The sequence below is a fragment of the Rubritalea sp. genome, assembly GCF_051252225.1.
Taxonomy (GTDB): Bacteria; Verrucomicrobiota; Verrucomicrobiia; order Verrucomicrobiales; family Akkermansiaceae; genus Rubritalea.
The window spans coordinates 403,699-519,041 of sequence record NZ_JBPOGE010000001.1 but is presented as its reverse complement, the minus strand read 5'-3'; the positions used below and the strand labels follow the sequence as shown (position 1 = coordinate 519,041).

Genomic DNA, 115,343 nt, shown 5'->3' with positions numbered 1-115,343 from the left:
CACCATCTGCCACTACCTGAAGGGTGGCAAAAATTGTCGCATCACCTTTCTTAGTATCAATAGCTGCACGGAGTTCCTCAATGTTATCGGAACCCGGCACCATCTTGCGGTATGCTGAAAGAAAAGCGAACTGAAGCGCAGCAAGGACCTTATCACGGTCGATGCCTTTTTCCTTCTCATAATAGTCAATGAGAGCGACGATATCGTTAGTCATGGTTAGTAAAGTGTATCTGTATTTGGGGCCAGTCACAGAAGATATCCTGATACAAAAAAGAGTGGGCTAAAACACCCACCCCTTCCTTCCGGCCAGAGTTGTATGCGCTCTACTTAGCAGAGCCGTTTTTACTTGCAAGACTAATCTCAGCCCTCACAAACACCCATTTCACGCGTGAACCTCTGTGCATTATCCATTTAGAACCGCCCTATTTACAGAGACTCAAAAAAAATGAGGTAAAAGAGAAAAACATTCTTGTCATCCACCTCTCCAGCCACTACGTCTCTGCCCGCACCGCAAGGAGCACCTCAAATAACCAACAAACGCGCAGATAGCTCAGTTGGTAGAGCAGTTGGCTTTTAACCAATTGGTCCTGGGTTCGAGTCCCAGTCTGCGTACTTTTAAAATGTAGAAATCGCCTCAAGCGCTTAACCAGCCTTGAGGCTTTTTTGTGCCTTAAACTAAAGACCTAGAAGAGAACGCAGTTCGACTGCTAGCATTGTGAATTGAATGAACAATGCGTATCCAAATCAGTGAGCTGCACGAGCTGACCGGTGTCGGACAACTACTCCTTTTTTATTTATCTATCTTGTCCTCCAGTTTACGGGCTTTTAGAGGAGACAAGAGGTCTATCTGGTATTCAGCCCTTTTATCTGTCGGACCATTTTCTAGCTGTAGCACACCTCGTGGACAGACTGCGGAGCACATACCACAGCCGACACAGGAAGCTCGGACGATATCCTGACCTCTCTGGGCATACCACCTCACATCGATCCCCATTTCACAGTACGTAGAGCAGTTTCCACAGGAAATGCACTGAGCTCCATTAGTGGTGACACGGAATCTAGATTTCATTTTCTGAATGATTCCAAGCACCGCGGCCATAGGACAGCCGAAGCGACACCAAACACGGGTACCTAGGATCGGGTAAAAGCCTGTGCCAATGACCCCAGCAGCCACACTACCGATTAAGAACCCATAGACTTTATGAATCTTAGGAGAAAACTCAGGAAAATAACCAAATGCTTTGGTCAGCCACACGAAGCCTGTCATCACAACCACAAATACAAATACTGTGTAGATGGACACTTTTTCAAATTTCCAAGCAGTCAGAGACTTATTTGAGAGATGTCTCCATGAATCGCCCGCTGTATTGGCAAGTCCACCACAGCCGCACACCCATGAACAATACCAACGTTTACCGAAATAATAGGTGAGTATCGGTGTCGCGATAAGAGTCATGATAATTGCCCAACTAACGATAAAGTGTCCAACCGCTCCCTTTTCTGCCAACTCAGCTACTTTACCTGGCATCATCACCTTGTATTCAAGTGGCCAGAAGTAGTTCGGCGCGAAATATGGCTGATTCAAACGCTCCATCAAATATGGAGTCAAGAATGCTAGAAAAAATTGAGAAGCGATGATTGAAGACGTCCTAATCATTTGATAGCGAGAATGACGGTATTTCAATATCGCCTTAGTTCCCATAATGATTACACCAATCGTATAGAGCGCGCCGTAGACAAACCATTGGTCGGCTGGACGGTTGCGGATCAACAAGCTGAGAGGATCAAAGAAGCGGGTTAAGCCAATGATATGCTCAGGCCACCAGTAGTAGAGTATATAAAATGAGGTGAACGTCACCCCGATCAGCCAGCCAATGGCTCCACGGGAGGTTGCTGAAGACCTAGTCATTCCATTATTTTGGATACCTGGCTGTCTCTTCAAGTGAGAGCGCACACCATAGGTGAGACCTCCTGCGAAAATAGCAGTGAGTGACACCCAGAAAGTAGCACCGACAGCAATCGCTTCACATACATTAAACAGGGACGCAAACATCAATGAGATCCCTATGCCCAGAATAACCAATCCGATACGCTGAAGGTAATCCAGCTTAGGATCTGGAGGGACAATCGAATGGCTTTCATGAATCATACTTGGCATATTATACTGTAGGTGAGGGTTGGAGACGTCTTAGGAGGCTTGAGAAAAGACCTTTTTTTACTTTATGAGCCACTTGGTGCTGCGGATTCATTTCATTCCAGCGCTCTATAATCTGAGGCTCATACTTCTTAAAAAACTCTGGATCGAAATTAGCTGCAGCTAAGTGGGCCATGACTTCTGGAATAGTAGTCTTGGATGCTATCCAATGTTCCCAAACTTGATGGCGGTGACGCATGCCAAACACATTACAGCCCGTGACAGCTAAAGATTCGGTCTCATAATTAATACGAATCGTTACATTCGCATCCTTAGCCTGCCAAAAAAAAGTTGATTCACCCTCGGGAGGCTTCGGCATAACCATTCCATAGGTCTGGTATTCAATATCAAAAAACTTAGCAGAGTTCCACCAAATGCCTGGTTCATAAGGCTTTTCTTTACCCCGCAAGTTTTCGGCCAAATGAGCACCATGCATTTTCCCCGTGTACCAAACTTGCTCTAGTGGTCTTCGTCCAGGAAGTGGCTCGCGAAACTGTGCACAGTCACCAATCGACCAAATATTCGGGACATTGGTTCTAAAATAATGATCCACTAAAATACCTCTGTCCGTTTCAATCGCCTCGTTTGAAGCCATCCAAGCGATGTTTGGTCGCACGCCAGCAGTGATTCCAACGATCTGACAATCAATTCGCTCTCCCTTCTTGGTCATGACATGTGAGACACGTCCGTCTGCCCCTTCATGAATAGAACCTAGTTCCTCCCCCATTCGTAGATCGCAGTGGTGCTCACGTACATGCTTCCCAATGATGTGAGCCTCTTCCTCAGGAAGTACGCTGCCCCAAAACTTATTCTCCCTCACAAGAAAGCTAACAGGGATACCGCGAGAGAGAAGACACTCAGCCATTTCAATACCGATTAAGCCACCACCTGTGATCACCGCATGTTTAGCGGTCTTGGCAGACTCTTCTAATTGGTCAAGATCCTGCTTTGAGTAGAGTCCTTGAACTCCAGGCAGATCTTGTCCGGGCCAGCCAAACTTGTTAGGTACCGATCCAAGGGCAAGAATGAGCTCCTGATACTCCATTCTCTCGCCCCCTTGAAGCACAATTTGATTTCTATCTGAGTCTATGGTTTCGACCCAAGCTCGGAGAAGATCGATGCGGTTTTTCTCCCAGAAAAAATCTTCGTAAGGTTTCGTATCCTTATAGTTCATATGCCCCATAAAAATATACATCAGGGCAGTGCGTGAAAAGTGATGGTCAGTCTCTCCGGAGATGATCAGCAATGGGACCTCAGAATCCAGCTTACGGATCTCGCGCGCTGCTGTCACTCCAGCAATGCCATTGCCTATTATTATGATTGGTTGCATATGATCGGTAATACTTGTTGATTTCAACGAAACTTGTGGGTGCTGATCTCTGCCCAGTAAGACACCAAACTCTTCGGCTTTATTCCCACAACATCCTATTATTATAATCCGAGACATACCAATTGAGTACGTTTTTTTTAGGGAATAGAATCACTGTCCGTTGCGTCTAAATACCAACTTACATAACATTCATGAATTTCATTAAATTGGTCATCCCCGCAGTAATTCTCAGCACAGCCGTTCTCAATGCTCAGGATTATACTAGTTACAACGAGCTCTTAAAAAAATACGCCAAGCCTTCTGGCGTGAACTATGATGCTTGGTCTGCAAATACCTCCGATAAAGCAGCGCTAGATACAGTTTTAGGCGAATGGGCTAAAATCGACAGCTCTAAGCTAAAAATGAAAGACCAAGCAGCATTTCGCATCAACCTCTATAATGCCTCCATGGTGGATGTAGTCCTCGACCACTACCCCCTGGAATCTGTTACTAAGATTGGCAAGGCCTTCTCGATCTTCGACAAAAATTTCGTAATGACCCCTAAGGGAAAGATCAGTTTAAATAGCTTAGAGAAAAAAACGCTCTTGCGTGATTTCCCTGACGCCAGAGTCCATCTCGCGGTAAACTGTGCCAGTATAAGCTGTCCGCCACTCCGCAACGAGGCCTTTGAAGGAAATAAGCTCGAAGCTCAACTCAATGAGCAAGCTGCCAAATTTGCGGATAGCGATCACGCAGTCATCGTCAAAGGCTCTACAGCCTATTACTCAGAACTCTTTAATTGGTATGCCTCAGATTTTAAAACTCAAAATCCAGCTACCTTTCTGAACAAGTATAGAACAAAAAAACTAAGTACCACTCTGAAAAAAGATTGGATCAAATACGACTGGGGCCTGAACACTGCGAAATAAGCTTGTCACGATTCTACCGACTAATAAAACAAGCTTGTTCCATTCATGTTAGAAAACATACCGCTCATTATCTACGCATTGTGCAGCGCTATACTTATTTTGTATGGCCTGCATAATTATTTCATTATCTTTCTTTTCCTAAGAAAAAGAGACGAAATCACTGATTCAAATAATACCGTAGAAACAGAATTTGCTATCGTCGAAACTGACGCTCCAGCCGTGCTGTCGCAAATCCCTCTATATAATGAATTAGCCGTTGCGGAGCGCGTGATCCGCTCCGTTGCATCGATTGATTACCCAAATCACTTCATCCAAGTGCTAGATGATTCCACGGATGAAACCGTTGAATTAGTCGATTCAGTGGTTGCTAATTTAGTAGCACAAGGAATCCGTATTGAAACTATCCGGCGAGAAGACCGGTCAGGCTACAAAGCTGGGGCTCTTGACTATGGATTAAAGCTCAATGACGCACCTTACATCGCTATTTTTGACAGTGATTTTATCCCTCCCCCAGATTTTCTGCGGCGTACCATTCCTCATTTCAAAGCCAGGGAGAAATGCTGTGTGGTACAAGCTCGCTGGGGACACATCAATGCAGACGAGAACGCATTCACCAGAGCACAAAGTGTGGGCGTGAATGGCCACTTCGTGGTGGAACAGGTAGCTCGCTCTTATAATAATTACTTTTTGAACTTTAATGGAACAGCGGGAGTCTGGTCGCGTGAAGCAATAGCAGATGCTGGAGGCTGGAATGCCGACACACTCACTGAAGACCTCGACCTATCTTACCGAGCACAGTTAAAAGGCTGGAAAATCCACTTCCTGCCTAATCTTGTTGTACCCGCTGAACTTCCACCTTTTTTCAGAGCATTCCGTAGCCAACAATTCCGCTGGGCCAAGGGCTCTATGCAGACAGCTAAAAAAATTCTACCTCTCGTATGGAAAGCTGAAATTCCTGTCTCAAGAAAAGTCGAGGCTACGTTTCACCTCACCCACTACTCCATTCACTTCTGCATGCTGCTCCAAGCAATCTTGGCCCTGCCCATTATCTTATTACACGAAGTCCCTTTCGGGACAGTTGTGGTAGCATGGTTTGCGCTCCCGATGGCTTTAGCTATGATGGGACCGAGCTTACTCTACTTAGCTGCCGAGCGCTGGCTCGATAAGGAAAAAGGGTTCTTTAATTTTATTACCCGCCTACCAATGCTTCTATTGATCGGTTTCGGCATATGCCTCAGCAATGCGCGGGCCTGTGCAGAAGGAATTATTGGCATCAAGTCGCCTTTTGTTAGAACACCTAAACAGGGCGACAATAAAGCAGCCTTCAAAGATCTCGGCAAAGCGACAATCATGCCGATGTTCGAGCTCTTCATGGCTGCATTCACCTTACTCACCGCCTATCTATATTATAATATAGGCCTGACGGGTATCGTTCCCTTTTTCCTCATCTACTCTTTCGGCTTTGCTATGTTTGGCTATAGGAGCCTGAGTGACGGTAGAGTTAAAAAATCAAAGCCTTGAATCTTCGTTGGATAGTTTGGAACGCTCTAAGCCTCACTATTTCAGTGCTGTGTTTGTGGTATGGCCTAGTCACCCCATCCTTTGATAGCTACGGCACGCCGCGTCTAATACTCGGCGTGCTAATAGGTCTAATAGGCATAGCTATGGTCTTCACTTTCCCTCAAATCCGAGGGGCAAAGGCGGTTTTATTGATCCTGTTAGTTTCAGCCCTAACACGTATCGCCATTTTTCCAACGGGAGCCTCTGATGATGTCAACCGTTACCTCTGGGAGGGAAACCTCTATTCGCAAGGCGTGAGTCCATACACTCATACAGCAGATCATGAATCCTACGTACCTTATCGAGACCAATACTGGGAGCTCATGAACCATAAGGATAACCCCACGGCTTACCCCCCGTTATCTCTGCACACGTTCAGATTCATCAATAGCTTTGCTTACTCGCCTATTAGCTATAAAGCCGCATTTCTTTTAGCGGACCTCTTTCTTATAGCCATCCTTCTAGCACTGCTACACCACTATCATAGACCTCTACACTGGGCTCTTTTTTATGCCTTAAGCCCTATCTCTATTCTGTCTTTCGCTGGTGAGGGGCACTTTGATATACTCATGGTTTTGTTCCTCACTTTCTCAGTATTGGCTCACGCTAAAAAGTGGTTCATCCCATGTGGTATAGCCGTTGGGCTTGCTATATCGATCAAAGTCATGGCGATTGTCGCGGCTCCGATCATTTTACTCAAAACTGGAGCAAAAGGAATCATTGCAGGCATTCTTATCTGCCTTATCCCAGTTATTCTCCACTATGAAGACAGCCTTCAAATGGCGCATGGGCTGATCAACTTCGGTGCTCACTTTCGCTTTAACGCCCCGGTGAACCAATTTCTAGTCGACGGCTTAGGGTTTACGAAGTCAGCAGGAAGCCAGATTTGTATCATTCTCTTTCTCATCTCATGGGGGATTGGCTTTTGGCTCTGTATAAAAGATAAGCTCTGGATAAGCCTTAACTTCTGTCTTGGAGGTTTAATCCTCTTTGCTCCTATCGTCCACTTTTGGTATCTTTCATGGATACTACCCTTCGTTGCGTTTAGACCATCCCTCCCTTGGCTTACCCTATCCCTAACCACCCCATTCTATTTCCTCGTGTGGAATGAATTAGAGACTACGGGTAATTGGGCGCTTCCTCTTTGGGCTAGATATTTATTCTGGCTGCCCTTCGTTCTGGCTTGCCTCATTCACCTCCCACGCCACCTGATCTCGCTTTTCAACCTTATCACTAAGCCTGACATCATCGGCAAAAAAAGAGATAAGCAATCTTGGTCTGTAGTGATTCCAACACTAGAAATCGATAAGAACCTTACAGAGCTAATACAAGATATCGAGCGCTTAACACCACGCCCCGATGAAGTCATCGTCGTCTGCTCCTCTGATAGTGACCACGATAAGCCACACTCAGAGTCCTTTCCTCTCAAGACAGTTCACTCGCCTGTGGGGAGAGGTTTACAGATCAAAACAGGAGTGGCAGCAGCTACCTGTGATTGGTGCCTCATTCTCCATGCTGACAATCGGCTCCAGCACGACACCATAAGCAAACTGCAGAATGCGACCGAATCCAACATTGACATTATAGGAGGAAGTCTCGGCCAGCGATTCAACCGTTCTAACCCTGGGCTACTTTTGATTGAATGCATGAACGACTTCAGAGCCAGCCTGCTACAAACGAGCTTTGGTGATCAAAACCAATTTTTCCACAGATTGACAGCGATCCACAACAACATCTTAACCGATCAACCCTTAATGGAAGATGTAGAGATGAGTGATCGACTCCGACTCCATGGAGACACGCTTCACCTTGCTCACGAGAGCACTGTATCGGCAGAAAAATGGAAAAAAACTACCTATTGGAAACGGTTCTTCACTATTGTTAGATTCTACTTCCAATATCGTACCCTCTTCTATTCTACCGAAAAACGAGTAGAACTGAGTAAAGCGTTTTATAAGACCTACTACCCAAAAAGAAGGAGTAATAGGCTGTAAAACTTAGTTATAGTCCCCAAGGTTTAGCCCCTAGAATCTCTGTCGCATGATCTAGGTCTTGCTCGGTATCTATATCACGGAGCGAATCTAACAACTTCACTGACACCCCTTCAGCCTCCAAACGCTCAACGGATAGTGACAGCACCTCTTCTGTGCTCCACCTAATATTTTCAAACATCTCAGCGTGGATACGCTTCATACCAGCCATCACGTAACCTCCATCTAATGCTGGCGTGAATACTACCTCATCGGCATCTAGTGCATCATTGACAGCATTTATGTGACCATTAGAAATAGCTGGTGCATCGGTACCAATAATGATGACTTTTTCAGCTCCTTCACACAAACTTGCTTGGATAGCATGTTGCATTTTCTCTCCGAGATTCTCGCCATGTTGAATCTGCCACACGTGGGGGGACAACCAAGCCGACACCGATTGCTCATCTCCTCCCGCCACATGAAATCGGATCACTAACTCGTTCAATTGAGGTAATGTTTTTTCTAACAAATGCTGCACCATCGCACGGTGCAGTTCGCAGGCTGCATCATTTCCGATAGATGCTGCCAGCCGAGTCTTCACCTTGCCGGGTTCCGGAAATTTCGTCATAACCACTAGATGTGTGGTGACTCTCTGTTGCTGCATTAGACTTTACTTAGCTCATTTGCGTACTCCTCAAACTGATCACAAATCTGATCCCGGATTTTGCGAAACTCCTGTTCCACTTGTTCTTCAGTACCTTCAGCGTCCGCTGGGTCATCAAAGGTCCAGCAGTAGTGATGTTTTTCACCCTTAAAAGGAGGGCAACAAGTTTCAGCATTATCACATACGGTAATCACAGTCGCTACTTCCTCATCGATGAACTCGTCAAGGTGCTTGCTACTATGCCCAGATAAATCCACACCAATCTCTAACATCACCTTCTTAGCTACAGGATGAACGTAACCGGATGGCTTTGCTCCAGCGCTCTGAACATCGTATAAATCTCCGACCTTCTTCTTTAAAAAGCCTTCGGCCATATGACTACGGCACGAGTTACCCGTGCACAATACAAGTATTTTTGGTTTCTTCATAATAGTATTCTTAAACTGCTGCGACCGTACCTCCACAGCTACTTCCTGCACCTGCAGTACAACCGAAACAATGGTTCGCTGTTATAATATCGACATCTTGCATATCCTCTGGGGAAATATCCCAAAGATACAATGACTTATCTTTCTTTAACTGGTAATTCAGCATCTGGTTAAAGTCACAGTCATAAACTTCACCTTCATAGCCTATGTTCAGTGTATTTCTACACATCAACCCTTCGACAGTCGTAGGGTTGAAACTGTTAGCTAACAGCTCCATGTAATCATCATACTCACCTCTCTCTTTTAGGAAGGCTGCGTATCGAGTTACAGGTAAATTAGTTAAGGCAAACAATCTTGAAAAAACGATGCCATATCGCTTTTTGAGTTCCTCTTTATAGTCAGCTTCCAGCTCATCCTGATCAGGAGGTAATTGAGCTCCAATTGGATTATAAACTAAAGTCAAAGGTAGATCTGTTCCATATCCTACAGCATTTAGCTTGCGCAGCGCACTAATACTCTTTTGAAAGACTCCATCGCCCCTCTGTTCATCTACATTATCCTCTAGATAGCACGGAAGAGATGCGACAATCTCGACCTCATGCTTAGCTAGGTATTCTGGTAAATATGCGTGAGACTTGGTTTCAATGATCGTTAGATTATTCCGATCAATGACGTGAGCTCCGACAGATTTTGCAGTCTCTACGAAGTAACGAAAAAATTGACTAATTTCCGGTGCACCACCTGTGATATCAACGATCTTGGGTCGGTATTTTTTAATCCATGCGCCCACTTTATGAGCACACTCTTCATTCATCATTTCAGTTCTCAACGGCGAAGCCTCTACGTGGCAATGAGAACAGGTTTGATTACATTTACGGCCGACATTGATTTGAAGAGTGTCGAAAGTACCGCGCTTAAGTACTTTATCGTACTCTTTGAGCTTTGATTGAAAATTTTGCATTTCTCGATAAATTTTGGCTAGCAACACCCGTCGGTTCCGCAGCAATCTGAAGCTACAGTCGTCGCTGAGTATTCCATCCCTTTGGTCTCTCTTGGATGGCGAGTCACGTCCCTAGAGCAATCAAAGGGCTGAGCATCTTCCATAGCAATCGGCTTGATAGGGTCAATGAACTCAAAGTGCTCTTTATATGGTGCTTTTTTATAGATGTTATAGGTCTTGTCACACACAGCGTAGCTCTGGCCACGTTGCATAGTATGACCATCGTCATCACTGACCTGACTAAACGGCCCCTTATATAGTACAGCTTGATTCCGCTCAAGGCAGTCTCCTTCTTTCCCCTTCCATGCTCGTATAGTCACACTGCGGAATTCAATACCTTCAACAGTCTGCCAAGGCTCAGCATCGCGCTTTAAAATCTCAATACCATAAAAACCAGCATCACTAAAGGCCTTCAAGAATCCTTCTTCAGTGTAAGCTCCGCTGATACACCCGCTCCACAGGTAAGGGTCATCGGCTAGGTGCTGAGGAATTTCTTCATCACTAACAATGTCCGAAATCACTGCACGACCGCCGACTTTTAACACGCGAAAGAGTTCCTCAAACATTTGCGACTTAAGGTCCGCTTCAACCAGATTCAAAACGCAATTAGATACAACTACGTCCACGCTTTCAGACTCCACCAGCGGCTTCTCTTTTTTGAGGTCTGCTGTGATCTTGTCTAACTCCATCCAGCGGTTCACATCACCTACGGGCTTCCCTGCTAGTTGCTGATCTAACAACTCTAAATTTAAAGCGAGATCTTGGATTCTTCCTTTTCGAAACTCAACGTTTGAGAAGCCGATGCGCTCTCCAATGATCGGAGCATTCCGACGTGCTACCTCGAGCATATCATCAGTCATATCGACCCCTATCACCTTTCCATTCTCCCCCACTACCTGAGAGGCAATAAAACAAATTTTCCCAGTTCCAGACCCAAGATCCAGCACAGTATCCCCTGGCTCCACATACTTTGACGGATCCCCGCAGCCGTAATCTTTTTCAATCACTTCGTCAGGAATGACTTTTAGATACTGAGGATCGTAATCTACTGGACAACAAAGGGCTTGCTCAGCTTCAGCTGCGGCATTTGCATACCGTTCTCTTGTGGCGGACTCGGAAGTAGGAATGGAAGACATGGGTAATTTAATAGTTTGGTGCTAGGTACAACCTAGTTTTAAGACCCACCTCAGCGAAGATTATTCCCAAAAAGATCCAATCTCCTGGTTCTTTTAAAAAGAATGATGATTCACTCCTCCGTGGTACTCATATTGAAGAATTAACTATCATGCCCAGCTCCTTTCCTCTCCAATAAAATCACCAGCTACTCACCTGATTCATAAAATAGTACTAGATCCGCATTCTGATAATTGTTCCTATGGTCACTCCTCTTTAAACCTCGTGATTCACTCTTTACAAATCGAAGGTTACCGATCTCTTCTCGATATTTCATTGAAGCTAGCTCCGCTGACAGTAGTGCAGGGGGGCGAATGGTGTTGGTAAATCAAACCTCTACAAAGCACTTAAACTTTTTGCTGCTCTGGCCAATGGTACATTTCCTCAGTCAATGGGTCAGGGAGGTCATCTGATAACTTTGGACTTGAAAAAACCCAATGGCATTTATTGTTGGGTTGTTAAGACTCCTGTCTAGAAAATCGATATTCAAGACGCCGTCGGTGACTTCGATGTCATCGATTAAGTAGTCATAAGCAACGTTCTTTCCAGCTTCAGCAAAGAGGTCAATATCACTTGTGAAATTAACAAGTAGAGTGGCAATGGCCCGAGGGGAATTAGACACGTATAAACTCCCTTCCGAGTCAGTATGTGTTCAACCAGCTGCATTGAGACCAAAATATGGAATCTGATAGGAGGGAGGAGGAGCGATGATTCGTGAGTAGTTCTCACGGTGAGAAAGATGACGGTAGGAATGTTGAGAGAAAGGGGGGTAAGCTGATCATGTTGTAATTTTCACGTCGAAATAGCAGTATGTTTTCCAAGACATACTATTGCTTCTCCATAAGCACGCAGAAAAAAACAAGAATACGTGATGAAATTTCAAATTAATTTAATAGCTCTGACCCTCCTGTTTCTCGTTGCACGAGTGGAGGCGGAGAAGCCCAATTTCATCATTATTTTTACCGATGACCAAGGCTATCAGGATCTCGGGTGTTATGGTTCACCGAATATCCGTACTCCGAACATTGATCGCATGGCTGAGCAGGGAATGCGCTTTACGAGTTTCTATGCCCAGACAGTGTGTGGGCCAGCGAGAGCATCGTTGCTCACGGGTTCCTACCCAATGCGTGTGGAGAGAGTCGCTCATGATAATGGTTTAATTCCTCATCCAGCGATGTCTTTGAACGAAGTGACTATCCCAGAACTACTCAAGCCGCTCGGTTATAAAACAGGGATGTCAGGTAAGTGGGATGTTGCAGGAAGAAAAACGCGCGGGGCTCCCACATTCAGAGTTGAACTGGGCCCTCAGAATCAAGGGTTTGATACTACCTATTGGGCGGAAACGAGTAGCTGCAAAAATATCCGAGTGGGTGATAAAGAGGTACGCAAGAACCCGCCAAGAGCTTCTCTAACCAAGCTTTTTACAGATAAGGCGATAGAGTTTATCGCTGACAATAAGGATGAACCTTTCTTTTACTATCTCGCTCACCCGATGCCCCACACTAAGATCGATGCTTCACCACAATTTAAGGGCAAGTCCGAGGAAGGCCTCTATGGAGATGTGATAGAAGAACTCGATTTCCACACTGGACGTCTGCTGGATAAAGTGAAGGAGCTTGGGATAGACGATACGACCTACATCATTTTTGCCAGCGACAATGGACCGTGGTGGAAAGAGGGGAAGCATGCTGGTCATTGTGAACCTCTGCGAAGTGCCAAAACGAGTACCTATGAAGGCGGCCTGAGGGTGCCATTCATTATTCGAGCACCAGGTAAAGTTCCTGCGGGAACTACCTCGGACCTGGTTACAGCCACGATTGATCTACTCCCTACGATAGCCAATCTAGCTGGAGCCAAAATTCCAAGTGATCGTGTCATCGACGGCATCGATATCTCGAAGGTCTTCCAGGGCTCACAGTCTGAACTCGACCGTCCTTTCTTCTTCTATCAACACCAAGCATTACGCGCGGTACGCCAAGGTTCTTGGAAACTTCACCTGCCTCATGCCAAGTTAGATAAGACAAAAGAAGGTACGATCTGGCAGACTCACGTTCCTAAAGAAGATCGGCCATACATCACTGAGCTCACGCTGTATAATTTGGATAAAGATATTGGAGAAACGACCAACGTCGCTAAGGACCATCCAGAAGTCGTCCAACAGCTTCTAAAGCAACTCGAGTTCGCCAAAGAAGATATCGGCTACCACGGGGTGATCGGTGAGAACTCGCGCAGGACTCGATAGGCTATTTCGCAGATAAGTTGTCAGTGAGCCATACGGCCTGATTGGGAGGTTTGCCGGACTCTACCAGCGCGGCCTTCTCCATGATACATTATAAATGAGAGGCTTTATTCATCAGGCAATGCCACCAGCTCGGCTCGCAGGCGGAAGAAACAATCACCGTCTGTGAAGCCTGCGTCAGTAGCTGCCGTTTTGAGGTTATCAAAGGTCACGGTTTCTTTTCCGTTACCTTGATTGGTCACACTCTGAGATGATGTGACTGCAACCCAGCTTTCTGCATCCAAGGAATCAGAGGCTTCCACGATGTAGAGTACATCTGGGAGGCCGGTTGGTCGCTCATAGGAAAAGCTGAAGTCATCCCCGCTAAGGTTTATGGCTGGAAGAAGATTGCTATCCTTGGCCTCATCATCACCACCTAAAGCATATTCCAATAGAGCGGAGAGGCCGTCGTTATCGATGTCTGACGAGGCTGTGGATAGTGACTCAGGATTATCGCGCAAGTAACTCGCAAATGATGGGTCAGGCAATTCACTTGAGGAGCTTTGGATTTGGAAAATACCGATGGCATTCACAGTCGGGTTGTTTACCCCTCTATCCAGAAAATCGATATCCAAGACACCATCGGAGACCTCAATATCGTCAACCAAATAGTCATAGGCTACGTTTTTGCCAACTTCTGCGAAGATATCTAAATCACTAGCAAAGATGTCGCTTCCACCCTCGATCTGAACATTAAACTCTCGGAGCCCAGCAGCTGAGGCGTAGCTTTCAGCGAAGCGCAAGAGTACCTGGTAGCTTCCATTGGGAACTGGGATTGCATAAGCAAAGTCATTTACTCCGCCAATATAACGCTCACTCTGGTAGAGTACATCATCCTCAGTATTTGCTATGGCATTGTCACGGCTTCCGGTTTTGGTATCGGTAAAAGTAAAGCCTGTCGCATCTTCCCAAACGGTGAGAGCAAAGCCATTTAAACCACCTGTGGAAGACCCGCCGGAGCCCCAGTTCACAGTGATCGAGTCCTGTCCCTCTACTTTATCAAAAGTAAATTGAACATAGGAGTCTGCGGGAGTCTCATAGTCGGTTGTTTGTGTTCCGACCGTTGAACCATTGTAGACGACCTGGAAAGTTACATCTGCATCGTCAGTATCACCCACGCCCCAGAGAGTCAGTTTAATTTCGTTACCAGCAGCAACATCGTTCAACCCATCAATAGTTAATTGGCTGTCATCGCTAGTACCATAATCATGTGCTTCATAGATGTAAGAATCCACAATTGCCTGACCTTCATAATCACCTTTGTCAGCAGTGTGTATTCCACTGGATCCTGAATTAGAGACAGTCACACCTGAGAGTCCGTCGGCTGTGACAGCCTGCGCACTAGGAGCTTTCGTTGTAATAACATTTACAGTGGCACTTGAGGAAACACCTGAATCAGCTGCAGCAAAATGAGATGCTGTTGCGGAAACTGGAGCAGGATCGGTCGTATTTCTGACGAAATTCACCAGAAGGCTGGTAATGGCCTGCGGGGTATCAGAGACGTACAAATTCCCTTCAGCATCCGTGTGAGATTCTCCTGCTGCATTGAGGCCAAAATAGAACTGAGGCTCGGCTGTGACAAAATTCAACACAGTGAATTGCGTATTTGGCTCGATTTCGTCTCCAGCCAAATCTTCAATATTGGATAAAGTGAGGTCATAGTAATGATTCTCTTCAGCTCCATCTAAGGTAAGTACAACAGATTGCTGGTTTGAACTAGGGCTAGCTTCCGAGACAACCACACTATCACTGAATCCATAGTTTGAACTCGCGGCGAGAGTCGCGTAGTCCATTTCCTGATCAAATGTGATCTGAACATGATTGGTCGCGATAAAGTCAATGGACTCAACCGAAGGTCTTCCAGCGATCACAGTCACTCCTATTCCACGGAAGTTTATCCAATTCAGCTTCATGAAGTCGCTACCAGAGGCGCTGACAAAGACAAAGTAAATGTCCTGAGTGACGGGAGTAACACCACTCAGTGTGGCAGTGTAATCTAGATAGGTACTCCCATCACCAGCCGGGACGGAAATCTCTCCAATGAGGTTTCCGGTCGGTGAACCTTCACGAACCTCTACAGTGCCGCCGCTGTCAGATGTAGCACGTAGGCGAATGGCATCAATGGCACTCAAGTTACGGTCAGAGAAATAGAGGTAGTCTTCATGATCAATATCAACGATATCAACTCCACCACCCATGGAATCGCTTGTAAGGGATGTAGTGACACCGGATTGACCACTATAGGTTTGAGCCATGGTGATTTTAGGGTAGCAGCCAGCTCTGGCTGTACCAGATAGTGGCTCAGTACCTGTTGCGCCTGAGTCAGTGTAGTTAGCATCAAAGATAATACTCAAGTCGTCATCAAAACCGTGGCTATCATCCCTAGCTATGACGATTTCCCCTGATAATTGGTTATATTGGCCACTATTGTGCAGGTGATCGACATGCCCGAGAGAAGTTTCAAATAAAACATCTGAATCTGTAATCTGACCTGCAGCACTCGTTCCATCTTCTTCATCCTCTACTATAAATTCGAATTGGACTGTATCACCCCAATCGAAGAAAGAGTATGCCGTTGGCTCTATCATAGTTAGCACAGGACGGTTATTCCCAACGTTAATAGTGACAGTGGAACGGGAGTAGAGGCCATCTAGATCAGTTACCGTCAAGATAGCATTGTAAACTCCTGGCTGAGTATAGGTATGAGTTGGATTCTCGTCAGTGGAATCAATCACTTGATCACCATCAAAGTCCCAGCCAAAAGTAAACTCAGTACTGTCGGGGTCCGAACTTCCTGTGGAGCTGAAATTTACTATTAATGGCAAGCCACCTTCTGTCACGTCAGTACTGGCTACCGCTACTGGCGTGGCTTGCTCCTGAGTGTATTGAACCTTTACTAGTTTCGTGTCAGAAGAAGTTCCTGACCCCCAGGCACTCCCCCATTCGATGACGTACATACAACCATCTGGCCCGAACTTCATATCAATCGGGCGGCTAAAGAAGATATTCGGGGCAAATTTGGTAATTTCGAAGATTGAACCATCTGGATTCGTCTTTACCTCCAAAATAAGGTTCCGCATGAATTCCATGATAAAGAGGCTCCCATCATAGTACTGAGGGAAGTTATACCCTGACTGATGCTGGTAGACCTGGCCAGCCATCGCAGACCGGTGCACTGTCTCCAGTTCTGAAAATTGTTCCGGGGATGTAGTATCAAAGTCTGTGTACCAAATCCAAGCTGGCTCAGGAACGCCCAAGAGACTAGGGTCACCAGCCTCACCAAGACTATTGGTAAAGCCACTTGAATTATCGAAGTAGTCCGCAAGGTCAGCCTGCATCGTGGCTACTGTCCAAGGATCTCCATTCCCATCATAATATGGCAGACCATCCGCAATGTAATAGGGCCAACCATACCAGCCAGCTTCTTTTACTTGGTTGAATTCATCATGACCTAAAGGGCCGCCGTATGCTCCACTGTCCACACTGTTCGCATCAGGACCAACATCTCCAAAATAAAGCCAATCGGTGTAAGGGTCGATACAGAAGCGGAAATTATTTCGGCAGCCCATCACATAGATTTCAGGTCGTGTAAGCGCCGTGCCAACAGTAAATAGATTGCCATCTGGAATGGTATAATTCGGATGATCGCCAGATCCACCACCTACGTTTGGTGTAATGCGCAAAATTTTCCCTCTGAAGTCATTTGTATTCGGCGAGCCTTTTCTCGCATCTAGCCCAACGCTTGCGTCATTACGTGGACTCCAATTGTAGGCATCGGTATTATCTCCGATTCCTATATAAAGATTACCTTCCGCATCAAAACGCAGGCAGCCTCCAAGGTGATTACCTTTGTTCCCTGTGACACTTGGGCGGTCAGTGTAGTATTCTAGGATAATGACTTCACTGCTAAGATCTAGGTCTCCGTTCGCATCTAATGTGAAGCGTGAGATTCGGCTATCCGTTTCACTCCCCGGATTTGGAGTCCAATTAATATAGAGGTTGTCAGTAGTGGCGAAATCCGGAGCAAGAGCGATTCCTAGGGCTCCGTATTCGCCAGTTGTGTATGTATCTAGTGTTCCGATAGTTGTCGTCACGCCAGTGTCTTGATCATGGACTTTGATTGCACCATAGCGTTCTACTAGGAAAACTCGACCATCTTCATCGACATCGATTGCCATCGGCCGTGATACATTATCATCAAGAACTACTTTTTCGTAGTTAGAGTCAATCGTTGCTCCACTATCTCCGCCAAGCTCACCAGCAGCCCACTCAATAGCATTGCTCATGAGTCCAAGTAAAATTTCTTCACTGTATATCTCTTCGGGGTGGCCGCCCGCTAGATAAACTGACCTGCCTCCATCGAACTCCTGACACCACGCAATAGGGTGATCATCTCCGTGTGTACCACCTACATAAGTATCCTCGTCAAGTACAGCTAGTACGTGGACGTCGCCCCGCGGGCTCGCGACAAAGTTATACCACTCATCCTCAATGACCCAATTGGAAACGCGCTCACTCGTTGTGCTATCAATTACGTTGGTGATCGGGTGCACGCGATCCATGATTTTCACGGTAGCCTCATGAGTTCCTGCAGGATGGTCAGAGAATTGCGCACCAAGCATTTCGATATACCAATCCCAATCTGGTTCAGTATCGGCTGCGGCATGAATCCCGACAAAGCCTTTTCCAGCCTGATACCACGTCTCAAAAGTATTTTGCTGAGTGTCAGTAAGAATATCACCAGTTGTATTCATGAAGACGACAACATGGCTAGCAGGAAGAGCATTGATAAAGACGGTCGCGTCATCCGTGACTGTCACACCAAAATCATGTACAAGTCCTAATGCTTCAATAGCTGCCGACCCTTCATCTCGTGAAGGATGATTATAGCCCGAGGCCTTAGTAAAAACCAACACTTCAAAGCCGTGGCCGTAGGCAATAGTCATTGAAAGTATAGCCGCGAATATAGAGGCTATGAGCTGCCGCAAAAAAATTATTTTTAGATGATTCATAGTGTTACAGTTGGCTAAGTGAGTTCTGGGTGAAAAATGTGGAGTTGGGTAGACGTCGAGAGAGGAAAAAGGAGAGAGAGTCTTCAGTAAGATTTAGAAGCCTTTGCGACGACGGATAAACAGACATCCCCCTAAGGCTGGAATCATCAATGCGAGTGAAGAAGGCTCTGGAACTGAATCGATTTGCCCGCGAAGTTCACCATCTCTATAGGCAAAAGTATGCAATTGAACGTAGAGCTCTCCACTTTGAAGTGCTGTGATTGCGTCAGTGAGGGCTACACTATCGCCAGCTCCACGATCACCATCCGAACCAAAGTTTTCATCAGAGTCATCCCAATTCCCACTCAGACTATTTAACGACACTACCAGGTCACCATCATCCTCTCGAGGAACACCATACACATTGAGAGCGTGTATGCTGTTTGTTCCTGCTGCCCCGAAGTGAAAGTGTACGGCTCGCACTTGAGTATCTGGTCCATCCGCACTAGCTCTTGGCAACTCTGTATCAAAGGTAAGCCCATTAAGAGTTATCGTATAGCTGAGCTCAGGGCCATTCGCTCCCCCTGTCGTTAGAGTGAAGTAAGCGGTTCCAATAGCTGTGCTGGCACTCGGATCATCCAACGCATCATCAAAAACTACCGCACCTGGTGTAAGGTCGGCCTGAAACTGCAGGACTGCACCGTGCGTGGAAGTCACCAACATGAGTAGAACAGCAAAAAAGCTCCAGTAGCATTTTGAGCTTCTAGCTATACTTATTTGCCTAGTGGCGCTGAGTGAATTATTGATACGACCGCTCATATTTCTCACGAATGAATCCACTTAAATTAATTTATGAAAATGAGTAATCAAACTATTAATCCTATAGTGAAAAATTGAGGGGGTTATTTAGAGTGACTGAAAATGAGAGGATTATAGATCTAGACCTATGGTTAAACCCCCATCCCACATCACTTTCCTAGTCTACAGAACGACTGACTTGGCAAAGTCTCCCCCACTCTAAAACTGCGCTAATAGTCTCTCGAATTTCGTGATTTACGGGAATATGAGTATAATTCCAAGCTCATGAAAAAAAAAGTCACCCCCACTCAACAGACAACCAGAAAACAAGACCTCAACACACTAACAGTAAGAACCGTACACATAAGTAACGTGCTATTAAAAGTGTACTATTATTTAGGACCCCCAGCCTATCACCATCGGCCAAGAATCTGCGATTAGATCCGCCTCAAACACCTATTTTGTGTCAAGATACTCATACATTTCATACACTTTCGGCTTGCTAGCAGGCATCTGCTACGCGCTACTACACATAGCATGCTTAAAGTATCGAACCTCTCTACTCGGTTTCACACACGCAGCGGCATAGTCCATGCTGTGGAGGACGTTTCCTTTTCAGTCGAAAAAGGGGAAACACTAGGCATCGTGGGGGAATCTGGCTCAGGAAAGTCCGTCTCTTGTTACTCGCTGCTTGGCCTCATCCCCCAGCCTCCTGGAAAAATACATTCAGGTACCGCAATCTTCGATGGCAAGATCGACCTACTCAAAGCTTCTCAAAAAGAACTTCGCGCCATTCGCGGCAAACGTATTTCTATGATCTTCCAAGATCCGATGACGTCGCTGAACCCGTTTCTAAGTATTCGTACCCAGCTCACCGAGCCCCTCGAAATTCACGAAGGTATAAAAGGTAAAGCCGCTCTCACAAAAGCAATCGATGCTCTGGCTGAAGTAGGAATCCCAGAACCAGAGAAACGCATCCACGCCTATCCGCATGAGTTCTCTGGAGGAATGCGCCAGCGCGTGATGATAGCCATGGCTCTGATCACGCGTCCGGAGCTTTTGATATGCGATGAGCCGACTACCGCACTTGATGTCACCGTTCAGAAGCAGGTATTAGATCTCATCAAAGAACGCCAAGAAACCCTTGGTACTGCGGTCATCTTAGTTACCCACGACCTAGGAGTCGTCTCTCAAGTTTGCGATAACGTGAATGTCATGTACTCAGGTAGACTGGTGGAAAGTGCCAGCACACGTGATCTTTTCAATAATCCCATGCATGCCTACACCCGAGCATTGCTTAAGTCTATTCCAGCCACCCAAGCAAAGGGCGAACGCCTCTATACCATCCCGGGTCTCCCCCCACTGCTTACCGAACTGCCAAGTGGCTGCGCCTTTCACCAGCGCAATACCCTTGGAAAACCAGAGCTCTGTGTGATGGACCACGCTCCAGAACTAATCGAACGCGCCACAGGGCACTGGGTTCAAAACTGCCCAGGCTGCCTAGCCTAAAAATTTTCCAAATAACCCGCCGGTAGACAGAACATACATTGTGAGTAGACTCCCCGTGAAGTTCTTGTCATCGAACACCTTTTTCAGCCATGATGCAAAATAGTTCACTCACCCTACGTATAACTCTGTAGACATGCAGCTTACCTACACTCTCCTTCCTGGCTTGCACGGCACATCTAGACTATTTGACCCACTCATAGAGGCTCTTGGTGAGGTAGCTATTGAGCTAGTCAACTACCCTGAAGATATTCCTCAGTCATACGACTCGCTGCTCGCTTGGTTAACCCATAATCTGGATTGGACCATCCCCAGAGCACTGGTAGCCGAGAGCTTTTCTGGTCCACTCGCTCTACGACTTGCGGAACAGTTCCCAAACTCCGTACACGCCCTCACTCTCGCTGCTAGCTTTTGCGCATCTCCCACCAACCCTAGTTTAGCCCTACTTCCCCTACGCCCACTTATGTTGCTACGCCCGACAAAAGGGGCTCTGCGCCATTTCCTCATAGGAGAAGACGCATCCGATATGGAAGTGGAAGCTCTAAGGAAGATAGTCAAATCGATTCCTTCAAAAACACTCAGTCAGCGCATTCGAGCAGTCTTAAGCCTAGAGGTAGAGCAATGCCCAAATATCAAACACGTGCCCATCCAAATCCTTCAGGCCCAAAATGACACAATGATTCCCTGGGAAGCGCAAAATCAGTTGCGCATGATGTATGGAGATGCCACTACCCACTGGCTAGACGCTCCGCACCTCCTCCTCCAATCACTTCCGGAAGAATGCGCAGTACTCATCAAAGATTTCTCGACAAAACAGCACGCTCATTATGCATAAACCACCCGTAGTTCTCTCTATCGCAGGTTCCGACTGTTCCTCAGGCGCTGGTATTCAGGCTGACCTTAAAGCATTTTCCTACTTTGGAACGCACGGCCTTACGGCGATCACCTGTGTAGTAGCTGAGACTCCGAATGAAGTTATCTCGATCCACCCTGTCCCACCAGCAGTGCTTCAGGATCAAATTCGCATATTGCTAGAAACCTATCAGATCAAAGCGATCAAAACGGGTATGCTCTATTCTAAGCAACATATCGTTGCCATCACTGAGTTACTCCAGCAACAGCCTATACCCATCATCGTCGACCCAGTCATGGTCGCAAGCTCTGGTGCACATCTACTCAAGGACGACGCAGTAGAGGCCTATGTCAGCCGCCTGCTCCCCATTGCCCAGCTCGTCACGCCGAATCTCGCTGAGGCCTCAGTTCTGCTCGGCCAAGACATCGTACAGCTGGAACAAATGGATGACGCGGCACAGGAAATCGGATCCATCTATAATATTTCCTGCCTCATCAAAGGTGGTCATTTACCTGCAGGAAATGAACGCATTGATGTACTTTGGCACGAGGGTAAAATCCATCATTTCAGTGCTCCCACTGTGGAAATAAACAGCACGCACGGAACCGGCTGCACGCTATCTGCAGCTATCACGGCCAATCTAAGTCGTGGACTTTCCATCCCTGAAGCCATCCAAACAGCAAAACATTGGGTGCACTCAGCTATCTCAGAATCCTTCCAGTTCAGCTCGCCGGATGGAGAACAAGTACAGGCGCTCAACCAGCTTAGCCCAGATTCTCTAAATCTCTAGAATCTGGGAAAAGAAAAACCCGCAAAACTCGAGGCGAGGTAATGCGGGTTACGGTTGAAACACTTTCCAGCAGGCTTATGCCGCGATAGAATAGTGCTTAGAGATATCGCTAAAAATGTTATCCCTTCTTTTGCGAGCTTCTTCTACATCGCGTGTTTTAAGAGAAAAACGAAGACGCTCAGCTGTGGCGTCAGACTTGTGGACAGTAAGGTGACACCACCAAACTCCACGATTATTCCATAAATGGTGATTGAGATTCCCATCGTTCACACGAAGGGCTAATTTAGTATTTTTCAGTAACATTAATTTGGTTTCTACAGGTTAATTTATGCCTCTAACATGTCTCCCCTGTGGACATCTGCTTTCCTTCTAAAGTACGAAAATAAGATAACAAGCCTTTTTTCAGAACTCAGCCTACCTCTAAACCTCTTTTTTTGAAGCTCTCATTTGGTCTTAAAACTAGTTAATCCACACTACTTTAAGATGAATCCCTCCCAATGACTATTCCTATCAGCGCCACAACTTATATGAGTATTATGAAAGCCTACGCTGCACCTCAGAAAGTGTGTGGCTTTGGAATCATATTACCATAGCGATGCGTGCACTCTGAAATCGATTGCTCTCGGAAATAATGAAGTAATTCTAGCCGACCGTTAAGCAGCACATCCCAATCACACAACTGAAGAGCCGCATCGTTTGCGGCACGGCGTAACTCTTCACCCGGCTCTAAAACCCGTAGACTAGAATAAATCCGATTATCCACTAAAAGGCGTTTTGCCAGCTTAAGCTCAGACTCCACTATCACCTTATAGCCGTCGACCTCTATTTCCCTCTCTGAAGAAACCTCTACTGCCACACGCGCGGTTTTAGCAGCGAGTAACACCACTGAAAATTCGCTTTGCGTCATTCCAGCTCTACGTACCAAAAGTCGCTTGAGTGGCACATAGCGAAAGTGATTCGACTCTCCGTGAAGCTTTGACGGATCATGCTCTACGGCAAATTCCTTAGCCATCCAAAATGCCTGGCTGCTGGCTGCGGCATCAAGTAATTCAGGTTGCTCGCATTCGGTTTGTAAAATGCCCAATAAGCACCAGACCTCAGACCTCGGTGTGGCAGCGTACCGAGGTAACTCCTGTTGTTCCCAACGTGCAAAAATCGAGACGTAGTTTGGACCACCCGCCTTTGCCCCAGGGCCGAAGCATGACTTCTTCCATCCGCCAAAAGGTTGCCTCCGCACAATCGCGCCAGTAATGGGACGATTAATGTATGCATTCCCCACCTCCACTTGCTCTCGCCAAATCGCTATTTCGCGATCATCTAAAGTATGGATTCCTCCAGTCAGACCAAAGTCAGAATCATTCTGAATCTGCATCGCGTCATCTAAGTCGTTCGCACGCACTAAGCCCAACACTGGACCAAAACATTCAGCCTTATGAAACCAACTCCCCTGCGTAACCCCCAGCTTTACCCCTGGTGTCCAGAGTCGTGGATTCCCCTCTAACATTTGAGGTTTAAGCAACCATTCCTCGCCTTCATCTAGAGAACTCAGAGCTCTTTCAAGATTACTCTCCGGCTCCACCATTAATGGAGTGATGACCGAAGAAAGGTCCCAAGACTGCCCGACAGCGAGACTCTTCACCGCGTCCTTAAGCTGACGCATAAAAGCGGGATTATCGTAAACATCTGCTTCTAAAATAGCTAACGACGAAGCTGAGCACTTCTGCCCAGAGTGCCCAAAAGATCCTTTCACTAAGTCTTTAATAGCCAAATCAGGGTCGGCGGCATTCGTAATGATCAACGAGTTCTTACCAGAGGTCTCCGCCAAAAGGCGCATATCAGGCTTCCACTGCTGGAACATTCTCCCCGTCTCATAGGCACCAGTGAGAACCACAGCGCCCACTCGTTCGCTAGCCACTAAACTACGTCCCACTTCTGTATCAGGACAGGGAACAAACTGAAGCACCTCTTTTGGCACTCCAGCCTGCCATAGCTGCTGAACCATTACCCAAGCGGTCAGCACCGCCTCAGGCGCAGGCTTCATGATCACCACATTGCCAGCCATCAGCGCAGCAAGAATTCCGCCACACGGAATAGCATAAGGAAAATTCCAAGGCGGAGTGATCACTACTGTTCCCAAAGGTTTCAAAGCGACACCATCGAGCATCCCATCCCAGCTAAGACTCTCAGCATAATAATTAGCAAAATCGATCGCTTCACTGATCTCAGCATCAGCTTCAGCCACTGCCTTCCCTGCTTCTTGAACCATCACTGCGATGGACTCTCCGCGATAGCGCTCTATCTCAACAGCCACATCTTTTAAAACTCTCGCACGCTCCTCTATCGTCCTACCCGACCATGATCGCAGCGCACTTTCAGCCACGTCTAGTGCATCTTTCACAAGATCAAGATCAGCCAATGAATATTGATACAACTGGGTATTCTTGGATGGGTCAAAACCCAGCCCCATGTCTTTTGTATGAATCAACTTCCCTCCTACTTGTAGAGGGATATTTTCAATAGTAACCCCCTTACGAGCTTCGACTTTATCAGTGATCCAATACGCATTTTTGCGCAAACTCCAGTCAGTATCAGGGGCATTACAAAATGGCGCTAAATAATCTGCTGCATACACCTCCATAGCGCGTACCTGCACCCGATTTGGGGAATCGGTCAGCGTATTAACAATCGCACACGCGTCAAAAAACATCTTCTTTTGCTTATTCCACTTAGGGCAACCAGGCTTCATGCCAAAAATATCATGAAGGAAATTCTCTTCATGCGTATTTTCATCCAGCCGACGAACGAGATAAGAAATGGCTGTGTGGAAATCTTCTTTTCTCACCACTGGAGCGTAACGCAACAGCCCACCAGCCAGCTCTTGGACAGCCCTAGCCTGATGGTTCGCCATCCCTTCTAACATCTCTAGCTCTACAAATTCCTCCACGCCTTCACGAGCTCGGATCAACAAAGCATAGGAGATCTCAAATAGGTTATGAGAAGCGATCCCTAGCTGCACATTCTTAGCATTTTCAGGAACACAACCATAGAGCACCATCCGCTTATAATTAGCATCCACTTCCAGCTTTGTTGAGTAAGGAGCCTGCGGCCAGTCATGTAGACTTGCCTCCACAGACTCCATCGCCAAGTTAGCACCCTTTACAATACGAATTTTGATAGGCGCCCCGCCAGCAGCGCTGCGCCTAGTTGCCCACTCAGTCAGTTCAATTTGATGCTTATAGGAATCTGGTAGGTAGGCCTGGAGCACAATGCCAGCTCGATGCATCTTAAATTCAGCTTCGTCTAACACCTGCATAAAAGCATCACAGGTTAGGCGGAGATCTCGGTACTCCTCCATGTCGAGATTCACAAACTTCGGCCGCAGCTCCCCCTTTTCATTCGTAAAAGCAAACTCACTAGCACAGCGATAAAGCCGGCGTATACGCTGTTTAATCAGCTCTAGAGTGTTCTTGTAGGCCACTAGGTTTATTTGAGAAAAAATCGAAGAAACCTTCACCGATATATACTCACAATCTGGACTAGCTAATCGATCCAGTACCTGCTGCACCCGGTGCTCAGCTTCCCCCTCCCCTAAAACAGCTTCGCCCAATTGATTAATATTCATGCGGGTCCCCTGCTTCTTGCGCTTCGCTAGGTGAGGTCTCAGTTCTGCGTCCTCACTAGGCAGGATGACCTGATCACTCTCCGATCGCATTTTTTTAGTCACAGCCGGCATCACCATTTCTGGAGCTAGCGCAGACGCAAAAGCCCCGACCTGCATCGCGACCCGCTCGTACACTGGCAAATAACTTGGCACACCATACTCTCTCACTAAATAGCGAAACTGATCAGCCGAGCGCGTGTGATTCAAAGGGCGAAATACTTGATCAGCCAAGGCTAGAGTCAGAGCCTTCCCAGCTGGATCCCCCATCATCCGCGACATCTTCCACGCCTGATACCGCTCGCTAATCTTTTGCTGCTGAGTCGCCCTATTGAGAATAACTTCCGCCAGTGTAACAGCTTTTTGAGCTAACTGCTCATCACTTACCCCTCGTAGCTGCGCCCCATCTAACAATGACTCAAATTTGCCCATAGATCTAACCTAGTACAGCATCGGCCATATGCCCAACTAAGTCTCAAATCTTTTCTAACAGACTCTATTGCCAGAAAAAAGACTAGTTCAGCAACAAACCACTAAGAAAAAATGGTCGGGACTACAGGATTATTGTCGCTCCGCTCCTGATCTGCTATCAGCAACATGCTCCTCCGCATGTTGAGGTAGGATCGCGTGATTCACGCTCAGGAGTCGAACTACGTTCTCATCCTTGCGGCATAAAAAAAGCCAGCCTCCATCGAGACTCGCATTTTTTAAAATGGTCGGGACTACAGGATTCGAACCTGCGACCTCCTCACCCCCAGCGAGGCGCGCTACCAAACTGCGCTAAGTCCCGGACACGCTGGCGAAGATAAGTAGCAATTCGGGGTTGGCAAGCCAGAAATTTACTGCATTTTCAAAGCATGCAGAAGATCAAAACAGCAGTAGTTGGAGCAAGTGGCTACACAGGGATGGAGCTACTTAGGCTTTTACTAATGCATCCAAATGCCGAACTGAGTTGCGTCACCTCTCGCCAGTATGCGGGTCAGCCGCTCGGTTCCATTTTTCCACGATTTTCCCAAATAGAAGGAAGTGACTTAAGCTTCACAGAACCAGACGCTGCCACCATTAAAGCGAGTGGCGCTGAAGTGGCATTTCTAGCTCTTCCTCATGGAGTTGCAGCTGAGTACGCTCTCGCCTTACTCGAACTAGGTGTTCGTGTCGTCGACCTCTCTGCTGACTTTCGTCTCAACGATCCAGCAGTGTATGAAGAGTTCTATGGTGCAGCTCACCCAGCTACAGAGCTCTTAAAAGAAGCCGTGTACGGCATGCCTGAGCTAAAAGGAAGGTCTGAGTCAATCGCTACAGCACGACTCGTAGCCTCCCCAGGATGCTACCCGACCAGCATTATTCTACCACTTGTCCCATTGCTCGAAAAAGGGCTCATCGATCCACAATCTATTGTCACTTGCTCTATGAGCGGTGTTAGTGGAGCTGGAAAAACAAGTAACACTCTCTTTTCATTTTGCGAAGCTAACGAAAGCGTACGCGCATACAGTGTGCCCAAGCACCGCCATCTCTCTGAGATAGAGCAAGAGCTTAGCATCGCTGCAGGGGAACAAGTCGCTATGTCATTCACGCCCCACCTAGTACCGACTCACAATGGAATTTGCACCACAACTAGCGCTGTGATCAAGGGCTCTGCCGATGAAGTGAGTGCTGCGTTAAATAACGCTTACGCAGACCAACCATTTGTTCGCTTACTCGGTGAAGGGCAGACTGCTGACACGAAAAATGTCACACGGACAAACTTCATTGATATTGGCTGGGCGGTTGACGAACGCACTGGAAGAGTTTTACTCTTTAGCTCTGAGGATAATCTAGGTAAAGGCGCTGCAGGACAAGCTGTGCAGAGCTTTAACTTGATGACTGGGCTTGCGCCAAAAGCGGGCCTACAGAACATCTAATTATCCGTAACGAACGAATCATTATGTCGACGACTCCTTTTCGCAAAATCCCTGGTGGGGTATGTGCCCCAAAGGGCTTTTTAGCCAATGCTGTCTCCGCTGGAATTAAAAATCCAGATACCGAGCGACTCGACCTTGCCCTCATTTATAGTGAGGTCCCGTGTGTCGCAGCAGGCACATTTACAACGAATCGAGTAAAAGCAGCGCCTGTCAGAGTGTCTCAAGCGCACCTAAGAGATCGAGACGTTCAAGCAATTGTTGCCAATAGCGGCAATGCGAATGCTTGTACTGGCGTTACAGGAATCCAAGATGCTAGAAAATCAGCGAAGACCGTGGCTAAGGCTCTAGGACTCCGCCAAAGCCAAGTCGCCGTATGCTCGACTGGAGTCATTGGTTTACCAATGCCGATGCTTCGCATTGAACCCAAACTTCCGGAACTCGTTTCTGGACTAGATCCCAAAAAAGGGACTGAAGTCGCTCAGGCTATAATGACTAGTGACACAACACACAAAGAGATTTCAATCTCGATGGATCTTGATGGTCACAAAGTCAAGATTGGAGCCTGCGCTAAAGGCGCAGGAATGATCTGCCCGAGCATGGCTACCATGCTTTGCTTTATCACGACTGATGCAAATATCGGTCGTACTAATCTAGACAAAGCAGTGCATGACGCTGTAGAAAATTCCTTTAACCGAATTACCATCGATGGTGATATGAGCACAAATGACTCCGTTGTTGTTCTAGCAAATGGTGAGAGTGGAATGCCTCGTATCCAGAGAAACTCAAAGAGCTATCGACTTTTTAGAGAGAGCCTAGAATTCATCATGCTCGAAATGGCAAAATCTCTGGTTAGGGACGGTGAGCGCGTCACTAAGTTTGTCACAGTTAAAGTCAATGGAGCTCGTACCTATAGCGATGCCAAAAAGGTAGCTGAAGCTGTAGCGAACTCCGCATTGGTCAAGAGTTCTTGGAACGGTAACGACCCTAACTGGGGACGAATCATTCACGCAGTTGGCTACTCACGCGCCATGATCCGTGAGGAACTTATTGATATCCACATAGGTTCAAAACCTGCTTGTATAGGCGGTTTAGAAGCTAAGACCCCTATGGATGAACTTAGGAAGACTGTAGGTAAAGATAAGTTCACTATCACAATCGACCTTCACTTAGGTGACGCGGAATACACGGTTTATACCAGTGACATGTCACCAGAGTACATAGATTTCAACCGCTCTGAATACGCCTACTGGAAACAAGCTCGTAAAGACGGCCTTACCAATCAATAAAGTCCCGATAGACTACTCAGTACCCACTCGTACATACCTTTATGCATCACGGCACTCCACTTACGCTCCTCATTTCCTCTACAGCAGCACTGAGCTTACTACTGTCCAGCTGTGGACACCAAGCTGGCGGCACGATCGAAGTACGTGAAACTGCTGGCTACCAACCCAATTTTGGACCATTCGATAGCAGTGGTAACTATGTGGATAAGTGGGCGGACAACCCACCTAAGAGGAAATATATTTCTCGAGGTAAAAAGAAAACCAAAGCTCCAGTTGTGACTCCAACTCCAGCACCTCAACAGTATGCCGCGGTTACGCCCCCACCTCCTCCGACTGTAAAACCCCCAACTAAGCCCAAAACGACACCGAAAGTAGCAGCAAAGCCCAAGGCTAAGCCTACTGTTACTCATACGGTGAAACGCGGAGACACGCTCTATGGCCTTTCTAGGAAATACGGCACATCTGTTAGCTCTATTCAAAAAGCTAACAATATGCGGGGGACGACTATCGGACTAGGTCAGCGCTTGACCATTCCACGATAAAATTAAGGAATCAGCTCCCTTCGTTCATACTGCTTCCACAGCGACGACAAAACTTAGCGTCAGGTAAATGCCCGTGGACACCACAGCCTGGGCAAGCATCTGAAGTTTTATCCGTCTCCTGAAGCTTCATCATCTCGCTAGTCACAATACCTGTCGGCACTGCAATCACAGCATAACCTGTCAAAATCATGATAGTTGTTAGGAAGCGTCCCAATTCAGTCTGCGCAGTAATATCCCCGTAGCCAACTGTCGTGATGGATACAATAGCATAGTAAACGCTCCGAGGGATGCTCGTAAACTGCGTATCAGCTTGGCGACCCTCGATGTAATACATCAATGTCCCAGCAATGACCGCCATTAAAAGAATTGCAAAAAAGAAGACCGTAATCTTCTCCTTTGACCTTACTAAGCCATGAAGGATCACCTCAGCTCCTTTGACATGGTTCACCATTTTTAAGATTCGGAACATCCGTAGTAGGCGCAAAGCTCGAACAACTCCGAAAGCGGAGGATGCCCCAAAAAACAAAACGACATACGCTGGCAGGCAAGAGAGTAAGTCAACAATACCATAAAAGCTCGTTATATACTTCAATGGCTGCCTGCTACACCAAATCCGCAGGAGGTACTCAATTGTAAATATCACAGTGAAAAACCACTCAAATGCCAGTAAAATTTTAGAGTATTGCGCATCAAGCCCTTTTACGGTCTCTAACATGACGACCAGAATACTCAGCCCGATACACCAGAGCAGCGCAACATCAAACGCCTTACCAGCAGGAGTTTCGGCTTCGAATATAATGAGTCGCGTACGCTCCCTAAAGCTCGCTTGCTGTTTTGATTCCACTGCTGACATTACCACAATTATCCACGTCTAACAATCTTACTGTCAATCCACATTGCAGACAAAAAACTGACATTACCAAGTATAAATTGTAATGAACCTTGACCTAACATGTGTTTGAATTCTAAAATCACATAATTAATGCCCTCCTCACACCTATTCCGCGCCCTTTTTTGTGGCACTCTACTTACATCTAGCAACATCGGCTACTCAGCCGGTTTTCAGCTCCAAGAACGCTCTGTATCTGGATTAGGTAGAGCATTCGCTGGTGAAGCAGCTATTGCAGAAGACGCATCAGCGATAGCCACAAATGCGGCAAATATGCTACTTCTAGAAAAATGGAGTATCTCGGCTGGAGCATCCTACATTTCACCAAACATAGAAGTCTCCGGGACATTTACCCCTACAGGCTCACCTCTCAGTCTTGACACATCAGATGATGGGCCTGCACCGGAGGCCGTAGTGCCATATCTATACATTTCTCACAAAGTCTCAGAAGACTGGGCTCTAGGTCTCGCGCTGCACTCTAGGTTTGGCTTAAGTACGGACTATGCCGAAAGCTTTCTAGCCACCTCTCAGGCGAATAAAAGTGAAATCACCACTATCTATATCAGCCCCAAAATTGCCTACAGGATCAACAGTAAATGGAGCCTTGGTGCTGGCTTTGATGCAATTCAAACTGAAGGCACACTCACTAACTCGATCAGCAGTGACTTAGCCTCGCCCGCTGCAGGAGCGGACATAGTTAATGTCGAAGGAGACGGCTGGTCTTACGGATTTAATATTGGGACACTCTACGAGTTGAATGAAAAAACGCGCATTGGCCTCTCCTATTATTCTAAAGTTGATTTATCTCTTGAAGGGTCTCTTACGACAGATCTCCTACCCTTTCCTGGAGGTAAAACTGATGCAAAGGTCGAACAAGAGGTGCCACAATCCATTGAGCTAAGTGGGTATCATGAACTTGATGATCAATGGACCCTACACAGCAGCTTCACATGGACAGACTGGAGCGTGTTCGAAGAACTCGTCATTGAAACAAATACACAAGACTTCCCAAAAGAAGAGAACTGGAAAGACACTTTTCGCATAGCACTTGGTGCGACGTACCAATGTAATGACAAGTGGACTTACCGTGTAGGATTAGCTTTTGATGAAAGCCCAGTGCAGAGCAAAGATTTCCGGACTCTACGCATCCCAGACTCAGACCGCTACTGGCTTAGTGTAGGCTCTAGTTATCAGGTAAATAACAACTACTCCATCGACATTGGTTATACCTACGTATTTGCCAACAGTGTCGAACTACATGAAACTGACGCTACAGGTACATTTAAAGGAAAGCTCAAAGGGAACGTTCACATACTGGGCCTAGCCTTCAATGGTAGTTTTTAGGGCAACTAGAAATCATTTTTCAGCTGATGGCTCAAATGCTTTTTTATCCTTGAGCCATTGTTCGTAGTAAGCGTCCTTAACCGCTTGTGATGGTTTAGGTTTGGAGCTAGGTAAATAGTCGGGACGCTCTCCCAAAGTAAGTACGGCATCACGTTCTTCACCATCTTCATACATTCCCAGATGCAACTGATCACCTTTGAATTTTTTGCTTACACGACTGATAAACAATGCTTCTGCGGTCATACCAGAATTGCGCAGCTCATGCTCGGTCATCCTCTTTCCTTCGAGCGATGAAATAACGTCTCCCGGTTTCAAACCAAGCTTCGTTGCTGCTGAGTCAGGAATCACGCGGTTTATTACCACCACTGGCACTTGTTTACCATCGATCGGCATCAGCAGTGAGCCTAGTTCAATTCCGATGAAGCCTGGCGGCCTACCAAAGTGATCAGACAAAACAATCTCACGCAGTATTTCATTCACTCGCATATTCACCTCAGGGCTCAAAGAGAGTTGCAAGTTCTCGTAGAGTAAAGGAATCGAGAGCGACTTATTATTGAGAGCCCATTCATTTAGCTCACCATAGGCTTTTTGACGTATCTCGTAACTATCTGCCCCCATTCTCTCAAGTAGCAGCTCCTGTTCGTTAGCATTACAAAACATCTGAGTACCAGCGATTAGCGCTAACACGATCAACTTTATTCTTTGATACATACTCACTCTCATAGAAATGAAATAAAAAGACCCATTCTTCAATCAGAATAGGTCTTAAGGTGGATCTGGGATTTTGGTTATCGAGTTTACTGTCCTAGGAAGTTCTTCTCAGGTACAGTAATCGTATCGCCTGGCTTAACTTTGTAGGTGCGGTGAACATCTTTTTTCAGATTATACAAGCTACGCTTACCATTACGTAGTAACTGAACTCGATTCATCGCTCCAAAAGCTGTAGAATCACCCGCTGAAGCTACGGCATCATAGATCGACATACCTTGATTATATTGCACAGGACCTGGACGCTTCACGTGACCCGCCACCGTCACATACTCATTATTCTTCTTCATCGTCTGCTCGAGCTCTAGATTATCCTTTGTCGTAATAATCGTTATTCGAGGATTCGCGTAAATCTTAGCTCCTTTGTAGGCAGCCTCAATACGGCGAGCCACATTAGAGCTCGAGCTGCCTGAGGCTTTGATTCCATCAGTTAGCATTGGCATATAGAGTAATCCCCCGTCGCTAACCACGTACTCACCATTAATCGCAGCTTGCTCAGATTGAGGCACACCTTTGATTGTGATGGTTACTTTTTCACCATTTGAGACGTAACTAGCCATCAGTATTGACTGCGTCAGTCCCAATAAAAGACAGAAGAGTATTAAGATTTTTTTCATAATATAAGGTAACAATAGATATAGGATTAGTAAAGACCCTCGGACTCCGAAGGTTTAGTCGACTTCCCCTTCTTACCTTTAGCAGCTGAGGCTTGTTCACTTGGAGAATAATAGGTGTAATAGCTAGTATAGTACTGATACTGACTATCACTACGCACATCCACATTGTTAAGCACAACCCCTAGGACTGTTCCGCCCACATTCTCAACAGCCTGCTTCACACGGATAAGCATATTTCGTGGTAACTTGCGGTGCTGAACGACAATCATTGTCAAATCGACTTCACTGGCTAGTACCGATGCGTCACTGACACCTAGTATAGGAGGCGAATCAATCAGAACCAGATCGAAGCGACCCTTCACATCTTGTATCAACTCAGACATACGACGGGAATTCAAAATACCTGCCGCATCTGCCGGAAGGACCCCTGAAGGCATGAAATATAAGTTCTCAGTAGCTGTCTGGAGAATAACGTCCTCTAAGAGCAAGTCCGTTGTTAGATAGTTAGTTAGTCCCACTGAATTTGCAATATCGAACATGGTATGTAGTCGAGGGCGACGAAGGTCAGCATCGATCATCAAAGTGGAATACCCTCCTTGAGCACAAATATATGCAAGATTTACCAGTGTGGTTGATTTCCCTTCACCGGCTCCCCCAGAGACTACGGTAATTGCATTGTCGTCAGGATTTTTACGGTTGAACTCAATGTTCGTCCGTAAAATACGATACGCTTCGGCATCGGGGCTAGAAGTACCCAGCTTATGAAGAACATCAATATCTTTTGGTATGACTGCGAGCACAGGCACATCTAGATAGCGCTCTACGTCTTCAAGTGATTTCACTGAAGTATCCATTAACTCTAACGCAAACGCAATACCCACCCCGAAAATCATACCAGCAACACTGCCCAACGCCATATTCAATATCCAATTGGGTGACACATAGTCAGCAACCTCAGGCTCTTCAGGGTAATCGTAAAACTCAATTGGGTCGATGGAGAGCCCTTCTTGAAGGTTCTCCATAACCTCACCAGTCTTCATTGTTTTCAAAGCATCCAGTTCATCTTCATACTCTTTCACATAGGTCTGAAATTTCGTGTAATCAGCTGCTGTTGCTCGAGCGTCATCCTGAGAACTCTCTGATGACTCTTTCAGGCGCTCAACCTTAGCCTGAGCCTCGTTAAGTAAGGTCTTAAGTAAGGATCTAATTTTAACCACTTTCGTATCGAGATCTTCACGAAGTATCTTAATACGAGCGTCTAATAATTTAATCTGAGGGTGGTTCGCACCGAGCCCCTGGGCCAACATCCCTGATCGTTCACGTTTTTCTTCCAGATATTGTTCCCAAGTACGTTGTACAATCCCACTCTCAGGGCGATTTAAACCAGCAACGTGTGAGATCAATGAATCATCATCAAGTCCTATGATGTTTTTGACCTGAAGCTCTAACTCGTCCCTTTCCTTGATGGCTTCATCATAAAGCTGTTCTTGCACTACAAGACCTCGTCTAACCGTATCAGTCGTTCCGCCACTGTTATTTCTATCGAAATAGATAATTCCTGTCTCTGTCGAAAACTGAAGTAGCCTGTTACGATAGTCCTCTACGATATCCTCTTGCTTTTGAATTTTCTTATCTAATTCATAGCGTGTTTGCTCACGCCGCTTAACCTCCTGGTTGGTACGAAGCTCACTATATGCTACCGCAACGGCCTCAGTAAGAGGCTTCACGTACTCACGGTTCTCTTTGGTCATGCGGAGTGCAATCTCAATCATATCAGTACCACGCTCTTGACGAGTACTGAGTCCATTTTTGAGAACTAAAGCGGCCTCATCTAGACTCACTCCCATTTTCTCTGGAAGCTGACAACGCTCTGCTGCTCTTTTTAAATTTTCCTCTGACTCAATTATTTTGAATTGAGTTCCAAAAAATTGACGCGTCATGAGTTGTGAGGACGCATTCCCCATAACTTGATTTTTCGAGCCTAAAGGGTTCACCAAGATGACCGTGCTAGCCTCGTACTTTTTAGGCATCACATAGGTAATTACAGCTGCGGTAAGGGCGACCAAAATGAACGTCAAAAGAATGATCCCATATCGGTTTTTTAATATTTGCCAATAATCGACAGCGTGGAGTGCTGCATCAGATGTATTCAATGAAGAGTTTTTTTGCATCGTGGGTATTCAACGTCAATTTGAGTAGATAGAACTACACTCTAGATCTTGGTAGATCAAAGAAAAAAGCCCTCTTTGCTAGAAGCGCAAAGAAGGCTAAATTTAAAGTCCAATCTGAATAGTTATGACACTATTAGAATGTGTAAGTTAGACCTGTTTGAACACGGTTACGATCGTAATTACGATTAAGTGCACCGGTCTCATCGTCAGAAGTTGTGTAGTTGTAATTAATATTACCACTGAGGTTGTGCATAATCTGATAGGTAGCACCAATATACATATTAAATGTATCCACAGTATCACTAGGTGGAGTACCTCCATAGTAGTGGTTATTGATGTAGTTCACACCACCAGTAAAGAAGAGGTCTGGAGAAAGGTAGTAATCACCAGCAATGTTTATACGAAATACCTGATTATTCTCAAAGCTATCACCTAGAACCAAGGAGGTTCCGTAATCATTGATCTCGTATGCTGTACTAGCACTCACCTGAAATGACTCATTCACTTTGTTGCGATACTCTATCTCAAAAGTCGGGTCTGTCTGACTATTAGCCCCTTCAAGCGTACGGTATTGCACACCTGCACGAGCAATCAATACAGAAGTCTCACTAAAGCGATGCTCAAAGCCTAACAATACTTTCTGGTTATCGCTATCTCGCCCATCGGTGACATCTGTAAAGCGGTAGCGGTAATCTAAAGTAGCAATGGTTTGCTGGCTTACAACATAACGAAATTGATTATACAGAACTAGATTCTGACGATCATTGCGCGAGTCATCTCCGTCGTAATTAAGAGTATCCCATTGGATACCAGTGTAGGTCCCCAGTCTTTCAGTCCACTTGTAGCCGACAGAGTTGTCTGTGGAAAAGAAGAAATATTCATCATTAGTACGATCATTTACTACTCCATAATTATAATCTGGCTCTAGACCGTAGAAAAGGTAGTTAGATGTCTCAAACCGAAGACGCTCACTCACGTGATGCGTGAAACTAAATGGCAAACGAATTGTGTAGTATGTATCCTCGGCGTTTGGGTCGTCGACATTATCGAAGTAGTATAGCATCCCAAGCAGAAGATTCACATCAACCACATTCTGAGGTGTGAAGTTCACATAGTTTGCGCCAACACCGAAACTAGTGTAAAGGGATTCATCACCTGAATTCGTTGTAGGAGTGATGTTATCATCCCAACCTAAGTTTACAAATGCTGAAAATTCCAATGGAATAGATTCAGATACACCATCGTTTGGAGATACTTCAAATACCCCCTGCGCTGATAGTGTTCCAGCTGTTAGAGCGAGTGCTGCTCCGATTTTTATCAATTTCATGTAGTATGTTGTTTAGAGTAAATTTCCATCTAGTCGCCCTATTTTGTCACTATCGTGACGTGTTTTTATGACGAATTGAGGCGCTGACAATCCTGTCGCAACTGCACAAGTTTCATTTGAAGCAAGCGCTCTGGAGATGATTTCCAATACTTTGTGAGAAAACCACTTCAGAGATTCCACAAGACCAGACTCCACGACTGATAAGTCAAAACTCTTAGTCGGTTCTTTTTTAATGGCTAATATGGATACAGTATATGTCATAAATAATGCACTAGTCAGTGCATATCTGGGGGTCGTCTTAATGGGCGGGAAAAGTAACATAATAACCGTTAGTTAAGGCGCGACTATTTTCACTGAAGCTCCCCCGCATATGTATATCATGTGACTTGCAGGCCACACTAATTGATTTAAACTCCTGTTTGCAAGCTCTTTATTACGGAAGCTGAACACACAGCAAATAAGAAACGCTTTGTCGCTACGAGTGTTAGCATTCAGATCACAAGCCTGTCGGGTGATCTATAAACTCAGACTTAATTACATATTTCTCTGAAATAAGACTAGCTAATGCTTTCACCCCAAAAGTCTCAGTCGCGTAGTGTCCGGCATAGATAAGATTCACCCCTAATTCCTCTGCTAGCGGGTAGCTCCAATGTGGACCCTCTCCCGTAACAAAGGTATCAATCCCCTGTTCAGCCATCGCAGCGATTTCAGAACCCGCACCGCCTGTAATAACGCCCACAGTACCAACCGTAGGTTTTAATCTACCACGGCAAAAATGAATCGAGCTACCTACCGCATCCTCTACAGTATTAATAAACGATTCAAACTCCAAATCCATTTCCTGTTTCAGTCCTAGTAAAATCCCCTTCCAACTATGATACTTTTGAGGATTTTTCATCCCTATCGCCTTAGCTAGAAGTGCATTATTCCCATGTATAGGATGCACATCGAGAGGTATATGACTGCTATAAATCGCTAAATCCGAATGAATAGCTTCACTCAGTTTTTCATACTGGGCTCCTACGATATTTTGAGCTCCTTGCCAAAAGAGGCCATGATGGACTATAAGGAGATCTGCACCAGCATTGATCGCTTTCCTAATCACAGGCAGAGAGGCATCTACCGCAGCAGCTACTTTTGTCACTTTTCCCTTATTAGCCAACTGAAGCCCGTTATTAGCCGCCGAATAGTCAGGGATATTACCAGTGTCTAATTCACACTCTAGGAAACTAATGATTTCATTAAGATCAGCCATGCCCTGAATCTAACATGTGTCCCGGCATTCAACACTCTAAAAAACATTCAAGGTCACTAGCCAACGGCGCCTTTATATCCAAAAGACCACCATCAGTATCAACAATCATCCGAGATGCATGGAGCGCATGCCTCTCAATGTGTAGTAACTTTCTCAAACGCTCTGACCACCCGGTATCTATAAATTCCAAATAACAGCTCTCATCCTCTCCATAGATTTTATCTCCAATGATAGGAAAACCTAGGTGAGCTAAATGCACTCGAATCTGATGCATACGTCCAGTTTCAGGAAAAACCCTCAGCACCGAACACTTAAGCCCACCTCTCTGAAACTTCCTTAGCACCCTAAACTTAGTGATACACTCTCTCCCTTCTGGATGCACCATTTGCTTCACCCATATAGGGGACTCAGTAACCTCCCCTTTTCTCAAAAGAGGAGCACTTAATTCCAGATCCAGCCAATCCGGCCAGCCATGAACGATTGCTATATACTCCTTTGAAATCTTTCTGCGCTCCATCGCTCGACCAAGCTCCCTCGCTGAGGGTTTAGCTTTGGCGATCAGCACTACACCACTCGTTTCTCTATCCAAACGATTAATAATGGATAACCGAGCGCCATTAATCATCTCATAACGTAACAATTCCTCCACCCCTCCCAGTAAGGTTGGTTCACTTTTACCACTAGTCGGGTGTACTATTAAAGGCGCAGGTTTATTAACCGCAATCCATAGCTCGGTTTCGTCGATAACTTCAAACGAAGCATTCACATCTATAGGCTCTTTTCCCATTAGCCCACTCTACTCACCCAACACTGTAATAATAACTCGTCGTCGATGTGGAGCTATGCGGTGCTCAAACAAGAACAGCCCTTGCCAAGTTCCTAGTATCATACGCCCTTCATTCACTGGAATCACCTCACTACTTCTTGTGAGCGCCATGCGAATATGAGAAGGCATATCATCAGGGCCTTCATGAGTATGAATAAAATAATCCGTATCCTCAGGCACCAGTCGATCGAAGTACATTTCAAGGTCTCGACGCGCACTAGGATCCGCATTCTCCATCAAGACTAAGCTGGCACTCGTGTGCTTAACAAACACAGTAACAGTCCCGATGCGTACTCCAGATTCGCGAACCAAGGCTTCGACTTCATGTGAAATCTCATAAGTCCCCTTCCCTCTAGTTTCAAATTCTAATTCTTTCTGGTACACAGCCATCATAACACCTCTCTCTAGAAAAAGTTAACTAGTGACCTCGTATTATTCAACCCATTAAGGTGGGCAAAATAGGTTATAGGCAAATATTCTGCATCACAATATTGTCACAACAAAAGCCTACATTATGGATTGCTTCAGCTTCCTAACGATAGCATATTCCGCTATATGAGTTCAGAAACACTTGCACACCAAGGAAGCTCTAACGTAAGTGCTACTATCCACATTGGAGCGAGCTCTATATCACTACTTATTTTTATTCCTCATGAGGATGGGAGCTCAGAACAAATCGACTTCCTTGAGCAATCTGCACCTATTGCGCACGATGTCTTTAGCCGGGGGAAAATCACTCGTACTACTATCGAGCGATGTGTAAACATTTTGACTGGCTACAAGCAGACACTCACCGAATTCGTCCCCGTTTCAGCAATCAATAAAATTCGGGTCGTAGCCACAAACATCCTATCTGAGTCGAGCAATATTGAAGTATTCCTCAACCGTATTCATATCGGTTGTGATCTCGATGTTGAAATTCTAGATGACGGCGAAATGACTCGTCTCATTTACCTCAAAACACGCCGACGTCTAAGCGACACTCCCTCGATGAAATCACGTACAACGTTGGTTCTTCATGTAGGGCCGGGAAATACGCGTGCCATACTTCTTAAAAACGGCAAAATCACCTCCTATAGTAGTTACCGTCTAGGTGTGCACCGGACAGGTGAAAGAATATCTTCCACATCCGGCCGACCAAGCAACTACAGAAAGTCTGTTAGATCTCAAATCCAAGGCGTACTTGACTCCTTGATCGATGAATATCGTGATGAAGACATCGAGCACATTGTCCTCATAGGATACGAGATCCAGCTTCTTCGACCTCACATCAAGCACTTCAAAGATAAATCCTGTTCTATTAATGCTCTCAAAGAGCTGTGTGACGAAGCCTCTGAAATGAACGATGACGAGATTGTTCGCAGCTTCCAAGTCGACTACCAAACAGCTGAAGCCATTCTACCAGCTCTTGAAATCAATTTAGCAGTCAGCGAAGCATTTGAGCCCAAACGTCTACATATTCCTGAAAGTGATTACGAAGAAGGCCTACTACACGATCTAAATATAATCCCGTCGCTCTCCGGTGACTTCAGTGATGAAGTACTCCGCTCTACCGAAAAAGTCGCAGAGAAATACCAAGTCCACATGGGTCATGCCAGACAGGTTGCTAGAATTTCTCTATCACTCTTTGAACAGTTAGGAGACCTTCACAAGCTCAGCCGTCATGACGCTCTACTACTCCAAATTGCAGCGATACTTCATGAAGTTGGCGGGTTTATTAATAATCGAGCCCATCATAAGCATTCTCAGTACATCATTCTGAATAGTGAGATCTTTGGGCTACCAAAAGCTGACGTAGAGATTATCGCCTTGATCACACGTTACCACAGAAACTCAGTCCCCAAACCGACTCACTCTCTTTATAAGGATTTAGATACCCATAATAGAATGCGCGTTTCTAAGTTAGCCTCCTTCCTTCGCATGGCGGATGCCTTAGACCGATCGCACTCTAATAAAGTGAAATCTATAGAAATTCGAACCAGCCGCCGCAGGATCCACATCTATCTTCAGCAAGTAGCAGATGCTCATACGGAGCGACTCGCAATGCGCAGTAAAGGCGACCTTTTTGAAAATATTTTCGGCCTGCAAATCAATCTTGTCGAAGACAAACTCAGCTAAAATCATGTCATCCTCTTCATACATTAATCGAGAACTCTCATGGATTGAGTTCAACCAGAGAGTACTCAGCGAAGCTCAACGCAAAGAGAAGGCTTTACTCGAGCGCTTAAAGTTTCTGGCTATTTCAGCATCTAACATGGATGAATTTTTCCAAGTTCGAGTGGGAGGCCTCACCCTACTCAAAAGTACTGGATCTAGAAAAAAAGATATTGCTGGGTTAACCCCCACACAACAACTTTTGGCTATCAAGAAGCGAATTAGTCTACAAATTCACGAACAATACGTACTCTATAACACAGAGCTTCTCCCCCAGCTAAAGGAAAACGGCATCAACTTCTGTGCACCTAAAGATCTACCTAGACACATAGAAGATTTTGTCCGACTACGTTTCACTGAGGCTATTTCACCTTTACTGACTCCACTTAGTTTCGAGCCTGACGAGAGCGACAACGACACACCTCCACTGACCCTCCCAGCTATGACACTTATCGTTGCCTGTGTTATTCAGGCAAAAAATAAGACTAACCGTGTTGTATTCATTCCTATCAACGAAGGAATCGAGCGCTTTATTCAAGTTGGCGATCAAGGTGAACACTACATCATCCCAATCGAAGACGCCATTGCTCAATATGCCAACCAGCTTTTCCCTGGTGAAAGCGTTCATTCTCATAGTGTCTTTAGAATCACAAGAAATGGTGATATTGTCGTTCAGGAAGAAGACGCTATCGATCTTGCTGGAGAAATGGAAGAAGTCCTCTCCGCTAGAAAAACGAGTAATACCGTCAGAGTAGAACTCCGAAGTGGCTGTTCTAGGCTGCTTGAAAACGCAATCAAGCAAATCACAAACGCATCACCCGAGCAAATCTACAGAATAGATGGCGCTCTCTGTCTTAATGACTTCATGCAGATAGCCTTCATATCAGGTTACGAGGATCTCAAAGCCCCGTCTTGGGAACCTCAGTCATCAGCTGAAATTGACTACCAAAACTCTATTTTTGATGAAATCGCCAAGAAAGATATACTCCTCTATCATCCCTATCACAGCTTCGACCCAGTTATAAGATTTATTGAGGAAGCAGCTACAGACCCAGACGTGTTAGCGATAAAGCAAGTACTCTATCGCACCGCTAAGCACTCACGCGTGATTGATGCACTCATTCGTGCCGCCGAAAACGGCAAGCAAGTTACTGTACTCGTCGAGATCAAAGCCCGTTTTGATGAAGCTAGGAACCTTCACCGTGCCGAGGAACTCCAGCGTGCAGGAGTTCAAATCGTTTACGGAGTAAAAGGTCTAAAGACCCACGCTAAGATCACATTAGTGATTAGGAAAGAAGCTGGCTCGATCAAGCGCTACTGCCACTACGGCACAGGAAACTATAACGAGTCCACAGCTCGCCTCTACACTGATGCGTCCATACTCACAGCTAGAAACGATTTTGGTTCCGATGCCTCATTGATTTTTAATGCTGTCACCGGAAGATCTAAACTACTCACTACCAAGAGACTTTTTCCAGCCCCCACGCATATGAAAAAGCGCTTACTTGAACTCATTGCGAGTGAAGCATCTAGAGCTAAATCGGGAGAGAAAGCAGCGATCACAGCTAAAGTGAATTCACTGCAAGATAAAGACATCATCGATGCCCTCTATAAAGCATCTAAGGCTGGAGTTAACATCCGCCTTAACATACGCGGCATCTGCTGCCTTAAAACAGGCACACGCAAAGAAGCTAAGAACATAGAAGTCGTTTCAGTCATCGATTACTATCTCGAACACGCACGCGTTTTTCAATTCCATCAAGGCGGAGATGAACTCTTATTCATCTCCTCAGCGGATTGGATGACTCGCAATCTCGAAAAACGGGTCGAACTCATGATTCCTGTAGCAGATGAAGACATTAAGCTCCAGCTGATCGATATTCTCGAAGCCGGATTTAAGGACAACCAACAGGCTCACAGGATTCTCACTGATGGCAGCTCCGAACGCATCATTGAAGAAGGCAAACCTAGCTTCCGCATGCAAGAATACCTGCAGAAAAAAGCGACACAGGCCTCAAAAGCAAAAGCTTATCTTCGTACCACTACCTTTGAGCCACACACTCCTAAATAGCTAGCAGCAGCTTTTACCTATCGAGCAGCCAGATTCACACTCTGGCTGTTTCTATTTAAAATGGCCAAATTATTGGGATCAGGATACTAGCCATAATCCAGAGTATCACATTCAGAGGGAAACCAACTTTAAAGAAGTCACTAAACTTATATCCCCCGGCACCATAGACGAAAGTATTTGTCTGGTAGCCTATTGGGGTCGAGAAGCTCGCGGAAGCCCCAAACATCACTGATACCACGAAAGGCCTAGCATCCACGCCCATTTGTATTCCTACAAAAATCGCGAGCGGCGTTAATAAGGCTGCCACCGCATTGTTTGAAATCATCTCTGTAAGCACATTCGACAGCAGATAAAAGGCGGCTAGCATGATGAATGGCTTCATCTCAGCATCCACAAAAGTAATGCCATCAACCATACTCACTACAGCCTTTGCTGTATTCTCAGCTAGGCCACTTTGCGCCATAGCCATCCCTAAACCTAGCATGCCGCAAATCATAAACACCACTTTCCACTCAATAGACTGGAAGGCCTCGCCTGGATCTAGGCAGCGAGTCACCAGCACGCCGAAAGCACAACAAAGCGCTATCAACACTGTTGGAATTATCGGTATTCCAAAATTTCCACCGAGTGCTCCCAATAAGATAAATGCAGCTAGTGCGATTAAAACATAAGGTGCTTTTTTCACCCGATTCACCCGATGCTTCGGCTCAGAAAGGTTAATAAAATCCTTCTGCTGGAAAAGCTGCCGCATTTTTTCAGCCGGCCCTTGAACCAATAAAGTGTCACCAAACACCAGACGCTCGTCCTCAAAACGCTCACGAAGGTTTTGTCCCTTTCTGTGAACAGCCAAAATCAAGACACCAAAGCGCTGGCGAAAATTTAACTCTTTCAGGTTCTTACCAATCAGTGATGACTCGGGACCTAAAATGCCCTCCATCAAGACTGCAGACTCAGTTCTAATATCTTCAAGACCTAACGCCTCTTCACCTCTAACATCTACATCAGAATTCTCACGAACCCCCATCAAAGCTTCAACACTCCCCTTAAATACAACCTCATCACCTGCGGCAAAGCGCAGATCAGGTAAAGGATCGTTTAGTCTTGCTCCACCCCGGCGCACTTCGATCACACGAGCTTTGCGTACTCCTGCTAATTCGGTATCTGGAAACAGCTTTCCAGCCAAAGGAGAGTTCTCCTTAACAAACGCATGAGTGATAAACTCTCGGCTCGTCTCATTATCAATTAATGCAGCAAGTGTCGAACGATCTGGAAGCAGCTTCCGACCAATCGTCACCATGTATAAGAAGGTCACTACTACGAAAGCAATACCAAGCGGAGTGATTTCAAACATAGTGAATGGCTCCATCACCTTATTCGCTATTCCAGCAGCCACTAAGTTTGTTGATGTTCCTATAATAGTCACTGTCCCCCCCGCCACAGCAGCATAGGAAAGAGGTATTAAGAAACGTGACGCCATGTAATTTTTCCGCCGACAAATACCTAACACAATCGGCATAAACACTACCACAACAGGTGTGTTATTTACAAAACCTGACAAACTACAGACTAATGCCATCATTACCACAAGCATCCTAAGCGGACTTTTTGCAGCAACATTCTCAAACCATACACCTAGAGATTCGATCACCCCAGTACGATCCAATGCCGCACTCAGAATGAACATACAAGCCACTGTGATCGGCGCTGGGTGCGCAAATACTGCTAGGGCATTATTCTCGGCCCCAGGAGTCACTGAGAGGACTCCACTGAGCACACAAGCAATTAGCCCACCAATAGCGACAAGCTCTGCAGAAAGCCATTCCTTAACAAAAGCCAAGAAAACCACGATCATTAAGACCGTGAGAAACACTTGTTGCCAATTCTCAAAAAAACCCATTGAGCTATAAAGCTATCAGACTCACCTCATTCCTCCCAAGAGAAATTCAGGATATAACACCAAAAAATTGCTCCCACTCAGCTTCCTTGAAGCCTACAAGGGCTCCCTTATCTGAAATAACAAAAGGGCGCTTCACTAAATTCCCTCTGCTATGGAGCAGCTCCAGAGCCTCATCCTCTGACAAAGTCGGAAGTTTATCCTTCATATTAAGCTCTCGATAATCGCCACCGGAACTATTAAACAAAGCCTTTAATGAATAACCCGACTTACGAGCTACGCGTAGTTCATCAATCGTCGGAGGAGCTTCACGAATAGGAAGCTCATCCACTACGATCGAATGGACGCTCAGCCACTTCATTGCCTTACGGCAAGTTCCGCAGCCTTTATAGCTGTAGTATCGCGTCATTGGGGTTTTCGCAAATATGGGAAATCGGAAAGGAATTAACCGATCCGGAATGTGATACGAGCCTTGGTCGTATCATAGGGAGACATTTCCATACGCACACGGTCACCGACCACTAAACGAATGAAACGCTTACGCATCTTACCTGAAATGTGCGCCAAGACTTCATGTCCACCTTGTAGTTCTACCCTAAACATAGTTCCCGCAAGAACAGTTTTGATAGTGCCTTCGATTTCTACAGCCTTATCTTCGCGATCGTCTTCTACTTTCTTCTTGAAACGACGGCCAGGACCTCCAGCTCTTCTATTCGGGCGGCGGCGTCCGCCACCTCTTCTTGGTTTTCCTGCGATAATGTCTCCTTTGTTGCTTAATTCGTTGTGTGTCTCGTTTCTTGCTGAAAGGAGACACTCGGGCGCGCATCTTCATTATTTATAGCGTCTTCGCAATACTTATTTGCATTGAATTACGAAATCCTGCCAAAAAGAAAGCCCCGCTCCACCTGAGAGCGAGGCTATAAAAACCAATCAAGAAATTTTTAGCTATAGGATGACTCCACTCGATTCGCAACATCACGATAACCGTAATCCACTTCGTAGATCTGCTTGAAGCATCCCAAAGCATCTTCTTTAGCATTCAGTTTAGAATGAATCAGACCCTTTTCATAAAGTACTTCTTTCTTCGTAGAATCCATTGCTTGTAGATCAGCTAAAGCATCTGATAGCTGCTTAATCGCGAGATCATGCATTCCTTTACCATCGAACGCTCGCGCTAGCGTGAGAAGCACTTTTGTTCGAATATGTGGATTACGAGTAGCCTGCTGAAGGTGTGGGATAGCCTCACTGTAGTCACCTGCATTAAAGAGGGCCTCACCCAGTTCAAAACGAAGCTGAGGATCAGTGGGGTTTTGGTCAACACGCTTTGAAGCTTCAGCCACTGAGCCTAGAGCGTGAGCTTTACGAGCCTCTTGAAGCTGAACGCGTAGTTCTTCATTATTAGGATCTTCTTCAAGCTGGGTTTCTAATGCGTTAAGAGCCTCCTTAGCTACTTTATCACCAAGCTTTTCAGCCTTCTGCTTCAATGCTGTATCGCCATTACTGATCTGAAACGCCCAGTCATAAAAGGCATGAGCTGATTCCCATTTTTCTAATTCTTCGTATAGCTTCGCGATTTGCTTCACTATGTTGAGATCATTCTGATCCTGCTCGTATTGACCGATCAGCCCAGCTAGCTTCTCTTTCATTTGGTCGCGAGTCATTGCAGCACGGTCTGCTTCTTCAAGCTTCTTCGCCTCCGCAGAGTCCTTCTTAAGTTCATTCAGGCTTGCGCCTTCTCCCCAACGCTGTTGCTTCATCGAGGCCTTAGCTGAACAGTCCTTTGCACCTTTAACGGCATTAATATCTCCAGGTACTTGCTTTACGATATCATTGTAAACTTCCGTTGCTAGATCAGGACGGTCATTACCAATATAATATTCAGCTAGTTTATGAAGTGTTTTGGTATTTTCGGGAGCACCTTCACGAACAGTTTCAAGAGCAAAAGCAGCTGTTTCAGGTAGGCCCATCATCAATGCTGTCTCGAATAACACTTCATTGATCGCTGGATCGTATGGACTTTTCTCTAATTCTTTCTCGATCTGAATAAGTGCTGCAGCGGGATCTTTCTTTGCTGCACTGGAAAGCTTCATCGTATTAACTCCACCAGAAATCATAGCACCCATAGCACTCATTTTCTTTTTTTGTCCAGATGACAATTTAACCGCGCACTGCCTAGCGAGCTTACGCCCTTTCAAGAAACCTGGAACTTCTTTCAGTACAGCATTGATTAAATTAATAGCATAAGAATGGTTCTGCATTTCCACTGCGGAGATGCCTTTTAACCAGAGAACCTTTAGGTTTTGCGGTAAGTCAGCTTCCGTGACTTCTACGAATTGATTGCTCATTAAGGTCGGTAATTTGGGTTGGGTGTGGGTCTAACTAGTATAGCTAGAGTCAAGATTTGCGATATCATGCCTAAATCACATCTCATGGCAAGCTAACGCTAAAATTTCAGAGAGAAAAACTATGACATTTTACGTTATTGCGCTAAAAGACAGCACCAAACTATTCATAAATTTATGGCAAAAGTACTCATCATCGGCGCCGGAGGCGTCGGCTCTGTAGTCGCTCACAAATGCGCTGAGCTATCAAAAACCTTCTCAGACATCACTCTTGCATCACGTACAGTGAGTAAATGTGACGCCATAGCTAACTCTGTAAAGGAGCGTTATGGAGTAGTAATCAAAACGGCAGAGCTAGACGCTGATAACATTCCAGCTACAGTCGCTCTCCTTAACACTCTCAATCCATCTTTACTTATCAATGTAGCCCTCCCTTATCAGGATTTACCACTTATGGATGCCTGCTTAGAAGCTGAAGTGCATTACTTGGATACCGCAAACTACGAGCCACCTAACGAGGCTAAGTTCGAATACCATTGGCAATGGGCCTACCAAGATAAGTTCAAAGAAGCCGGCCTCAAGGCGCTTCTTGGATCAGGCTTTGACCCTGGTGTCACAAACGTCTTCACAGCATGGGCACTCAAACACCATTTCGATGAAATCCACTACCTCGACATCGTCGACGTCAACGGAGGTGACCACGGGCAAGCCTTTGCCACAAACTTCAACCCAGAGATCAACATCCGCGAGGTAACCGCACCATGTCGCCACTGGGAAGACGGCTCATTCCAAGAAACGGACGCCATGTCAATGAGTCAGGAATTCACCTGCCCAGAAGGGGTCGGGACCTATTCTATTTACCGCATGTATCATGAGGAAATGGAATCTCTTACAAAGCACATCCCCACCATCAAAAAGGCTCAATTCTGGATGTCCTTTTCTGAGAACTACATCAAGCACCTTGAAGTACTACAAAATGTCGGCATGACCCGAATTGATGAAGTTGAATACAATGGTCAGAAGATCATCCCTCTCCAATTTCTTAAATCTGTTCTCCCAGATCCTGGAGACCTTGGAAAAACCACTACTGGTCGCACCTGCATTGGCTGCATCATCCGCGGCATAAAAGACGGCGAAGAAAAGGCCATCTACATCTACAATATCTGTGATCATGAAGAATGCTTCGCAGAAGTTGGATCTCAAGGTGTTTCATACACTACTGGCGTCCCTGCCATGATCGGAGCAAAACTCCTCTTAGAAGGAAAATGGGCAGCAAGTGCTGGCGTCTGGAATATGGAACAAAATGACCCGGATCCATTCATGGAGGATCTCAATCAATACGGGCTCCCATGGAAAGTTGTCGAGCTCTCTATCGAGCAGGCACAAAGCCTTAGCGTTCTCTAAGAAGCTCATTCAACAAAAAAGGGACGACTGATCACTCGGTCGTCCCTTTTTATTTTCTCTAGAAAATCTAATCACTCAGAATCAGTGCAAAGCTTCACCACTGATTCAACAAGCCCCTCGATGTTATGCTTCTCAGCCTGAACGTCAGGTTTCTTGCCAATAACCTCAAGCGTCGCGCTAGTCACAGGACCGATCGATGCCACTTTACAGTTTTCAGGGAACGGCATGTTGAGTGCAAAGAAATGCTTCGCTGCAGAAGAACTAACAAAGGTCACCACATCTGCACCTTTTTCCTCAAAACGCCCTTTTGCGCCATTGGGATCATCAAATTCAGGCACAGTCTTATAGGCGATACATTCGTCCACGATCGACCCAAGAGCGGCTAAGCCAGTTTGAATTGTATCACGAGCCTCAGCACCGCGCACCCAGAGGACTGTTTGGTTTTCAATGTTCTCATTTTCAGAAAACGCCTTTACCAAACCTTCGGCAACAAATGTCTCAGGTATAAGATCCACCGCGAGACGGTACTCATTTACCTTCTTTGCTGTACCTGGTCCAACTGCTGCAATCTTTACTCCGCCGATACTGCGAGCATCATCGTACACCTTAAAGAAAGCGTCAAAGAAGCGCTCAACTCCGTTCGGACTGCTAAACACAAGCCAATCGTAGGTATGCACCTGACCAACACCATCAGCAAACTCCTGCCTGTCATCGGGATGTTCGATCTTGATAGTTGGAATTTCTAACACCTCAGCACCAAGCTCCGTGAGCTGTTTACTAAGTTCACTAGCTTGTGAACGCGTACGCGTCACCACGACCTTTTTTCCGTGTAACGGACGGCCTTCAAACCAGTTAATATTTTTTCTTTGTTTCACAACGTCTCCAATAATAGCCACAGCGGGCGCTTTAAAATTCAGCTTTTCAGCTATATCAGCAATTGTACTGAGTGTTCCCTCGATAGTTTTTTGATTTCCAGTAGTCGCCCATCTTACCAGCGCGATTGGAGTGTCAGCCTCTGCTCCATGCTTGAGAAGCTCATCACAAATCAGCCTGAGTCGCTTGACCCCCATCAAAAACACTTTCGTCCCACCGGTCTGCGCAAGCTGCTCATAGTTGAGACGACTCTCTCCTTTCGTCGGATCCTCATGGCCAGTAAACACGGTCAACTGAGAACAATGGTCGCGGTGCGTCACGGGAATTCCAGCATATGCCGGCCCAGCAATCGCTGAAGAAATACCAGGAACTATTTCAAAACGCACACCAGCTTCAGCAAGACGCTCCGCCTCTTCACCTCCGCGCCCAAACATCGTAGGGTCTCCACCTTTGAGGCGAACCACTACTTTTCCTTCCTTTGCTTTTTCGACAAGAAGTTCATTCGTATCTTGCTGGGCAAGAGCATGATTATCTGCGCGCTTACCTACGTAAATCAATTCACAATCCGATTTCGACCAACGAAGGAATTCATCAGCGATCAATGCATCATAGACTAAGACATCGGCTTTTTCGATGCACTCTTTCGCCTTTAGAGTCACAAGACCAATATCTCCCGGACCTGCTCCGACAAGATAACAAACACCCGTTTTCATGATAGCGATTTAAACAAAATTTCAGCCACTTTCAATGGCTCAGATGCTGGACCTGAAACTTCGGCTTGAAGTGGATCGCCAATCGCCTCGCCCTCTGGGAACACAACACCTTCCATCATCAGTGAATCACCGAAGAATTGAGTCGAAACACCAACTGGCGTATGACATCCACCATTTAGTAGACGGAGGAATTCCCTCTCGGCTTGAATCCGAGTCATCGTTGGCGCATGGTTAATCGCCTTCACGAAGTCTGCTGCACAGGTATCACCTTTGCGAATCTCTATAGCCACGGCCCCTTGACCAGCTGCTGGTAAAAAGGTCTCAGAGTCTAACTTAGCTCCGAAAACACTACCTGCTTCCGTGCTCATCTCACCGGTCGCATCATAGCCAAGTCGAACAAGGCCCGCTTCAGCCAGCACAATACCATCGATATTTGGATCCTCAGCTAACTTGCGTAACCTAGTCGGAACATTACCTCGGATATCTACCATCTCAATATCAGGGCGTAAAAAACGCAGCATCTTCTGACGGCGACATGAAGAACTAGCCACCTTCGCCCCTTGCGGAAGAGACTCTAGACCACCCTCGTTCTTAGTAATTAAAACATCCGCCACAGGAGCACGCTCTAGCACAGAAACAATTTCAAACTGCTCCTCTAACACTGTCGGAACATCCTTCAGGCTATGCACGGCGATATCAATCTCACCCTTTTCAAGCGCAAGCTCGAGTTCCTTGATAAAGACCCCTTTATCAAACACACCTTCGACTTTTGCGACCTCGGCCAGCGATACATCAGTACGCCGATCTCCAGTGGTAGTAATCACTTTGCGAACGATCTCTGCTTCAGGAAACGCTTGGCGCAGCAGTCCTTCAGTCATCTCTGCTTGCACTAGTGCAAGGGCACTGCCGCGGGTACCGACGATCAGTTTATTGGGTGTACTCATTTCTTTGGTTGATAGAAAGTTTTTGGACTTCGTCCTCAATAATTTGTTCACAAACGCGGACCTGTTCCTGGCGTTTATTGATATTCTCCTTTGCCTGTTCTTGCAGAGTGTCGAGATCGTATAGGTAGACCTCTTCGATCTTACCGACCTCTGGATCAATGTCTCGCGGCATCGCAATGTCGATCATAAATAACGGACGGTACTTACGCTTGGCTCTTACACGCTCAACGTGCTGAGCATAGACAACAGGTTCCGTAGCACCTGTAGAAGAAACTACGACATCCACCTTTGCAAGGACTCGCTCCCAGTCATCAAAGGCAACAGCTTCTCCACCCATTTCATCAGCAAGTTTCTGAGCATTCTCGATGGAGCGATTAACCACGTAAATTTTCTTAGCTCCACGTTCCATCATTCTCTGAGCTGTAATATAACTCATCTCCCCCGCACCGATCACCATGACTTCACTGTACTTTAGGTGGCCAAAAATTTTCTCAGCAAGATCTACAGCCACACTCCCCACGGAAGTTTGCCCGCCTTGGATTGTCGTCTGTGTTCTTACCTTTTTACCAACAGTAAAAGACTTCTGGAATAGCTTATTGAGCATGCCACCAGTAGCTGACGCTTGCAGTGCCTTATTATAAGCCTGCTTCACTTGGCCGAAAATTTCCGTTTCCCCCAGAACCATTGAGTCTAGCCCACTCACCACTCGGCACAAATGACGAGCAGCATCACCCTCTACCTTCTTATAAAAATGTACCGCATCCTCATCCCTAAAAACTGAGTCGCCAGAGAGATATTTCTTAATGCTACTTTCAGCTAAATCCACCTCATCAACCATTGCGTATACTTCCATGCGATTACACGTAGAAAGCACTACAACTTCCTTTATCCCACACCGCTCAGCTAGCTCCTTACTGGCCTCACCGAGCCGCTCCGCAGACACGGCGAAACGCTCGCGCACGTCAACCGGTGCGGTCTGATGGTTCAACCCCAGACAAAGTAAATTCATGCTTCTAGAGAACTACAAATACTACTAGTGATACGACGAACAGAGCCACTACGCTCATCGCCATCCGAACTGGGGTCATCCCCCTCACCTGCCAAATTGTCAAGAGAAGCGTGTAGCTAACCCACACCGCTACTGCAGCCCACAAGTGAGCCCATCCCCCCGCTGTTTTATCGGGCATTAGCAAACCGCAAAAAACTCCACCACTGAGAACAAGTGTTCCCACGCCGGTTAGTCTCACCATCGATGCTGTGATCGAACTCAACGGCGGCAATTTAAGAAACAAACCAGATTTCATTTCGTGGTGCTTGAGCTTATTATTCAACACCATAAACATGACCCCTGCTATAGCAGCCAAGCCGAGCGCTCCATAGGATAACACTGAAAGTGCAGCGTGAGTTTCATGCCAAGGCTCTACATTGATTGCTCGTTCTGGGCTCACTTCCATCACTCCAGGCACGGCAGCAACAAAAAGCATCATACTCACTACTGGTGCTGAAAAAACACCCAGTAGCGACAAGCGATAGGTCGAACCAATCAATAGATAAAAAATGGTCATCGACCACGCTAGAAACACTACTATCTCACCAAGATCACCCAGCGGACATTGCCCACGAAGCTCACCCCTTACGCCTAGCACGGCACATTGAGCCACAAAAGACATGAGCATCCAAACAACAGTCCAGCTACTTCGCTGTCCGTGCTGGACCGAACGCATGCCCAAGTACCCCGCCATCCCTGCAAGGATCGCGGCGATTAATAGATAGAATATGGAAGGCGTCACCCCCCACCCATGCTATAGCACGCCCATTGATTCAAGCAGAACTTATGCTTCGTGCTCTACTGATTCTACAATTTCATTCAAGTTCAGTAGATTTTCTCGGAAAGCATCAGGACTTTTTGAAATTTTGCGTGCATTTTTTCTAGAGTGCTTTTTGATTCAACACATGCCTCAACTACTGAAAGATGCCATTAGAGATGTACCCGACTTTCCAAAGCCGGGCATCCTATTCAAAGACATCACCCCAGTATTAAGCGACCCCACATTATTCCAGCTCAGCATTGATAAAATGTTAGAGACTGTCGAAAACCTGGAAATCGATAAAGTTGTGGCCATCGATGCACGCGGCTTTCTATTTGGTCCCTCCGTAGCCCTCAAAAAAAATGCGGGATTCATCCCAGTTAGGAAGCAAGGAAAACTCCCCTGGAAGACCAATTCCATTGCCTACTCCTTAGAGTATGGGGAAAACGTCCTCGAAATTCATCAAGACGCTATCACGCCTGGTGACCGCGTGATGATCATTGATGACTTACTTGCCACTGGCGGAACTGCCGCTGCTACGGTAACTCTTCTCAAACAACTCGGCGCTGAAGTCACATGCGTGACATTCCTCATCGAACTAGATTTTCTCAATGGTCGACAAACCATCGACTGTGACAATATTCATTCCATTCTCAACTATTAGAAAAACGAACAACCATGTCTAACTGGCAATCATATAACTCCAACCTCACGCGCTACTCCGACCTCGGCTTCACACTCGATCTATCCCTTATGGATATGACAGCAGGCTTCTCGAATGAAATGCAGCCTAAGATTGATCGAGCCCTCAGCGATATGGTCGCACTCGAAGCTGGCGCAGTTGTAAACCCAGATGAGGGACGCATGGTTGGTCACTACTGGCTTCGTGATGCTGATCTAGCGCCTAATGACACTATTAAAGCGCAGATCACCGAGCCACTTGCGGCGCTTAAAGAATTTGCTGAAAAAGTACTCACTGGCGAAATAGCCCCACCAAACGGTGGCCGTTTTGAGAACTTACTCATTGTTGGCATTGGCGGCTCAGCCCTCGGGCCTCAATTCATCTATGATGCACTTGGAGAAGACTCCAAACTTGATACGTATTTCTTCGACAACACTGACCCAGCTGGCCTAGACCGCACACTCCGAGCTATCGGCGGCGGATTAAATAAGACTCTCGTTCTTGTCGTATCTAAATCTGGAGGCACTCCAGAGACTCGTAATGGCATGTTAGAAGCTCAGGAATTCTTCGAATCTGAGAAACTTGACTTCTCCAAGCACGCCGTCGCCATCACTGGTGAAGGATCAAAGCTATACAACTACGCCACAGAGAACAACTGGCTCACCACATTTCCAATGGAAGATTGGGTAGGTGGTCGCACCTCCATTATGTCCACTGTGGGACTTGTCCCAGCAGCCCTTCAAGGAATCGACATCGATGCATTCCTTGCTGGAGCCGCAGCCATGGACAAGAAAACTCGCTCTCCTAGCCAGTCCGACAACGCCGCCCTCAAGCTAGCCCTCGGCTGGTATACTGCAGGAAACGGTAAAGGAGAGAAAGACATGGTCATCCTACCATACAAGGACTCCCTTAGCCTCTTCTCCAAGTACCTCCAGCAACTCGTCATGGAATCTCTCGGCAAGGAACACGACCTCGACGGCAATGTCGTCAACCAAGGTATCGCAGTCTATGGCAACAAAGGTTCCACCGATCAACACGCCTACGTTCAGCAGCTCCGCGACGGCGTGAAAAACTTCTTTGCTACATTTGTTGAAGTCCGCAAGGGTCGCGACGGTGTAAGTATCGAAGTCGATCCATCCATCACCTCAGCTGACTATCTCCAAGGCTTCCTTCGAGGCACTCGCAAAGCGCTTCACGAGTCAGGTCGCAACTCCATCACCATCTCCATTGATGAAGTAACCCCCTTCACTGTAGGCATGATTATAGCCCTCTATGAACGTGCGGTTTCATTCTACGCATCACTAGTCAATATCAACGCCTACCATCAACCCGGTGTTGAAGCTGGCAAAGCGGCTGCAACCACATTCCTAGAGCTACTCAATCAAGTTCGCGGAGCACTCACTGGCTGGGACAAAACCGCCGGTGACATCGCAGAAGCCACGGATAACAGCACTGAAGACGTCTATCATGCCCTAGTCCACCTCGCTGCAAATGGCGAAGCGACTCAGAGCGAAGGAGCTACTCCTGCGGAAGACCACTTCAAAATCTAATACTAGATCTCACCCTTTCAGAAGCCGTGACTCATTCCGAGTTGCGGCTTTTTTAAATTACCTTATCGACACAAAAAAGCACACCTCAATGGCGTGCTTTTAACATTCATCAACGACTCACTATGCTGAAAATCCAGAAAGCATAAACTTCACAAACTCTTCGTAGTCTTTAGCCTTATTGTCAGGAGCTGCTTGCCCTGTCGTTTTACGCGCTAGCGAAGCAAATGTCTCATATTGTAACGCGGCACCGATAGAAAACAATAAGCGCTGGAGTATTTCTTGTGGCGTAAGGTGACTCACCTTCATCGCGACTACTGTTACGTACTTCTGAAAAACTTCAGTATATAGTGCTAGAACAGAATTTGGCACATCATAATCGCGCTCAATCATATAACGAGCTGCTAGACGTGCGAGAATATCCTGATTACTTCCATGCTCTTCAGGGAACATAATAGGACGCACGTAACTCTCCAAAACACTTTGAAGCGTAACATTTTCAACACCACCTGCATCCGTGATCGCGGACTCCAATAAGTCCATCCGATGCTGATTCGCAGGATTGAGCACTTTCTTAACAACTTCTTGAATCAATCCGTCTTTACTTCCAAAATGATAACTTACTGATGCTAGGTTCACCCCTGCTTCATTAGTCACATCGCGTACGGATACATCCTCGAAACCTCTCTCACTGAAAAGCTTCCAAGCTGCTGCTAGAATTTGATCTCTTGTACTCATAAATATTGATAGAACACTAGCGATATACATTGCGTTTGCAACACCTAAACAAACGCTTAACAAAAACCATGGAAAGCGTTAGAGGCCACGGAACCATTGGCTCTCGCTCCAAAATTTACTCATCTACAAAAAATTAGAGATTCGTAAAAAACTAGATTACTTGCTAGGACGGTTTTCACTAGTTTCCCTAAGCCATAACTATGAAAACTTTACTCGTACTGCTCCTATCTCTGATCGCAGTTCATGCCGATTGGTCATCGTCTATTCAGCCCTACAGCTCAAAAGAAGTACCCCCATTCACTCCCTCTAAGTTAGATTATACTCTCAGCTGGAATGGGGCCATTAGCTCAGGTAAACTCACCCTTGAATTTGGCAAACAGGATAAACGCTATCCTGACATATTCCTGACACATTGCTATGGTCGTTCGATTGGCGCAGCCTATGCGCTCTATCCTTACACCATTAGTTTCACCTCTTTTGCTAAGCTCGAAACGCATAGGCCTCTCGTTTTTGTCGCAGACGAAGAAGACAGAAAAGAATCAATAGAAACAAAAAATTCATACAAAAACCCAGGTATTCATCACTACTCAAAAACCGTAGAAACGAAGAATCAACAAACACACCTTAAAAAACATAGCTTCACAGCGAAAGCCGTACACGACCCCATCACCGCCATGCTAGCCATTCGTAGCCAGCCATTAAAAACTGGCGACATAGTACAGCTCTGCTGTCACCCCTTCGCAAGCCCCTACCTCATTACAGTCAAAGTACTAGGAAGGGAAAAGCATCTCGAACACCAGTGTATAAAACTTGATATTCAAATCCAAAAAATTGATACCAAAACAGGACTTCTTAAGAGCTATAAAAAACTCAAGAAAGCCACTATGTGGGTGAGCGATGACGCCTTACGAATCCCAATCGAACTTCGCTCAAAAGTCTTCATCGGTGATGTCCGTGCCACCCTAGTCAGTCAGACACTATTATAAAATATATACATTACGCACTTGCAGATTCTCCTCTCATCTATTGATCTCACAACATGTCTCCGCGCTCTGGTATCCTCTATCTAGTCTCAGGTCCTTCTGGATCTGGAAAAACCACGCTCTGCCGCAGACTGTCCGATGAGGGAGAAGCCAGCTATGCAATTTCCTGCACCACGCGCTCACCACGTCCAGGTGAAGAAAATGGTACAGACTATTTCTTTCTCAGTATTGAAGAATTCAAAGGCAAGATTACTGCAGGCGAATTCCTTGAATACGCTGAAGTTCACGGCAACTTCTACGGCACATTGACATCTGAAGTCATCAACACCCTAGAACAAGGAAACGACGTAGTACTCGACATCGACGTACAGGGGGCTGCTCAGGTTCGCGCGACAGAAAATTTAACGGTGAAAAACGCTCTCGTAGATATTTTCATCATGCCTCCGAGCAAAGAAGAGCTCCTAAAACGGCTCACTGGGCGTGGCACCGACAGCGACGAAGTAGTTACCACACGTATGAAAAACTCTCTCGAAGAAATGGAGCACTGGCCAAAATACACCTTCCGTCTACTTTCTGGAACACACGAGGAAGACTACGCCCGGTTCAAATCACTCCTTCACGGTGAGCGGCTTCGCATCATCCGCCACCACTAGAATACTCACTCCAACCATCTTGATCTTTGACAACTAAAGTTTTATAGTGTGAAAATCTATCAAGCCTAAATCATGAATCCTCAAATCAACCCGCGCCATCTACGTCTATTTCTACTAGCGCTTTGCTCCTTTTGTTTTGCCAGCTGCGCTAGCGGTCCGCCAACAGCCAATCCAAACCAAACTGGAAATTATGAAGGCGTCACAGTAAACCCCTACTCTCCTGGCACCTACGCACATTTTACAGCCAGCTCTAATTACCCAAAAACGTATTCCATCTACAAGAATCAGGCCGTTCTAGCGGCCACTTCGCCAAGTAACTCCAAAGTCATCATCGACATGCAGCTCCAACGCGGCATGCTTCTCAATGACGGCGTGGTTGCTATGGACTACCCTGTTTCAACAGGCAAGAGAGCTTTCCCTACTCCTAGTGGTGACTACAGTATTCTGGAAAAGAAACGTTCAAACAAACGCTCTAACCTTTACGGTAAAATTTATGACGCAGAGGGTAATGTCACCAATAGTAATGCCGACTCTACTACAGACAGCATCCCTGAAGGAGGTAAATTCGTCGGAGCCTCTATGCCGTACTGGATGCGTATCACTTGGACTGGAATTGGTATGCACCAAGGCAGCGTCCCGCGCTACCCAGCCTCACATGGCTGTATCCGTACTTATTATAAAGCCGTCAGCACCGTTTTCTCTAAAGTTGGAGTCGGCACCCCTGTCGTCGTTCGTTAATTCCCAAGTTATGGAAATACCTGCCACCCTGTAACTCGTAGTATACGGGTATTTACATGCGGTGAAATAGCGTTTATGAGCGCTCATTCCACTCACTAAAGAGCACCATGGCAGCACCCAAAAAACAAGATCCAGTAATTGCACAAGAACGCGCTGAAGCATGGACTGGTGATGCAGTTCTAGCCCTTTACGTTCGCGAGTGGATACTCCGTAAATTTGGAAAAATGGATGGAGAAATGTTTGTTCGCTTCACTTCCAATGATTTCCTTAGCTGCGCTGGAAACCCAACCTCCGTCGAAGCTCAGATCGGCCGAATCTATGCAACAGAAGGACTGCAAGCTGGGTTTGACTGGATAGAAAAAGAACTCTATCCCAAATTCCTAATTGCAGAAAAAGAGCACCAACGAAAGCAACTCACACAGGTTCCTAGAAGACTACGAAAGTACGGAAGGAAATAGTATTTTAATCATCTCATCTCTCTCTAACGCGCTCCATTTCGAGCGCGTTTTTTTATACTCACGGTACAGCAGATGAATCAAGTTCATCAATCATCACTTTCTAGATTCATTCACTTCTGGCTTCTAAAAAAGTGGTGATAAAAAGAATTTTGGCACAGCCAATGCTATCAGTGGATCACCTCCATTGATCTCATCCCAAATTTAATATTTATGCAAACTGCCCCTGATTACTCTATCACTGATCTCGTTCACGGCTGGAGATTCAAAGTAACTGAAACAGCAAAGAACCTCTTCACAGCTGAAGGACTACATCTCTTTGGAGAAACAGTATGTATAGAAAACTCAAACAACCCGAGCAACGCGCTCAACGCCTGCGCTCAAGCTGCCCGCGACCACAATGCGGGCACCCTCTTCTCACCTTCATCACTCAGGAGTTACAGCTCACGTCATTAGATTAGAACTTCAGAGAATCGCTCATTTTTTAAGCTCCCATTGGTGCTTCGGATAACGGCCTGCGAGATCTTTTTTCATCTGCTCAAAGCCTGATTCCCAAAAATTTGGAAGATCTTGCGTCATTTGCCACGGCCGCTGATTCGGTGCGCACACATGCACTAAGACCTTCACCCTTCCATCAGCTACACTTGGACTCTCCTTTACACCGAATAAGCGCTGCACCTGAAGCGCCATTGAAGGTGGCTTGGATAGCTCATACTTCAGCTTCACCTCTCTCCCGTTTTCTAATTTGACTCGTATAGGAGCATAATGATCAAGCGCAGCTTTTTGAGGACCGGATAACCAACTCGATAGAGCCGGCATTACTTCCCTATCTTTAATATCTTTATACCCCAGCGCTCCGTCGCAGATTTGCTCAAAAGCGATCGCACGATCTTCCTCATCAAAGCTTGGTAACTCCAACTCCGGCATCCACTCTCTGAGACTCAGCAAACGCGCAATCCATTGCTCTACCCCGGCATCCCATTTTTTTAATTTCAGCTCCCCATTAGCCACTCGCTCAGCTAACAGCTGCGCCGCCATAGACCGATCAGGCGTCCCACTATCTTTACTCGCTAAAACAAGGTCACGAAAACACGTCTCCTTCCGATTCACTACTCTGCGAATAGTCTCATCATAGTAAGCCTTTTCCCCATCTTTATAAGATTCTGGGAACAAGCGTTGCAGGTCTTCCTGTTGAACTTCTATACAACGATTTAAATAGAGTTTCACATCCTTACCACCCACCTCAGTCAGTTCAGTCACTAAAAAAGCCTCGGCCTGCTTGACCACGCTCATTTCATCTAACTGCCCCTTACGCCCTCCCACCAAACGGCAGGCAAAATTCCCTTTACCAATCCGAACTGCTAGCTGATCACTAAAGGCAGCTAGCATCGCCCGACTCACCGCTTCACGGTTCTTATCAAAGTCCACTTTAGAAACCTGCATACCTTGAGGCTCGCAGAGACGCCTAATTTGCTGGAGGGACTTGTCCACCTCCCTAGCTCCCTTAGCCAGCACTCCTATTACCTGACAACGTCGCGGATCAAACTGCATTTGTTGAGCTGATTGAAACCCACGCCACTCGCTAGCGAAATCCGATCGGTCTTCATCATAAGAAAAATTCTTTCGCCCCTCCCCTTTACGTAAAAAAAGCCCCTCGCCCTGAACACATGCTGCGATAAATACAGCCTCACCTATGCAGCCTTCCTCCTGAGCAGCAAGAAGAAGCCGAGAATAACGCGGATGCATTTGAAACATACACATATGCTCACCTAATTCCGTTAGCCCGCCCACCGCATCAATAGCACCTAGCTCACCTAATAAGCCCTCTGCATGTTCGATCAGATCTTCGCGAGGACACTCAAACCATGGGAATTCACGCACATCATCATACCCACGCTTTTTGAGCTGTAGCACCGTCTCAGTTAGATCACTGCGCTGAACCTCAGCTTGCTCAAAGCCCTCCCGCCGCGAGTGATCAGCCTCACTCCACAGCCGCACACATTTCCCTGGCCCCGTACGACCTGCACGACCTGCACGCTGCTCGGCCGAAGCTCTTGAAATCTTTTGCACCATTAGGGTGTCTATTGCCCGCAAAGGGTCATATTGAGACACCCTAGCTAATCCCGTATCAATCACACAGCTCACACCATCTATCGTGATAGATGTTTCAGCCACATTAGTGGAGACTATGATCCTACGTTGCTCACCATTGCCATATACTGCGAAATCTTGAGCCTCCGGAGAGAGCGCGCTATAAAGTGGGCAGACAGCAAAGCCTTTAGCCCAGCCTGCATTCTCAATCAACTCCACTGTCCGACGAATTTCATACACCCCCGGAAGAAAAATGAGCAAGTGTCCCTCGCGTTGTTGCGATAACACGTCTTTCGCAGCTTCAGCGCTGCGCGTCCATAGCTCAGCTTCTCTCCCCCGCCCTCTTTGCTGCACAGCTGCCGCTTGGTACGCCACCTCAACAGGGTAACTCCGGCCGCTAGCTTCAATCTGCACACAGTCACTCCCTAAGTATCCGGCTAGCCCTCCCATTTCTAGAGTTGCCGACATCACCACCACCTTAAGCTGCTTCATTTCCTCCTGTAACTTAAGACATAGTGCCAAGGATAGATCACTGGCCAGCCGCCGTTCATGAAATTCATCAAACACCACAGCACCCACACCATCCATTTGACCATTTTCAAGCCACGCCGCTAATACTCCATCCGTCACATACACGATCCGTGTATTCTTACCCATCTGACGATCAAAACGGACAACATGCCCGACTTCATCACCCACTTTTCCTCCACGCATCTGTGCCACACGTCTAGCCAACATCCTTGCCGCAATACGCCTAGGCTGAACTACGACTATCAGACCATCGACCACACCTAAAATCATTTGCGGCACAGCAGAAGATTTCCCCGAACCAGTGGGGGCTTTAAGTAGAACTCGGGAAGCACCCTGTGCAGCAATCCCATCAACTAACTCCTTCTCAACTTGGTAAACAGGTAAATCCTTCATGCTTCAATTGTCTAATACACTGGTTTCATAGAGCCTCACAAACGGTTTGACTAATAACTTGTGCACTTTTTTGAAAGATTCACCCTCCAGATCGCTTATGAGAAAACCTGAAGTCAATAGCGCGCCCTATCTATGAGTAACAAAGTCTAACTATTGCTCGACAGCAAGATAGGAAACATCTATGAGCTTCATACGCTCGATTGAAACCTTCCCCCGATCAATAAGCGTCAAACACTACTATTAGAATATACTATGGAACAACAACTAACAGATGCCCAAAGAAAACAACTTTTCTGGGCCTGCTTCCTCTCGCTTATGGCAGCGGGTGTCGGCTTCGCTTACCGAGTAATGGTACTTGGTGACTGGGGAACAGAATTCAACCTCACAGGTGGTGAAATGGGACGTATCTTCGGTGCTTCATTGTGGCCAATTGCGGTAATGATGATCCTCTTCAGCCTTGTTGTTGATTTCGTCGGCTACAAACGCTCAATGTACCTAGCCTTCTTTTTCCAAGCGGCCTCAGCAGTTCTCACATACCTTGCAAAATCTCCAACTGATCTATACTGGGCAGCTCTCTGCGCTGGTCTTGGACATGGTATTATTGAAGCGGTGATTAACCCTGTGTGTGCGACTCTCTACACGACTCAAAAATCAAAAATGCTCAACATTCTCCACGCATCATGGCCTGCTGGTCTTGTTGCTGGTGGTACTGTAATGATTCTTTGTAATGATGTATCTTGGCAGCTCAATGCCCTTTGGGTTCTTGTTCCAGTACTTGCTTACGGCATCATGTTCATCAAAGCAGTATTCCCTGTTGATGAGCGCGTAGCCGCTAAGGTTCCCTATTCAGTAATGCTTAAAGACGTTGGTTTCCTTTCCTCCTCTATTGCAGCGTTCCTCCTCTTCTACGAACTTACAAACGTATTCACAGGCACTCCTCCAAATGTATTTTTTGCACTAGGAGTTGGGGTAGCTATTGGAGCAGTCTTTGGTTTCATCACAAAATCTCCAGGTAAACCACTCTACTTTATCCTCTGTCTTCTTATGATCCCTCTCGCGACCACTGAGCTGGGTACAGATGCATGGATCAAGCAGCTTATGACTCCAGTAATGGGTGAATATGCAGCATGGGCGATCGTTCTTTCAGCGTTAATCATGACGGTTCTTCGCTTCCAAGCAGGCGTCCTAACTTCACGCTTCTCTCCGCCGACTATCCTTGTGATTAGCTCATTCTTCTCAATGATGGGCCTCATCGCTCTTTCTCAAGTCGACGGACCGATGGTGTTTGCTGCATTCGTTCTTTACGCTATTGGCCAAACATTCTTCTGGCCAACCGTTCTCGGTTTCGCTTCTGAGCAGTTCCCTGAAGGTGGAGCGCTCTCGCTCAATACTGTTTCTGCAATCGGACTTCTCTCCGTAGGTATCGTCGGTGGACCAATCATTGGTATTTTCAACGACAACCACACCACAAACAACATCAAGGAAGTTTCCACAGAAGTGTATGAAGCGTCTAAAGTTGAAAAAGAATTCTTCGGCGCTCCTTATGAAGCTACAGATTCTGCCAAGGCCATTGAGTTAGCCGCCACAATTGGTAAATCTGAAGAAATCACTGAGGCTACTACAAAAGCAGGTCGTCAGTCACTCAAGACTGTAGCTCTCGCTTTCCCATTAGTTATGATGATCTGTTTCGGACTCATCGGCTTCTGGTACAAGTCAAAAGGTGGATACCAACCACGTGTATTAGAAGCTTCTTGGGAATAATCCCATTATAGTGTAAAGACATCCAATGTATCTCGGTTTCGATTGCTCCACACAAAGTTTAACTGCTGTCATTATTGACGCGGAGACTGGAGCAATCGCATACCAAACATCCATCAATTTCGAGGCAGACCTGCCTCAGTATCAAACTCGTCATGGTTTCGTCCGAGGGACTGAACCAGACGAGTTTTTTTCTAATCCACTCATGTGGATTGAAGCTCTCGACCTACTTTTTGCGCAGATGCAAGAAGAAGGTGCCCCACTGAGTTCGGTTCGAGTCATTTCTGGTGCAGCACAACAGCACGGCACCGTTTACCTCAACCACAATTTCAAGCGAGCCCTCGAGCAGCTCTCTCCGAACATTCCGCTCACAGAGCAATTTAGTGACGTCTTCACCCGTCCAGTTTCTCCGATCTGGCTAGATGCTTCCACCCACCTAGCATGTGGAGAGATCGCCCACTCGATCGGCGGTCACCGCAAAGCTGCTTTTCGTACGGGTTCATCAGTGACTCCACGCTTTTCTGCGGCTCAAATCCGCAAGCATGCGCGACAATTCCCAGAACATTGGGACGAGACAGAAACGGTCCACTTGGTATCCTCCTTCATGGCATCGATTCTCGCAGGAAAATCGGTTGCTATCGATTACGGCGATGGAGCAGGCATGAACCTCATGCATATCAAAAAGCTCGAGTGGGATAAAAAAATGGCCGCCATAACAGCGGATAATACATTGGATCGTCTCCCAAAACTGGCCCCTACCTATGAAATTTGCGGTACTATTTCCCCGTATTTCAGCGAAAAATATGGCATCAACTCTAATGCTAAATGCACCCACTGGACTGGCGATAATCCAGCTAGCCTAGTCGGCATGGGCGTGGTTCGCCCCGGCACTTGGGTAGTCTCACTCGGGACATCCTACACACTTTTTTCAGCCATTACCTCCCCTTTTCCCGACCCTCATGGCTATGGCCACATCTTTGGGAACCCACTGGGCGACTACATGACACTCTCTTGCTTCAAAAATGGAGCTCTCTCATGCGTGACTCTAAAAAACAGGCTAAATATCAGCTGGGGGCAATTTGAAAAAGACCTCCTCACTCCACGCACACTAGACAGCCAAGTCACACTTCCCTTTTATGAGACTGAGATCACACCTCTCGCGTCAGCAGTTGACCAGTCTGACACCACCCCATCCTCACATGTGGATGGCCAGTTTCTAAACATGCGACTCCATTGCCAATGGCATGGCGAAACTCCTGAAACCATCGTCGTCACTGGCGGGATTTCTGTGAGCGACGGCATCTGCCAAACCTTAGCAAATGTTTTCCAGCGGCCGGTACAGCGACTCAAAACCTCGTCCTCGGCATCGCTAGGTGCAGCCATGGTTGCAGCCTTCGCTGACGGGATAGATATCGACTCACTCATCGAAGACTTCTGCACACCTCTAGAAGGGTCCACCATTGAGCCAGATCCTTCGATGGAGCACATCTACCAAGTCTTAGGAGAGAAGTTCACCGATAAAATCTACAAGCACCTTATGGAGTGATCATTTCCGCAAGGATTTCGCTAGAAATTTCCACCACTCATTGTAGAAAGTATTAATTTTATGAGAAAAGTAACACTATTCACTGGTCAATGGGCGGATCTACCGTCTGCGGAGCTCTTCCCGAAAGTTAAAGAAATGGGCTACGACGGCGTCGAGCTCGCATGCTGGGGAGATCACTTTGATGTCCAAAAAGCTCTCAATGAAGAAGGCTACTGTGAAGCAAAGTGGGCGCAGCTAGACGAAGCTGGCCTTAGCTGTTTCGCTATTTCTGCTCACCTCGTTGGCCAGGCAATCTGTGACAACATCGATGAACGCCATCAATCCATTCTACCTTCGCACGTCTGGGGCGACGGAGAACCTGAAGGTGTGCGCCAACGCGCAGCCCAAGAAATGATCGACACAGGAAAAGCTGCACGCAAATTCTTCAACCTCAAGCCTGGCGGCTCTCCAGAGAAAGTCGTAGTCAATGGCTTCACTGGCTCATCCATCTGGCATGCTCTCTACGCATTCCCACCGACTTCCCAAGAATTCCTCCAAAAGGGATTCGATGACTTCGGCACCCGCTTCAAGATCATCCTCGATGCATTTGCAGACGAAGACGTTTACTTCGCACTCGAAGTTCACCCTACTGAAATCGCCTTCGACATTGCCTCCGCTGAGCGAGCACTTGAAGCCCTTCATCAACACCCACGCTTCGGCTTCAATTACGACCCATCCCACCTTGCCTACCAGAGTGTCGATTACGTGAAATTCATCTACAATTTCTCCGAACGCATCTTCCATGTTCACATGAAAGACGTTTGGTTTGGTCACGGTGACGGCACCGTTGGCGTCTTCGGTGGTCACACTGAATTCCTTGACCCACGTCGCCAATGGGACTTCCGTTCAGTTGGTCGCGGCGATGTAAACTTCGAACCAATCATCGTAGCTCTCAACGACATTGGCTACGAAGGCCCGCTTTCTGTAGAATGGGAAGACGGTCGTATGGATCGCTTCCACGGAGCTAATGAGTCCTGCGCCTATGTCCGCAAACTCGACTTCCCGCGTAATACGAACCTCGCATTCGACGGAGCATTCGATAACGATGCTCAAGGCTAGTTCATTCCATTTTCACCACTCTCTTTAAATTCTAATATTATGGCTAAAGTAAGAATGGGCATGATCGGTGGAGGCCAAGGTGCCTTCATCGGAGCTGTCCACCGTATCGCTGCTGCGATCGACCAACAAATTGAACTCGTCTGTGGCGCATTCTCCTCAGACCCACAACGCTCCAAAGATTCCGGAGCAGACCTCTTCCTTCCTGCGGATCGCTGCTACGGCACCTTCGCAGAAATGATGGAAAAGGAAGCCGCGCTTCCCGCTGACGAGCGCATGCAGTTTGTTGCGATCGTCACCCCGAACCACGTCCATTTCCCAGCTGCTAAGGCTGCACTGGAAGCGGGCTTCCACGTCTTTTGCGATAAGCCAGTCACTCTCGACCTCGCTGAATCCAAAGAACTCAAAACGATTATCGAAAAATCAGGCAAACTCTTCGGCCTCACTCACACCTACACTGGCTACCCAATGGTCAAGCAGGCACGCCATATGGTAAAAAATGGTGACCTCGGTGAAATCCGCAAGGTCGCTGTCGAGTACCCACAAGGCTGGCTCGCTGACGCCATCGACACAGATGGCCAAAAGCAAGCCGCATGGCGTACTGATCCTAAAAAATCTGGCGCAGCCGGCTGCATGGGAGACATCGGAACCCACGCTGAAAACCTCGCAGAAGAAATCACTGGCCTTCACATTGAAGAGCTCGCTGCTGATCTCACAGCATTTGTTCCAGGTCGCCGCTTAGACGATGACGGAAATGTGCTCCTTCGTTTCGAAGGTGGAGCCAAAGGACTTCTCATGGCATCCCAAATCGCAGTCGGCGAAGAGAACAACCTCGCGATCCGTGTCTGGGGAACCGAAGGTGGACTCGAGTGGCACCAGACCGAGCCAAACACTCTCCTCTTCAAACCAAAAGACGCTCCCGCTCAAGTCTACCGCACCGGTAATGACTATTGCTGCGATGCTGCTAAAGCTGCGACTCGCACACCAGCTGCTCACCCTGAAGGCTACCTCGAAGCATTTGCAAACCTCTATCTCAACTTCTCCAGCCACATTCGCGCAGTTGAGACAGGTGAAGAGCCTAGCGAGTTCGCAACCGATTACCCAAAAATCGATGACGGAATCCGCGGCATGGCATTCATCGAAGCCGTCGTAGCATCCAGCGCCGCAAACGCCGCTTGGACCAAATTCGACGTCTAAGAGAACTACATAGATCATTTACCCCAAAGGCGTGGCTCATTGAGTCACGCCTTTTTCGTTAACCCTTAAAAACCAATTCATTACTAGCCACCACAATCAGCACACAGGGACAAATCACAAACAAAAATAAGACATATAGCGCAAGCCAAGGGATCTATATTAACCCCAATGAGTACTCAATAATACATTGTCATCCGTCTTATCCTTAAATTCTTTTAAGGGCACGAGCACACAACCTAGATAAAAAAATGAAAATAAACAAACTATTCGCCTCTGCATCGATCCTCGCGATGCTCCCCATGGCTGCATCGGCAGCAACTCTAACAATTAATCTTGATCAGCAGGCGACCGGAGGTGGAACCATAGACCTCACAGCCGAGGGCTCCTTAGATTGGATGTCATTAGGTGATGGCACAAATACCGGATTCGTCGCTCAAAAAGCTGGAGCAGACTTCATTCAAACAGTCACTGTCGTGAACCTGGATGGAATTAGTACTGACTGGGTCGGAGATGACTTCGGCGGAGGCCCATGGGCGTCCACTTGGAGCACCGACGGAGACTCTGCCGGCCAGACTGGACTAGTGGGTTCATTGGAAGCGAAGAGTGGAAGTGTTGATGCCGATAAGGTCGGCCTTACGTTTGATGTCAACGTGGCCACTGCCAGTGATTATCAATTGATACTTTATGGCACATCATTTCGATCATTTTATCAACTAACTGCTACTCTAGATGGAACCGACTATCTATCAGATGTGGGCACACAAAATTCGGAATCAGTATTCACCATCGATTTCACCACTACGGCCGCCAATGAAACGTTGAGCATTCTCTACGCGCAGACAGGAGATGGTGGTGGTAGTGCTGACAACGTCGGTATCTCTGCCATCACACTTGCTGCAGTACCAGAGCCGTCTTCCACAGCTCTTCTTGGTCTTGGAGGCTTGGCCCTTATCATGCGCCGCCGCAAGTAAGCGCACACAAATCATTTTTACTAGCACCTCGCTAGCGATAAATCTTAAACCGGTCGCCCCCGCAGCGGCCGGTTTTTGCGTCTAGCCCCCCTACCATCCAAATCACTCACGAGGCACAACGCCACACCTTTAACTACGATTGTAGTAAATTGTCGAAAAATGCCTTGATTCTTAGACCAATGACCTCCATAAGCCGCTTCCCAAAGCTTCTTTAGCCATGGCAAATAAACTAAAAATAGCACTTCCAAAAGGTTCCCTCCAGGAACCTACTCTCAAGCTTCTGGAAAAGGCAGGCTACAACGTCTACACTTCCGACAGAGGCTTGCGCCCGTCATCCGATGACGCTGATCTCGATATCTACATGATTAGAGCACAAGAAATTGGCGGATATATCGACTCCGGCTTTCTTGACTGTGGTATTACAGGTCTCGACTGGGCTTACGAAAACCGTGCTGACCTAGTCGACATGGCTGAGCTTCAATACTCACGTGCTACAACACGTCCTACTAAATGGGTACTCGTTGTTCCTGAAAACTCTCCAATCAAGACTGTATACGATCTTGAAGGTAAGCGCATCGCTACTGAAGGCATCGGCATTACTGAGAGATACCTCGAAGAAAAAGGCGTCAAAGCTGACATCGAATTCTCTTGGGGAGCTACCGAAGTAAAAGTTCCTGATCTCGTTGACGCTATCGTCGACGTAACAGAAACGGGCAACTCGATTCGCGCAAACAATCTGCGCATCGTCGATACCCTACTCACCTCTTTCCCACACTTTTACTCCTCTAAAGGAGCTTACGAAGATGCATGGAAGCGCGACAAAATGGAACGTCTCGTTCTTATGCTCAAAGGCGCTCTCGATGCACGCGACAAGGTTGGTCTCAAAATGAACCTTCCAGAAAAGTCCTTGCAACAGGTCCTCGATACACTACCTTCCCTCAGACGTCCGACCGTCTCACAGCTTGCTGAAGATGGCTGGGTCGCAGTGGAAACAGTGATCGAAGAGACAGTCTCTCGCAAGATCATCCCAACTCTCAAGGAACTTGGCGCTGAAGGTATTATCGAATACCCGCTCAACAAACTCGTTCGCTAAGCTCGAAACAATCTAATCAAACCGTAACCAACTAAAAATTATGGGTAGCCTAAAAAAGCGCCGTAAGGCCAAAATCAATAAGCACAAGCGCTCTAAGCGTTCGAAGGCAAATCGTCACAAGAAGCGTCTTCGTTACAAGTCATAATTTGACCTGTAAGCTGGAAGAATTTCTTCCTTATAAAAAGCGTGTGAGCCTAGCTCACACGCTTTTTTATTCTCTAAAATACGGGAACTTACGCACTATCGACAGATGAATGCTTAGATGAAAAAGCAAGTTTTACAGAGCTTGCTTCACCCCTGATTCATCCACATTCACGTAGGTAATATCAGTAGTAAAAATAGAGCCTCGTTCGGGCTCTATACTCGAATAAATGTCCACCCGGTAACAGACTGACGTAATTCCAGCTTTAATGCGCTCTACAACGATTCGAACAATCGCACCATTCTTAACCGAATGCCGAAACTCGACCTTGCTCATACCAATTGTCACGAAGCGAGCATCTGGAAAATCCGTAGAGGCTGCGATAAATCCAGCTTCATCCACCCAACTCAACAGGCGCCCACCAAAGAGAAAACCATATTGGTTCAGATCTTCAGTGAGTACGAGTCGGTGGGTTTCCATATCTAAGCGGGTTTAATCTCTATCCGTTTATAGCGAGTTACACCACTAGGGCTAACAGTAGTAATACCATTTTGATCAGCCAGTGCATTATGAACAATCCGGCGGTAGTACGCGTTAAGTGGTCGTGTTCGCACTGACTTACCACTTTCCACCACTTTCACGGCGAGCTCCCGAGCTTTCTCGACTAGCTTACCTTCTTGCTCGAAGCGGTAGCCATCACAATCAACCTTCACACGTGGTGCATCAGGAAAATGTTTATTCAGGATGCGGTTTACCAAGTACTGAAGGTCTTCTAAGCGATCACCATTGCGTCCAATGATCGCCTTACTGTCCTCCACTTTGATCTGAAGACACAGTCCATCTTCACTTTCCACACGCTCTACTCCCACCTCAAAGCCCAAGTGGCCGAGCATCGTCACTAAAATTTTCTCAGAAGCGTCATCCCATTGCATAGGCCCAATCTAAAAACTAACAGCACATCCGTCAAACTACCATTCGCACTTTGCGATCATTTTATACTTCTCACTGAGCACTTCATACGTCTCACTTCATGCATGGCCACTATCGTACTAGGAATCACTGGATCTATCGCCGCATATAAGGCTGCGGACATCGCTTCAGCCCTCGTAAAAGAAGGGCATGAAGTACATTGTGTGATGACCCAGTCAGCCACAGAGTTCATCACTCCCTTCACGCTTCAGATCCTTTCTCGCAACCCTGTCCTCGTAACATTACAGGACGAGAAACAATCGTGGAAACCTGGTCACATCGACCTCGCTGATCGCGCCGACCTACTCTGTATCGTACCAGCTAGCGCGAACTGTCTTGGTAATTTTGCCAATGGCCTCGCGCCGGATCCGCTCTCCAGTATTTATCTTGCGACAAAGGCTAAAGTTCTCATCTGCCCTGCCATGAATGGTAAAATGTGGGACCATGCCGCCACTCAGCGCAATGTGACACAACTCACTCAAGACGGTTGTCAATTCTTCGGCCCTGACTCGAACGGCATGTTAGCCTGTGGCTACGAAGGCAAAGGCCGGCTCATGCATGTGGACACCATTTTAGAAGAAATCCGCAAGCAACTTTCCTAATTTATCATTCCACCTTCCAAAATTTGAAAAAGCACTTCCTCATCACAGCCGGTCCTACACGTGAACCGCTCGACCCTGTTCGTTACCTAACAAATCGATCATCAGGAAAAATGGGTTACGCGCTCGCTGGCGCTGCTAGGCATGAAGGTCACCGCGTGACCCTAATCTCAGGCCCCTGTGACCTGGATGTGCCAGAAGGTGTCGATTACCTACCTGTTGAAACTGCAGCTGAAATGTACGGCGCAGTGGAGCGCTACATAGCCAAGAGCGACATCGCTATTTTCGCGGCAGCAGTGGCAGACTATAGGCCAGCGCACGTGCCTGAGCATAAAATCAAGAAAACCGGCGACACGCTCACTATCGACTTCATCAAAAACCCAGATATCCTCGGATCAGCGAGAACTGAATTTGGCTACGAAGGCACCCTGATTGGCTTTGCCGCCGAGACTGAAAATGTCGAAGAGAATGCCCGAGGTAAACTTCAGCGTAAAGGCTGTGACTTCGTCGTTGCCAACGATGTTTCACGAAAAGACATCGGCTTCGACTCTAGCGAAAATGAAGTCATGCTCGTCTTCGCTGAGCACACTGAGCCACTTCCTAAAGACGATAAGTACCAGCTCTCGCTCGACATCATCGCCCGAGCTCTCGCGATCTAGTAATCTTTATCATTCACCAGCTCCCACATTCGCCAAACTGGCAAAATCAGTGACATGAACACTCAAGAAATTAAGCAATATATCGACACCGCCATTCGCTCAAACTTTGAAAACGTCAAAAGTGAAACTGCAGAGGTGATGACCAGCCCAGAAGGAGACGGAAGGTTTTTCGGAAAAGTATCTGCGACACGTTATTCTGAGCTACCTATCGATAAAGACATCTTCCTAGCCGTCGGCAAAAGCGAAAAACTCGTACAGATCGTGAGACTAGGCAAAGCGGAATGTTTGGGCCCAGGAAAAGCCGATCTAGATCTCATGCTCGAAAAAGAGTTCGGGATCGAGTGCCCAGAATAGATCTACCGTCACATCTTCGCGGCTGCACTCACATTCTCCCAATCTTCCTCACTGAGACTACAAGGATCTGCTGCGACCCAGTGATCTGGCGCTATTTCCACTAGTGGCATTTCCATTCCAACCGTCTCTTCGTAACGAGGGTGATTGATCCTGTGCCCATAAGCCGAACCCGCAGGAGGATCGATAGGTGACGGCACTTCCCCGTCTAAACGAATACGCTTCTTTTCATGATCCGGATCAGCCAGAGGAATCGCAGAGAGCAATGCCTTGGTATAGGCATGCCGTGGATTTTTATAAATCGCCTCAGAGTCTGCCAGCTCTACAATTTCACCGAGATACATCACGGCGACTCTGTCAGAAATATGTTTCACCACAGCAAGATCGTGCGCGATGAACAGGTAAGCCATGTTCATGTCTTTCTGTAGATCTACTAACAGATTCAGAACCTGACTCTGAACTGACACGTCCAGTGCGGAAACAGGCTCATCTAATACCAGCATTTTCGGGTTCAAAGCGATTGCTCGCGCCACACCTATACGCTGGCGTTGCCCACCGGAGAACTCGACAGGAAATTTCTCCGCCGCACTCGCAGGAAGTCCCACTTTTTTTAACAAAGCGTCGACCTTGGCATTGCGCTCCGCTTTGGTTCCAATTTTTTGAATATCCAAGGGCTCGCGCACAATTTGTCGCACAGAGAATCTGGCATTGAGTGACTCAGCCGGATCCTGAAACATCATCTGAATGTCCTTGCGAAGCGGTCTGAGCTTCTTCTGAGAAAGTGTAGTTATATCTACTGACTCGAGCGTTATTTCGCCAGAAGTAGGTTCATAGAGACGCACTAGGCATTTACCTAAACTAGACTTCCCGCAGCCTGACTCCCCGACTAAGCCCAAGGTCTCGCCCGGTCTCACAAAGAAAGAAACTCCGTCGACAGCTTTCACGACACCTATTTTTTTCATCGTCACTCCACCGCGCACCGGGAAGTGCATTTTGAGATCGTTGACTTCTAACAATTTAGACATGAGCGGTGCGAGCGGAGTTACAGGTTGGACAATCTTCCACCCAGTGATCTGGTGAAAGTTCGATGAAATCGGGACGCTGAGTGAGTTCAGAAGGCTCCACACCCATGCGTTGGCAGAAACGGCAGCCTTCCACAAAATTCCTTATCGAAGCGACTGTTCCAGGAATAGTCGGTAGCTCAGATTTCCTTTTTGCGTCAAGTTTAGGAATCGAAGCCAACAATGCCTTGGTATAGGCGTGTTGCGGGTTCTTAAAAATGGTTCTCACGGGTGCGCGCTCGACGACTCGGCCAGCGTACATCACGACAACCTCGTCACAAGTTTCGGCAATCACCCCCAAGTCGTGCGTGATCATTATCACTGACATTCCCATGTCTTCTTGCAGCTTATTGATCAGATCTAAGATCTCAGCCTGCACAGTCACATCGAGTGCCGTCGTAGGCTCGTCTGCAATTAACAAATCTGGCTTACAGGCGAGAGCTATAGCAATCACCACACGCTGACGCATACCACCAGATAGCTGGTGAGGGTACTCGTTTACGCGTTGCTCAGGAGCAGGGATCCCTACTTTGCGTAATACTTCTATCGACTCAGCCCAAGCTTCTTTCTTGCTCATCTCAGTGTGAATCAGCAGCACTTCTGAAAGCTGACGACCGATCTTATGCACAGGATTGAGTGCTGTCATTGGCTCCTGGAAGACCACACCTATTTGACCGCCACGCACTTTATAATAGTCGTCGTGCGCCACCTTGCGCAGATCACGTCCTTTAAAAATAATTTCACCCGCTTTGACCTGCCCCATTGGCTTCGGCAACAGATCCACAATGGACATAGCGGTGACTGACTTGCCACAACCAGACTCCCCGACAATGCCGACAGTCTTAGCCTTAGGAACATTGAAACTAACACCATCAACAGCGCGTAACCACCCTCGCTCAGTGTGAAACTCTATAACAAGCCCTCTAACCTTTAAAATATCTTCCATTAGTTCCTCTCAATCACTTGTCTCTGATCTAATTCCTCCACCGTTGGTATACGCCCTTTATACAAATCAAAGATATGGTTCTGCTCTGGTAAAACCAGCCCTTCACGCATTGCCTTCAGCGTCCTCGCTTTCACCTTTTGATCAATCCATAGCATATGAACCTCCATAGGCTCGTCTGCCGTTGGGTCACAAAACTCTGTATACTGCGTATTAGGCCACTTGACCCAATTCCAGTAGCCTACTCGACTATAGGATGTCTTAAAAGCTGGGATGAAAATAGCTTCATCATGGACAAGCTGAGCAGCCTTCCACGCCGCTTCTTTCAGTTCTTCTTCGTCCACTGCATTCCTCATCGCCTCAGCGTAACGATCCATTTCTGGATTTGCATACATATTGATATTATTCGTCTGCTTTTTCGGATTCCCCTGTTCATCGAATGCATTACTCGAATGGAAACTCCCGAAATAGCGAGGAAATGGAAGCGACGCATTCCATCCTGCATAGGCACACTGATGACGCTTTTCTAGAATTTTCCTAAAGTTTACTGTGGGTTGTTGCGAATCGAGCAAAAGCTTTAAGCCAGCTTTCTTAGCATCTTCCTGTAAGAGAGACATCATCTGATTCAAGCGTGGATGAGTAGACCAAGAAACTTCCAGCTCTAACCTCTGACCTTTGTCGTTGATCAAAAAACCCTCCGAATTGAGCTTACGATAACCTGCCTTAGCAAAGTAATCGCGCGCTTTAGAAACCGAAAACTCACGCGCTCTGACATTAGGGTTAGAAAAGTCACCATACCCTTCGGAGTAGTGATTCAAGCGTTCAGAATCTCCACGGTACATTACAGTGTTCACTTTATTGAAATTCAAGGAATGTGCGATTCCCTTCCGCACATTAATGTCTTTAAGCAATGGGTCGCTCACATTGAGATAAAAGCCAACTGACGGCCTGGGCGACTCATTGTAAAACTGAGCTTTCTCGATATAACCGTTAAAGTAGTTATCAATCTCCATCTTATCGTACCACATGGGTGTACTCCTCAAGACAAAGGCATCTAACTGCCCCACAGCAAATAACTCAAAAGCTTTGGAAGGATCCTTCACCACAGTGTACACCAAGCGATCCGGGTTGAAGCGGTAACGGTAAAACTTCTTGTCTCTGGCCCACCAATTCTTCACTCGAGTCAAGGTCACTGAGCGACCTTTTTTCACATCCTCTGGATGAGCATAGTAAGCTCCAGTAGTTGGCTCCATTTTCCATTGATAGCGTTTATTATAGTCTGGCCCAAATTCTTTATAAAAATGCGTTGGGCCATTCGCCAACTGGGCATAATAAGGGAGTAATGGCTTCTTATCTGGTAATGTGACTGCAATTAAATCCTCTGCATACACCGTAATGTGTGCGATCTGCTCCCGAAAATACTGTCGAGGGTAGGGGTCTTTCACATTATCAGAAACTCGAATGTATGTCCCCACCATGTAGTCGAGCGCCTTCACCTTTACACCATCCGAATAGGTTGCATCAGGGTCAATACGATAATAAACAGTCCTTCCATCTTTATCTATAGCCCATTCTTTCGCGACAGCAGGGATCACCTTCTTCGTGACTGGGTGAATGCTAATCATGTCTAACTGCACATTATCATAGAGAAAACTACGAAACGAATTATTAGAGTTGTCTCCAAATGGTCTGAGAGTCGACGGGAAATCAGGCATATAGTCTCTATATATCCCACCTTTTATCGCTCTTGGATCACCAATTTCTGGGTTATCCAAACCATTTTCCCACACAAGGTCATCAGGTAAGTCAGAAGGCTTTTTGAACATAAAATACTCACCGTAGTCTAATCGGCGCTGATGAATAAAGCGTTTCCCCTCTAACTCAGAAATAGTTTTTTCCATCCTCCCGCGAACTTCATCATCCTCTTGCTTTACTAAGTCAGATTTTTTTTCCTCGATCAGCTTATCTAAACTCTGAATTTCTCCCCCTAGCCATTCACGAATATAAGCATTGTACTGGGGCATGAACTCTTCGAAACCCAGAGAATGTTCAACCTCAGTTTGCTTTTGATTGCAACCAATGAGCGTGAGCAGACTGACTAACAAACAAGCACAATATAGAATACGTTTCTCCATTACTTATAGGTGGTAAATTTTTTTGGGTCAAATGCCTCGCGGACTGCTTCCCCCACAAAGGTGACCAGTATCAGAGTAAGCGTAAGCATCGTAAACGCAGATGTAACTATCCATGGCTTTGATAGATTCTGAAGCCCCTCCGAGAGCAGGCTTCCCCATGTTGCATACTGAGGTGGCAAGCCAAACCCAAGGTAATCTAAAGCTGTGACGGACATAATCACAGAGGAGACACTAAAAGGCACCAAGGTCACTAATATCGCGACAGTATTTGGCAAGATATGGCTGAATATGATTCTTGCTGTAGATGCCCCTGAAACTCTGGCAGCGGCCACATAATCTCTCGCTTTCTCCTTCAGTGCTGCTGTCCGCATCAGATAGGTCATACCCATCCAGCCAAACGCAATAAGAATGGTCAGTATGATATTCAGCCCCCGGTGTTCTGCTGGCACAATACTACTAAAAATAATCACAACGAAAAGGAATGGAATAGTAGAGAGTATCTCAATAATACGCTGAATAATGATATCGAATGCCCCCCCAAAGAACCCCATCAATAATCCAATCGAAATACCAATAAGGTATATGGCGGGAATATAGATAGCCACCGCTTTCATATTCAATTGTAAGCCACCATAAAGATACGCCAATAAATCATTCCCTTGAGCTGTGGTTCCCAGCAAATGCCCCATTGATGGAAGTGGAGGAGCAGCATGGTAGAACACGCGCACTAACTCTCCTCCTCCTGATTTAAGGAAGCCATCCTGACTTCCTTCGCCTGTATACTTTTCAGATCCTTTAACTAAGTCTCCATCCTTGTAATGGGCTTCATATAATTGCTCACCTCTTCTAGAACGGCCAATAGCACGCCCTTGCTTCACTCCTTTACGGTATTCAAAAATGAGATGTCGAGTCTCCGCATTTGAATCATACAGTGTTGAGACTTGACCCTGCATTACATTACCTTTCCGGTCATATAAAATCCCATCTCTCTCTTCTAGCTCCAAATAGGGTAGATCTACTGTATCTTGAGCAGAGTCATAGGGTATCAGAGGCATCACAATGAGCCCCTCCCCGCTTTGTCGAATCTTCTCCCTTAGGCTCCTATAATCAACCTCACTTGCACTCAACTCCCCCTCAAGCCCTAAGTCATTCCCTACTACAATCTCTCTTTCGAATGCAGGGAAGTGAGTCTGCCCATTATAATTTAGATAAAGTGCTCTCTTACCGACAACAGCTTGATCAAGTGAAGCCAGTAGAACCATGACTAGGATAAGAGCTAAAGAGATATATCCCCTAGGAATACTCATGAAACGCTCAATGCGCCGCTTGTTCGTAGGCGTCATAGGCACTCCTGAAGGAAAGGCTCTTAGTAATCCTCCTGCTATAACAGCTCCAATAAAAGTCACTACATGCCCGAACCACGGCAAACTACTTACACTTCTCAATGATGAGAGTTCATAAGACAGATTATACGCCCAACTGATAGTAGGGAGATGATAATCGCCCATTTCAGCCACTAGAGCCAAAGCGCAGCAAACTAATAATAACCAAGCAAATTTTCTAAACATTCTCTTACTTAGTTAATTAAATTTAATACGTGGATCTACGAACGAAACAATGACATCGGAAAGGATGTTCCCTATCAACATTAGAAAAGCTGCAATAGTCAGAGTCCCCATGACAACAGGGTAATCATTGTTTAGTACCGCTTGATACTGCAGCATCCCAAAACCTTGAATATCGAAAACATTCTCAATCAACATACTCCCCCCTACAAAGATTGCTATCAAGTTACCCAAGCCAGTTGCTATAGGAATAAATGAGTTGCGAAATGCATGCCCAACTACAGCTCTTCTAAAACTCACCCCTTTCGCCATCGCAGTGCGTACATAATCAGCGGATAGATTCTCCATTAGATTGTTCTTCATCATCATTGTAAGGAAGGCAAACCCACTCACAACATAACAGATTAGAGGCAATACGGTATGATGCGCCACATCCTTCACCTGTTGCCACAAACTTAGATCATCAAAACCTTCGCTAGTTAAACCGAACAAAGGAAACCACCCTAGCCTAGCCCCAAGATAAACTAACAAGACAGCCCCAAGAGCATAGCCTGGTATAGAGTACCCAACAAATATCGCGATAGAACTCACATTATCAAACCACGAACGGTGCTGAATCGCCTTCAGCACACCTAATGGAATACAAATCCCATATATGATAAACGTTGATAAAATCCCGAAGTAGAACGCGATTGGTACTCGTTCGAAAATCATCGACCATACAGAATCTCCATAGGCTAACGAATGTCCTAAGTCTCCTTGGACTAATCCAGAAAAACGTTCCTTATACACTACCGCACGTTGTGTGTATTCTGTCCCAACTTCTGAGACATCAATATTCTCTCTCCTAGCCTTTCGAGCTTTTCTGTCGTCTGGAGATTCTATCCTTACACTCCATCCATCCTTCCGAGGATCAGCTCCTGCAGCCTTACCATTAACATAGCTAAAACTTTCGAGTTCTCCATCCGCTTGCTTGACTGAAACAAGGCGATCATCACCTATCAGAACCATTTGCACCTCGAAATTTGCATCTATCGTATCGCCAGAAGCTGCACCGCCATATTCCTTTTTAACAATCAGATCCTCCTTTGGAGCCACGCCTAGCCACTGAAAATAAGCAACTAGAAGTGGCTTATCCTGCCCATATTGCTCCTCCATGCTTTCCAACTCATCTTCAGATAAAGTCGAATTCCTATGGTCAGAGTTGCCCTCTTGCCCCTCACCACCCGCTGCTGCGGCTTGCAGAGCTCTCTCCATAGGCCCGCCTGGTGCAAATCGCGTCACAGAAAACACAATCAGAGTGATCCCCAATAATGTGGGTAAAACCAGTAAAAGGCGTCGGATAAAATAGGCTTTCATTGATAGTCTTAAACAGGTCTTTTAACAATCAAGACCAAGCTCACGACTATTTAAGTGAGGCTGAGTGCAAAATCAAGGACGCCTTTGGTAATTAAATCAACAAATCCTCGAGAAAAAAGCTGCAACTTTGCTAAACTTTCTCCACCTTAACCATCAGTAATGCGCAGACTCACTCATTTACTCATCCTCTTTACGGCACTCACCCTACTCACGAGTTGCCAAGATGAAACTCCTGTTGAAAAGTACACCACTCAAAAGGTGCTTGTCGTAGGCAATAGCACTGAGCCTGAAGCTCTTGATCCGCAAATCGTCACAGGTGTCATCGAGAGCAACATCATCCGTTCCCTATTTGAAGGTCTTTGCGTAGAGCACCCCTCTGAAGAAGGTGTCCATTTACCTGGCGCAGCAGAGAGCTGGAGCTCTAACGAGGATTTCACAGAATGGACTTTTCAACTCCAGCCTAACGGCAAATGGTCGGATGGAGCTCCCGTCACCACGGCAGACTTCCTCTTTGCCTACGAGCGCATCCTCACACCAGACTTTGCCGCAAAATACGCCTCCATGCTCTACTACATTGTAGGAGCTGAGGATTTCAACAAAGGCATAAGTAAAGATTTCTCCACTGTAGGAGTCGAAGCTCCAGACTCGCATACTCTGAAATTCAAATTGCGAGCCTCCATCCCCTTCCTGCCTGATTTAACAAAGCACTACACTTGGTATCCTGTCCCTAAACACCTTGTCCTTAAACACGGAGATATGGCGACACCCAACAACCCGTGGAACAATGATGAAAACCTAGTTGGTAATGGACCGTTTCGCCTTAAAACTTGGAAGTTTAATGATCAAATATTCGTAGAGAAAAACCCATACTATTGGGATGCAGCTACAGTAAAGCTCGAAGGAATCCGTTTCCTCCCGGTTGTAAATCAATACACCGAAGCTCGCATGTTCTTTAACGACCAACTTCATGTCACCTATGGGCTCGCTCCAGAAATGATAGAATACTCACAGGAAAACTTCCCCGAATCCCTGCGCCAAGAAACCTACCTAGGCACTAACTTTCTCCGCCTCAATGTCACACGGGAAAAGCTCAAAGACATCCGCGTGCGTGAAGCTCTATCTCTCTCCATAGATTCACAATCCATCATTGATAACATTCTTAAAGGCGGCCAACAAGTAGCGTACGGGCTCACTCCCCCGATGGGCGAATATCAACCGCCAAATGTCATTCATTACGATCCAGCCAAGGCCGAGGAACTGCTTCGCCAAGCCGGGATCACTGACCCAAGCTCATTCAAGCTCACTCTCCTAACTACAGATCGAGAAAGTGCTAAAATCATAGCCGAAGCCTACCAGGACATGTGGAAAAAAAATCTTGGGATAGACGTGGAAATCAAACAGCGTGAATGGAAAACCTATCTAGACCGCATGAGTAACCTCGACTACGACATTGTTACTGGCGGATGGATCGGCGATTACCCAGATCCTACCACCTTCCTCGAGATGTGGAAAGGTGGTGATGGAAACAACCGAACAGGATGGAGTAACCCTGAGTACGAAGCAGTTCTCAAAGCTGCCGAAAAAATTCAAGACCCCACGGAGCGCATCCGAAAATTAGAAGAAGCTGAGAAAATCCTACTCAGCGAGAGACCTATCATCCCGATGTATTGGTACACCAGTAACTATCTTCTCCATCCATCTGTGAAAGGTTGGAACCCGCTCCTTCTCAATAACCATCCATACAAGTTCGTGGAACTGATTCAAATTCAGCCCAACTAATCCTCTTCATGCTCCGTACTATCATCAGTCGCCTCGGCCAAGGCTTCATAGTTGTTCTCTGTTTGCTCGCGATTACTTTTACAGCGGTCCGTCTCATGCCTGGAGACCCATTCTCTGGGGAGAAATCGCACGCAGAACATATCGTCCAAAAGAACAAAGAACGCTTTCAGTTAGACAAGCCCATCCCGCAGCAATTCTTCATCTACCTCAAGGCGCTATGTCAGGGAGAGATGGGATATTCTGCGACCAAGGAGCAACCTGTTGCTAAAATCATCAGACACTCCTTTCCCGCTTCCTTCATTCTTGGAGTTTGCGGAATGATTATCGCCATCGGTATTGGTATCCCTGCTGGCATCATTTCCGCGCTAAAGAAAAACTCTATCATCGATTACGGCACCATGATCGTCGCCATGGTCGGCATCAGTATCCCCGCATTCGTGATTGGTCCACTTTTGGCAGGACAAGTTGCTACTCGCATCCCGTTTCTCAAAGTCGCAGGCTGGGGAGACCCATTCGACTGGGTTTTACCCTCCCTGACTCTCGGGTTAGGAACTGGAGCTTACCTTGCTCGTATCACCCGCGGCGGAATGCTAGAAGTTCTCAATCAAGACTACATCCGCACAGCCCATGCTAAAGGGCTATCCCAAGCGACTATCATCACCAAACACGCCATCCGCGGCGGCATCATTCCTGCAATCGCTTATGTAGGCCCAGCTTTCGCTGCGCTCATCACTGGTTCCTTTATTATAGAAACTATTTTCCAAGTCCCAGGCATGGGCCAGCACTTCGTGAACTCGACCTTAGAAAGAGACTACTTCCTCCTCCAGGGCGTAGTCATTTTATTTGGGACTCTCATTGTACTCGCCAATCTCGCTGCAGACATCGCCCTCGTATTCCTCAACCCGCGTTTGCGAAACTCTAACGCCTAGTTTTTTCATGAGCTCTCAATCCATCACTCCATCATCAGGAAACTCACTTTGGTCAGACGCGTGGTACAGACTGCGTCAAAACCACATGGCGACAGCCAGCCTCCTAGTGCTCATCCTAATTGGCATCAGTTGCTTTATTATTCCGCTATTCAGTTTTATTAAGGACCCAAACACTCAGAACCTTTCTAACACTTTCCAATCACCTGATGCGACACATTGGTTAGGAACGGATCAAGTCGGTAGAGACCTACTCGCCCGCCTACTATTAGGAGGGCAAATCTCCATCCTCGTCGGACTGGTCGCGACCACTCTCTCCGTAATCATGGGAGTCTGCTATGGCGCTATCGCAGGTTATGTTGGAGGAAAAATTGATAGTCTAATGATGCGTTTCGTCGACGTCCTCTACGGCTTGCCCTTTCTCATCGTCATCATCTTATTCTCACTTTTGATCTCAGGACACATCGAAGTCCTCTCTACACAGCTCATCGACGACTGGGGCTGGAACAAAAAATTAGTAGAAAAATTTGCAGACCTAGTCCCCCTCTTCATCGCCATCAGCGCCCTTGGCTGGTTGACTATGGCGCGTATCGCCAGAGCCCAAGCCATTTCTATTAAGAACCAAGAATTCGTCGAAGCGGCAATCTCCTTAGGTCTAAGTCACAAGAATATTCTAACCCGCCATATCCTTCCGAACATGTTAGGACCAATCATCGTCTACACTACCTTGACTGTACCCGCATTCATCTTAACGGAAGCCACGCTTTCCTATCTAGGGCTCGGGATCGAAGCTCCTAACAGCTCGTGGGGAATACTTTTAAAAGAAGGCTCGAACTACATGGAAACTTACCCACGCCTGCTCATAATCCCCAGCATAGTCTTCTCCATCACACTCTTTGCTCTCAACTTCCTTGGCGATGGCCTCCGCGATGCTCTCGACCCCAAAGCATCCAAAGACTAAACTTATTCTTTCTGAGCTAACAATGAGTCTCATCATGCGTTATACTCTCTCCTACTCGGAAAGATCTGCATGATGAACATTGGCATTCCAAAAGAAATTAAGAATCAAGAGCACCGCGTCTCGATGATTCCAGCGTCGGTAAAAGATCTCAAAATGAGAGGTCACCGTATTTATGTTCAGAAAGGCGCCGGCGAAGGATCGAGCTACACCGATGATCAATATGCAGCTAGTGGTGCTGATATTGTAGCGACGGCTGAAGAGGTCTTTGAAAAATCCACGCTGATTGTGAAGGTGAAAGAACCTCAACCTTCGGAAGTCGCCCTCCTTACTAAACAGCACATCCTCTTCACCTATCTTCATTTAGCCGCCAATCGAGAACTCACCCTAGCACTGCTAGAAACTGGCTGCACAGCTATCGCCTATGAGACAATCAATGTAAACGGGCACTTGCCCCTACTCGAACCCATGTCTGAAATCGCGGGACGCATGTCAGCCATCGTTGGAAGCTACCACCTAGCAAAACACAACAATGGTCGCGGCATACTGCTCGGCGGTGTCCCCGGTGTTGCGCCAGGTCGCGTTGTTGTCATCGGTGGAGGAACAGCAGGAATCAACGCAGCACGCGTAGCAAAAGGGATCGGCGCAGATGTCACTATCCTGGAAGTCGATTTTGACCGCATGCGTTTTCTAGATATAACGATGGAAGGCGTCCACACCCTTTATTCCACGGAAGCCAATCTCAGCGAGCTTCTACCAAGAGTCGACTTATTGATAGGCGCTGTTCTCGTCCCAGGAGCTGCAGCACCAAAACTCATCACCCGAGACATGCTCAGGCAGATGCAACCGGGTTCTGTTTTTGTCGACATCGCAGTAGATCAGGGAGGTTGTGCTGAAACCACGCGCGCGACCACTCACGAATCTCCAACGTATCTCGAAGAGGGTGTCGTCCACTATTGCGTAGCTAACATGCCAGGAGCTTACGCCCGCACAGCCTCTCAAGCTCTCAACAATGTCACTCATGCCTGGACGACACTCATTGCTGACTGCGGCATCAACCAAGCGGCGATAAAACGCCAAGAACTACTCGGTGGAATCAATTGCACCAATGGCAAACTCACCTGCGAACCGGTAGCGAACGCTCACTCCCTACCCTTTGTAAAAGCCAGTGACTTACTCAGTCTTTAGCTCACTTACTGCTGAGACTCGACGCTCTCTTTAAACAACTGGTAGGCTTGTAAGGCTTTCTCTCGCCCCTCTGATGGAAGTAATAATGGGCGCGGGTAATCCACACCCAACTCGATTCCACATTCCCTTAACAGTTCCTCTGGAGCATCCCATGGGCAGTGAAGATACTTGTTCGGCAGCTTATTAAGCTCTGGTACATATTTCCTAACATACTCACCAGCGGGGTCAAATTTCACCCCTTGAGTCACAGGATTGAACACACGGAAATACGGCGCAGCATCCGCCCCGCACCCGGCACTCCATTGCCAGCCCATCGTATTATTAGCCAAGTCAGCATCAAGGAGTGTGCCCCAAAACCATTGAGCACCCACCATCCAATCTTGTTGAAAATGCTTCACCAAGACAGAGGCCACGATCATCCTAGCTCGATTATGCATCCACCCCGTTTGCCATAATTGACGCATCGCAGCATCGACCACCGGGTAACCAGTTTGTCCTACTTGCCACTTTTTTATCACCACCTTATCAGCATTCCATGGAAAGAGACTCCACTGCTCCTTCAAGGGTTTCCGATCAGAATACGGGAAGTGATAGAGCAAATGGTAAGAGAAATCTCTCCAATAGAGCTGGCGAATATAGCCAGCAGCTTTCTCAGAGTCTAGTTGAGCACAAATCTCAATCGGGCTTATCTGCCCAAATGCCAAATAGGTTCCCATCCGTGAAGTCCCGTTCTCAGCTAAGAGATCCCGATGTTCATTATAATCCACCGCACGCTCTTCAGAAAATCCAGTTAACAGCTTTTCAGCTCCAGCACGCGTTGGCTGCCAATTTGTATAAAATTCAGCATCCCATCCCAGCGAAGGCAATAGCTCTAGATTCTCTAAACTCTCTCCAGTATAATCATTTTTCCAAAAGGCACGTTCCAGCTCCACATTCGCTAAAGCTCGCAGTGGGATCTCTCGGCATTTCTTCCAATATGGAGTAAAAACCTTATACGGGCCACCCGCTAAATTAGCTATTTCAAATGGTTCATTAATCAGGTTCGAAGAAAAGCTTTTAGCTTCCACCCCTCTATCTAACAGTGATTTTTTAACATCTGTATCACACAGAATGCCTTCAGCCTCATATCGCCTAGACCAAAATACAGCATCAACGCCAGCTTCATCAACAAAATCTAACAACTTCTGTTGAACACCCTCACGCGCTCTACTCAGACACAGCTTTGCTCCTAACGACTCTAACTGTTTAGCTAAATCATCCAAAGCGTGATGCAACCACCATCGGCTAGCTTCACCCATCGGCCACGCTTCTGACTCCTCAAGTAGATAAAGAGGAATAATAGCGTAGCCCTCAGAAATAGCGTATGCCAGAGCTGGATGATCCGTGAGGCGGAGATCCCTACGAAACCATAAAATACAAGACTTCATAATAAATCTCTAATCTCTTTAGTGTGCAAGTTCTTGAAGCTTCCTTAGTCGATCTAAGGCTTGCCCAGAGTCGATCAACTTACGAGCCATGTCCACACCAGCAGCGACATCATCAGCTAAACCTGCACAAGCTAAACCTGCACCAGCATTCAGCAGAACCATGTCACGCTTCGCTCCACTCTCCTTACCTGAAAGAATATCTACGAGAATCTGAGCATTTTCTTCAGCCTCGCCACCTTTCAGATCCTCTTCAGAGCAAGTCGTGAGACCGAAGTCTTCCGGATTCACAGTTTCCTCCACCAAGTCCTGATAGGTTCCAGACTTAAGAATTGTACTTTCTCCCATAAGACTCATCTCATCCACAGGTCGAGCATCGGCTGTGCGGCCATTGACAACCCATGCTGACTCACGACCGAGCCGTTGAAGGATCTCTGAAAAAACGGGGACCAGAGACTCATCGCAAACACCAATCAATTGGCACTGCGGGCGCGCAGGATTAAGCAAAGGCCCAATCAAATTGAAAATTGTCCGTATCCCATCCTTGGCTAGCTCCGCGCGAACTGGTGCCACCGCTTTAAACGCTGGGTGGTACATCTGAGCAAAAAGAAACCCAACACCAGCCTCTTTCAGACATTTTTGTAAAGTCTCTGGAGCGACATCGAGGCGGACCCCGAGAGCTTCTAACACATCAGCTCCACCGCTCTTGGAGGTAATGCCGCGATTACCGTGCTTCACCACCGTGGCTCCACCAGCTGCTATGACAAACATGCTGGTCGTGGAGACATTGAAAAGGTTTAGTTTATCGCCACCTGTTCCACAGACATCAATAGTCGGACCGTCAAATTGCATCCCAGCGGAGCCAGGGTCGACGGCGCGTTCGAGGAAGCACTCCACAAAACCGGCTATTTCAGAAGGAGTTTCGCCCTTGGCTGATAAGCCTTTGAGAAAGCGTACTTTTTGCTCTACTACAGCGTTTTCATTCAATAAAAACTCAGTAGCAGCAACGATCTGCTCAAGGTTAAGTTCTTCTCCATCTTCTACAGATTTGATTAGCCCGTCCATGTTGCAGCAAAGCTAACAGCCGTTGCGAAAAGGAAAAGAAAAAGCCCACAGCATTTCGCTCTGAGCTTTAAAAAATTGAATGTAAATAAAATCGAATTACTCGATTTCAGAAACTGGAAGATTCGCTACTTCATCGCGTACTTTCTCAGCAAGTGGAGTAGAAAGGTAACGCTCAGTGCTGGAGCAACCGATTGTTACGATCTTTTTGCCCTTAGCTTCTGGACGCTTTGCTAGCTCGATAGCAGCCCACACGTTAGCACCTGTAGAAATACCAGCTGGAAGACCTTCTTCTTGAGCTAGCTTTTGAGCGGTTTCGAATGCATCTTCGTTTGTCACATTGATAGTACCATCAATAATGTCAGTATTGAGGTTACCTGGAATGAAACCGGCACCGATGCCTTGAATCTTATGAGGACCAGGTGAACCACCACCAATTACTGGTGAGTTTTCAGGCTCTACTGCGAACACTTTGAAATCTGCATTGCGTGACTTAATCACCTCACCAACACCAGTGATAGTACCACCAGTACCAACACCAGCTACAAGGAAATCAACGTCGCCGTCGAGAGCTTCCCAGATTTCTTCCGCTGTTGTTTCACGGTGAACCTGTGGGTTCGCTGGATTATCAAACTGAGAAGGACCAAATGCTGATGGGTCTTCTGTGAGAAGTTGCTTCGCCTTAGCGATTGCTCCGCCCATGCCTTTAGCGGCAGGCGTAAGAACGATCTCAGCTCCTAACATGCGGAGTAAAACGCGACGTTCAAGGGACATCGACTCAGGCATCGTAAGTACGCATCTGTACCCCTTAGCACGTGCAACGAATGCAAGAGCAATACCTGTATTACCAGATGTAGGTTCGATGATTGTGCCACCTGGCTTGAGTGAACCGTCTTTCTCAGCCGTTTCGATCATCGCTTTACCGATACGATCTTTAACGCTGAAGAGTGGGTTGAAAAATTCAGCTTTTACGTAGACCTCTGCGTCGAGGCCTTCAGTAAGTTTATTAAGCTTGATAAGTGGTGTATTCCCCACTGTATCGACCATGTTTTGAGCTAGAAGTGCCATCGTTTTTTAATATTTTAATGTTAGAATTTGAACAACGAAACTCTTCCATCCGAACCATCGTTTGACCAGAGGGAAATTCGAAAAATTGTGAGGGGCTTAGCTCAAAAGTTCATGAGTACTGAAATCCGAATCGACAGCAATTGACTATGCTCGAGATCGTCGAATTATAAGAGGAAATGACCCCAGAAAAATAAACATAATAGAGCTGGGTTCCGGCACAGCAGCAATGGATGGAGAGAAGTCTAAAGTAACCGGATCTGCCGTTACCACTGATGCCCCACTTTCAGTCAACGCAAGACGAGATGTAATTTTATATCGACCAGACTGGAGTTCCCTCTGCTCACTATAATCAGTAGTTCCAATCCCTGAACTAGCATTACTGTAATCGTAAATAACTGAATCCACTTGATTGCTTCCATCTAAGCTCTCCACAGTGACCTTTTGCAATAAATCTACAGGAACGGATGCCGATGGGTCAGACCAAGCCATATCTAGATCATATGCTCCGTCTATTTCGAAAATCATTTCAAATTCGATAAAAGCATCAACCTTAGCTGGTCCTAAAGACCCAGAACTATCTATGCTTAAATCATCCAAAGTGATTAAAATGTCATCAAAAGTCGTATCTGGCTGAATAATAATAAAATCAAAGCCTTTGTTAACAGCGACCCTAGAAGTGACATCAACATCTATATTCGAAAAATTAAAACTTTCATCGTTGTCACCAGCTTGCCTATTAATCCATGCAATACCTGTTGGAGGGTCACTGGGTATAACTGTTTCCGTACCTTCACCATCAATCAAAACTACCCCATTATTCGGGTACCCCATTATACCAACACCCAATTCAAAATTTAACACAGTCAATGATGCATGAGCTTGAGCTGAAAACAGCGACATACTCAAAACTATGAAACTTCTACAAATACGATTTGACCACATGCGATTCATGCATGCTTAAAAGCAGAAGAGTTAGATACGGTCAAGCCGAAACTAACAGAACACTTGATAGATCAGCGACTGTTAAAGCTTTGAGTTGCCTATATAAACTTAAATCTGGAAATCGCTGCTGGCATTGTCGAGGTGGAGACCACACTCAAATTTTTGACCGCCGTAGCGCGTTTCTTCAGCGCTCATTCCTTCTGTAGCTGGAATAGTGGAGTGCCAGTCACCCATGGTCACGTAGCCTTCGGCTTCGAGCGGATGGCGTGGAAGATCATGCATGTGATAGTACACATTCACTTGCGCGTCGGCCCAGTCGAGAATGGGGTACGCTTTAATAGTAGAACTCTGCTGTTCAGCAAATGGTCGGTCTTGGCGCGTGCTTGACTGCGCACGACGAAGGCCGCTGAGCCAAATGTCTGCGCCAATCTCTTTGATCGCACGATCCATTGGTTCCACTTTGTTGATCAGACCATATTTCGTGTTCCCTTCTTGCCCTTGCTCCCAGAGTTTCCCGTAGAGCGCCTCTTGGCGAGCAGCGGTGAGCTTTGGATTGTAAATGCGGAGGTCGACATCGAAACGCTCTATCAAGGTATCAATATACTTATACGTTTCAGGGAAAAGATACCCAGTATCGACAAATGCCACTGGCATCTTCGGAGCATTTTCACTGATCAAATGCAGCATGACAGCAGCCTGCAAACCAAAACTGGTGCTCGCCATCACGCGATCCCCATAGGTTTCATAAAGCCACTTGATACGCTCACCCGCTTTTTTGGCGCCGAGCTCAGCTGCAATAATTTCTGCATCTGTTAGTTTCTGTTCTGCTGCACTCATAGTAGAGATGTCTATAACGGCATCTTCAGAAGATCTAAAGATACCGCGTAGACGGTTCAAATAATTAGACGCTCAGATCTTAGTCTGAGCATCGGTCAATTAAGACGGAATTGCTTCCGGCTTGATGTTCTTGTGGAAATCCAAGCCATTGACAGTCGCTTCGACATAGCCTGCGCGAATGACAAAGTCACCAAAGCGCTCACCGTCTTCACGGTGTTTCGCGTAGTCTTCGATAATTGGTTTAAGGATTTCTTTCGCATCAACTCCGAGGATATCCTGACGGTAGAGCTTGTTAAGGCGCTGACCAGCATGACCACCACCGAGGTAGAGGTTATAGCGACCAGGACCGCGGCCGACGAATGCGATTTCTGAAAGGAATGGACGACCACAGCCGTTCGGACAACCAGTCATACGAATGGTGATTGCATCGTGACGTAAGCCACATTCTTCAACTACTTCTTCAAGCTCAGTCACGAGCACTGGTAAATAGCGCTCAGCTTCTGCAAGCGCGAGACCACATGTTGGTAGTGACACACAAGCGATAGAGTAGAGACGAAGCGCAGAGCGTTCATGACTCTTTAGAATATTGTATTTCTCTAGGATCGCTTCGATCTCAGGCTTCTGATCAGCTGGGATGTTTGAAATTGCTAGATTCTGGTTTGCTGTAAGACGGAATTCACCTTTCAACACTTTAGCTACTTCACGGAGGCCTGTCTTCACTGGGAACGCAGGAGAATCAACGACACGACCACCTTCAATAAAGAGGTTGAGATGCCAATTCCCGGTCTCATCTTCATGCCAACCAAAATTATCACCATTGGTAGTAAATTCGTAAGGACGCACAGGAGCGAGGTCGTACCCGAGGTACTCATTCACTTTTCCTGTGAACCACTCAGCACTGTGACTGTCGATAGTGTATTTCACACGTGACATTTTACGATCACAACGATTACCAAAATCACGCTGCACGAGCAGAATTTTTTCAGCAACATCTACCACCTGTTCTGGAGTACAGAAGCCGATTATGTCAGCGAGACGTGGGTAGGTTGTTTCCACACCATGTGTCATGCCCATACCACCACCAACGGCGATGTTGTAGCCGATGATCTTGTCACCGTCTTGAATAGCGATGAAAGAAAGGTCATTGGCGTGGATGTCACAGTCGTTTGACGGTGGGATCACGATCGCGATCTTAAACTTACGTGGAAGGTAGGTCTTGCCGTAGATTGGCTCGACTACTTCTTCAGACGAAATCACCTTTTCCTGATCGAGGAAAATCTCATGGTACGCGCCACCTTGTGGAAGGAGGTGCTCAGAAATATCCTGTGCCAGCTTCACCATCTCTGCGTGGGATGCGCTGAGGTGTGGGTTCGGGTTACACATGACGTTACGGTTCACGTCGCCACATGCTGCGATACAGTCGAGCGCTACTTTGTCCATTTCCTGAACTGTGCGCTTGAGCTGAGACTTGATCACACCGTGCAGCTGGAATGCCTGACGGGTGGTAAGCTTGAGAGTGTTGTTCGCAAAGTTCTCGGAGATCCAGTCCATATGCAACCACTGCTTTGGGGAGACCACACCACCGGGAAGGCGCACACGCATAAGGAAGCTGTAAGCTTTCTCTAGTTTGTGTTTGCGACGGTTTGCGCGGAGGTCACGGTCATCTTGCACATAGCAGCCGTGAAACTTCACCATCTGTGCGGATCCTTCAGAGATACCACCAGTAGATGAGTCAGCGAGTTCTTCAGCCAGAGTGCCACGAAGGTAGTTAGACTCCACCTTGAGATATTCGTTAACTGATAATTTTTGTTCTTCGCTCATGAATAAAATTTCTAATTTTTAAAGTTCTAGTTGAGGCGAAGCCTCTTAGTAAACGTCACGCTGGTAACGTTTTTCTTTTTTGAGGTTTTCGATATACGCTGCTGCGTCATCTGCTGACTTGCCACCGTGCTTCACCACGATGTCGATAAGTGCCTGGTTCACATCTTTAGCCATGCGCTCAGCATCACCACAGACGTAGAAGTAAGCACCAGCTTCGAGCCATTTGTAAATGTCTTCACCTTGCTCGAGCATCTTGTTCTGCACGTACACCTTCTCTGGCTGATCGCGGGAGAATGCAACGTCGAGCTTAGTAAGCGCACCTGATTTGAGATGATCTTGTAGCTCTAGCTGATAGAGGAAATCATATGTGTAGCGTTGATCGCCGAAGAAGAACCAAGTTTCGCCTTTGGCATCAGTTTCACCACGCTCTTCGATGAACGCACGGAATGGAGCAATACCAGTTCCTGGGCCAACCATGATGACAGGCTTGTTGGTGTCTTCAGGGAGACGGAAATTCTTATTCTTGTGCACGTAAACCTGCACCTTTTCACCAGCTTTCGCAGTATCGGCGATGTAGGTAGAAGCCACGCCCTTGCGCTGTTTCCCATGACCTTCGTAGCGTACTGCTGCGACGGTAAGGTGCACTTCACCTGGGTGAGCCTTAGGGCTAGATGCGATGGAGTAAAGACGCGGAGGAAGCTTGCGAAGAATGTTCACAAGAGCCTGTGCGCTGAGTTTCTGTACTGGATAGAGTTCGAGAAGATCAACGATCTCACGACCCCATGACCAATCCTTGAACTCAGCCTTTTTCTGGTCACTCACGAGAGTTCCGAGCTCATCACTCTTACAGAGTTCAAAATACTTTTTAGCAACCGCACGAGACAAGCCAGTGATATCGAGCTTGTAGGTCAGTGCAGCTTTGAGGTCACACTTGTCTTCGCCTTTAATCTCCACTTGCTCTGAGCCATTGAGACCTGCTGCAGCAAGAAATGCTTCGACAACTTCATCCGAATTAACTGGGACGACAGCTAACGCATCGCCAGCTTCGTAGTCGAGACCTGAACCTTCGAGATCTAGCTCAAGGTGAATCGTTTCCTTAGCCGAGCCTTCTCCATTAAGAATGAGATTCTCGGTCACTTCTGCTGGGAATGGATTCTTACGTCCATATTCCACTGCTGGAGCGCCAAAAGCTGCCACATCACCTACAGGCGCGGCAACCGCTTCTGCTGTACCTAGCGCTCCAAGTAGAGCGTCTCTCCATAGAGCGTAGGAGTCATCGAAATCGACATCACAGTCAACCCGATCAGCCACACGCTCAGCTCCGAGAGCTTCGAGGCGTGTGTCAAATTCTTTACCAGTCTGGCAGAATTTGTCATACGAAGTATCGCCAAGAGCACAGACTGAAAATTTCACACCTTTGAGATCCACAGCTTCAGTCATGAATGCTTTGTAGAAAGCATCCACAGCTTCAGGTGGTTCACCATCGCCCCATGTAGAAATGATAAGCCCGATGTGCTCAAACTTAGCGATATCCTTCACTGAAATATCAGCGAGGTTCTTCATCGTTGCTTTGATACCCTTTTTCTTAGCTTCTTTGACTGTTTTATCAGCAAGCGCCTCGGAATTACCTGATTCGGTACCGTAAAGGATGGTCAATGGCTTAGAAAGCGCAGGGACAGCTGCTACTGCACCACCTGCCGGTGCTGCAAGAAAACCGCTGAGCCACGCGCGCTGCTCAGCCGAAAACATAGCAATCAGAGCGTCGAGTGCGGCGCGCTGATTCTGTTCGAATGGTGCGTGAGATGGAATCATGATCGTGATCAATTGGTTAATACCTTACAAAGTTGCTTAGTATTGTTATGTTTACCTGCGCGAAGTAAACACTCGGATCCCAAAACGCGCAAGCTCTTTTGAAGGAAAGCTCAAGCAGTTGTATGAATCAGCCCCCTCAAATCCTCATATGAACTCTACTGATCGGCAGCGCCTCACGCATTTAGCGACGATGCTCAGAAGGACGGCATCCCACCCACTTACGAAAGACATTCGAGAAGTGAAAAGCCGAATTGTAACCAACAGATTTCGCAATGTTTTCAATTTTATCATCGGTGGTAGATAGCTGGTTACTGGCCTTCTGCATTCTCAAAAATGTCAAATGCTGCATAGGACTGCGTCCTAGCTGTTTATTGCAGAGACGTCGGAGGTGCTCCTCACTCACACATGCTAGTTGAGCAAGATCAGCAAGAGTCCAGTCTTTATCCAAATGCTGCTCAACAACATTCCATACTTTCCACATCCGATCATCCGATTGATGAGGCTGGGCGAAGCTCAAAACATATTGATGAATGAGTTCTGTCCATAAATGGTTAGAAGCTGCCGAAGCCTGGGCACTACATTCAGCATGCAATCCGAGAATAGCATACTTGAGAGCCATACCATCAAATGCGCCACTCACTGGTGATATTTCAGAGACGATAGGTTTCGTATCCTTAGACTCAATATAACGCACCCAGCAGAACTCCCATTCCTCCCCCTCGATCGCCTTAAAAGAATTCCCCACGAAAGGTGGTAAAAGACAGGCCTCGCCAGCTTTTACTCTTTTCCATCGACCATCAGCCAGCACCATCCCTTGCCCTTTGGTACACGCAAACATGAAAGTGCCCGATTGCTCAGACCTCGAAACAGCCAGGCCTTCACCGGCCCTCATAACTGCTACATGAAGAATATTATGATGCGATAGCGTCTTACAGACAGGAGCCTTCAGTAGCCACTCACGGTCATCGTCTAAAGCTGCTCTCACAACATCAATGTGCGCCCCCTGACCAAAATCACGGAAATTGTCTATCGTTTGGCGACCTTCATTCGAGCTATCCATCTCTAACCTTTATGCAAAATGATTCTCCAGTGGTCAACTGCCAAGCCTGTAATCAATCATGACCATCAATACACACATATAATTAATTAAGCCACAGCAGCATACTATTGCGCGAACATCTAAATACCAGTATAATGGCAGATACCCCCCGCACCAATGAATCCCCCCAAACACCCAAAAGGTGTGACTCTCATTGAACTCACGGTTGTGATCTCAATGGTACTCACATTATTATCCGGACTATTTGTAGGAGCATCTTACTACCGCGACTCAGCCAGCCAAGCAGCTTGTATTGCTCAAATTTCTCAAATCCAGAAAGGAATTAGGAGCTACCAAAATCTAGAATCACTCAATTACGGTGATGCTATTATTGAAGCTGACGTCATCGGCTCTAACAAAGCAATCGGCGCAATACATGAATGCCCATTGGGAGGTAATTACATCCTACTGAATGTCATCCCAAACCCAGGAACTCCCTTCGCTCGCTGTGAAACCTACGGAAGCTCTCCGCAAGAGCACTTTCCAGCTAACACAAGTCTGTACTAACACTTTTTAGGCAACTATACACTGAGTAATAGTCCGCTGCATCACCTCTTCCTTTGCTTCGATTTGCTTGAGCAGCGCTATCTGCACTCTTGCTCGATCAAGGTTATGCTGATCTCGCTCCACCTTGAAATACATGTCACCTTCAAGAAAATCAGTCAAAAATCGAATCGCCACTTCTAAGGTGATTACTTTACATCCCGCTACAAGGTTCTCAATCTCAGTAGCGGTGAGGCAGCTACATCCATTGATATAGCCTTTAGCTATAGCCTCGAACATCTCCATCCTCATATCCACTAGACGAAGATCCTTCTCGTCTTCAGCCACCGGACTTGTCGCAGTACGAACTAAATCACCAAAGTCATAGGCAGTAAGACCCGGCATCACGGTATCGAGATCGATCACACAAACGGCCTTATCCGTCTCAGTATCCATCATCACATTATTCAGCTTCGTATCATTATGGGTCACCCGTAGCGGCAAATATCCACTCGCCTGCTGTGAGACTAAATGAGAACAAAGCTCCTTCCTGGCCGAGATAAACTCAACCTCAGCCTCAACCTGATCGAGCCTCCCAATTGGATCCTCATGAATCACCTCCATTAAGCGCTGAAAACGTTTCGGTGTATTATGAAAGTCAGGAATTGTTTCAACTAAGCTCATAGCATCGAGATCACTCAGTAAATCCTGAAACTGCCCAAATGCACGTGCGGCCTCATACGCCTGATGAGTATTTTGCGCCACATCATAACTACAACAACCTTCGATGAAATTGTAACAACGCCAAACACCTCCACGAGCATCCTCAGCATAATATTCCCCATTATGAGTCGGATACAACTTCAAGCTACTGCCCGTTGAAATCCGCACCTTTGAACTAATGTGACTCGTCACTTTCTCTACATTTTGAATCACAGCAATCGGGTCCTTGAACACGAACTCGTTCACACGCTGTATTACGTAGCGATTCACCTCACCCTCGTCACTACGATAACTTGCTTCATAAGTCGCATTGATATGACCAGCATGAATCTCTCGTCCTTCGACAAACACTCCATCAAGTACAAATGCCTTACCAATAGATTCTATGGTTTCCTCAAGCGGCTGAGTCAAAGCTGTGCGTTTTTTCAAAATATAAAAGAGTGAATTCTGAAACACATTTGACCTACAGTAGAGAAACTCTGCAATCGAAAAGCATCACCCATGAACGAATAAACCCTGTAGTTCTAAAAGAACTACAGGGTTTTCCCTCATAAAAAAGTTACACCTCCCAATGTAACTTCCTAGAAAAATGGTGGGCAGAGAAGGATTCGAACCTTCGTACACTTACGTGAGCAGATTTACAGTCTGCCGCCTTTAACCACTCGGCCATCTACCCATCGTAGAAAGTTTCAGAATCTTGCGATCCTGCGGTTGTCACCCCTTGCGAGGCGGGGGATTTCTAGGACGGTTCGAAGAGATCTGCAAGTTAAAAACGTTACTTTTTTGAATTATTTTTCTCTGCTATTGCACAGCAGCTATTTCACGATGAAACTTCAGGCATCAATGGAATTCACTGCTGAAATTCAAAAGCGCAATATCCAGTTCATAGCCAAACAATTAGGCTTCTCTGACTGTCGGATTGCCACAGTAAAACGCGCCACTCACGCCGATCGCTACCTCGACTGGGTCGACCAAGGTTGTGCTGGAGAAATGGCGTGGCTTGAAAGAAATAAACACAAAAGAGTGCACCCAGGTGAAGTTTTAGAAGGCGCGCGCTCTATTGTTACGCTTGCGCTCAATTATTACCCTGGTGAGCAAGCTACTACAGATGACTATAAAATCGCTCGCTACGCTTGGAATGACGACTATCACGACCTCATTGAAGAAAAGCTAAGCGACCTCGACCTTGCTCTCAGTGACATGGGCGGGAAACAACGCTATTATGTCGATACTGGCCCAGTGCTTGAGCGCGACTTCGCTAACGATGCCGGACTTGGCTGGAACGGAAAATCTACCGTCCAGATTCACCCAAAATTCGGCACGTGGTTTTTCCTCTGTGAGCTCATCACTACATTAGAACTAGAGCCTGACAAACCTTTTGGGGATCACTGCGGCAAATGCACACGTTGCATCGACAACTGCCCGACCAATGCCATCACCGGCCCGCGTGAAATGGATGCTCGTCTCTGCATATCCTATTTAACTATCGAGCATGGCGGCAGTATCCCAGAAGAACTCAGACCACTCATCGGAGATCGTATTTATGGCTGCGACGTCTGTCTCGATGTCTGCCCTTGGAACCGTTTCGCCAAGATGAGCCAAGAAACAAAACTCCACGCCCGCCAAGAAATATTTCAATATTCCCTACGCGACTTCGCCAAAATGGACGTAGAGAGCTTTCGTAAGACATTTGCAAAATCCCCAATCAAACGCATCAAACACAACCGTTTTATTCGTAACGTCTGCGTTGCCCTAGGCAACACAGGAACCACAGACGATTTAAAGCGGCTACAAGAACTTAGCGAAAGCACTGACGCGCTCATAGCCGAACACGCCCAATGGGCTGTCACCCAAATTGAGCAAAGAAATAGCTAGCACCTTCAGAGCACCAAACCCTATTTCTTAAGATCACCTATTGCCCACTGGATCCCGTTCAGATAAATAGAGAGAACTTTAGGATTCCAGTAAATATGGTCGTTGTGACCAAGCGAGCAGTAAAAGACGCGGCCTTCACCATAAGATTTAGTCCAGCTCACCCCAAAGTCACCATCCTTACGCTTGATACCCTTTACGTCCATATTTGTTGTCTCTGTATCTAAACGGAGTAACATATCTAACTTAGAGGAATCGTAAGGCGCCTTGTGCTGGTAGATCTCTTCCTTAAAGTTGAGTGGCTCACCATCACTCATTGCGGCAACAATCGGATTACCCTTGGCTGAGTCATCTAGTTTAATACTCACATCTGTCTTCAGAGTCCACGGGTGTCCATCGAAATACCCCCCAATGATTTCGCCATATTCAGCCCAATCATAGAAAGTATCTGTGGCTGCGTGAATCCCGATAAAGCCCCCTCCATTTTTGATGAAATCCGCAAGATTTTGCTGTAATTCTTTTTCTTTGGCTAAAACTTCTTTCTTTTGCTCCGCATCAAGCAACTTGAACTTCGTTTTATGCGGGCGGAACACCTCACTCGTCGTGTTGTTGAAGCAAATTGCATCAAACTCGGAAATTTTATCCTTCTCAAAATTACTTAGATCATCACTTACGAAAGCTTCATAAGCTCCAGTCTTTTCGCCCATCATAACTAAGGTTTTATTACCGAGCTCGATCGATTTGTGCCGGTAACCATTCGTTCTACTAAACACTAAAAGCTTACGCTTCTCCTTAGGCTTTACCACTTCTTTTGGAATGGCTGCTTCTACTTTTGCCAGACTTTCCTCAGAAAGCTGCTTCTTGCCTTTTTTTGCCGCAATACCTACAGCAATACCTAATCCGGTCAGCGCAACTAACAATGGAAGTGTTCGTGATTTCATTACTTAGAGCAATACTACATTCCATCTCATGCCACTAATAAAAAATGGCACACAGAACGAATCCTGTGTGCCATTTTGCGAAATTATACTCTCAGAATTAATGCGCGCGGCAGAACTCTTCGAAACGAGTGACACCCTCATTGAGGACATCAAGTGTGGTACAGTAAGAAATGCGGATGCAGTTATCATTACCAAATGCAATACCTGGGACTGCTGCCACGCGGTAGCGATTCAGAAGCTTATCACATAAGTTAACTGACTTCATACCAAGCTGCTCACAGTTCACAAAGAAGTAGAATGCTCCTTCTGGCTCCACAACACTGATATTTGGAATAGCTTTAAGACGAGCAAGCATGAACTGACGGCGAACATCGTATTCAGCTCGGAGGTCTTCCACAAAGGTACTTTTCTGTTCGAGAGCTGCGAGACCGCCATATTGAGCGAAAGTACACGCGTTAGAAGTCGTGTGACCCTGAATCTTGCTGATTGCTTGAGCGATTTCCGCTGGAGCTGCGATCCAACCAAGACGCCATCCAGTCATGGAGTATGCCTTGGAGAAACCACCTACAGTGATAGTTAGGTCGTAAAGTTCCTTAGAAAGAGAAGCAATAGATACATGCTTCGCGTCTCCATAGAGAAGGTGTTCGTAGATTTCGTCAGAAAGAATAACGATGTCTTCGAGAAGAGCAACATCACCAAGAGCTTTCAACTCATCAGCCGTGTAAACAGCTCCAGTCGGGTTACCAGGAGAGTTGATGATGATCATTTTAGTGAGACCAGTCATGTTTTCTTCGAACTCCTCAGGAGTAAGCTTCCAACCATTTTCCTCTTTAGTCTCAACGATCACAGGAACGCCACCTGCGAGGCGTACCATTTCAGGGTATGAAACCCAGTATGGTGCCGGGATAATGACTTCGTCACCTTCTTCGACCATCGCCATGATAGCATTCATGCAAGAGTGCTTAGCACCGCTATTCACGATTACTTGGCTAGCCTGGTAATCGAGCTTATTCTCGACCTTTAGCTTCTTCGCAATCGCTTCACGGAGCTCAGGAATACCCGCTGCTGGAGTGTACTTAGTTTTACCGTCCTGAATCGCCTTAATAGCGGCTTCTTTGATGAAGTCAGGGGTGTCGAGATCAGGCTCCCCGCCTGCAAGACCGTACACTTCCTCGCCTTTTGCTTTCATTGCCTTAGCCTGATTTGTGATGCTAAGAGTCAGCGAAGGAGTGACCTGTGTTACGCGTGATGATATGCTTTCCATGATTGACGTTATATTAAAAATGTTCGCATCCAAGAGGCGAAGTCAATGCATGTTGGCTCCCCCTCTGGAGTCGATGGATTTATTAAAGCATCCCACCTTTCTTGCAAGAGAAATGCCTATCTAACAGGCGAAATCTTCTAGAACTCAGAACAGTGACTCGCAGAATCCCGACTCTAAACCTATCACAGCTAATAAAATCGAGCATAACTGAATATGCGCGATCTATATTAATAACACGTACATAAAATGGGACTATTTGTGACCGCGGGCACTCACCCACTTACCTTTTCGGATCACTTTAGAAAACTTCAGCCCTTGAGCCTCCGCAGCCGCTTTGGTTTCCTCCCATTGCTCAAAGAGAATCCCTGAAACCACTAGGTCTCCATCATCCTTGAGAGAAGCTGCAATCACCCCAAAGGCTTGCTGCAAGATGGTCGAAAATAGATTCGCCACGACCACATCCCATTGCTTAGGTGGCTCCCACTCTAGTACATCCTGCTGTAGAACCTTGATCTTATCTACCTTATTCAGGACTAGGTTCTGCTCAGACACTCTCACGGCTTGGGGATCAAAATCGTGAGCCTCACAAGACTCTGCTCCTAACACCCTAGCCGCAATTGCTAAAATTGCAGTCCCACAGCCTAAATCAAGCATATCCCATTGGCTTTTTTTACGTTCACGAGAAATATCAACCAAGAAGCGCAAACACGTAGACGTGGTGGCGTGATCGCCAGTACCGAAAGCCATTTCAGCAGGCATCCGCACCACTGTTCTATTAGGATATTCGGACTGCAGATCTTTCACTGCCTGAGTCTCGCGCGCACCAGTAATTAGCAGCGCATCACGAATCTTTAGTGGTGGACGAGCGACCTCAGATAGAGCTACCCAGTTTTGCTCTTTAACTGAGCGCACAGAGCCTCCGAATTGTTCTTGAATCACATCAGCCTCTTTCTGCGTCTCACAGTATACTTCCACACGAATCGATTTCCCTCCTTTGATCTCATTGATCACGCTATTAGGGTTTCCATAAAAGCGCTCTTCCCAAGCGTCTAGCCATTTGACGGATGATAATTTAGACCAATGCCACATAGCTAGTATCTAGATCAGCAACAGCAGCGAAGCAAGAAGATAGCAGTTAGAAACTACTCCACCCTCGGCTTCTCATTAAAAAACCAACCTAGCTTCACATCAAGGACGATTCGACTATTCCATAACATCACTCAACTCAGAAACTCCACAGCCCTAGTTAAATGCTCTGCCTGCTCCACAATCTCAGGAACTAGAAATTTATCACCTCGAACGACCGGACACCCAAGTAACAAAAAAGCGAACCGATGAAGGCTCGCTTTTTTAGTATATCCGATGGAGCGGGTGAAGAGATTCGAACTCTCGACATCGACCTTGGCAAGGTCGCGCTCTACCACTGAGCTACACCCGCTTTTATCGGTTATATATTTTTACTGCAGACCATTACCTTCGAGAAGAAAATGGAGCGGGTGAAGAGATTCGAACTCTCGACATCGACCTTGGCAAGGTCGCGCTCTACCACTGAGCTACACCCGCTTTGTTGCCTGCGGCGGGCGGATTTCTACACGATCACCAGAACGGCGCAAGCATTTTTTAATATCTTTTTCCGCTTATTTAACCCAAGTTAAGAAACAGCAATTACTTCGATAAGGTAAATTTATATTTCAGAAAGATTCTGGACGCCTTCACACCTATCAGATTAGCTTCGAGTCCATGAAATCCTGTCTCTTTATACTTCTCGGCATCTCTATTTTGGCAGGCCTAGTTCTCACCCTCGGTTCTATATTTTTCATCAGCGCCGACACGAAAGTCAAGGAAACCACACCATCGACTGAGGCCAGTCTCGAATAACCCCCCGATACACCCTCCCACCTGCAACTAGAAAAAGGCAATTTCACACGCTAACCTAGGTAGGGACGTCGCTCCGCCGACGTCCAGCAGTGCACAGACCTTCAAACCTTCAAAGAGACACCATTGGCTTCCTCCCACGCCTCACCAACGCCAATCCGTTCAGCCATCAACACATCCCCTCAGCTGGACACCGCGGAGCGGCGCCCCTACCTAGTCAAAAGGTCTCACAGACCTAAACCATCGCCCCCAAAAGCCATTCGTGTGATTCGTTAGCGTCGTTGTAAAAAATCCAACTCCCCCATTTCGCCTCTTTCGCGGTAAAATTTCCAAAAAAAATCGGCCACCGAGATTTACTCCCAGTGGCCGATAACTTAAAAGATTTCTCTCCTAAAATTAGTCTTCAGAGGACTCTTCTGAGCCACCTTCTTGCTTTGCATCACGAAGAGCTGCGCGGATAGACATCTTAACGCGACCTTTGTCGTCGATACCGATGCACTTGGCTTTCACCTTGTCACCCACGTTCACAACGTCTTCAGTCTTCTCTACACGGCCTTCAGCAAGCTCAGAGATGTGGATCAGCCCATCCTTACCAGGAAGAACTTCAACGAATGCACCGAACTTAGTACAAGAAACGATCTTACCATCATAAACCTTGCCTACTTCTACTTCAGCAAACATTTGATTGATCATCTCCTTAGCGCGCTCGAGTGACTCATTCTTAGAAGCGTAGATGTGCACAGTGCCATCGTCTTCGATGTTGAGGTCAGCACCAGACTCAGCTTGGATTGACTTAATGTTCTTGCCACCAGGGCCGATGAGCATGCCGATCTTATCAGGATTGATCTTCACAGACTCAATACGTGGAGCGTACTCAGAGATAGTTGCTGTGTCCTTAATGACAGAAAGCATCTTATCAAGAACGAGCGCGCGGCCGTCTTTAGCTTGGTAAACTGCCTCTTCGAGAATCTTAAGTGGGATACCGTCGAGCTTGAGGTCAAGCTGGTAGGAAGTCACACCTGCTGGAGTACCGCAAAGTTTGAAATCCATGTCACCGTAGAAATCTTCAGAACCGATGATGTCGAGAAGACGCTCGTACTGAACCATTTCACCAGCTTCATTGAAGTCAGTCACAAGACCTACAGAGATTCCTGAAACAGGAGCCTTGATAGGAACACCAGCACCGAGAAGTGACATTGTGCCCGCACATACTGTTGCCATGGAAGATGAGCCATTTGACTCAAGAACTTCAGACACGGTACGGATAGCGTATGGGAACACGTCTTCGTCAGGGATCACTGGAGCGATAGAACGCTCAGCGAGGTTACCGTGACCGATTTCACGACGGTTGAGACCACCGAAGCGACCTGCTTCACCAACGGAGAATGGTGGGAAGCTGTAGTGAAGGATGAAACGCTTGCTGTCTTCGCCACCTGCGTAGTTGTCGAAGTACTGACGCTCGTCAGCTGGTGCGAGTGTGGATACTGCAAGTGCTTGTGTTTCACCACGAGCAAAGAGAGCAGAACCGTGAACGCGTGGAAGGAGACCTTCTTCAGCGAAAAGTGGACGGAGATCAGCTGGCTTACGGCCATCTGCACGCACACCTTTTTCAAGGATAGATACGCGGAATGCCTTCTTCTGAAGGTACTCGAATGCTTGTTCGATCTGGAAATCATTAGTTTCAGGGAAACGCTCCATGATCGCAGCTTCCACTTCGTCACGAAGTGCGCCAACTTTCTGGGAACGCTCAACCTTAGTCGCAGCGTAGATAGCACCTTCGATACGCTCACCAGCGATTTCGTAAGCGATATCAAGAAGATCCTGCTCAGCCACAGAAACTGTGTACGGGCGAGTTTCTTTACCAGCGAGAGCCTTGAGCTCTTCCTGAGCAGCAACGAGCTTTTGCACACTCTGTTGAGCGAAGTAGAGGGCTTTGACGAATTCCTCTTCAGGAACCTGGTCAGCACCACCTTCGATCATGATCACGTTTTCTTTGTCACCTACATAAACAAGATCGAGATCAGACTCTTCACGTTGTTCGAATGTTGGGTTGATCACGAACTCACCTTCAACACGACCAACACGCACAGCACCGATTGGGCGAGCGAATGGGATGTCAGAGATAGAAAGCGCTGCAGAAGCACCATTCATGGAAAGGATGTCCGCATCGTTGATACCGTCAGCAGAAAGCATGAGCGCTACGATCTGTGTCTCGTAGAGATAACCTTTAGGGAAAAGTGGGCGTAGAGGACGGTCAGTCATACGGCATGTGAGGATCTCCTTCTCAGTCGGACGACCTTCACGCTTGAAGTAGCCACCTGGGAAAACACCAGCGGCGAATGCTCTCTCTTTGTATTCTACAGAGAGCGGGAACCAGGACTGCCCCGGCTTGATTTTAGTAAGGGAACAAGCAGTCACAAGAACTGTAGTTTCACCTGAAGTTACGACAACAGCACCGTCTGCGAGCTTTGCCATTTTACCAGTTTCGAAACTGATAGGGTTTGAGCCAACCTGGCTCGTTACTTTATGTATATTCATTATTCTTCTTTTCGTCACACTCTCAGCACATCTTTGGCTAGGAGCTTTATTTGCTTCGAGACAACAACGGACCTTCCGCTGCGCTCAGGAAGGAATTCAGATGACGTGCCGTCATTCCTACCTGTAAAATTAATGAGGGATTATAAATTCAGAAATCGATAAGCTCTCTTAAAACGAGCTTTATTTAACACGAATTTCACGAATTGCACTAAATTCTTTTCCGCTAGAAATCAACAATATTGCCAGCTTTACCCAGCTCAAGGTATCTAAATCGATCACCCAGCTCAAAACTCATTCTACACCCCTCATTTTTAATTCGTGATATCGAATTAAAAAAAGAAAGGCCACGGCGTGAACCGTGACCTTTCAAAAGTAACTTAGCGGCGGAGACCAAGACCTTTAAGGGCCTTCTGGTAACGCTCTTCTGAGTTCGCCTTGAGGTAATCAAGAAGTTTACGACGGCGAGACACGAGTTGAAGTAGTCCGCGGCGGCTAGATACGTCCTTCTTGTTTGCATTCATGTGATCTGTAAGATGAAGAATGCGCACAGTGAGAAGTGCAATCTGATAATCGGCACTGCCAGTGTCACCTTCGTGAAGCTGGAAGTCTTTCGGGTTGATAGTAATATCGCTCATTTTGAATTTAATGTGTTCAGGACCAGTCCTTCATGAACCAGACCTCCCTATTCGGGACGGCGGTATCTAACCTTCTTACTATCACAAAGCAAGTATTAATCCACACTCTACAAATCATTCAAGGCCGGATGCCCTGGGAAAGTCTTTCGCACGAAATTAGCCTGCTCATCATAAACCTCTCCAGAGATACTACGCCTTTTTAAATACATGATATAGTTCATACGTAACAATAGATTCTGAGGTGCAATTGCCAGAGCTCTCCTGTAACACTCCATAACTTCATCGTCACGTCCGCCATATTGCTCGAGAAGATTGATACGAATACCCCAAGCTCTCCAATGACCCTCAAACACATCTAATATATCTAGGTTTATCGCAAGAGCTAGATCAGTATAGTCTATCTTATTCGATGGATCATAATGCGCTTTTAATTGTAAGGCCTCAATAGCCTGTAACATAGCAGGAACATATCTAGGGTCAGCCTGTAACGCCAATGCCGCATTAGAATAAAGAGCATCTATCTCAGCATATTTGACGGATTCACCTGCTGCTAACCTCCCGTCTAAATCGATTTTAGCTAAGCGATTTTCTTCAGAGATCCACATAGCTCGTACGCTAGCAATCCCGATGAACAGCATAAAGAAACTCACAACACCGCAGATTAGAACCACCCCCTTAGCTAATAACCTACTTCGAAAACGTGGCCAACATAACTCTTGAGCGATAAAAGCCAGATAAATAAAACTAACGAAAAGCAATGTTTGGTATTTAGTCAGGAAGTCGACACAGCCATGTATGAGATAACCACTAACTCCGATAATACATACTTGAACAAGTGCTTTCTGAGATGGTGATCCCAATCTCTGAAGAGATAGAAAACCCATTATTAACACCCCACACACGGGCAAATAATATAGCATAGCTCCGACTATCCCGTTCTCAGCTAATAACTCAAGCGGGTCTGAATGCACGTGAGTCTCCTCAACCATGTACGATATTGGCTCAACGGTATCCCAGACATATCGAAAACTACCTTCTCCTATGCCAAATAATGGTTGATCCTTAAAAATCTCCCAAGCTATTGGGTAGTAGATATTCCGGGAACCCTCCCCCTGAGTCTCCACCAAAATCTCCACTCGCTTGCTCATCACGGACTGTGTTTCACTAAATGCATAAAACTGTAGACCCGCAGCAACAACAAAAACTAGAAAAGTCAAAGCTCTTTGCTTCCATGTACTCCCCAAAAAAAGTGCATACAGAATATATTGTATACCCAACGTAATCAGAGCCCCACGGCTAACCCCTAAAAAAACACCCCATTGTAAAAATAGAAAAATTAGCACAGACAGCACTTTAACCAAAGTGCTGCAATTAAACTTAAAAGCATAGAACAACGGGATAGGCATAGCGATCATCACAAATGCTGCATACGCATTGGGTTGCCCAAAAAAACCAGCCATCCTTTGATTATATTGCGATAAGCGATGGGTAGAGAATGGACCCCATTCATAGTCCACATAAGCTTGGTAATAAGCGGCTCCAGCACAACACACCCCTAAAAACAGCAAACCACCCAGCACACTCCATTTGGCTCTTTCACCTCGTATCAAGGCATAAGACACATAAAACACTAACCCTCCGACAACCTGACACACAATAGTCCGCCACGCATCCCATGGAGCAACACTTAGTAGAAGCCCGCTCAAAAAAACAGACAAAACCCATGGAGCAAAAATCCATCCACCAAAATCAACGGCGCGGGTAAAACAAAGATGGATCAGCCCTATGAGCAACAAAATTCCGCCACAAACCAAACTCGACATCAGCACTGAAGCTGAGCTTTGAGTTCCACCCCAGTGTATAAGCACAGAAACTAAAACGCATAACATGAGCGCCCCCCCTAACACTCCCCACCTCGAATTCTGCACTTTGAGCATATAAAATGAACTAACAGAATACCCTCTCAACACAAGATCGCAAATCTACAATTTAGTTAACTCTGAACAATCAACCTAAATGACCAGTAACTAATTCACTTGTCAGATCAACATCTGTAAATTACCCAATGCTAATGGCAACAGAAACTACCCTAATCCTCTTCAAACCTGACACCGTTGAAAAGAACCTTTCCGGCAAAGTCCTCGAGCGTTTTCTCGCTGAAGGCCTTGTGATTCGCGGCATCAAAATGATGACTCTGAGCGACGAACTACTCGCTGAACACTACTCACACGTGGCAGATAAGCCGTTCTTCCCAGAGATCGTTGCATTCATGCAGAAAACTCCAGTCATCGCCCTCGCTCTTGAAGGTGAAGAAGCAATTGGCCGCGTGCGCGACCTCCTCGGCCCGACAAACTCCAAAGAAGCTCCTGCTGGCACGCTCCGCGGTGACCTCGGCGAAGACATGATGACCAATGTCTGTCACGCATCCGACAGCCCAGAAACAGCAGACGCAGAACTCAAGCGCTTCTTCAATGAAGGCGAAGTCTTCAGCTTCTAATCGATTTTAGATAAATACACCCCTCTAGAACGCGCCGTCAGCAATGACCGCGCGTTTTTTTATTTTCAGATTGCTACCGCGTTCTCCACCCTGAAGCTTGCTTCATCAAACAAGCATTCAATATTTATCACTCAACATTGATGAGCTTCCGCTCATCAATATACTTCCTATACGCCTTAATCGTATAATTAAAGCGGCCGTAGTACTGAATCATTTCATCAACCTTCTCTTGAGAAAACTCCTGCAACCTTCCCTCCTCAAGGGCTCTATCAAAAGCCGCAGCGTACTCTTTTGTTTTCTCAATGAAAAATTTATAGTCCACTTCTAAATCAGGATTCTCCCGCCCCTCACGTTTCGCATAAACGTCACGGTATATCAGAACAGTTTCAGCAGCAGAAGCGGCCGTGAGAGCATCATTAGGGTCATTGATCCTCCCTTCAGTCAGAGTTAAAGTTTTCTTAGAAATTTCCAAAATTTTCTCGAACCCACCTTCTCTACTCTCAAGCTCCACATAGATGTTGTAATTCGCGTAATTCGTGGGATCCATCGCATAGGCGAGCTCCATTATTTCCCAGATCCTTTTTCCCTCAAAGGCGCGAGCCTCAGCCTTGCGCCCCTTAGGATTATGATTCTGCCGGGTATTACTCTCTAACCCAGCAAGCTCTGACTTGCGTTGCGCTAACCAAGGGCGATCCTTTCCCGCAAAGACAGTAGCATGATCATGTGAATGACCATGCCCCGCGGTAGCACAACTAGAACAACCAGCACAATCTTCGTGAGACTTCATATGCTCATGCCCCTGCCCCCCATGGGACAGTAAATGAACTGGTTCTTGCAAAGCAGCTCCAATAACCTCCCCATAGGGACTCTGCCTGAGATCGAACGGGTTCAACTCTCGCTTTGCCAATAAGCTCTTCACCCGCCCTTGACCATCTGAGATTAGCGCAATCCCTACTACAGCCACAATAATACCTAGCAGTAGTTTCATTTCTTCTTCGGAGTAAAAATCAGATAGCTCAACACACTCAACAAAATCCCCCATCCTGCCAAATACTCGAATACCGCAAAAAATTCGCTATTGCTCATCGCCCCTTGGCTATGCACAAAGCGATGCGTCAAATCAGCTAGATAGAAATGCGGTAATACAACATACAGCAAATCCATGTAAAACGCATCTTCGCCAATCACCATCTTCTCCACCGCCAGTACAGCATAAAAACCAAGAAGATAAACAAACACACTCCCTGTATACCCCACCAATGCTCCAAAACGACTCGCTAACGCGATCGCCAACTGCGTCAAAGACAAAGTCAGAAGCAACATCAACACACCATGTTGAACACAAAGTACCACCCAATGCTTAAGTTCCTCGGCATCCCCTGGAGCTGCGGCAAAGATACTGACCAACATAGGCAGCAACGCAATCGCTACTGCGAATACCGCCGCACACGCGGAAAGTGCCAACATTTGACTCCCCCGCCCCTCGCCGCGACTTAGGAAATACTCCCCCATCTTACTGCGCACATGCTCACCACCTAGGTTTGCCGCTAAATACGACAACCACAAACACGCTGCCAACCAAGCCAATTGCCAAGCCGCCTGTGCGCGCGCTGGAGCTAACACCGATGGATCAGCCACATAATTAGTCATTTGCTGAAATACAAAAGGCCCGAGAGCCAACAGCAAAAGTACGACGAAAAACGTCTTCTGCCGCACCGCCATCACTAACGAAAGTTTAAATAGTGTCTTCATTACCTCAGCGCCTCCTTCAGCTCACCCCAGCCCTGACCAGTCCTACTATTCGATGCCGTGATTTCACCCTCAGAAATAAGCACCGCACTATGAATTGCCATACTATCGAAATCTGGGTGACAACTCACCAAACGACAAACCCCCTCCTCATTCTCAGCCCAGTATTCCATAAAGGCATCGCGCACATAAGAATCGAGCCCGGTAAACGGCTCATCGAGTAACAGCACATTGCCACCAGCAGGATCGCAGAAAAACTCCGCCATCAGCCAGCTAATCTTCCGTTTATTACCAGTAGAAAGGTTGCAATAATTCTTCTTCACATCCAGCTCCACCTTATCAGCAAAGCTAAAACACGCCTCTCTCCGCTCTTGCGGCACCAAGGTCTTCAAAATCACTTCCGCAGAAAGGTGGTCATTGTACTCAATATCCTCGGGAACATACTGCACAATCCCTTCAATATTTACCACCCCACTAACGGTCGGTAAACTTTTAGCCAAGGTCCTGAGCAATGTCGTCTTCCCTCGCCCATTCCTGGCCAATAGGTAATGCGTACCCTCACCCAACACAAAACCAGTATTACACTGAGCAATCATAGACTTCTTATAACCTATCTGGAACTCCGGGGGGATAGTTATCAAACATTTTTTAGCCATTAGGTTCGTAACTTAGTATGAATTCAGTTCAGCTCAAGTGAAGACTTCTCTTCTAGTCGATTTTTTGCATCTAACTCTAACAATTCAGCTTCAGCCCACTCACTTAGAACAAAACCTTTCGTATCGATACTAAGAATCTGCAGTAACGCCACCCTCAACTCAGCATCTCTTCCGTAGAGCCTTAGATGTTGTGCATAAAACTTCCAAGCCATCGCATGCATAGGAGCTAACTCTAAAGCCTTTTGATAAGATGCGTCAGCCTCATCAACTCGATCAGGATCCAACCCAAGACTTACCCCCCTTTCAGCCCAAAGCCTCCAACTCTGAGGTGTAACACTCAAAGCCAAATCGAAAGCTTCCACACTATCCTCCACCACTAGTTTCAGGCGGACATTCTCCAAGTACTGATAGGATTGAAGATGCCGACCTTTCCCGAAATAAGCTGACACATTTCGACTATCTAACTCTATCGATTCATCAAACACCAGAGTGACACCTTGGAGATTCCCCTCTGGCACATCATAGTCTTCATTAAGGCTCGCGTAGATATAAGAGGCGTAACCCCATGCTTTAAATGACTTTCTTAGACTTTTTGCTGAAGGTAAAAACTCTACTAAAAATATAGCAGCCAACACCAATAATCCAAGCGACACACTAGACTTCCCCGCCCTATTTAGAGTCCACTTTCTGTAGCTTTCATCCTGCTGCATCAGCACAGCTAAATAAATCGCCACCAGAAACAACACGCTTATCATCTGTAATCCGATATCAACCATTTCATGCAGAGCAAAGCCCACAAGTCCGCATAAAGCCGACTGAGCATATATCTGCTTACTGTTCAACCTAGATTCACAAGCTCTTAAACTACCCCAAGCGCGCAGCAGAACTAACACCACCCCACTCAAGAAGAGTCCTAAACCAATAAAACCAGTCTCACAAAGAATCTGGAGATAATCTGAATGTACGAACTCTTCCCCCATTGTTGAATACACTGGAAACTGCCTATCCCAAAGTAATTGAAAGTTACCAAAACCTACGCCGAATAACGGCTTTTGTAAGATTAAATCAACCGCAGCAGCATAATACACTATCCTGACTCCCCCACCTCCGCTTTCGACCAACCTCTCAAATCTTTCTCCCCCTGCTACACTAAATAAAGAATTCCCAAAGTAAAGCACTCCAAATACTCCGATAAAACAAACAAGCGTCACAACCCTGGCACGCCATTCGTTAGCAGAAAAATAAGCCGAGGCAGCTAACACAGGAAAAGCACACAAGGTCACAGCCCGGCTCTGACTCACAATGACACACCACATAAAAAGTAAAGCTAACCCACCAAAAACAGCTCTAAACCTCTCCCCTTTAACAGCTCTCAGCAAAGTATAGGGCAGTAACATCAACATGAAAATAGCAAAACTATTAGGCTGCCCGAACAAACCGCTCACTCGGTTTCCATATTGAGCTTTCACGGAACCCACAACTGGATGCCACGAAGGATCAACAAAAAACTGAAACAGTGCACACACTCCAATAAGTAGACCTAAAACCATGAGACCTCCGAAAAGCCATTTCAGCGAATCTTCCCGCATTCGGTAGACACTAGCGCACAGAATCCCCGCACTCAGTAGAGCAATCAATATAGTTTTCCCAAACACTGGAGTTCGCCCAAGCCAGACAAAATTAAAAACCATATATCCTAACCAACTCATCAGCAATAAACTTGACACTGTGGCGCGAACTCCATTCGTCCGCCATACTACCCAAGCGCCTAGCAGTAACAGAAAAACAGAAGATGTGATCGCAACAATTGGCCCCGCAGACCTCAAGACTTGCCCTCCATTATGCGCACAGAGGTATAACATCATCACCGAGATCAACACCGGCAACACAGTCTCGCGCCAGCCTGCCGCATTTTGACTATCTAACCTCCTTGCATGGGGGCCACACTCGCGATTCAAGCAATTCATGATATCCATCATAAATAGCGCCCTCTACTTTCTAGCAAGAAAAAAGCTCAGAACCTCCTACTCTGCTTACACTGAAGCCCTTAATTTAGAGCCATTAAAATAACGCACTCTCTATTCTGCAAAATAATGTGAATTAATACACGATACCATTCTCCTTGTGTAATTTACCAAGAATATTAAATTTAGATTGCCAACCACCAGCCTCCTTGTATTACATCCTATACGCCTTTATTCGTGACCTAGACCACACACGACATTTTTAACTTCACAAACGAACTTCCCCTGCACATACTTTGAAATACAGTGCGCCCCCCTATCGCATTTCACAAACCCATGGAAGCTGCAGTCAACATACAGAGCCCGCCCCCCCTCCCAACAGAACATGGAGGACAGACATTCAATGAATCCATGTCTGGCGAAGAGATTCTTCGCATCATTTTCCAGACATGTCAGCAGCGAGGAGTCTCAGACATCCAGCTACGTGCAAACCGCCCGTTGTATATTGAGACCCACCACGGCATGGAAGCCCTCCCCCACCTAGGCATCCTCACATCTGATGCGATGCTCAATATCTATGAAGCCCTACTCAACAACAAAGATGAGGATTCCCACGGCTTTGGCGACTCCGAGCATGAGCGTGATCACGTAAAAGAGGCTCTAGACGCATTCCAAGAACGACGTGTAGATGACTTTTCCTGTAGCGGCATCGAATACGGTGACAACGGCGAAATTTCCGGCCGCCTCCGTATCCAGACACACCTTTCAGCCCCAGGCCTAGGAATCACTTGCCGAATCCTCAACGACAACATCCCTGAGTTAGAATCCCTCGGCATCCTCCCAGACACTATCCAGTCACTCCGCCATGCCGTACTGAAACGAGCTGGACTCTGCCTAGTCACAGGACCCACCGGCTCCGGTAAATCCACCACGCTAGCATCTCTTGTAGACTGGGCTCGTCGTCACCATCCTAAACACATCGTCACCGTAGAAGACCCTGTTGAGTACCAATACCCGCACGACATGGATGACCCAGATGTACCGGGGATGAAAACCCTCGCGCCATCCATCGTAACCCAACAAGAAGTAGGCCGTGACGTATCCTCCTATCGCCAAGGCCTCAAGGATGTACTTCGTAAAGCACCCCACATCATTCTGCTAGGTGAGATCCGCGACCGTGAAGCCATGGACACCTGCCTAGAGGCCGCCCAAACTGGCCACCTAGTCCTCTCCACCCTACACACCACTGGAGCCGTAAAGACTATGGGACGTATTCTCGAAATGTACCCTAAGGACAAACACGCTTCCATCCTCAACCGCCTCGGTGAAATTATGATTTTCATCCACTCACAAGGCCTCCTCACTGGAGTACATGGTCGAGTTCTCACCTACGAATTCCTTAATAACAATGACGACTCAGTAGGTGCCGCCATTGCAGCGTACGACCGTGGAGCCTCTGCACTAGAAGACGCTATTCGTCGCTCAGGAAACGTCCAATGGGACAACAATCTATACAGACTTTATCAACAGGGACTCATCTCCCAAGACGCTTTTGAGAATGCCAAGCTCGCTAAATCTAGTGAAGACTAACATTCCCAAATCCCCCCATACATAAACCAAAACCATAAACTAAATACATACCATGAAAAAGAATACATTCGCCCTCAAGGGTCAAAAAGGTGTTACACTGATCGAACTTTCAGTCGTAATCGCAGTTATCCTCGTACTCATCTCCGTACTATTCATCGGAGCAAGCTACTACAAAACATCAGCTAACTCTGCCGCTTGTACAGTAAACCGCTCATCCATCCAAAAAGGAGCTGACTCATACATGAACATCTCAGGACTCTCCACCACAAGCGTCACTGACGCAGGCTTACTTGCGGGTCCATTCAGCGCAGGTCTACCTGTATGCCCAACTGGAGGTGCTGGCACCTACACCATTACCGCAGCCAACGGCTCCTCATCAGTAACCTGCACATCTCACTAAAAATAAGGCTTCGAGCCTTATTTTAACGTCAATCAAACCATCCCCACCCCCGTCAAAAGAGGTGGGGATTTATATTGCCCTATAACATAGATTGTTCACAATCTTGAACATAATTTTATGACACTTAGCCAACCTGAATCATTAAGCTTTGGCAAACGCTTCAAGCAAGCCAAGCAACTCAGCAAAGAGACGAGCAGAGCAGACAACCCTAACTGGTATGCAGATGCCTTTTCCATTAACCTGCAACTTCATATATTTGTCGGATCAGACTCAGGCGCTATTTCATATATCCGCAACACCTCCACAGGTGAATGGGCAAAAGGCCCAAACATCTCTCCCGAGATGGAGGAAGCCCCTAGCCTCCTCAAACCAGTCCTCGACGGCATCGTTCAAGAACACCTCACAAGCGAAAAGAACCCCGGCTTAGGAATCATCCTCTATGTCGCAGATGAATTCGCCACTGCTGAACCTGGACCAGAACATCAGAATCCAGCCGAAATAGATGAACTACGTCGCAAGATCATAAAAGATCCACGCGCTATTCTCGAAGACGCCTCGGTATCCAACCAGTCTCATGCATGGCGCCTCTTCCCATACCCCGGTGCAGCCAGTGGTCAACCATTTGCAACCGCTATCGCCTTCACCCGCCGCCATGAAAGCCTCCTACAGGAATGCCGAGACTACGGCAACCTAAGTAATATTCCTATAAGAACCCGAGCCGTAAGCGCTCCACTCTGTGCAATCAGTGCCATCCCATGGCTACTAGAACAAAAACCAGAAAACGGTTTCGTCACTATCCACCACTACCCGCGCTTTTCCGTCCTTAGCTTTTTCAACATCCATGGTGATCTCATCCTCATTCGCACCCTGCAGCACCATGGCAACGTCCCTTTTTCACCGCAGACAGCCTCGGCGATTTTAACTACCGCCACCTCATTAGAGTTAGAAAACCCACATGTTTTCCTTATCCCTATGGCCGGCGCCGCACCTATGGGCATGAGTGACTCACTCTCAAGCATGCTACCGAACTCGCAAGTTATCACTCTCAGCCCCACAAGTTCAGCTCTCCACATTCCTACCGCACCGTCAGCAATAAAAGGCAAAAACGAAAGCCTCGGCATGACTCGCCCTTGGAAGTGGTCCGACCTCACCGCACAAACTGCAGTTGAAAATGAGCCAACTCAAGCAGGTGCTTCTGAAGCCAATTCAGACACAGCAATCCCAGGTGTTACACGCCCATGGAAGATACAAGACATGGCAGCAGTAGCAATGCTCTCACAGGTTCGCCTAGAAGTAGTAGCCACCACTAACCCTCCTTCCGCCAGTAACTCAGCCCTAGCAGAGAGCCATACATTTAAAACTCTAGTGGAGGAGATGTGGCCGATCCAAGATTTCTTGCCCGCTCCGGAAAAAGAACTCGCACTTTACCCGCAACAAGTAGAAATGAAAGCTCTTAAGTGGAGTAAATTTCTCAAAATGGCTGCAGTTGCAGGTCTTGCACTAGCTCTAACCAAAGCAGGATGGGACGTATATTCAGCTACTAAAGACCCAGCTTGGGGCTACATGACAGACCATCCGCAAATGCACATTATGATGCTCAAGAAAAAAGCGGGAGACTCCAACCGTCTAAACCTGCTACTCAGTGACCGCTCCCGTGGCTGGACTGCGATGGAAGTCCTTCCCGCACTATTCCCTGAAAACTCAGGCATAAAAGTCGACAGCTATAGCTACAATGCTGAAATTTCCCCAGCTG

The 115,343-nt window shown here is 46.7% G+C and carries 98 protein-coding genes and 5 tRNA genes (2 of these 103 only partly in view); 43 read left to right on the top strand and 60 right to left on the bottom strand.

Features of this window, described 5'->3' with window-relative positions; genetic code table 11:
* On the bottom strand, positions 1 to 214 hold the start of the coding sequence (nusA, locus tag ACSHX2_RS02300; protein ID WP_435690168.1) for a transcription termination factor NusA. 1,052 nt of this gene lie to the left of the window's left edge; 214 of the gene's 1,266 nt are visible here — the first part of the coding sequence; it begins with the start codon at positions 212 to 214; its stop codon lies off the left edge, out of view.
* A 325-nt stretch (positions 215 to 539) separates the two neighbouring features.
* Between nusA and ACSHX2_RS02295 the strand changes: the two genes are divergently transcribed.
* Positions 540 to 612 (top strand) — tRNA-Lys (locus tag ACSHX2_RS02295).
* Positions 613 to 790: 178 nt separating this feature from the next.
* Here ACSHX2_RS02295 and ACSHX2_RS02290 read toward each other — a convergent pair.
* Together ACSHX2_RS02290 and ACSHX2_RS02285 are read right to left on the bottom strand one after the other, a co-directional pair.
* Positions 791 to 2,158: a 4Fe-4S binding protein gene (locus ACSHX2_RS02290; protein WP_435690166.1), complete on the bottom strand. Its 1,368-nt coding sequence runs from the start codon at positions 2,156 to 2,158 to the stop codon at positions 791 to 793.
* 1 nt (position 2,159) lies between these two features.
* Positions 2,160 to 3,524 carry an NAD(P)/FAD-dependent oxidoreductase gene (locus ACSHX2_RS02285; RefSeq protein ID WP_435690165.1) on the bottom strand — a complete coding sequence of 455 codons (1,365 nt, stop codon included), beginning with the start codon at positions 3,522 to 3,524 and terminating at the stop codon, positions 2,160 to 2,162.
* 191 nt (positions 3,525 to 3,715) lie between these two features.
* Between ACSHX2_RS02285 and ACSHX2_RS02280 the strand changes: the two genes are divergently transcribed.
* The 3 genes from ACSHX2_RS02280 to ACSHX2_RS02270 are packed head-to-tail and all read left to right on the top strand — an operon-like array spanning position 3,716 to position 7,986.
* Positions 3,716 to 4,432, top strand: coding sequence for a DUF547 domain-containing protein (locus ACSHX2_RS02280; RefSeq protein ID WP_435690163.1), 717 nt, complete (start codon positions 3,716 to 3,718; stop codon positions 4,430 to 4,432).
* Positions 4,433 to 4,477: 45 nt separating this feature from the next.
* Positions 4,478 to 5,953 carry a glycosyltransferase gene (locus ACSHX2_RS02275; RefSeq protein ID WP_435690161.1) on the top strand — a complete coding sequence of 492 codons (1,476 nt, stop codon included), beginning with the start codon at positions 4,478 to 4,480 and terminating at the stop codon, positions 5,951 to 5,953.
* Positions 5,950 to 7,986, top strand: coding sequence for a glycosyltransferase (locus ACSHX2_RS02270; protein ID WP_435690159.1), 2,037 nt, complete (start codon positions 5,950 to 5,952; stop codon positions 7,984 to 7,986). The genes ACSHX2_RS02275 and ACSHX2_RS02270 overlap by 4 nt, the downstream gene beginning before the upstream one ends.
* Before the next feature lie 7 nt (positions 7,987 to 7,993).
* On the opposite strand, the gene ACSHX2_RS02265 is transcribed toward ACSHX2_RS02270, so the two are convergent.
* The 5 genes from ACSHX2_RS02265 to ACSHX2_RS02245 form a co-directional block, all read right to left on the bottom strand.
* Complete coding sequence (locus ACSHX2_RS02265; RefSeq protein ID WP_435690157.1) at positions 7,994 to 8,593, bottom strand: TIGR04282 family arsenosugar biosynthesis glycosyltransferase; 600 nt, start codon at positions 8,591 to 8,593, stop codon at positions 7,994 to 7,996.
* A 35-nt stretch (positions 8,594 to 8,628) separates the two neighbouring features.
* Positions 8,629 to 9,057 carry an arsenate reductase ArsC gene (locus tag ACSHX2_RS02260; RefSeq protein WP_435690155.1) on the bottom strand — a complete coding sequence of 143 codons (429 nt, stop codon included), beginning with the start codon at positions 9,055 to 9,057 and terminating at the stop codon, positions 8,629 to 8,631.
* Positions 9,058 to 9,067: 10 nt separating this feature from the next.
* Entirely contained in the window at positions 9,068 to 10,018 is a 951-nt protein-coding gene (gene arsS, locus ACSHX2_RS02255) for an arsenosugar biosynthesis radical SAM (seleno)protein ArsS (RefSeq protein WP_435690153.1), read from the bottom strand.
* Positions 10,019 to 10,035: 17 nt separating this feature from the next.
* Positions 10,036 to 11,193 (bottom strand): methyltransferase domain-containing protein, encoded by a 1,158-nt coding sequence (locus ACSHX2_RS02250; RefSeq protein WP_435690151.1) that lies wholly within the window; start codon positions 11,191 to 11,193, stop codon positions 10,036 to 10,038.
* A 425-nt stretch (positions 11,194 to 11,618) separates the two neighbouring features.
* The gene (locus tag ACSHX2_RS02245) at positions 11,619 to 11,852 is read right to left on the bottom strand and encodes a hypothetical protein (RefSeq protein ID WP_435690149.1); all 234 of its coding nucleotides are present in this window, start codon (positions 11,850 to 11,852) and stop codon (positions 11,619 to 11,621) included.
* Between the two features lie 249 nt (positions 11,853 to 12,101).
* Here ACSHX2_RS02245 and ACSHX2_RS02240 point away from each other — a divergent pair, with 249 nt between their 5' ends.
* Positions 12,102 to 13,472: a sulfatase family protein gene (locus ACSHX2_RS02240; protein ID WP_435690147.1), complete on the top strand. Its 1,371-nt coding sequence runs from the start codon at positions 12,102 to 12,104 to the stop codon at positions 13,470 to 13,472.
* Positions 13,473 to 13,576: 104 nt separating this feature from the next.
* Here ACSHX2_RS02240 and ACSHX2_RS02235 read toward each other — a convergent pair whose 3' ends face one another.
* Both ACSHX2_RS02235 and ACSHX2_RS02230 read right to left on the bottom strand, forming a co-directional pair.
* Positions 13,577 to 18,520: a ThuA domain-containing protein gene (locus tag ACSHX2_RS02235; RefSeq protein WP_435690145.1), complete on the bottom strand. Its 4,944-nt coding sequence runs from the start codon at positions 18,518 to 18,520 to the stop codon at positions 13,577 to 13,579.
* A 93-nt stretch (positions 18,521 to 18,613) separates the two neighbouring features.
* Entirely contained in the window at positions 18,614 to 19,318 is a 705-nt protein-coding gene (locus ACSHX2_RS02230; protein ID WP_435690143.1) for a CHRD domain-containing protein, read from the bottom strand.
* 516 nt (positions 19,319 to 19,834) lie between these two features.
* Here ACSHX2_RS02230 and ACSHX2_RS02225 point away from each other — a divergent pair.
* The 3 genes from ACSHX2_RS02225 (at position 19,835) to thiD (ending at position 22,446) form a co-directional block, all read left to right on the top strand.
* Positions 19,835 to 20,806, top strand: coding sequence for an ABC transporter ATP-binding protein (locus tag ACSHX2_RS02225; protein WP_435690141.1), 972 nt, complete (start codon positions 19,835 to 19,837; stop codon positions 20,804 to 20,806).
* Positions 20,807 to 20,939: 133 nt separating this feature from the next.
* Positions 20,940 to 21,638: an alpha/beta fold hydrolase gene (locus ACSHX2_RS02220; RefSeq protein ID WP_435690139.1), complete on the top strand. Its 699-nt coding sequence runs from the start codon at positions 20,940 to 20,942 to the stop codon at positions 21,636 to 21,638.
* The gene (thiD, locus tag ACSHX2_RS02215) at positions 21,631 to 22,446 is read left to right on the top strand and encodes a bifunctional hydroxymethylpyrimidine kinase/phosphomethylpyrimidine kinase (RefSeq protein WP_435690137.1); all 816 of its coding nucleotides are present in this window, start codon (positions 21,631 to 21,633) and stop codon (positions 22,444 to 22,446) included. Before ACSHX2_RS02220 ends, thiD begins: the two co-directional genes overlap by 8 nt.
* Positions 22,447 to 22,521: 75 nt before the next feature.
* Here the strand turns inward: thiD and ACSHX2_RS02210 are convergent, their stop codons facing one another.
* The 3 genes from ACSHX2_RS02210 to ACSHX2_RS02200 all read right to left on the bottom strand — a co-directional run bounded on the left by ACSHX2_RS02210 (position 22,522) and on the right by ACSHX2_RS02200 (position 26,894).
* Positions 22,522 to 22,749 carry a hypothetical protein gene (locus ACSHX2_RS02210; RefSeq protein ID WP_435690135.1) on the bottom strand — a complete coding sequence of 76 codons (228 nt, stop codon included), beginning with the start codon at positions 22,747 to 22,749 and terminating at the stop codon, positions 22,522 to 22,524.
* A gap of 253 nt (positions 22,750 to 23,002) precedes the next feature.
* Positions 23,003 to 26,536, bottom strand: coding sequence for a proline dehydrogenase family protein (locus ACSHX2_RS02205; RefSeq protein WP_435690134.1), 3,534 nt, complete (start codon positions 26,534 to 26,536; stop codon positions 23,003 to 23,005).
* Positions 26,537 to 26,817: 281 nt separating this feature from the next.
* Positions 26,818 to 26,894, bottom strand: a tRNA-Pro gene (locus tag ACSHX2_RS02200).
* A gap of 67 nt (positions 26,895 to 26,961) precedes the next feature.
* Here ACSHX2_RS02200 and argC point away from each other — a divergent pair.
* Genes argC through ACSHX2_RS02185 form a run of 3 tightly spaced genes read left to right on the top strand, consistent with a single transcriptional unit; the run spans position 26,962 to position 29,833 of the window.
* Positions 26,962 to 28,005 (top strand): N-acetyl-gamma-glutamyl-phosphate reductase, encoded by a 1,044-nt coding sequence (argC, locus tag ACSHX2_RS02195; protein ID WP_435690132.1) that lies wholly within the window; start codon positions 26,962 to 26,964, stop codon positions 28,003 to 28,005.
* A 23-nt stretch (positions 28,006 to 28,028) separates the two neighbouring features.
* Positions 28,029 to 29,291 (top strand): bifunctional glutamate N-acetyltransferase/amino-acid acetyltransferase ArgJ, encoded by a 1,263-nt coding sequence (argJ, locus tag ACSHX2_RS02190; RefSeq protein WP_435690130.1) that lies wholly within the window; start codon positions 28,029 to 28,031, stop codon positions 29,289 to 29,291.
* A 41-nt stretch (positions 29,292 to 29,332) separates the two neighbouring features.
* On the top strand, positions 29,333 to 29,833 hold the full coding sequence (locus ACSHX2_RS02185; RefSeq protein ID WP_435690128.1) for a LysM peptidoglycan-binding domain-containing protein: 501 nt from the start codon (positions 29,333 to 29,335) through the stop codon (positions 29,831 to 29,833).
* A 10-nt stretch (positions 29,834 to 29,843) separates the two neighbouring features.
* Here the strand turns inward: ACSHX2_RS02185 and ACSHX2_RS02180 are convergent, their stop codons facing one another.
* Entirely contained in the window at positions 29,844 to 30,686 is an 843-nt protein-coding gene (locus ACSHX2_RS02180; RefSeq protein WP_435690126.1) for an ion transporter, read from the bottom strand.
* A gap of 129 nt (positions 30,687 to 30,815) precedes the next feature.
* Between ACSHX2_RS02180 and ACSHX2_RS02175 the strand changes: the two genes are divergently transcribed.
* Positions 30,816 to 32,066: an OmpP1/FadL family transporter gene (locus ACSHX2_RS02175; RefSeq protein ID WP_435690125.1), complete on the top strand. Its 1,251-nt coding sequence runs from the start codon at positions 30,816 to 30,818 to the stop codon at positions 32,064 to 32,066.
* A 12-nt stretch (positions 32,067 to 32,078) separates the two neighbouring features.
* Here ACSHX2_RS02175 and ACSHX2_RS02170 read toward each other — a convergent pair whose 3' ends face one another.
* From ACSHX2_RS02170 to ACSHX2_RS02140, 7 genes are all read right to left on the bottom strand, one after another.
* Complete coding sequence (locus ACSHX2_RS02170; RefSeq protein WP_435690123.1) at positions 32,079 to 32,777, bottom strand: PDZ domain-containing protein; 699 nt, start codon at positions 32,775 to 32,777, stop codon at positions 32,079 to 32,081.
* 86 nt (positions 32,778 to 32,863) lie between these two features.
* Positions 32,864 to 33,451: a polysaccharide biosynthesis/export family protein gene (locus ACSHX2_RS02165; protein WP_435690121.1), complete on the bottom strand. Its 588-nt coding sequence runs from the start codon at positions 33,449 to 33,451 to the stop codon at positions 32,864 to 32,866.
* Positions 33,452 to 33,477: 26 nt separating this feature from the next.
* Positions 33,478 to 35,622: a GumC family protein gene (locus tag ACSHX2_RS02160; protein WP_435690119.1), complete on the bottom strand. Its 2,145-nt coding sequence runs from the start codon at positions 35,620 to 35,622 to the stop codon at positions 33,478 to 33,480.
* 133 nt (positions 35,623 to 35,755) lie between these two features.
* Entirely contained in the window at positions 35,756 to 36,949 is a 1,194-nt protein-coding gene (locus ACSHX2_RS02155; RefSeq protein WP_435690117.1) for a hypothetical protein, read from the bottom strand.
* 496 nt (positions 36,950 to 37,445) lie between these two features.
* On the bottom strand, positions 37,446 to 38,204 hold the full coding sequence (locus tag ACSHX2_RS02150) for a Nif3-like dinuclear metal center hexameric protein (RefSeq protein ID WP_435690115.1): 759 nt from the start codon (positions 38,202 to 38,204) through the stop codon (positions 37,446 to 37,448).
* A 28-nt stretch (positions 38,205 to 38,232) separates the two neighbouring features.
* Positions 38,233 to 38,991, bottom strand: a complete 759-nt coding sequence (locus tag ACSHX2_RS02145) for an RluA family pseudouridine synthase (protein WP_435690113.1) — start codon at positions 38,989 to 38,991, stop codon at positions 38,233 to 38,235.
* A gap of 9 nt (positions 38,992 to 39,000) precedes the next feature.
* Positions 39,001 to 39,420 carry a secondary thiamine-phosphate synthase enzyme YjbQ gene (locus ACSHX2_RS02140; RefSeq protein ID WP_435690222.1) on the bottom strand — a complete coding sequence of 140 codons (420 nt, stop codon included), beginning with the start codon at positions 39,418 to 39,420 and terminating at the stop codon, positions 39,001 to 39,003.
* Positions 39,421 to 39,585: 165 nt separating this feature from the next.
* Here ACSHX2_RS02140 and ACSHX2_RS02135 point away from each other — a divergent pair, with 165 nt between their 5' ends.
* Both ACSHX2_RS02135 and ppk1 read left to right on the top strand, forming a co-directional pair.
* The gene (locus ACSHX2_RS02135) at positions 39,586 to 41,148 is read left to right on the top strand and encodes a Ppx/GppA phosphatase family protein (protein ID WP_435690111.1); all 1,563 of its coding nucleotides are present in this window, start codon (positions 39,586 to 39,588) and stop codon (positions 41,146 to 41,148) included.
* A gap of 4 nt (positions 41,149 to 41,152) precedes the next feature.
* Complete coding sequence (gene ppk1, locus ACSHX2_RS02130) at positions 41,153 to 43,255, top strand: polyphosphate kinase 1 (protein WP_435690109.1); 2,103 nt, start codon at positions 41,153 to 41,155, stop codon at positions 43,253 to 43,255.
* A gap of 55 nt (positions 43,256 to 43,310) precedes the next feature.
* Here the strand turns inward: ppk1 and ACSHX2_RS02125 are convergent, their stop codons facing one another.
* The 4 genes from ACSHX2_RS02125 to ACSHX2_RS02110 all read right to left on the bottom strand — a co-directional run bounded on the left by ACSHX2_RS02125 (position 43,311) and on the right by ACSHX2_RS02110 (position 47,494).
* Positions 43,311 to 45,152: an SLC13 family permease gene (locus tag ACSHX2_RS02125; protein ID WP_435690108.1), complete on the bottom strand. Its 1,842-nt coding sequence runs from the start codon at positions 45,150 to 45,152 to the stop codon at positions 43,311 to 43,313.
* A gap of 46 nt (positions 45,153 to 45,198) precedes the next feature.
* Positions 45,199 to 45,558, bottom strand: coding sequence for a Spx/MgsR family RNA polymerase-binding regulatory protein (locus ACSHX2_RS02120; protein WP_435690106.1), 360 nt, complete (start codon positions 45,556 to 45,558; stop codon positions 45,199 to 45,201).
* Between the two features lie 35 nt (positions 45,559 to 45,593).
* Positions 45,594 to 45,905: a translation initiation factor IF-1 gene (gene infA / locus ACSHX2_RS02115; protein ID WP_435690220.1), complete on the bottom strand. Its 312-nt coding sequence runs from the start codon at positions 45,903 to 45,905 to the stop codon at positions 45,594 to 45,596.
* 185 nt (positions 45,906 to 46,090) lie between these two features.
* Positions 46,091 to 47,494 (bottom strand): tetratricopeptide repeat protein, encoded by a 1,404-nt coding sequence (locus tag ACSHX2_RS02110; protein ID WP_435690104.1) that lies wholly within the window; start codon positions 47,492 to 47,494, stop codon positions 46,091 to 46,093.
* Positions 47,495 to 47,668: 174 nt separating this feature from the next.
* Between ACSHX2_RS02110 and ACSHX2_RS02105 the strand changes: the two genes are divergently transcribed.
* Positions 47,669 to 48,895 carry a saccharopine dehydrogenase family protein gene (locus ACSHX2_RS02105; protein ID WP_435690102.1) on the top strand — a complete coding sequence of 409 codons (1,227 nt, stop codon included), beginning with the start codon at positions 47,669 to 47,671 and terminating at the stop codon, positions 48,893 to 48,895.
* Between the two features lie 71 nt (positions 48,896 to 48,966).
* On the opposite strand, the gene cobA is transcribed toward ACSHX2_RS02105, so the two are convergent.
* From cobA to ccsA, 4 genes are read right to left on the bottom strand one after another with little or no spacing between them, the layout of a single operon-like run.
* Entirely contained in the window at positions 48,967 to 50,481 is a 1,515-nt protein-coding gene (gene cobA / locus ACSHX2_RS02100) for a uroporphyrinogen-III C-methyltransferase (RefSeq protein ID WP_435690100.1), read from the bottom strand.
* Complete coding sequence (gene hemC / locus ACSHX2_RS02095; RefSeq protein WP_435690098.1) at positions 50,478 to 51,425, bottom strand: hydroxymethylbilane synthase; 948 nt, start codon at positions 51,423 to 51,425, stop codon at positions 50,478 to 50,480. The genes cobA and hemC overlap by 4 nt, the downstream gene beginning before the upstream one ends.
* Positions 51,409 to 52,434 carry a glutamyl-tRNA reductase gene (hemA, locus tag ACSHX2_RS02090; RefSeq protein ID WP_435690096.1) on the bottom strand — a complete coding sequence of 342 codons (1,026 nt, stop codon included), beginning with the start codon at positions 52,432 to 52,434 and terminating at the stop codon, positions 51,409 to 51,411. The genes hemC and hemA overlap by 17 nt, the downstream gene beginning before the upstream one ends.
* 4 nt (positions 52,435 to 52,438) lie before the next feature.
* Complete coding sequence (gene ccsA / locus ACSHX2_RS02085) at positions 52,439 to 53,215, bottom strand: cytochrome c biogenesis protein CcsA (protein WP_435690094.1); 777 nt, start codon at positions 53,213 to 53,215, stop codon at positions 52,439 to 52,441.
* A 163-nt stretch (positions 53,216 to 53,378) separates the two neighbouring features.
* Between ccsA and ACSHX2_RS02080 the strand changes: the two genes are divergently transcribed.
* Both ACSHX2_RS02080 and ACSHX2_RS02075 read left to right on the top strand, forming a co-directional pair.
* On the top strand, positions 53,379 to 53,897 hold the full coding sequence (locus ACSHX2_RS02080) for an adenine phosphoribosyltransferase (RefSeq protein WP_435690092.1): 519 nt from the start codon (positions 53,379 to 53,381) through the stop codon (positions 53,895 to 53,897).
* A gap of 14 nt (positions 53,898 to 53,911) precedes the next feature.
* The gene (locus ACSHX2_RS02075; RefSeq protein WP_435690090.1) at positions 53,912 to 55,465 is read left to right on the top strand and encodes a glucose-6-phosphate isomerase; all 1,554 of its coding nucleotides are present in this window, start codon (positions 53,912 to 53,914) and stop codon (positions 55,463 to 55,465) included.
* Between the two features lie 120 nt (positions 55,466 to 55,585).
* On the opposite strand, the gene ACSHX2_RS02070 is transcribed toward ACSHX2_RS02075, so the two are convergent.
* Complete coding sequence (locus tag ACSHX2_RS02070; RefSeq protein WP_435690089.1) at positions 55,586 to 56,200, bottom strand: TetR/AcrR family transcriptional regulator; 615 nt, start codon at positions 56,198 to 56,200, stop codon at positions 55,586 to 55,588.
* Positions 56,201 to 56,400: 200 nt separating this feature from the next.
* Between ACSHX2_RS02070 and ACSHX2_RS02065 the strand changes: the two genes are divergently transcribed.
* The 5 genes from ACSHX2_RS02065 (at position 56,401) to ACSHX2_RS02045 (ending at position 59,485) form a co-directional block, all read left to right on the top strand.
* Positions 56,401 to 57,186 (top strand): DUF3108 domain-containing protein, encoded by a 786-nt coding sequence (locus ACSHX2_RS02065; protein ID WP_435690087.1) that lies wholly within the window; start codon positions 56,401 to 56,403, stop codon positions 57,184 to 57,186.
* A 53-nt stretch (positions 57,187 to 57,239) separates the two neighbouring features.
* Positions 57,240 to 57,836 carry a guanylate kinase gene (gmk, locus tag ACSHX2_RS02060; RefSeq protein ID WP_435690085.1) on the top strand — a complete coding sequence of 199 codons (597 nt, stop codon included), beginning with the start codon at positions 57,240 to 57,242 and terminating at the stop codon, positions 57,834 to 57,836.
* A gap of 72 nt (positions 57,837 to 57,908) precedes the next feature.
* Positions 57,909 to 58,574 (top strand): L,D-transpeptidase, encoded by a 666-nt coding sequence (locus ACSHX2_RS02055; protein ID WP_435690083.1) that lies wholly within the window; start codon positions 57,909 to 57,911, stop codon positions 58,572 to 58,574.
* 107 nt (positions 58,575 to 58,681) lie between these two features.
* On the top strand, positions 58,682 to 59,032 hold the full coding sequence (locus ACSHX2_RS02050) for a ribonuclease III domain-containing protein (RefSeq protein WP_435690081.1): 351 nt from the start codon (positions 58,682 to 58,684) through the stop codon (positions 59,030 to 59,032).
* 210 nt (positions 59,033 to 59,242) lie between these two features.
* Positions 59,243 to 59,485: a hypothetical protein gene (locus ACSHX2_RS02045; RefSeq protein WP_435690079.1), complete on the top strand. Its 243-nt coding sequence runs from the start codon at positions 59,243 to 59,245 to the stop codon at positions 59,483 to 59,485.
* Positions 59,486 to 59,506: 21 nt separating this feature from the next.
* Here ACSHX2_RS02045 and hrpB read toward each other — a convergent pair whose 3' ends face one another.
* Positions 59,507 to 62,044, bottom strand: coding sequence for an ATP-dependent helicase HrpB (gene hrpB / locus ACSHX2_RS02040; RefSeq protein WP_435690078.1), 2,538 nt, complete (start codon positions 62,042 to 62,044; stop codon positions 59,507 to 59,509).
* Between the two features lie 252 nt (positions 62,045 to 62,296).
* Here hrpB and ACSHX2_RS02035 point away from each other — a divergent pair, with 252 nt between their 5' ends.
* From ACSHX2_RS02035 to hisG, 6 genes are all read left to right on the top strand, one after another.
* Positions 62,297 to 63,805: an MFS transporter gene (locus tag ACSHX2_RS02035; protein ID WP_435690076.1), complete on the top strand. Its 1,509-nt coding sequence runs from the start codon at positions 62,297 to 62,299 to the stop codon at positions 63,803 to 63,805.
* A 25-nt stretch (positions 63,806 to 63,830) separates the two neighbouring features.
* Complete coding sequence (locus tag ACSHX2_RS02030) at positions 63,831 to 65,348, top strand: xylulokinase (protein ID WP_435690074.1); 1,518 nt, start codon at positions 63,831 to 63,833, stop codon at positions 65,346 to 65,348.
* 60 nt (positions 65,349 to 65,408) lie between these two features.
* Positions 65,409 to 66,446: a sugar phosphate isomerase/epimerase family protein gene (locus ACSHX2_RS02025; protein WP_435690072.1), complete on the top strand. Its 1,038-nt coding sequence runs from the start codon at positions 65,409 to 65,411 to the stop codon at positions 66,444 to 66,446.
* Between the two features lie 39 nt (positions 66,447 to 66,485).
* Positions 66,486 to 67,640, top strand: a complete 1,155-nt coding sequence (locus tag ACSHX2_RS02020) for a Gfo/Idh/MocA family protein (RefSeq protein WP_435690070.1) — start codon at positions 66,486 to 66,488, stop codon at positions 67,638 to 67,640.
* 248 nt (positions 67,641 to 67,888) lie between these two features.
* Positions 67,889 to 68,611 carry a PEP-CTERM sorting domain-containing protein gene (locus ACSHX2_RS02015; RefSeq protein WP_435690068.1) on the top strand — a complete coding sequence of 241 codons (723 nt, stop codon included), beginning with the start codon at positions 67,889 to 67,891 and terminating at the stop codon, positions 68,609 to 68,611.
* Positions 68,612 to 68,828: 217 nt separating this feature from the next.
* Positions 68,829 to 69,704, top strand: coding sequence for an ATP phosphoribosyltransferase (hisG, locus tag ACSHX2_RS02010; RefSeq protein ID WP_435690066.1), 876 nt, complete (start codon positions 68,829 to 68,831; stop codon positions 69,702 to 69,704).
* 277 nt (positions 69,705 to 69,981) lie between these two features.
* Here the strand turns inward: hisG and ACSHX2_RS02005 are convergent, their stop codons facing one another.
* Positions 69,982 to 70,326: an acyl-CoA thioesterase gene (locus ACSHX2_RS02005; protein ID WP_435690064.1), complete on the bottom strand. Its 345-nt coding sequence runs from the start codon at positions 70,324 to 70,326 to the stop codon at positions 69,982 to 69,984.
* Positions 70,327 to 70,328: 2 nt separating this feature from the next.
* Positions 70,329 to 70,778 carry a protein jag gene (locus ACSHX2_RS02000; protein ID WP_435690062.1) on the bottom strand — a complete coding sequence of 150 codons (450 nt, stop codon included), beginning with the start codon at positions 70,776 to 70,778 and terminating at the stop codon, positions 70,329 to 70,331.
* A 102-nt stretch (positions 70,779 to 70,880) separates the two neighbouring features.
* Between ACSHX2_RS02000 and ACSHX2_RS01995 the strand changes: the two genes are divergently transcribed.
* The 3 genes from ACSHX2_RS01995 to ACSHX2_RS01985 are packed head-to-tail and all read left to right on the top strand — an operon-like array spanning position 70,881 to position 72,427.
* On the top strand, positions 70,881 to 71,417 hold the full coding sequence (locus tag ACSHX2_RS01995) for a flavoprotein (RefSeq protein WP_435690060.1): 537 nt from the start codon (positions 70,881 to 70,883) through the stop codon (positions 71,415 to 71,417).
* Between the two features lie 23 nt (positions 71,418 to 71,440).
* A complete protein-coding gene (locus ACSHX2_RS01990) occupies positions 71,441 to 72,073 on the top strand; it encodes a phosphopantothenoylcysteine decarboxylase domain-containing protein (RefSeq protein ID WP_435690059.1) in 633 nt (210 codons plus the stop codon).
* Between the two features lie 54 nt (positions 72,074 to 72,127).
* Positions 72,128 to 72,427 carry a hypothetical protein gene (locus ACSHX2_RS01985; protein ID WP_435690057.1) on the top strand — a complete coding sequence of 100 codons (300 nt, stop codon included), beginning with the start codon at positions 72,128 to 72,130 and terminating at the stop codon, positions 72,425 to 72,427.
* Between the two features lie 8 nt (positions 72,428 to 72,435).
* Here the strand turns inward: ACSHX2_RS01985 and ACSHX2_RS01980 are convergent, their stop codons facing one another.
* The 4 genes from ACSHX2_RS01980 to ACSHX2_RS01965 are packed head-to-tail and all read right to left on the bottom strand — an operon-like array spanning position 72,436 to position 77,870.
* Positions 72,436 to 73,449: an ABC transporter ATP-binding protein gene (locus ACSHX2_RS01980; protein WP_435690055.1), complete on the bottom strand. Its 1,014-nt coding sequence runs from the start codon at positions 73,447 to 73,449 to the stop codon at positions 72,436 to 72,438.
* Positions 73,442 to 74,431, bottom strand: coding sequence for an ABC transporter ATP-binding protein (locus tag ACSHX2_RS01975; RefSeq protein WP_435690053.1), 990 nt, complete (start codon positions 74,429 to 74,431; stop codon positions 73,442 to 73,444). The genes ACSHX2_RS01980 and ACSHX2_RS01975 overlap by 8 nt, the downstream gene beginning before the upstream one ends.
* The gene (locus ACSHX2_RS01970) at positions 74,431 to 76,563 is read right to left on the bottom strand and encodes an ABC transporter substrate-binding protein (RefSeq protein ID WP_435690052.1); all 2,133 of its coding nucleotides are present in this window, start codon (positions 76,561 to 76,563) and stop codon (positions 74,431 to 74,433) included. Before ACSHX2_RS01970 ends, ACSHX2_RS01975 begins: the two co-directional genes overlap by 1 nt.
* Positions 76,563 to 77,870, bottom strand: coding sequence for an ABC transporter permease subunit (locus tag ACSHX2_RS01965; RefSeq protein WP_435690050.1), 1,308 nt, complete (start codon positions 77,868 to 77,870; stop codon positions 76,563 to 76,565). Before ACSHX2_RS01965 ends, ACSHX2_RS01970 begins: the two co-directional genes overlap by 1 nt.
* Between ACSHX2_RS01965 and ACSHX2_RS01960 the strand changes: the two genes are divergently transcribed.
* Entirely contained in the window at positions 77,869 to 78,024 is a 156-nt protein-coding gene (locus ACSHX2_RS01960) for a hypothetical protein (RefSeq protein ID WP_435690048.1), read from the top strand. The genes ACSHX2_RS01965 and ACSHX2_RS01960 overlap by 2 nt on opposite strands.
* Before the next feature lie 119 nt (positions 78,025 to 78,143).
* Here the strand turns inward: ACSHX2_RS01960 and ACSHX2_RS01955 are convergent, their stop codons facing one another.
* Positions 78,144 to 79,487, bottom strand: a complete 1,344-nt coding sequence (locus ACSHX2_RS01955; protein ID WP_435690046.1) for an ABC transporter permease subunit — start codon at positions 79,485 to 79,487, stop codon at positions 78,144 to 78,146.
* Positions 79,488 to 79,646: 159 nt separating this feature from the next.
* Between ACSHX2_RS01955 and ACSHX2_RS01950 the strand changes: the two genes are divergently transcribed.
* The 4 genes from ACSHX2_RS01950 (at position 79,647) to ald (ending at position 84,338) form a co-directional block, all read left to right on the top strand.
* Positions 79,647 to 81,266 carry a peptide ABC transporter substrate-binding protein gene (locus ACSHX2_RS01950; protein WP_435690044.1) on the top strand — a complete coding sequence of 540 codons (1,620 nt, stop codon included), beginning with the start codon at positions 79,647 to 79,649 and terminating at the stop codon, positions 81,264 to 81,266.
* An 8-nt stretch (positions 81,267 to 81,274) separates the two neighbouring features.
* Positions 81,275 to 82,195 (top strand): ABC transporter permease, encoded by a 921-nt coding sequence (locus ACSHX2_RS01945; RefSeq protein WP_435690043.1) that lies wholly within the window; start codon positions 81,275 to 81,277, stop codon positions 82,193 to 82,195.
* A gap of 7 nt (positions 82,196 to 82,202) precedes the next feature.
* Entirely contained in the window at positions 82,203 to 83,153 is a 951-nt protein-coding gene (locus ACSHX2_RS01940; RefSeq protein ID WP_435690041.1) for an ABC transporter permease, read from the top strand.
* A 69-nt stretch (positions 83,154 to 83,222) separates the two neighbouring features.
* Entirely contained in the window at positions 83,223 to 84,338 is a 1,116-nt protein-coding gene (ald, locus tag ACSHX2_RS01935) for an alanine dehydrogenase (protein ID WP_435690039.1), read from the top strand.
* A gap of 5 nt (positions 84,339 to 84,343) precedes the next feature.
* Here ald and ACSHX2_RS01930 read toward each other — a convergent pair whose 3' ends face one another.
* The 8 genes from ACSHX2_RS01930 to ACSHX2_RS01895 all read right to left on the bottom strand — a co-directional run bounded on the left by ACSHX2_RS01930 (position 84,344) and on the right by ACSHX2_RS01895 (position 94,364).
* Positions 84,344 to 85,765: a cryptochrome/photolyase family protein gene (locus tag ACSHX2_RS01930; RefSeq protein ID WP_435690037.1), complete on the bottom strand. Its 1,422-nt coding sequence runs from the start codon at positions 85,763 to 85,765 to the stop codon at positions 84,344 to 84,346.
* Between the two features lie 18 nt (positions 85,766 to 85,783).
* Positions 85,784 to 86,827, bottom strand: a complete 1,044-nt coding sequence (gene trpD, locus ACSHX2_RS01925; protein WP_435690035.1) for an anthranilate phosphoribosyltransferase — start codon at positions 86,825 to 86,827, stop codon at positions 85,784 to 85,786.
* 96 nt (positions 86,828 to 86,923) lie between these two features.
* Positions 86,924 to 87,892 carry a cysteine synthase A gene (gene cysK / locus ACSHX2_RS01920; protein ID WP_435690033.1) on the bottom strand — a complete coding sequence of 323 codons (969 nt, stop codon included), beginning with the start codon at positions 87,890 to 87,892 and terminating at the stop codon, positions 86,924 to 86,926.
* A 144-nt stretch (positions 87,893 to 88,036) separates the two neighbouring features.
* Complete coding sequence (locus ACSHX2_RS01915; RefSeq protein WP_435690031.1) at positions 88,037 to 88,843, bottom strand: hypothetical protein; 807 nt, start codon at positions 88,841 to 88,843, stop codon at positions 88,037 to 88,039.
* Between the two features lie 99 nt (positions 88,844 to 88,942).
* The gene (locus ACSHX2_RS01910; protein ID WP_435690030.1) at positions 88,943 to 89,731 is read right to left on the bottom strand and encodes a phosphoadenylyl-sulfate reductase; all 789 of its coding nucleotides are present in this window, start codon (positions 89,729 to 89,731) and stop codon (positions 88,943 to 88,945) included.
* A gap of 39 nt (positions 89,732 to 89,770) precedes the next feature.
* Positions 89,771 to 91,492, bottom strand: coding sequence for an NADPH-dependent assimilatory sulfite reductase hemoprotein subunit (locus tag ACSHX2_RS01905; RefSeq protein WP_435690028.1), 1,722 nt, complete (start codon positions 91,490 to 91,492; stop codon positions 89,771 to 89,773).
* 45 nt (positions 91,493 to 91,537) lie between these two features.
* Positions 91,538 to 93,304, bottom strand: a complete 1,767-nt coding sequence (locus ACSHX2_RS01900; RefSeq protein ID WP_435690026.1) for an assimilatory sulfite reductase (NADPH) flavoprotein subunit — start codon at positions 93,302 to 93,304, stop codon at positions 91,538 to 91,540.
* A 181-nt stretch (positions 93,305 to 93,485) separates the two neighbouring features.
* On the bottom strand, positions 93,486 to 94,364 hold the full coding sequence (locus ACSHX2_RS01895) for an AraC family transcriptional regulator (RefSeq protein ID WP_435690025.1): 879 nt from the start codon (positions 94,362 to 94,364) through the stop codon (positions 93,486 to 93,488).
* Positions 94,365 to 94,520: 156 nt separating this feature from the next.
* Here ACSHX2_RS01895 and ACSHX2_RS01890 point away from each other — a divergent pair, with 156 nt between their 5' ends.
* Positions 94,521 to 94,910, top strand: a complete 390-nt coding sequence (locus tag ACSHX2_RS01890; protein WP_435690024.1) for a type II secretion system protein — start codon at positions 94,521 to 94,523, stop codon at positions 94,908 to 94,910.
* A gap of 6 nt (positions 94,911 to 94,916) precedes the next feature.
* Here the strand turns inward: ACSHX2_RS01890 and ACSHX2_RS01885 are convergent, their stop codons facing one another.
* Positions 94,917 to 96,038, bottom strand: coding sequence for a phosphotransferase enzyme family protein (locus ACSHX2_RS01885; protein ID WP_435690023.1), 1,122 nt, complete (start codon positions 96,036 to 96,038; stop codon positions 94,917 to 94,919).
* Between the two features lie 161 nt (positions 96,039 to 96,199).
* A tRNA-Tyr gene (locus ACSHX2_RS01880) sits at positions 96,200 to 96,285 on the bottom strand.
* 149 nt (positions 96,286 to 96,434) lie between these two features.
* Here ACSHX2_RS01880 and queG point away from each other — a divergent pair.
* The gene (gene queG, locus ACSHX2_RS01875) at positions 96,435 to 97,484 is read left to right on the top strand and encodes a tRNA epoxyqueuosine(34) reductase QueG (RefSeq protein WP_435690021.1); all 1,050 of its coding nucleotides are present in this window, start codon (positions 96,435 to 96,437) and stop codon (positions 97,482 to 97,484) included.
* Between the two features lie 20 nt (positions 97,485 to 97,504).
* Here the strand turns inward: queG and ACSHX2_RS01870 are convergent, their stop codons facing one another.
* From ACSHX2_RS01870 to ACSHX2_RS01850, 5 genes are all read right to left on the bottom strand, one after another.
* On the bottom strand, positions 97,505 to 98,422 hold the full coding sequence (locus ACSHX2_RS01870; protein ID WP_435690020.1) for a ThuA domain-containing protein: 918 nt from the start codon (positions 98,420 to 98,422) through the stop codon (positions 97,505 to 97,507).
* Positions 98,423 to 98,519: 97 nt separating this feature from the next.
* Positions 98,520 to 99,686, bottom strand: a complete 1,167-nt coding sequence (locus tag ACSHX2_RS01865; RefSeq protein ID WP_435690018.1) for a pyridoxal phosphate-dependent aminotransferase — start codon at positions 99,684 to 99,686, stop codon at positions 98,520 to 98,522.
* A gap of 252 nt (positions 99,687 to 99,938) precedes the next feature.
* Positions 99,939 to 100,775 carry a 50S ribosomal protein L11 methyltransferase gene (locus tag ACSHX2_RS01860; RefSeq protein ID WP_435690016.1) on the bottom strand — a complete coding sequence of 279 codons (837 nt, stop codon included), beginning with the start codon at positions 100,773 to 100,775 and terminating at the stop codon, positions 99,939 to 99,941.
* Between the two features lie 274 nt (positions 100,776 to 101,049).
* Positions 101,050 to 101,124: transfer RNA gene (locus tag ACSHX2_RS01855), tRNA-Gly, on the bottom strand.
* Between the two features lie 50 nt (positions 101,125 to 101,174).
* A tRNA-Gly gene (locus ACSHX2_RS01850) sits at positions 101,175 to 101,249 on the bottom strand.
* 177 nt (positions 101,250 to 101,426) lie between these two features.
* Here ACSHX2_RS01850 and ACSHX2_RS01845 point away from each other — a divergent pair.
* Positions 101,427 to 101,564: a hypothetical protein gene (locus ACSHX2_RS01845; RefSeq protein ID WP_435690014.1), complete on the top strand. Its 138-nt coding sequence runs from the start codon at positions 101,427 to 101,429 to the stop codon at positions 101,562 to 101,564.
* A 393-nt stretch (positions 101,565 to 101,957) separates the two neighbouring features.
* Here the strand turns inward: ACSHX2_RS01845 and ACSHX2_RS01840 are convergent, their stop codons facing one another.
* The 3 genes from ACSHX2_RS01840 to ACSHX2_RS01830 form a co-directional block, all read right to left on the bottom strand.
* Positions 101,958 to 104,099 carry a polyribonucleotide nucleotidyltransferase gene (locus ACSHX2_RS01840; RefSeq protein ID WP_435690012.1) on the bottom strand — a complete coding sequence of 714 codons (2,142 nt, stop codon included), beginning with the start codon at positions 104,097 to 104,099 and terminating at the stop codon, positions 101,958 to 101,960.
* Between the two features lie 377 nt (positions 104,100 to 104,476).
* Positions 104,477 to 104,734, bottom strand: a complete 258-nt coding sequence (gene rpsO / locus ACSHX2_RS01835; RefSeq protein ID WP_435690010.1) for a 30S ribosomal protein S15 — start codon at positions 104,732 to 104,734, stop codon at positions 104,477 to 104,479.
* A gap of 107 nt (positions 104,735 to 104,841) precedes the next feature.
* Complete coding sequence (locus ACSHX2_RS01830; RefSeq protein ID WP_435690008.1) at positions 104,842 to 106,623, bottom strand: O-antigen ligase family protein; 1,782 nt, start codon at positions 106,621 to 106,623, stop codon at positions 104,842 to 104,844.
* Between the two features lie 182 nt (positions 106,624 to 106,805).
* Here ACSHX2_RS01830 and ndk point away from each other — a divergent pair, with 182 nt between their 5' ends.
* Positions 106,806 to 107,231 carry a nucleoside-diphosphate kinase gene (ndk, locus tag ACSHX2_RS01825; RefSeq protein WP_435690006.1) on the top strand — a complete coding sequence of 142 codons (426 nt, stop codon included), beginning with the start codon at positions 106,806 to 106,808 and terminating at the stop codon, positions 107,229 to 107,231.
* 127 nt (positions 107,232 to 107,358) lie between these two features.
* On the opposite strand, the gene ACSHX2_RS01820 is transcribed toward ndk, so the two are convergent.
* The 4 genes from ACSHX2_RS01820 to ACSHX2_RS01805 are packed head-to-tail and all read right to left on the bottom strand — an operon-like array spanning position 107,359 to position 111,615.
* Positions 107,359 to 108,219, bottom strand: a complete 861-nt coding sequence (locus tag ACSHX2_RS01820; RefSeq protein WP_435690004.1) for a hypothetical protein — start codon at positions 108,217 to 108,219, stop codon at positions 107,359 to 107,361.
* On the bottom strand, positions 108,216 to 108,983 hold the full coding sequence (locus ACSHX2_RS01815) for a hypothetical protein (RefSeq protein ID WP_435690002.1): 768 nt from the start codon (positions 108,981 to 108,983) through the stop codon (positions 108,216 to 108,218). Before ACSHX2_RS01815 ends, ACSHX2_RS01820 begins: the two co-directional genes overlap by 4 nt.
* A complete protein-coding gene (locus ACSHX2_RS01810) occupies positions 108,983 to 109,636 on the bottom strand; it encodes an ATP-binding cassette domain-containing protein (protein ID WP_435690000.1) in 654 nt (217 codons plus the stop codon). Before ACSHX2_RS01810 ends, ACSHX2_RS01815 begins: the two co-directional genes overlap by 1 nt.
* 23 nt (positions 109,637 to 109,659) lie before the next feature.
* Positions 109,660 to 111,615 (bottom strand): O-antigen ligase family protein, encoded by a 1,956-nt coding sequence (locus ACSHX2_RS01805; protein ID WP_435689998.1) that lies wholly within the window; start codon positions 111,613 to 111,615, stop codon positions 109,660 to 109,662.
* A gap of 321 nt (positions 111,616 to 111,936) precedes the next feature.
* Between ACSHX2_RS01805 and ACSHX2_RS01800 the strand changes: the two genes are divergently transcribed.
* From ACSHX2_RS01800 to ACSHX2_RS01790, 3 genes are all read left to right on the top strand, one after another.
* Positions 111,937 to 113,190, top strand: a complete 1,254-nt coding sequence (locus ACSHX2_RS01800; RefSeq protein WP_435689996.1) for a type IV pilus twitching motility protein PilT — start codon at positions 111,937 to 111,939, stop codon at positions 113,188 to 113,190.
* A 52-nt stretch (positions 113,191 to 113,242) separates the two neighbouring features.
* The gene (locus ACSHX2_RS01795; RefSeq protein WP_435689994.1) at positions 113,243 to 113,590 is read left to right on the top strand and encodes a prepilin-type N-terminal cleavage/methylation domain-containing protein; all 348 of its coding nucleotides are present in this window, start codon (positions 113,243 to 113,245) and stop codon (positions 113,588 to 113,590) included.
* Positions 113,591 to 113,707: 117 nt separating this feature from the next.
* Positions 113,708 to 115,343 carry the 5' portion of a hypothetical protein gene (locus tag ACSHX2_RS01790; RefSeq protein WP_435689993.1) on the top strand. 308 nt of this gene lie beyond the right edge of the window, so the window shows 1,636 of its 1,944 coding nt (coding positions 1-1,636); it begins with the start codon at positions 113,708 to 113,710; its stop codon lies off the right edge, out of view.

Excerpts from the sequence above, each read along its gene's own strand:
- ACSHX2_RS02290 (WP_435690166.1), bottom strand. The coding sequence starts at position 2,158 with ATGCCAAGTATGATTCATGAAAGCCATTCGATTGTCCCTCCAGATCCT.
- ACSHX2_RS02285 (WP_435690165.1), bottom strand. The coding sequence starts at position 3,524 with ATGCAACCAATCATAATAATAGGCAATGGCATTGCTGGAGTGACAGCA.
- ACSHX2_RS02280 (WP_435690163.1), top strand. The coding sequence starts at position 3,716 with ATGAATTTCATTAAATTGGTCATCCCCGCAGTAATTCTCAGCACAGCC.
- ACSHX2_RS02275 (WP_435690161.1), top strand. The coding sequence starts at position 4,478 with ATGTTAGAAAACATACCGCTCATTATCTACGCATTGTGCAGCGCTATA.
- ACSHX2_RS02265 (WP_435690157.1), bottom strand. The coding sequence starts at position 8,593 with ATGACGAAATTTCCGGAACCCGGCAAGGTGAAGACTCGGCTGGCAGCA.
- ACSHX2_RS02260 (WP_435690155.1), bottom strand. The coding sequence starts at position 9,057 with ATGAAGAAACCAAAAATACTTGTATTGTGCACGGGTAACTCGTGCCGT.
- arsS (WP_435690153.1), bottom strand. The coding sequence starts at position 10,018 with ATGCAAAATTTTCAATCAAAGCTCAAAGAGTACGATAAAGTACTTAAG.
- ACSHX2_RS02250 (WP_435690151.1), bottom strand. The coding sequence starts at position 11,193 with ATGTCTTCCATTCCTACTTCCGAGTCCGCCACAAGAGAACGGTATGCA.
- ACSHX2_RS02240 (WP_435690147.1), top strand. The coding sequence starts at position 12,102 with ATGAAATTTCAAATTAATTTAATAGCTCTGACCCTCCTGTTTCTCGTT.
- ACSHX2_RS02235 (WP_435690145.1), bottom strand. The coding sequence starts at position 18,520 with ATGAATCATCTAAAAATAATTTTTTTGCGGCAGCTCATAGCCTCTATA.
- ACSHX2_RS02230 (WP_435690143.1), bottom strand. The coding sequence starts at position 19,318 with ATGAGCGGTCGTATCAATAATTCACTCAGCGCCACTAGGCAAATAAGT.
- ACSHX2_RS02225 (WP_435690141.1), top strand. The coding sequence starts at position 19,835 with ATGCTTAAAGTATCGAACCTCTCTACTCGGTTTCACACACGCAGCGGC.
- ACSHX2_RS02220 (WP_435690139.1), top strand. The coding sequence starts at position 20,940 with ATGCAGCTTACCTACACTCTCCTTCCTGGCTTGCACGGCACATCTAGA.
- thiD (WP_435690137.1), top strand. The coding sequence starts at position 21,631 with ATGCATAAACCACCCGTAGTTCTCTCTATCGCAGGTTCCGACTGTTCC.
- ACSHX2_RS02210 (WP_435690135.1), bottom strand. The coding sequence starts at position 22,749 with ATGTTACTGAAAAATACTAAATTAGCCCTTCGTGTGAACGATGGGAAT.
- ACSHX2_RS02205 (WP_435690134.1), bottom strand. The coding sequence starts at position 26,536 with ATGGGCAAATTTGAGTCATTGTTAGATGGGGCGCAGCTACGAGGGGTA.
- argC (WP_435690132.1), top strand. The coding sequence starts at position 26,962 with ATGCAGAAGATCAAAACAGCAGTAGTTGGAGCAAGTGGCTACACAGGG.
- argJ (WP_435690130.1), top strand. The coding sequence starts at position 28,029 with ATGTCGACGACTCCTTTTCGCAAAATCCCTGGTGGGGTATGTGCCCCA.
- ACSHX2_RS02185 (WP_435690128.1), top strand. The coding sequence starts at position 29,333 with ATGCATCACGGCACTCCACTTACGCTCCTCATTTCCTCTACAGCAGCA.
- ACSHX2_RS02180 (WP_435690126.1), bottom strand. The coding sequence starts at position 30,686 with ATGTCAGCAGTGGAATCAAAACAGCAAGCGAGCTTTAGGGAGCGTACG.
- ACSHX2_RS02175 (WP_435690125.1), top strand. The coding sequence starts at position 30,816 with ATGCCCTCCTCACACCTATTCCGCGCCCTTTTTTGTGGCACTCTACTT.
- ACSHX2_RS02170 (WP_435690123.1), bottom strand. The coding sequence starts at position 32,777 with ATGTATCAAAGAATAAAGTTGATCGTGTTAGCGCTAATCGCTGGTACT.
- ACSHX2_RS02165 (WP_435690121.1), bottom strand. The coding sequence starts at position 33,451 with ATGAAAAAAATCTTAATACTCTTCTGTCTTTTATTGGGACTGACGCAG.
- ACSHX2_RS02160 (WP_435690119.1), bottom strand. The coding sequence starts at position 35,622 with ATGCAAAAAAACTCTTCATTGAATACATCTGATGCAGCACTCCACGCT.
- ACSHX2_RS02155 (WP_435690117.1), bottom strand. The coding sequence starts at position 36,949 with ATGAAATTGATAAAAATCGGAGCAGCACTCGCTCTAACAGCTGGAACA.
- ACSHX2_RS02150 (WP_435690115.1), bottom strand. The coding sequence starts at position 38,204 with ATGGCTGATCTTAATGAAATCATTAGTTTCCTAGAGTGTGAATTAGAC.
- ACSHX2_RS02145 (WP_435690113.1), bottom strand. The coding sequence starts at position 38,991 with ATGGGAAAAGAGCCTATAGATGTGAATGCTTCGTTTGAAGTTATCGAC.
- ACSHX2_RS02140 (WP_435690222.1), bottom strand. The coding sequence starts at position 39,420 with ATGGCTGTGTACCAGAAAGAATTAGAATTTGAAACTAGAGGGAAGGGG.
- ACSHX2_RS02135 (WP_435690111.1), top strand. The coding sequence starts at position 39,586 with ATGAGTTCAGAAACACTTGCACACCAAGGAAGCTCTAACGTAAGTGCT.
- ppk1 (WP_435690109.1), top strand. The coding sequence starts at position 41,153 with ATGTCATCCTCTTCATACATTAATCGAGAACTCTCATGGATTGAGTTC.
- ACSHX2_RS02125 (WP_435690108.1), bottom strand. The coding sequence starts at position 45,152 with ATGGGTTTTTTTGAGAATTGGCAACAAGTGTTTCTCACGGTCTTAATG.
- ACSHX2_RS02120 (WP_435690106.1), bottom strand. The coding sequence starts at position 45,558 with ATGACGCGATACTACAGCTATAAAGGCTGCGGAACTTGCCGTAAGGCA.
- ACSHX2_RS02110 (WP_435690104.1), bottom strand. The coding sequence starts at position 47,494 with ATGAGCAATCAATTCGTAGAAGTCACGGAAGCTGACTTACCGCAAAAC.
- ACSHX2_RS02105 (WP_435690102.1), top strand. The coding sequence starts at position 47,669 with ATGGCAAAAGTACTCATCATCGGCGCCGGAGGCGTCGGCTCTGTAGTC.
- cobA (WP_435690100.1), bottom strand. The coding sequence starts at position 50,481 with ATGAAAACGGGTGTTTGTTATCTTGTCGGAGCAGGTCCGGGAGATATT.
- hemC (WP_435690098.1), bottom strand. The coding sequence starts at position 51,425 with ATGAGTACACCCAATAAACTGATCGTCGGTACCCGCGGCAGTGCCCTT.
- hemA (WP_435690096.1), bottom strand. The coding sequence starts at position 52,434 with ATGAATTTACTTTGTCTGGGGTTGAACCATCAGACCGCACCGGTTGAC.
- ACSHX2_RS02080 (WP_435690092.1), top strand. The coding sequence starts at position 53,379 with ATGCCTCAACTACTGAAAGATGCCATTAGAGATGTACCCGACTTTCCA.
- ACSHX2_RS02075 (WP_435690090.1), top strand. The coding sequence starts at position 53,912 with ATGTCTAACTGGCAATCATATAACTCCAACCTCACGCGCTACTCCGAC.
- ACSHX2_RS02070 (WP_435690089.1), bottom strand. The coding sequence starts at position 56,200 with ATGAGTACAAGAGATCAAATTCTAGCAGCAGCTTGGAAGCTTTTCAGT.
- ACSHX2_RS02065 (WP_435690087.1), top strand. The coding sequence starts at position 56,401 with ATGAAAACTTTACTCGTACTGCTCCTATCTCTGATCGCAGTTCATGCC.
- gmk (WP_435690085.1), top strand. The coding sequence starts at position 57,240 with ATGTCTCCGCGCTCTGGTATCCTCTATCTAGTCTCAGGTCCTTCTGGA.
- ACSHX2_RS02055 (WP_435690083.1), top strand. The coding sequence starts at position 57,909 with ATGAATCCTCAAATCAACCCGCGCCATCTACGTCTATTTCTACTAGCG.
- ACSHX2_RS02050 (WP_435690081.1), top strand. The coding sequence starts at position 58,682 with ATGGCAGCACCCAAAAAACAAGATCCAGTAATTGCACAAGAACGCGCT.
- ACSHX2_RS02045 (WP_435690079.1), top strand. The coding sequence starts at position 59,243 with ATGCAAACTGCCCCTGATTACTCTATCACTGATCTCGTTCACGGCTGG.
- hrpB (WP_435690078.1), bottom strand. The coding sequence starts at position 62,044 with ATGAAGGATTTACCTGTTTACCAAGTTGAGAAGGAGTTAGTTGATGGG.
- ACSHX2_RS02035 (WP_435690076.1), top strand. The coding sequence starts at position 62,297 with ATGGAACAACAACTAACAGATGCCCAAAGAAAACAACTTTTCTGGGCC.
- ACSHX2_RS02030 (WP_435690074.1), top strand. The coding sequence starts at position 63,831 with ATGTATCTCGGTTTCGATTGCTCCACACAAAGTTTAACTGCTGTCATT.
- ACSHX2_RS02025 (WP_435690072.1), top strand. The coding sequence starts at position 65,409 with ATGAGAAAAGTAACACTATTCACTGGTCAATGGGCGGATCTACCGTCT.
- ACSHX2_RS02020 (WP_435690070.1), top strand. The coding sequence starts at position 66,486 with ATGGCTAAAGTAAGAATGGGCATGATCGGTGGAGGCCAAGGTGCCTTC.
- ACSHX2_RS02015 (WP_435690068.1), top strand. The coding sequence starts at position 67,889 with ATGAAAATAAACAAACTATTCGCCTCTGCATCGATCCTCGCGATGCTC.
- hisG (WP_435690066.1), top strand. The coding sequence starts at position 68,829 with ATGGCAAATAAACTAAAAATAGCACTTCCAAAAGGTTCCCTCCAGGAA.
- ACSHX2_RS02005 (WP_435690064.1), bottom strand. The coding sequence starts at position 70,326 with ATGGAAACCCACCGACTCGTACTCACTGAAGATCTGAACCAATATGGT.
- ACSHX2_RS02000 (WP_435690062.1), bottom strand. The coding sequence starts at position 70,778 with ATGCAATGGGATGACGCTTCTGAGAAAATTTTAGTGACGATGCTCGGC.
- ACSHX2_RS01995 (WP_435690060.1), top strand. The coding sequence starts at position 70,881 with ATGGCCACTATCGTACTAGGAATCACTGGATCTATCGCCGCATATAAG.
- ACSHX2_RS01985 (WP_435690057.1), top strand. The coding sequence starts at position 72,128 with ATGAACACTCAAGAAATTAAGCAATATATCGACACCGCCATTCGCTCA.
- ACSHX2_RS01980 (WP_435690055.1), bottom strand. The coding sequence starts at position 73,449 with ATGTCTAAATTGTTAGAAGTCAACGATCTCAAAATGCACTTCCCGGTG.
- ACSHX2_RS01975 (WP_435690053.1), bottom strand. The coding sequence starts at position 74,431 with ATGGAAGATATTTTAAAGGTTAGAGGGCTTGTTATAGAGTTTCACACT.
- ACSHX2_RS01970 (WP_435690052.1), bottom strand. The coding sequence starts at position 76,563 with ATGGAGAAACGTATTCTATATTGTGCTTGTTTGTTAGTCAGTCTGCTC.
- ACSHX2_RS01960 (WP_435690048.1), top strand. The coding sequence starts at position 77,869 with ATGAAACGCTCAATGCGCCGCTTGTTCGTAGGCGTCATAGGCACTCCT.
- ACSHX2_RS01965 (WP_435690050.1), bottom strand. The coding sequence starts at position 77,870 with ATGAGTATTCCTAGGGGATATATCTCTTTAGCTCTTATCCTAGTCATG.
- ACSHX2_RS01955 (WP_435690046.1), bottom strand. The coding sequence starts at position 79,487 with ATGAAAGCCTATTTTATCCGACGCCTTTTACTGGTTTTACCCACATTA.
- ACSHX2_RS01950 (WP_435690044.1), top strand. The coding sequence starts at position 79,647 with ATGCGCAGACTCACTCATTTACTCATCCTCTTTACGGCACTCACCCTA.
- ACSHX2_RS01945 (WP_435690043.1), top strand. The coding sequence starts at position 81,275 with ATGCTCCGTACTATCATCAGTCGCCTCGGCCAAGGCTTCATAGTTGTT.
- ACSHX2_RS01940 (WP_435690041.1), top strand. The coding sequence starts at position 82,203 with ATGAGCTCTCAATCCATCACTCCATCATCAGGAAACTCACTTTGGTCA.
- ald (WP_435690039.1), top strand. The coding sequence starts at position 83,223 with ATGATGAACATTGGCATTCCAAAAGAAATTAAGAATCAAGAGCACCGC.
- ACSHX2_RS01930 (WP_435690037.1), bottom strand. The coding sequence starts at position 85,765 with ATGAAGTCTTGTATTTTATGGTTTCGTAGGGATCTCCGCCTCACGGAT.
- trpD (WP_435690035.1), bottom strand. The coding sequence starts at position 86,827 with ATGGACGGGCTAATCAAATCTGTAGAAGATGGAGAAGAACTTAACCTT.
- cysK (WP_435690033.1), bottom strand. The coding sequence starts at position 87,892 with ATGGCACTTCTAGCTCAAAACATGGTCGATACAGTGGGGAATACACCA.
- ACSHX2_RS01915 (WP_435690031.1), bottom strand. The coding sequence starts at position 88,843 with ATGAATCGCATGTGGTCAAATCGTATTTGTAGAAGTTTCATAGTTTTG.
- ACSHX2_RS01905 (WP_435690028.1), bottom strand. The coding sequence starts at position 91,492 with ATGAGCGAAGAACAAAAATTATCAGTTAACGAATATCTCAAGGTGGAG.
- ACSHX2_RS01900 (WP_435690026.1), bottom strand. The coding sequence starts at position 93,304 with ATGATTCCATCTCACGCACCATTCGAACAGAATCAGCGCGCCGCACTC.
- ACSHX2_RS01895 (WP_435690025.1), bottom strand. The coding sequence starts at position 94,364 with ATGGATAGCTCGAATGAAGGTCGCCAAACGATAGACAATTTCCGTGAT.
- ACSHX2_RS01890 (WP_435690024.1), top strand. The coding sequence starts at position 94,521 with ATGAATCCCCCCAAACACCCAAAAGGTGTGACTCTCATTGAACTCACG.
- queG (WP_435690021.1), top strand. The coding sequence starts at position 96,435 with ATGAAACTTCAGGCATCAATGGAATTCACTGCTGAAATTCAAAAGCGC.
- ACSHX2_RS01870 (WP_435690020.1), bottom strand. The coding sequence starts at position 98,422 with ATGAAATCACGAACACTTCCATTGTTAGTTGCGCTGACCGGATTAGGT.
- ACSHX2_RS01865 (WP_435690018.1), bottom strand. The coding sequence starts at position 99,686 with ATGGAAAGCATATCATCACGCGTAACACAGGTCACTCCTTCGCTGACT.
- ACSHX2_RS01860 (WP_435690016.1), bottom strand. The coding sequence starts at position 100,775 with ATGTGGCATTGGTCTAAATTATCATCCGTCAAATGGCTAGACGCTTGG.
- ACSHX2_RS01845 (WP_435690014.1), top strand. The coding sequence starts at position 101,427 with ATGAAATCCTGTCTCTTTATACTTCTCGGCATCTCTATTTTGGCAGGC.
- ACSHX2_RS01840 (WP_435690012.1), bottom strand. The coding sequence starts at position 104,099 with ATGAATATACATAAAGTAACGAGCCAGGTTGGCTCAAACCCTATCAGT.
- rpsO (WP_435690010.1), bottom strand. The coding sequence starts at position 104,734 with ATGAGCGATATTACTATCAACCCGAAAGACTTCCAGCTTCACGAAGGT.
- ACSHX2_RS01830 (WP_435690008.1), bottom strand. The coding sequence starts at position 106,623 with ATGTTATGCGTTTTAGTTTCTGTGCTTATACACTGGGGTGGAACTCAA.
- ndk (WP_435690006.1), top strand. The coding sequence starts at position 106,806 with ATGGCAACAGAAACTACCCTAATCCTCTTCAAACCTGACACCGTTGAA.
- ACSHX2_RS01820 (WP_435690004.1), bottom strand. The coding sequence starts at position 108,219 with ATGAAACTACTGCTAGGTATTATTGTGGCTGTAGTAGGGATTGCGCTA.
- ACSHX2_RS01815 (WP_435690002.1), bottom strand. The coding sequence starts at position 108,983 with ATGAAGACACTATTTAAACTTTCGTTAGTGATGGCGGTGCGGCAGAAG.
- ACSHX2_RS01810 (WP_435690000.1), bottom strand. The coding sequence starts at position 109,636 with ATGGCTAAAAAATGTTTGATAACTATCCCCCCGGAGTTCCAGATAGGT.
- ACSHX2_RS01805 (WP_435689998.1), bottom strand. The coding sequence starts at position 111,615 with ATGATGGATATCATGAATTGCTTGAATCGCGAGTGTGGCCCCCATGCA.
- ACSHX2_RS01800 (WP_435689996.1), top strand. The coding sequence starts at position 111,937 with ATGGAAGCTGCAGTCAACATACAGAGCCCGCCCCCCCTCCCAACAGAA.
- ACSHX2_RS01795 (WP_435689994.1), top strand. The coding sequence starts at position 113,243 with ATGAAAAAGAATACATTCGCCCTCAAGGGTCAAAAAGGTGTTACACTG.